Raw genomic sequence first — 115,343 nt, 5'->3', positions numbered from 1 at the left:
TTAAAAGCAGTTTCAAATACCTGGATCTTTTCTGACCAAACAACAGAAAGCTTATGATGAACACTATCCCGCATTAAAAATCAATTAGTTTTTTAAAGATACGAAAATATTGAAAACAAGCAGCTAACAGTTGTTGATAAGCTGCATTATGCAATTAAGCTTCCATTTAGTCTATCCACAATAGCTGCTTTATTATTGTTTATATAACAATTAATAATGAAGGGTAAGGTTTAGTCTGATTAGTTTGCTTAATGCCGATAAAACGTTTTGTCATATTTATGGCACTGATGTACAGGATGATACTATTTTATCAAATAAAACAATTTAGCATTAAGATTTATTTGCGACCGAAAATTATTTTAATTGTTTTTTGAACAATTAAAATAAAATATTCTATCTTAGATTTTAGTTAGCGCTGCAACCTTGCGATGAATAACTGAAAACGCCAATTATATTAATTTAAACCATATTGAAACCCATTGTGGTTTTGATAAACTGATACAAACCAATTAAGGGAATGTTAGATAACGAAGTACGCTACCTGCTTAATGATATTGCTTTAAACAGCAGCAGGGTTTCCTTTAAAAGGCTGTACATGTTTTATTATGGTAAATTATTCAACCTGGCAAAATCGCTGGTAAAAAATGATGAGCAGGCCGAAGAGATCACCAACGATGTTTTTATGAACCTGTGGGCGCGCAGGGCTTCGTTAACCGAAATCAATAATTTTACTTATTACTGCTACACCTCGGTTAAAAATAAATCGCTTACCTACCTGGCAAAAAATCAGCTTAAAAGTGTGAATATTGATGAAGCTAACATTGATATAGCCGATCAGGCTGCCACCGCCGAGGATAAACTGGCTTGCGAAGATCTCAGCAAAATCATCAACATAACGCTTAGCAAATTATCCGAACCTTGCCGCCTTGTTTTTAAACTGGTAAAGGAAGATGGGTTGAAATACCGTGAAGTGGCCGAGTTGCTTGATATTTCTGTAAAAACCGTTGAATACCACATTGGTAACGCGCTCAAAGCATTGGCTGTTGGGCTGAAAGAATCGCGTAAAACGGTACCCGCCGCATCTGCAGAACCAATCTCAAAAAATATTTAATAAATGATCTACTGCGGGTTTAGCACAGCATAAACCCAGGGTAATCGCTTTTTGAATACGTGGCTCCTATGGTGCCGGAGAGTCTTTATTCATTTGCTATAAACACGGTACCCCTCTGGGGTATTTATATAACTCCGTTAGGAGTTTCGTGTTTATTGCAATGTTTCAGGAACTATGAATGGCTCCATAGGAGCCTCGTGTAATCCGATTTGTTTTAAAAGCGATTTCCCTGCAGCGTAAACCCGTGGTTGGTCATGAAAATTTTCAGAATTAATTCTGAACAGGAGTTTAAACGGCACTCGGGTCAGAGACCCGAACTGTTTTACACCACGGGTTACGCTGCGCTAAACCCGCGGCAGTGATATCGTTTAAAAAAAAATATTTTATCCTCCCACCAGGGTATCCCAATTATTTATAGTCTTTATAAATAGAACCGTAAATAATGATCAACAACATCTGGATACTTATTGGCAAAAAGTTAAATGGTGAAGCTTCGCCCGAAGAGTTACTTGAGCTTGAGCAACTGTTACAACAACAGGACGGTGCCGATCTGTACCCGATAAATCAGTTAGAGGAACTCTGGAAAAATAACCAGCAAAACGCCGGCGACGAAAAACTGCTGAGCAAATGGGATGCTTTTGAAGCTCAACTTGATGTTATTGAAGCGCAGGAAGCAGAAGAAGCTGCGCAGGTTATCGCCATAAAAACAAAACAAAAAAGGGCGCGCATCATTAAGCTCGGCTCATTATTAGCTGCCGCCTGTTTGATACTGGGCGTTTTTTGGTTCACCCGAAAAGAAACTATTTCATCTGCCAAACCCAATGAAGTTTTAGCACCAAAAAACGGCATCAGCAAAATTCAACTGCCTGATGGCAGTCATGTTTGGCTCAATATGGGCAGCAAACTTACTTACGCCAATGATTTTGGTAGCGATGAGCGCAGGGTTTCGCTTACCGGTGAGGCTTTTTTTGACGTGGTTAAAGATCCGCAGCACCCTTTCGTGGTTACCACGCAAACTATCAGCATCAGGGTATTGGGCACCAAATTCAATGTGCGTTCGTACAATAATGATAAAACATCAGAGGCCGCATTGGTACGGGGAAAGATAGAACTTACTGTTTTAAAAAATCCGGAGAAAAAGATCATCCTCAATCCATCCGAGAAACTAATAGTGATCAATAACCAGGATCAGCAGCAAAAAAACGGGAACGCCTCATCGCCGGCTCTTGATGAAACCCCGCTGATAGCCTTGAGCCGCATTCATCAGGCCAAAAAAGATACCCTGCCATCCGAGGCATTGTGGCTTGAAAACAAGCTGGCTTTTGATGCCGAGGATTTTGAAACCATTGCCCAAAAAATGGAGCGCCGCTATAATGTGAACATTGTTTTTGAAAATGAGGAAGTGAAGAAACTCCGTTTTACCGGCAAGTTTGAGACCGAACCGATTAACAAGGCTTTGCTGTACCTGCAGCGCACGGCTCCGTTCCGCTTTAAAATTGATAATACTAACCAAATAATAATTTACTGATTAATAAACCTTTAAAAAATGAGAGATGCCTATGCGTAAATAAGTATTCAACCAGTAAACCATAAAAAAATGGAGAGATGTTCCCGCATCCCCCCATTATAATGTGGTATAGCTTAACTACCAGTCCTTCTATAAACCAAATAGTTAAATAACCTTAATGCTAAATTATGAAAAAAAATGCACACCGCGGTAACCCGCCGCGGCTGAACCAATTTTTGAAAGTACTTCTTATGTTTAAATTTATCTGTATCCTGGTACTCGTCTCCTCGTTGCAGGCGTTTTCAAAAGGGTATGGTCAGACTAAAATCAACGTTAATTTCCAAAACATATCGCTAAAAAAGGCGTTGAAGGAAATTGAAAAAAAGTCTGATTACCGCTTTTTGTATAACGACGACATGCTGTTGAAAAACGACATGCCCGCCAGTTTAAATACAAAAGATGCATCGCTTGAGGAAGTGATGAACATTGTACTTAATAAAACAAACCTGAGCTATACCCTGAGCGATAACAACCTGGTTATACTTACCGAAAAAGGTAAAGCTATAGCTCCCGGCACCATCAACGGTAAAGTAACCGATGATGGAGGCCTGCCTATGCCCGGTGTTACCGTAAAAGTGAAAGGCACCAATATAAGTACCCAAACTGATACGCAGGGCCGCTATACTTTAAATATTCCGGATGCTAATACTGCTGATGCAGTATTGGTATTCTCGTTTATTGGCTATACCTCGCAGGAGGTGCCGGTAAGTGGCGGTTCGCTGATCAATGTACAGCTTAAAGCAGCCTCCAACTCATTGAATGAGGTTATTGTGGTTGGATACGGTACACAGAAAAAAGAAAACCTCACCGGCTCGGTAGCCGTAGTGAATGTTAAAGATGCCAACAAACGTGTAACGCCCGATGTTGCCCGCGCCTTGCAAGGCCAGGTTGCCGGTGTGCAGGTGAATGGTTCGGGTGTGCCGGGTGAAGGTGTCTCTATCCGGATTCGTGGTGTAAGCTCGCTTATTAACAATAACCCGCTTTATATTATTGATGGCGTGCCTACTATGGAGCCATTTGATTTCCCTACTACCGATATAGAAAGTATGCAGGTGATTAAAGATGCTTCGGCGGGTGCTATTTATGGTTTCCGTGGAGCTAATGGCGTGGTGATCATCACTACCAAAAAAGGGAAAAACGGTGCCATGAAAATCAATTACAATGGCTACGCAGGCTTTCAGAAAAACCCTAAAATGCTGTCGGTTACTGATAGGGTAGGCTATCAAAAAATAGCAAACGCGGCCGAAACCAATGCGGGGTTATCTCTTGCGCCGGGTAATGACCCCTCATCAAGCAAATTCATCAGCAATGTAAATACCGATTGGCAGCGCTCGGCCTTTAAAACTGGTTACACCCAAAGTCATGATCTGGGTTTATCGGGCGGTAATGAGAACATGAGCTATAATGTAGCTTTCGATTATTTCAATCAATCAGGTACAACCGTATCCGGCCCGTCATATACCCGTTATAACCTGAGCGGTAATATCCAGGGTAAAAAAGGCATCGTATCATTCGGCAGCAAGTTTGCTTATACCGAGGGCGATTATAATAACCTTGCTTACCCGCACCTGCATGGTACCGGCAATCAGATAGTTGATTTGGTTACCGCTATCCCGACTATGCCTATTTATGATGCCAACCGTGTTGGCGGCTACGGCGGTGTTGATCAGAATACACAACGTGCAATCTCATTGAACATCATCGGTGTAAATAATATATTGAACAGCACCGGGCAACGTAACCGTATGCTGGCTTCGGCCTGGATGGAGATTGAGTTTATCAAAAACCTGAAATACCGTTTAAACGCCAGCTATGATCGTAACGATTTCAAAAACACTTACTTTGATCCGATCTATGACCTGGGCTGGTTTTATCCCAACACATCAGCTTATTACAGCGATGCGCGCGGCAACTATTACACCGCCCTTATCGAAAATACCTTAAGCTACAAATTTGATGTTAACAAGCATCACGTAGAATTGCTGGCAGGTACCGCTTATCAAAAAGATAAAAATGATAACCTTACCGGCATAGCCTACAATTTGCCGCAGCCATACCTGTTCTCGTTTGATAACGTGAGCAATACTACCGATAAAACCGTTTTCGGTAACAGCAACGAGCGCAAGTTTTACTCGCCGATATTTGGCCGCGTAAACTATAATTATGACGACCGTTACCTGTTAACCGCCAACTATCGCCGCGATGGTACATCGCAACTGCCTGTATACAACCGCTTCGGTAATTTTGCCGGTATATCGGTAGGCTGGAACATCGCCAAAGAAAAATTCCTCCACCTGCCCGAAACCATCAGCCAGTTAAAACTGAAAGCAGGTTATGGCACATTGGGTAACGTAAACGCATTGGCGTTTTACCCTTACCAGGCCGTAGTAAACGGCAATGCCAGCTATGTATTCGGCAACACCCTTGCACCGGGAGCTACTCAAACCCAGGTGTTTGACCAAACCAATAAATGGGAGCAGAAACGCACCACCAACGTGGGTATCGATTTGAGTTTGTTTCACGATCAGTTAAGCTTCTCGTCCGAGTATTATGTGAATAAGATCAAGGGGATCCTTTTATCAGTGCCTATCCCAATTTCGGTAGGTGCCATCAATACACCTTTGGTTAATGCGGCTTCGTTCACTAACAGGGGTATTGAGTTTACGGTAACTTACCGCAGCAGGGATACCGGTCCGTTTAATTATACCATCAGCGCCAATGCATCAACAGTAAAAAACAAAGTAACCTCGTTAGGTAACGGCGGCAACCCAATTTACGGCGCGTACAGCAAAACGGCGGTCGGCGGCGAGGTTGGCCAGTTATACGCCTTTAAGACTGAAGGGATCTTTAAAGATGCTGCCGATGTAGCAGCCCATGCTACCCAAACAGGTGCAGCCCCCGGCGATGTTAAGTTTGTAGATACCGATCATAACGGCATCATCAATGATAATGATCGCGTTTACCTCGGCTCGGCCATCCCTAAGTTGTATTACGGTTTTAACTTCAGCGCCAACTATAAAAGCTTCGATGCATCGATATTTATCCAGGGCAACTACGGCAGTAAAATAGCCAATGGTGTTTATCAATCATTAATGACGGGCCAGTACACCAATGCCAGCACCGATGAACTGAACTACTGGACGCCGACCAACACGAACACCAATGTACCTCGCCCAATAATTGGTGATCCAAATGCCAATAACCGCAACTCGGACAGGTTTATTCAAAGCGGATCATACGCCCGTTTGCAAACCGCGCAGCTGGGTTACAGTCTGCCTTCAAACCTGCTTAACCGTACCAAAGTAATCAGGAGTTTGAGGGTGTACCTATCCGGCCAAAACCTGTACACCATTACCAAATACAAAGGTTTCGACCCCGATTTTATTAACGATGGTACCATTAACCGCGGCTTTGATTACGGTTCGTTCCCTAACCCGCGCATCTTATTGGTAGGCTTACAAGTAGGATTATAAAACTGATTAACGATTTAACATTATTTATAATGAAAACGATATATATAAAGGCAGTATTCACGCTATTGTTGGTAGCGGCATTTGCCATGGGCTGTAAAAAAGGCGACCTCACCACGGTTAACCCCAACGCCCAAACCACCCAAACCTTCTGGCAAAATGCCAGCGACGCGGTAAAAGGGATCAATGCCGTGTACGGAAGTTTAATTATTGATGGTTCGTACATGCGCTTCTCGCCAATTGTAGAGAATACCCGGGGCGACGATGCCACCAGCTACAGCCCCTGGGATCAGATTTACAACATGGGCAAATTCAATATGCAAAGCACCGGTGATGGCGTACTGTTTTCATGGACAGCCTACTATCAAGGTATTTTACGCGCCAATGAGGTGCTGAAATATGTACCCGATATCAATATGGATGCCGAACTGAAAAAACGTGTATTAGGTCAGGCTTATTTTTTACGCGGATTGTACTACTTCCACCTGGCCGATTTTTATAAAAACGTGCCGATGCCCTTAGTGCCAGCTGGTTCAAGTGCCGATTATTTCCAGAAACAACAGCCCCAGGATGTAGTTTGGGCACAGGTAATCAGCGATTTTAAAGCTGCCGAAGGGATGCTGCCTGCAACTTACACAGGCTTATCACCCGACGGGCAAACCGGCAGGGCTACCAAAGGTGCCGCCGCCGCTTTTTTAGGTAAAACTTACCTGTTCACAAAAAAATATGCCGAGGCTGCTGCCGAGTTTAAATCGGTAATTGATATGGGTATTTACAGTTTGGTACCTAATTATTACGATAACTTTTTTGCCAATAACGAGAACAATGCCGAATCAATTTTCGAGGTTCAGTTTTCGCGGGATGCCGGCGGTACAGATCTGGGCTGGGGTGGCGATCCGTCATCCGGATGGGGGCGTACCTCTGCCCGTGCCATCACTTTTGGCGCGGCAAGTTTTGGCTTTACCGATGTGCAGCCAACACCCGCATTATACAACGAGTATCTGCAGGAGAAGACAACCAGCGGCGCCATCGACCCCCGTTTGGATGTAACCATGTACTATAACAAACCCGGCGAAAAACTGTACAACCAGGATTTTGCCACCCGCTATGCAGGAAGTTCATCACTAAACGCCTTGTTTTGTCATAAATATGAAAATGGCGATAGCGGCCAGGCCGATGAATACGACTGGCGTTCAGGCATCAACGAGCGCCTGATGCGTTATGCCGATGTGCTGCTGATGTATGCAGAGTGTTTGAACGAATTAAGCCAGACTAATGCGGCCTACCCATATATTCAGCAGGTGCGCAGCCGGGTTAGCTTACCAAACCTGGCCACCGTTAAACCTGGCATGTCGCAAGCCGAAATGCGTGAACAAATTGGCCACGAGCGCTTCCTTGAGTTTAGTTTAGAAGGGCACCGCTTTGACGATATCCGCCGTTGGGGCTGGTTACAGGATGCCACCAAGCTGGCCTGGTTAAAAGCACGCGATCCGGAGTTTAATACTTATACACCGGGTAAAGAATATTTGCCGATACCGCTTACCGAGGTGCAAACTAATGTTGGTTTGGTGCAGAATACGGGGTATTAAACCCCACCCAACCCTCCCCTGAAGGGGAGGGCTTTTTGAGTTCCCCTCTTGAGAGGGGGCGCGGTGGGACTGAGCGAAAGCAGGGGTGTGTTATTCGAGCGATTATCAAAGCAGCAACACACCCCTCCACCCCTCTCAAGAGGGGAATCGCACTACCCTCCGCTTTTAAATAATCTCGTGAAAAATGATGAAAGTGATGAAAAATATATACCTATACATAATAATCATCCTGGCAACAGTGCTGTTCTCCTGCTCAAAAAAGGAAACACCAACGCCTGCGCCAACCAAAACCGATACCACAACAACACCGGTAACCACCACGTTTGATATCAACAGTATAACCGATACCTATGCCGATATCTCCGCAGTTACGTTTTATCCTAAATGGACGGTGTACAATGTGCACGATCCATCTATCAAAAAGTTTGGCAGCTACTACTACTGCTATAGTACAGATGTGGCTTTTGGCACCGATGTAAGGCCGGGCCTACAGATTCGCCGCTCAAAAGATCTGGTGCAGTGGGAGTATGTGGGCTGGGTATTTTCATCATTACCTACACAAGGCTCTGATTATATAAAAGGCAAAGGCGGTACGCCGTACAATGCCTTATGGGCTCCTTATGTAATGAAAGTGGGCAATGAGTATAGACTGTACTATTCGCTTTCATCGGCCGTGGCAAGGTTAAGCGTTATCGGCATGGCAACGGCATCCGCACCGGATGGACCCTGGACGGAAAAAGGTTTGGTGGTAACCTCGGCTAACGATGCCAGCATCCAAACCAATGCTATTGACCCAACGGTGGTCACCACATCGGCAGGCGAACAATACATGTATTATGGCTCGGCCTGGGATGGTATTTATATCCTGAAGCTTGATCCATCAACAGGTTTGGCTGCCTCGCCCGGCGATAAAGGCAAACGCATTGCCAACCGTGGTTTTACAGGCGGCAAATACAATGGCAACATTGAAGGTGCCGAGGTGATTTACAATCCCGATCTGAAAAAATATTTTCTGTTTATCAGTTATGATTGGCTGCAAACCAAGTACAACGTAAGGGTAGGGCGCGGCGATAGCCCAACCGGGCCGTTTTATGATTATAACGGACATGATATCAATACCGACGAAGATCATGGCCCGATGATCCTGGCACCATACCAGTTTACCAATCAAAGCGGCTGGCAGGGTACAGCGCATTGCGCGGTGTTTGATGATGGCAGCGGGCAATATTATATGGCCCATCAGGGCAGGCCCGGTGTGAACTCCTATTTTATGGATCTGCACGTACGCAAGATTTCGTGGACACCCGATGGCTGGCCAATCGTATCGCCCGAGCGTTATGCTAACGTAGCACAAACGGCTATCACAAGTGCAGATATAGCGGGTAATTACGAAAAAATCACCCTTAACTATCATGTGGTGCCGGGATATGCCACCGAGCAAAGTAATCCGGATTTCCAGGTTTCAACAGCATTTAAACTGGATGCTGGGGGTACTATTGATGGCAATGCTGCAGATAAATGGACATTCACCTCGCCATGGCTCGAACTGAAATATGGCAGTGGCGATACTTATAAGTTAAAAGTTGAACGCGAGCGCGATTGGGAAAACAAAGTTACCTCAACCCTGATATTTACCGGGTTGGATAACCACGGCACCGCCATTTGGGGGAAACGAAAACAATAGGTTATTTTTATATAGGTTGGTGAGCCCTTCGGAGTATTCCGGGGGCTTTTTTGTTTTCTTGATTGAAACTTTTTTAATAATGGATAAAAAAATGTTCGTTAACGAAAATGTAATAAAAAACTTACTGAATGATAACGGTTTAAATTGTTTTTTTTTGGTAGCTTTATAACATAAATCTTATTAGAGATCCGTTATTTACCTGGTCGCCGCCAAAACATCCCAGTACCCCGGGCTTGTAGTGCGATCTGAGAGGCATTTACTTTAAACCATATCACGATGAAGTGTAAACTTTTACTCTTGCTTATTTGGCCTATGTTAATAGGTGCAAAATTGCTGGCAGCACCGGTTATTTCCTCATTTAATCCGGCATCAGGCCCTGTGGGCACATTGGTAACTGTAACAGGCAGCGACTTAAATTCTCCAACGGCATTTACTATTGGCGGTGTACCGGCCATTGTGATATCAAATACAGGTACGCAGTTAGTAGGGATGGTAATGCCGGGTGCAACAACGGGCAATGTATCTATCACTACGGCGGGCGGCAGTGCAACAGGTGCGGGCAGTTTTACAATCGTGGCTACACCAGTACCTACTACGCAGCAAAATAATAAGTTTGTACGCAACGGAGCAACAGATTTTGTAGCTTTTGGTTGTTCAATAGCTATAAGTGCTGATGGTACCACCGCGGTTGTGGGTGGTTTTAATGATAATAAGCTTCCTAATAATTATGGTGTTGGTGCAATCTGGGTATTTGTGCGTAATGGCGATACCTGGACACAACAGGGCGGTAAACTGGTTGGTACGGGTGGCTTGGGTGGCATTAACCAGGGATGGTCTGTTGCGATAAGTGCCGATGGAAATACGATAATTGAAGGCGGCCCGATAGATAACGGTAACCGCGGCGCGGCCTGGGTTTTTACCCGTAGCGGTGGTGTATGGACCCAACAGGGAGCTAAACTTGTAGCTACCGGAGGCACCGGAGCCTCGCAGGTTGGTACTGCGGTAGCAATAAGCGCCGATGGAAATACCGCTCTGCTTGGAGGCTCTAATGATAATGGTCAAAACGGTGCAACATGGGTTTTTACCCGTAGTGGTGGCTCATGGACACAGCAGGGAAATAAGCTGTTTGGTACAGGCGGCGCGGCTGGGTCACGTCAAGGTAGTGTTTTGGCAATAAGTGCAGACGGGCGTGTTGCCTTAACCGGAGGTAGCAGTTCATGGATTTTTATATTAAACAATGGTGTATGGACACAGGCTGCCCGTTTATCAGGTGCCGTATCAGTGGCTTTAAGCGCCGATGGCAGCACTGCTATTTTAGGCGTTCCGGGTTATAATAATGGTATCGGTAATGCTTTGGTTTACGCTCGTAACGGAAATAATTGGCTAAGCCAGTCCCAGATAGTGCCTCCTTTTATGGTTGGTAAATCGAGCGCCGGTGAGTCTGTTGGTTTAAGTGCCGATGGTAATTCGGCCGTTATAGGTGGTCCTTTTGATGACTCCCGTAAAGGCGCTATCTGGGTTTACACCCGTAGCGGAACAACCTGGGCGATAAAAGGAGGTAAACTAACCGGAACAGGAGGCGTAGGTAACTCAGGACTTGGTACCAATTCTGCACTGAGTGCTGATGGTTCCACCATAGTATCCACAGGTGGGGGCGATAATTCGGACATTGGTGCTGTTTGGCCATTTAAAGTTGGCATCCCTCAAACAATAACATTCAGTCCCCTCCGCAATGCAACCTATGGTGCTGCCGATATTACGCCCGTTGCAACCAGCACCAACAGCAGTATTCCTATTACATTTACCAGCAGCGATACTACAGTAGCAGTTATATTAAATAACAAAATTCATATTAAAGCAGTTGGTACAACGGTTATAAGGGCCTTTCAGGATGGTGATTTTACTTACGCCGCGGCCACTCCGTATCCCCGCGGTTTTACTGTAGATGCTGCCCCGCTAACTATCCGGCCAGATAATAAAACAGTTGAACAGGGCCAACCAATCCCGGCACTCACAGCAACTTTTACGGGTTTTGTAAACGGGGAAACTACAACTGTGCTTACAACGCAACCCACAATAAGTACAACAGGCAATTCATCATCGCCCGTAGGTACATATCCCATTACGGCAAGCGGGGCCGTTGCAAAAAATTATGCCATTACCTATAATCCCGGGCAGTTAACAATTACCGAACCAACCTCAACGCAAACCATCACTTTTAACTCAATAAACGGTGCTGATTACGGCAAGCCGGATATTGCGCCGGGAGCAACGAGCACCAATCCCAATAACCCAATCACCTACAGCAGCAGCGATACCACTGTAGCCACCATCGTTAATAATAAGATCCATATTATAGGAGCGGGCACTACCAATATAACGGCATCACAAGCCGGCGACGCGACACATTCGCCCGCCACGCCGGTAACCCGCCCTTTTGTAGTAAGCAAAGTGGTGCTCACCGCAACGGCCGATAATAAAAAAGGGATCAGTACCCACCCGCTGCCGGTATTTACAGCCACTTACACAGGCTTTGTAAACGGAGAAACCAACAGTGTTTTCACAACGCAGCCAACATTTACCACTACAGCCACTACCTCATCGCCGGTAGGCACGTATCCCATAACCATGAGCGGGGCAGTAGCCCGGAACTACCTGATCAATAATTATGTGCAGGGAATCTTAACGCTTACCTCATCATCTCCTCCAACCATATCATCAGTAACCCCGGCATCGACCCCGATAGGCGGCCTGATCACCATAAACGGAACCAATCTTGATTATGCTTCGTCATTTAAAGTAGGAGGTATTAACGGAGTTATTGTATCCGCTACCAGCACACGGGTTGTGGGAATGGTGATGCCGGGTACGGTTAACGGAACGGTAACGGTAAATACATTGGCCGGTGCAGCTACATCCAGCACCACGTTTACGGTAGCAGCCAACCTGGTGCCAAATGCGCAACAGGGCAATAAACTGGTAGGTACCGGTAATTCGGGCCCGGCATTACAAGGTTCAAGTATCGCTGCAAGTTCAGATGGTAACACCCTTGTTGTAGGCGGCTCGTACGATAACAATGGCATGGGCGCTACCTGGATCTTTACCCGCAGCGGCACCACCTGGAGCCAGCAGGGGGGTAAACTTATAGGTACCGGAGCTACAGGGCCTAACCAGCTGATGCAGGGCCGTTCGGTAGCGGTAAGTGCCGATGGCAATACGATCATCGTAGGCGGCCCGGGCGATAGTGCCAATGTAGGTGCAGCCTGGATCTTTACCCGTACTGGCAGCACCTGGAGCCAGCAGGGTACCAAACTGGTAGGTGCAGGCAGTGTAGGCCCGGCCCAGATGGGTGCCTCGGTAGCCTTAAGTGCCGATGGTAATACGGCTTTAATTGGCGGCTTTAACGATAATAATGGCGTTGGTGCCACCTGGGTATTCATTCGTCAAAACGGCGTTTGGAGTCAGCAGGGAAATAAACTAACCGGTAACGACGCTTATGTTACAGCCGGGCAGGGCCTTCATGTAGCTATAAGCGCCAATGGTAATACCGCAGTAGTTGGTGGCCCTAATGATTTTAACGGCATGGGCGCAGCCTGGGTATTTATCCGCACGGGCACAACATGGGCACAGCAGGGTTCAAAACTGCTGGGCGCCGACAGAAGCGGTAGCACAACCTACCAGGGCAATGTAGCCATCAGTGCCGATGGTAATACGATATTAAGCGGCGGCTATGGCGATGCCAATTACCAGGGCGCTACCTGGGTATTTACCCGTACGGGCACAACATGGTCGCAATTAGGGAGCAAATTAGTAGGTTCGGGTGGCGTAACCCAGGATTTCCAGGGTTCGTCGGTAGCTATAAGTGCCGATGGCTTAACAGCGGTAATAGGCGGCACGGGGAGCAGCACAAGCCGGGGTGCCACCTGGGTATTTACCCGCAGCGGCAACACCTTTGGCCAGCACCAGGCCGAACGGATAGGCTCAAACAGTACCAACGGGGCACGCCAGGGAGCAGCAGTGGCTATAGCAGCCAACGGGCGTACCATTTATGCAGCGGGCCCAAATGATAATAACAACCAGGGTGCCGTATGGGCATTTATCCCGGCAGCCAAACAATCGCAATCCATTGATTTCGCTCCGTTGGCAGCTGTAGATTACGGAACACAGTTTGTAACCCCGGTATATCAAAGCACCAACACAACACTCCCCATCACGTTAACCAGCAGTGATTCAACCATAGCCGTTATCGCAGGTAACGGAAAGATTCATCCGCGTAAAGGCGGCACAGTTACCATCACGGCAACACAACCGGGTGATTCCAAATTTAGCGATGCTGTACCTGTATCGCAGGTATTAACTATAAACAAAATACCGTTAACCGTATTTGCCACCAATAAAACGGTAAGCGAAGGTTTCAGTACTTTAAATCTTACCGGAACTTACCAGGGCTTTGTAAATGGCGACAGCACATCAAGCTTCACCAAGCAGCCGGTATTCAGCACTACGGCAACAGGTACATCTGCACCCGGCGATTACCCGATCACCGCAAGCGGAGCTGTTTCGGCAAGCTATACGTTTACTTACAAGCCGGGTACTTTAACTGTGATACCAAAGCAGGGGCCGCCGCAAATAGCATCATTCAGCCCTAAAACCGGTGCTGTTGGTACATTGGTTACAATAACAGGCAGTAACCTGTATGCTCCGGCTGCTTTTACTATAGGCGGTAAACCTGCCATTGTGATCTCTAATACAGGCTCAAAACTGGTTGGTATGGTAATGCCGGGTGCGGTAAATGGCCCGGTATCTTTAAGCACCGATTCGGGTAGCACATCTACTCCAGTCAACTTTATTGTTAAAGCTACCTCATATCCAAGCATTCAACAAGGCGGCGCGTTAACCGGAACGGGGAATATCGGTGCCGCTACACAAGGTTATGCGGTTGCGCTTAGTGCTGATGGTAATACAGCGCTGGTTGGTGCCCGGGATGATAACGGCGGACAAGGAGCGGCATGGATATTTGTGCGCAGTGGTGCTGTTTGGCAACAACAGGGCAGCAAATTAGTGGGGACAGGTGGCTCAGGCCAGGTTAACCAGGGCTCGGCGGTGGCCATCAGTGCCGATGGAAATACGGCGGTAGTTGGTGGCCCGGCTGATAATGGCAATGTAGGGGCTGCCTGGGTGTTTGTACGCGTTGGCAATACCTGGCAACAGCAGGGCGATAAGCTGGCAGGAACCGGAAACATCGGTGAATCCCGCCAGGGCCAGTCGATTGCGTTAAGCGCTGATGGGAATACGGTAGTGTTGGGAGCAGCTGGTGATAATAATAACCTCGGCGCTGTATGGACCTTCAGGAGGGTATCCGGAGTATGGCAGCAAATTAACAAAGTAGTTGTAACCGACAATATATTACAACCCGGAGTAGGCAGATCGGTAGCAATAAGTGCAGATGGCAACACATTGCTTGCCGGCGGCCCTGCAGATAACGGCGGCGTAGGTGCTGTGTGGATTTTTAAACGCGTAGGGAACTATTGGCAACAACAGCGTAAGTTAATCGGTACAGTTCAGGGAGGTGCCCAGGGTTTTTCCGTATCTATTAATGCCGATGGTACCGAAACATTTGTTGGATCGTATGATTATTATCCTAATGAACCGGAAAATGGCTACCCCGCCGATTATACAAGTATAGTAACAGATTATAAACTGGTAAACGGCGATTGGCTTCAGCAAGCCAAAAATTATACTTTCTTTAATCATACCTATTTAACAAATCTTATTGGCGCAGCACCCAGCGCCGATGCCAAAACCTTTTTGGTGGCAGGCGCTGTTGAAAATTCAACGGCACCACAATCGGTACAGGTTGTAAACGGCTCCACTCAATTTGAACTGGTGGCAAATAATACAACTGCCACATCAATGGCTTTAAGTGCAGATGGAAGCACTGCGATACTCGGTTTTGGTTACGAAGGACCAACCGGCTTGATTCGCGCCTTTGTATCGGCCGAAAAAAATTCACAGTTAATTACGTTTAACCAACCGGGTCCGTTCACTTACGGCGCGCCTGATACCTTGATTTCCGCTACCAGCACCAATAGCTCGCTGCCAATTATGTTTACCAGTAGCGATACCACGGTGGCAACCATTGTGGCGGGTAATAAAGTACATATTTTAAAAGCTGGCGTAACCAACATTACGGCCTCGCAGGATGATGCTTCCATCACCCCGGTTACGCAGGCAGTTACTATTAAGAAAGCGCTTGCCGTATTTACTGCTGATGCCAAATCAAAAGCAATAGGCGAGCCTATCCCGGAGTTGACTGGTATTTACAGCGGATTTAAAAATGGGGACAACAGTTCGGTAGTTACTACTCAGCCGGTTATAACCACCAAGGCCACGGTAAACTCGTTGCCGGGGCAGTACCTAATTATTGGCTCGGGCGCAGCTGCGGCCAATTACGATTTCAGGTACGTAGGCGGTGTGATGACGGTAACCAACGGTACACTTCCGGTTATCTCGTCGTTCACGCCAAAAGATATTTCGGCAGGGGCAACCATCACCATCAACGGTGCTAATTTTGATCACGCCACCGCAGTAAGCTTTGGAGGCGTTCCGGCAACGTCATTCACCATTGTATCATCAAGCCGGATCACAGCCATTGTAGCTAACGGTGCTACAGGCGATGTAAAAGTAACCACCACCGAAGGGGTGGCTACGCTGGAAGGTGCAACCTTTAAACAATCGCAAACCATTACCTTTGCCCAGCCAACTGCCAGGTATGTGGGCGATGCCGATTTTGACCCGGGTGCAACCTCAAGCTCGGGCTTGCCGGTAAGCTACACAAGCAATAATACGGCTATTGCCACCATCGTGAACAACAAAGTACATATTGTTGCCCAGGGCAGTGTAAGCATAGGGGCTGCACAGGCAGGCGACGCTACTTATGCGCCGGCGGCAAATGTTTACCGTACGCTGGTGATCAGGCCAATGGCATCGTTCGCGTCATCATTTGCTGAGTTTAATGCGCTTAATGATAAAAAGAATATACCATATCCAAATCCATTCCAAACTATGGTAAACTTTAATCTTGGTGATGTGGCGGTAAGTAATGTTAAAGTTGAGGTAAACAACCTGTCAAACGGAGGTACATTAACATTTAGCAATCAGTATGTTAACAAGCAAGGTGTTTTGCAACTTAACCTGGGCTCGCTCCGTAACGGGGTTTATGTGCTCAGGATAACTGCTGATAACCAGGTGAAGGAGTTTAAAATTGTGAAGAATACTAACTAAATAAAACATCGGGATAAAAAAACTCCGTGGATTCCTAATAAATCCGCGGGGTTTTATTTCCGCTAATTCCGGGAATATCAGCAGGATCATACGACTGTTTTAAAGAAAAATATACAATAAAATATAACAACACCGGCACTTACAAGCTTAAGTAAAACCCAATGTGCTACTTAAGCCAGGTATCGGCAACCAAAAGCAACCACAAACCATATCACCATGAAGTTTAAATTTTCACCATTACTTATATTTTTTTTAATCGCCGGGCAGCGTCTGTTTGCTGCTATACCGGGTATCTCTTCATTTACACCGCAGTCGGGAGCGGTAGGTAGTTTAGTAACTATAACAGGCACAAATTTAAGCGGGCTTACCTCTTTTACCATAGGCGGGGTTGCTGCTATAACTATATCAAACAATGGTACCCAACTGGTGGGTATGGTAATGCGGGGGGCCGTATCAGGCCCCGTAACTGTTGGTAATGCAGAAGGGAGCACTTCGGTAGGAACATTCAGCGTTTTGAGTTCAACTTTTCCCAGTGCACAGCAGGGCAATAAATTTACAGGAACCGGAAATACCGGACCAGCATCGTTTGGTAATTCGATAGCGATGAGTGCCGATGGTAAAACCGCCGTAGTTGGTGGTATGGCAGATAACAAACTTGCCAACAACAATACGGTAGGTGCTATCTGGGTATTTGTACGCAATGGAGATACCTGGACTCAGCAAGGGCCAAAGCTGGTAGGATCCGGAGGTTTAGGTGCAGTTAACCACGGAAGATCGGTAGCTATCAGTGCCGATGGAAATACAATTATTGAAGGCGGACCAATTGATAACGGCAACCGCGGTGCGGCGTGGGTGTTTACCCGCAGCGGCAATGTTTGGACACAGCAAGGCGCCAAACTTGTTGGCACGGGTGGTGCGGGAGCCTCGCAGTTTGGTACTGCGGTTGCATTAAGCGCTGATGGTAATACAGCTGTAGTAGGAGCGGGAAATGATGGCAGTAAAGGTGCAGCATTCGTCTTTACCAGATCTGTAGGTAATTGGACGCAAATGGGAAATAAACTGGTTGGCTCCGGTGAGGTTCAGGGCGGAAGAGGTGGAGACGCAGTAGCGATCAGCGCAGATGGAAAGACACTTTTAATAGGTGCACCTAATAATAACAGCAACGCGGGTGGCGTATGGGTTTATATTTTAAACGGAGGTTCATGGCTTGAACAGAGCCAGCTCTATCAGTCCGGTATTGATATTTTTGGTACTTCGCTGGCATTAAGCGGTGATGGTAACACCGCTGTTATCGGTGGTGGAAACGTCACCGTTTATAGCCGTACTAAGGGTGCGTGGACGAGTTCATATACTACGCTTTTACCTACGGGTGCTGTAGGTAATATTAAAAAAGCCATTTCTGTGGGTATGAGTGGAGATGGCAATACAATTATAGCAAGCGGTCCGTTAGATAATAGCGGTCAGGGTGCCGTATGGGTTTACTTTCGCGGCGGAAATACATCGTGGGTACAGCAGGGGGCTAAATTAACCGGTGCTGGTAACACAGGAGTTGCTAATATTGGGTCAGCAATAACGCTAAGTGCAGATGGTTCAACTGCTTTGGCTGGTGGCCCACTTGATAATGCAGGTGCCGGAGCAGCATGGGCATTTAAGGTAGGACCCGTTCAAACCATTACTTTTAGCCCGTTAAGAACTGTGCCTTATGGTACTGCAGATATAACGCCTGTAGCGGTTAGTACAAATAGCTCAATTCCAATTACCTACACCAGTAGCGATACTGCGGTAGCAGTAATATTGAATAACAAAATTCACATAAAAGGGGCAGGTACTACTATTATCAGGGCTATGCAAAGCGGCAATGCAATGTTTGATCCGGCGAAACCGGTACCCCGTAGCTTTACGGTAACGCCTGTTCAGCTAAGTATAAGGGCCGAAAATAAAACAATCGAAACCGGGCAGCCCTTGCCGTCACTTACTGCAATCTATACCGGGTTTGTAAATGGCGAAACAGCAGCTAATCTTTTTGCACAACCTGTGCTAAGTTCAACGGCTACGTCATCATCACCGCAGGGCACCTACCCAATTACCGCGAGCGGCGCATCTGCAAGAAATTATACTATAACATATTATTCCGGAACATTAACCATCACTCCGGTATTGGCCCAGCAAACAATCACCTTTAATCCAATCAACGCGGCAAGTTACGGAGCCGGCGATATAGCCCCCGGAGCAACCAGTAGCAACAATGCTATTCCAATTACTTACAGCAGCAGCGATGTAACGGTGGCTACCATCGTAAATAATAAAATACATATAGTAGGCACCGGCACAACCAATATAACTGCAAAACAGGCCGGTAATACTACCTATAGACCCGCCGATCCTGTTGTGCAAAGCCTTACGGTTAATAAAGTATCATTAAATATAAAGGCCGATGATAAAACGATGCAGGTTTCAACCCCGCTGCCTGCGCTTACAGCAACATATACCGGTTTTGTAAATGGCGAAACATCTGCAATTTTAACCACCCAGCCGGTGTTAAGCACTACAGCTACCAGCTCATCACCTGTAGGTACTTATCCTATAACAGCCGGAGGCGCGGCTGCTAAAAATTATAATATCACCTACACACAAGGCACGTTGACGGTAACTCCCGCAGGCACTCCCCAAACCATCACCTTTAATCCACTCAGCGCTGCAAGTTACGGAGACGGTGATATAGCTCCCGGAGCAACCAGTACCAATAACACTATTCCTATTACATACAGCAGCAGCGATTTAACAGTAGCTACTATTGTAAATAACCAAATCCATATAGTAGGAGCGGGCACTACCAATATAACCGCCACGCAAAGCGGTGATGCCAATCATAGCCCGGCCGCGCCAGTTATACGGGCATTTACGGTTAATAAAGTACCGTTAACTATAAAGGCTGATAACAAAACAGTAGAAGTTTCAAAGCCGCTGCCTGCGCTTACGGTAACTTATACCGGCTTTGTAAAAAATGAAACATCTGCAATTTTAACCACCCAGCCGGTGTTAAGCACTACGGCCACCAGTTCATCGCCGGTAGGAAGTTACCCGATAATAGTAAGCGGGGCCGTTGCAAAAAATTATAATATTACATATACGCAAGGTACGCTTACAATTACCCAGCCCAATGGTACCACGCCGCAAACTATAACGTTTGATCCGTTGCGTACGGTAACTTATGGCAACGGCGATATTTACCCTGTTGCAACAAGTACTAATAATACTATTCCAATCACCTATACCAGTAGCGATCCCTCTGTGGCTGTTATTTTAAGCGGTTATATTCACATTGTTGGCCCTGGTACGTGTATAATCAGGGCTTTACAAAGCGGTAACCCTACTTACGCGCCGGCAAGTTACCCGCGCAGCTTTACCGTAAATAAGGCACCTTTAACAATATATGGCAACAGCACAACTATCCCGTTATCCGCGCCGCTGCCCTCGTTTACGGCATCCTATTATGGTTTTGTAAACGGCGAAACGGCTGCCAACTTAATTACCCAACCGGTACTAACTACTACGGCCACAAGCTCATCGCCGGCAGGTAAATATCCAATAACGCCTTCGGGGGCTGATACTAAAAATTATGATATTACTTATGTTGCAGGGGTGCTTACCATAACTGCTCCGCTGCCGCAACCAACAATTACTTTTAATAGTTTAAACAATGTTAATTATGGGGCGCTTGATCTTGCACCGGTTGTATACAGTTCATACAACAATACCCCGGTTGTGTTAACAAGTAGCGATACTACCGTGGCTATAATCATACCAGGTAGTCAAATTCGTATAAAAAACGCAGGTACGGCTATTATAACGGCCTCACAGGCGGGTGATGATACCCACTATCCTGCCCAGCCGGTTAGCCGTACTTTAACGGTTAATAAATTACCACTTACTATTGCGGCAGATAGTAAAAAGGGCATCAGCACCCATCCATTCCCGGCATTTACAGCCGGTTACACAGGCTTTATAAACGGCGAAACTACAAGTGCTTTAACAACTTTGCCGCTTTTAAGTACTACGGCTACTACTTCATCACCTGCCGGTAGTTACCCAATAACTGCAAGCGGCGCGGTTGCCCGAAATTATGAGATCAGTTACGTGCAGGGGTATTTATCACTCGGCGCGTCGGCACCGCCAACCATTACCAGCTTTAGCCCCGCATCAGGGCCGGTTGGCACCCTGGTTACCATCACCGGCACTAATCTTGATTTTGCTTCTTCGTTTAAGGTAGGTGGCTTCAACGGTATAGTAGTATCTGCTACCAGTACACAGGTGATAGGAATGATATATCCTGGTATGGCAAGCGGAGCTGTTTCTGTAAACACGCTGGCAGGTTCGGCTACGGCAACCGGTACATTTACGGTAACCCCCGGCAGCGGTGCTCCTAATGCTCAGCTCGGAGCAAAAATTACAGCAGCTTCTCTATCGGGTTTTGGAAGCTCGATAGCTTCCAGTGCCGATGGCAATACGATCATTGTCAGTACAGGGTACCAGGGAGCATATGTTTACACCCGTAGCGGAAATACGTACACGCTACAAAGCAACCGTTTGATAGGTGCCGATTATGCAGGTAGCGCCCAGCCAGCGCCCGTTGTGGTGTTGAGTGCCGATGGCAATACAGCCGTTTGGAGTTTTCCCGGCGATCAAAGCGGATTAGGAGCGTTATGGGTATTTACGCGCACGGGTAACACCTGGGCGCAGCAAGGACCTAAACTTGTAGGTAAAGGTGCGGTTGGCCCGGCTACTATTGGAAGTGCTATGGCTATCAGCGCCGATGGTAATACAATTATTGCCGGAGGCCCCGGCGATAATAATGGCATTGGTGCGACCTGGGTGTTTATTCGCCAAAGCGGTGTTTGGATGCAGCAGGGTTCTAAACTTATTAGTAATGATAATATTGGGAGATCGGCGCAGGGAAGTTCTGTAGCCTTAAGCGCTGATGGCAGAACAGCCATTGTTGGTGGTAATGGCGATTTTAATAGTGTTGGAGCTGCCTGGGTTTATACCCGGACAGGTACCAACTGGACACAGCAAGGCCCCAAATTAACAGGTACCGGCTACGTTGGCGCTTCGAAACAAGGCGCGGTTTCTGTTAATGCCGACGGAACGACCATTTTAAGCGGAGGGTATGGTGATAATAATGGAAACGGTGCCACATGGGTATTTGTACGCAATGGCACCAACTGGATACAGCAAGGTAATAAATTGGTTGGTACAGACGGATTTCCGGCAACCGCGCAAGCTTCGATAACCGCGTTGAGTGGCGATGGCAACACCGCTGTAATTGGTTCCAGAGGCGTTTACCCGGGTAATGGTGGTACATGGACGTTTACCCGAACAGGGAATACCTGGCAGCAAAGCGGCGGCAGACTGGTTGGAGGTTCAAACATAGGCGAAAACTACCAGGGCGATGCAATTGCCATAAGTACAGACGGAAGCACGACGTTTATAGGTGCCGGTAAGCCCTTTGATAGCAAAGGTGGAGTTTGGGCATTTGCACATGCTGCAAAACAATCACAGATCATCGATTCTTTTAAACCTATACCATCAACCTTAAATTATGGTGCGGCTGATACGACACTTGCCGCAGTTAGCACTAATTTAACACTCCCTGTTATTTTTAGCAGCAGCGATACAACCGTAGCGAAAATTGTAAACGGCAATAAACTTCATATTGTTAGCAGCGGTACATCAACCATTACAGCATCGCAGCCGGGTAACGCTACTTACAGTGATGCCGTACCGCTTACCCAATCAATTACAGTTAATAAAGTTCCGTTAACCATAACGGTTGATAATAAAATAGTAAAGCAAGGATTTGCAAGCGTATTGCTTACTGCCCAATATAAGGGCTTCGTGAACGGCGATAGCGTTAAAAATTTAACTACGCAGCCAACAATAAGCACCTCCGCGTCAGGTTCTTCGCAAGCCGGTTTTTATCCCATTACGGTAAACGGGGCAGCCTCGGCAAAGTATACATTTAATTACGTTCCCGGTACATTAACAGTTATAGCGGTACCATCAGGTCCGCCGCAAATATCATCCTTTAGTCCTAAAGCAGGGCCTGTAGGTACTTTGGTAACTATAACGGGGAACAACCTTATTGCCCCTGTTAATTTTACAATTGGTGGCAAAAAGGCGGCCGTTATATCAAATACGGGCACCAAGCTTGTAGGCATGGTATTGCCCGATGCCGTGGCCGGGCCGATAACCCTTAGTACTGATAGCGGCAGTACCGCGGCTTCAGGTAACTTTACCGTAACTGCTACATCGCACCCGTCTGTGCAACAGGGGGCGCAATTGGTAGGTGACGGTAGTCTTGGCCGGGCCAAACAGGGAAGCGCGATAGCCCTGAGTGCCGATGGCAATACAGCCGTGATTGGCGGCACCGATGATAATAACGGGCAAGGGGCGGCCTGGATTTTTGTACGCACCGGAGATACCTGGCAACAGCAGGGCGATAAGCTGGTAGGTACCGGCAGTATAGGTGCGGCAAAGCAGGGAACAAGTGTTGCTATCAGTGCCGATGGTAATACGGTTGCCATTAGCGGCCCCGCCGACAATAACAATGCCGGGGCTGGCTGGATCTTTACCCGTAATGGCAGTACCTGGCAGCAACAGGGCGATAAGTTGGTGGGTTTGCTCAATTATCGAAATACTTCGGTTGCTCTAAGCGGCGATGGTAACACCGCTGCTTTTGGCCCATGTGTTTATAACAGGTTTGGCAATACATGGCAGTTTGTAACCATGGTAAGGGGAGGATCGTCTGTAGCTATAAGTGCCGATGGGCAAACGCTTATCAGCGGTGACAGCTCTGGTGGCGGAGATAACCCCAATAATGATTCATGGAATGGCTCGTTTTGGGTGTATGTACGTGATAGCAATGGTACATGGGTTCAACAGGGTGGAGAAATGTATTCGGGGGGAGGAAGTTACGGAGCCTATGGCGGTTTTTCGGTAGGCGTATCTGCCGATGGAAATCATGCTATAATTGGTGCTAATGTCTTTTATTCCTACGACTATGGTGACGTGGATTATCCTAATGTAGTGTACTACTATGGTACAGCCGCCACAGATTTTAAAAGAGTTAACGGCACCTGGACAGAACAATCCTCTTACGCGATTCCGATAGGAAGAATATATGGTGGCCTTATAGGCGTGGCTACAAATGCCAATGCTAAAAATGTAATGCTTGGAGGACCGACCTCTGATGCCAATAATCCTTCCGCCGCTTATTTATATTATGAAGGTCCGGCGGGCAAAAAGATTAATTTAACAGCAGCCGGTACTAATTCATCAGCTTTGGCCATCAGCGCTGATGGCAACACGGCAATGGTTGGCTTCAATACAGCTGGTTCTGCAGGACTTGTCCGTGTGTTTGTATCTGCCGATAGAGTGGCCCAGCAAATCACCTTCAATCAACCCGGTCCGTTTACTTATGGTGCGCCTGATACTTTGATCACAGCAACCAGTACCAATACCTCGCTGCCAATCACATTCACCAGCAGCGATACCACGGTGGCAACTATTGTAGCCGGTAATAAAGTACACATCAAAAAAGTAGGTGTAATCGATATCACCGCCTCGCAGGATGACGCTTCGATAAGCCCGGTAACGCAGGCAGTCACGATCAATAAAGCGCTGGCGGTATTTACTGCCGATGCCAAATCAAAAGCGATAGGCGAAGCTATCCCGGCTTTAACCGGTACTTATAGCGGCTTTAAAAACGGGGATAACAGTGCTGTTGTCACCACTCAGCCGGTTATCACTACCAAGGCGACGGTTAACTCGCTGCCGGGACAGTACCTTATCATTGGCTCGGGAGCGGCGGCAGATAATTATGATTTCAGGTATGTAGGCGGCGTTATGACAGTAACCAACGGTACTTTACCGGTGATATCATCGTTCTCGCCAACCAGTATTTCGGCAGGGGCTACGGTTACTATTAACGGTGCCAATCTTAGCCATGCTACAGCGGTAAGTTTTGGCGGTGTACCTGCAACTTCGTTCACCATTGTATCGGCAAGCAAAATTACAGCCGTAGTAGGCGGAGGCGCAACCGGCGATGTAAAAGTAACCACTACCGAGGGCGTGGCTACGCTTGATGGTGCAACTTACAAGCAATCGCAAAGCATAACATTTACACAACCTGCGGCAAGGTACGTTGGCGATGCCGATTTTGATCCGGGTGCTACGTCAAGTTCAGGCCTGCCGGTAACGTATACCAGTAACAACACGTCCATAGCAACCATAGTAAGCAACAGGGTGCATATTGTAGCTGCGGGTAGTGTGAGCATAGCAGCGGTACAGGCGGGCGATGCCACTTATGCACCGGCAGCCAATGTAAACCGTACGCTGGTGATTAGACCGATGGCATCATTTGCATCGTCATTTGCGGAGTTTAATGCGCTTAATGATAAAAAGAACATACCATATCCAAACCCATTCCAAACCATGGTGAACTTTAATCTTGGCGATGCAGCTGCAGCCAATGTAAAAGTTGAGGTAAACAGCCTCTCCAATGGCGGGCGACTGGTATTTACCAACCAGTATGTTAATCAGCAGGGCATCCTGCAGCTTAACCTGAGTTCGCTCCGGAATGGTGTTTACGTACTTCGGGTAACTGCCGATAACCAGGTGAAGGAGTTTAAGATCATTAAAAACACCAATTGATAACGCGTTTTAAATAAACAGAGCCCTGGCACCGTAAAATGTAGTCCGGGCTTGTTTATTTTAACAGCGACCGGGTTGCCTGCTTCATAATTGTGCTATTTGGTTAGTAGTCAATAATATGGTTTGAGATGGTTTCTGATAATCCGGGGAAGCCAAAATAGATGGTTTATGATGGTTAATGCGCTGATAAACTATTGCCTGTTGTCTGCCTGTTAAACAGTTTTAGGTCGGTTTTATTTTGTTTTCCACAACCTATTGTTTTTCTGATACTTATTCGTATATTGATTTTACCAAAAATTAACCCTAAGTACTTATGAAAAGTGTAAAACACATCCTGGCCCGCAAGGGGAACAATGTTGTTGCCGTGCCTGCCGATACCACTGTATTGAATGTATTAAAATTGATGGCCGAAAAAAATATCGGCTCGGTAGTGGTAACTGAAGATGGTAAATACATTGGCCTGATGACCGAGAGGGACTACTCCCGCAAAATCATTTTAATGGGCAAACACTCTGACGAAACCACCGCCGGAGAGATCATAAGTACCAATTTTCCGATGATTACCCCAAAATCGTCTGTTGATGAATGCATGCTAATTATGAGCGAGAATAACATCAGGTACCTGCCCGTGTTTGACATAGCCAATGAGCTTTGCGGCATCGTATCTATGAGTGATGTGGTTTACGAAACCATCCACTCGCAAAGAGAAACTATCGAGCAGTTGCACAGCTATATCCAGTCAACCTAATTAACACAGCCGGCTTACCAGCATTCGTTAAATTTAACCCAGTAAACATCGTCCCAGCCGTTGCCTGCGCTGTTTAACAGCGTTTGTAATTGCTGATAGGTTTTGGTTTGCCCGTTTTTAAGCTGGCTGTTAACGCGGTTGCTGGTAAATATCAGGTGCTTTTTATCGCGGCTTACAAAAGGGCAGTAATCAAGCGCCGGGCTGTTTATGGGCGATGGCAAGTGCCTTGCAGGCATCCATTTACCGGCATTGTCTTTACGGCTTATATACAGATCGCCCTGGCCCATATCATCGGCGCGGCCATAGCAGCTAAACAGGATAAACTGCTCGCCGGGATCTATAAAAGCGTTAAACTCGTCATATTTGGTATTAATATCTTCGGGCAGGCTTTCGGGTTTGGTATAGCCGGTGGCATTGGGTTTACACACTACAATATCTTCGCTGCCCTTGCCGTAATCGGCCTCTACCGTAAAATATAAATTGCCGCTTTTGGCTACGCTGGGATAAAACTCGTTTTTGGTTGAGTTAACCTCCGTTCCGAGATTTTCCGGCTGTCCCCAGTTGCTGCCTGCATCGCGTTTAACCCGCCACAAATCGAAATCTTTTTTGGTAACACCATCATTCAGTGGCCTGTCTGACGAAAAATAAACTGTTTGTCCATCAGTCGAGAACGCTGCTTCGAGGTCACGGTAACGCCCCGAAAAAGGAGCCACTTCGGGTTTGCTCCATTTGCCGTTCTTTTTTACCATGCGTAAAATGGTGCTGCTTACAAAGCGTGGCTGTTGCAGGGTGAAAAAGATCTCATCGCCGCCGGGCGAGATAGTAAAATCGCGGTTGCTCAATCCATCGCTTATTATACCTATGGCAAACAGGCGTGGCGTATCTGCCGGCATTGAAGCGTCGGGATAAAGTACCTGGGCAATGCTTTTGCCTGCCATCAGCATAAAAACAAAAAACGGGATCAGCTTGCGATATACCATGATTATCAAATTTATGCCACACGCAGTACCTGGTCATCACCCCAACGGGGGGATATTGGGCTTATACTAAGTAAAATACAGTTTATTATTTATGTTTGTTGATAGGATTTAAATTTATGAAGGTTTTTATAGTCGCTTTAGGTGCATTGATATTATCTGCATTGCCTGCTAAAAGGCAACCTACGTTTAATGCCTTTTGCAATGATTTTGTGAAGGGCTATAACGAGTTGCATTTACCTCAGCTTGAATTAAGTTATGTAAGCGGATTGGAACACATCGGCACCGCTGCAGACGTGCAAAAGCAACTAACTTTTTTTAGCAAGATAAAGACAGGTTTATCCGCCTTTAAACCCAATGAACTTAGCGACGCGGAAAAAACAGATTATCAGCTGATCAGCTACGAAACCAACCTTAACCTGGAGCGGATTGCCCTTGAACAGGATTGGCTGAAGCATAAACCCGCCACCATTTCAACCGGGGGAATCATCACGGTGCCAAACGGCAAGGCCTGGTATGCTTATTTGCTGAAACGCTGGACGAGCGCCAATGCTACGCCGGATGAGATTTACCAGTTCGGCTTAACGGAAGTTGCCCGCGTTCAAAAACATATCGAAGCCATCAGGCAGCAAACCGGCCTCGGCGAAGATGCTTTTTACAAGCACCTTAATGATCCCTTGTTTTTTATTAACGACCCGAAAATTGTACAGCAATCCTTCGAAAATACAAAGCAGATCATTTATGCCAACCTGCCCAAACTGTTCAAAAATACTGATATAGCCCCTTTAAAAATTGAAAAGGGCGAAAGCAGGCAACTGGCACAAACGCCCGGTTATTACGATAGCAATGTGTTTTATTATAACCTTTTTGATAAACCTTACAACAAACGCCAGGTTGACTGGCTGTTTATTCACGAAGGCGTACCGGGCCATCATTACCAGGCCAGTACCGAGGCGCAAACCAAAACATCGACCGTGCAGCAGCTTTTTTATTACATGGGCTTTGCCGAAGGATGGGGCGCTTATACCGAAGAACTGGGTAAACAGCTTGGGGTATACCAAACCCCATATGATGAACTGGGCAAATGGGAGTGGGATATAGTGCGCTCGGTGAGGGTGCCGCTTGATGTTGCACTAAACTACTATGGCTGGACAGACGAACAGGCCCTTGCATTCTGGAAAAAAAACATCCGCGGGCAGGATGATATTGCCATGCGCGAAATTGCCCGCATCCGCCGCTGGCCCGCACAGGTAGTAACCTATAAATACGGTGCCCTGCAAATACTGCATTGGAAAGATGAGCTACAACAAAAGCAAGGCGCTAAATTTGATATCAGGGATTTTCATTCGCGCGTGCTTGATCATGGTTCGCTGCCGCTGTTTATGGTGAAGGAGAATATGTTTAAAAAGAGTTGAAGTTCCGTCCTGTTACTTTTGAAACTGATAAGGTGCACCAGAGGTGCAAAAGCTTTGTAGCAAAACACGGGTAAAGTTTTTAGCGTGCCAGAGGCACGCAACTCCGCCCGGCAGCTAAACGCCTTTGTTCAACAAGTCCTGGTAACAATCAATGTATTGGCCAAGATGGATCCCATCAACCAGCGCGTGGTTTACGTGGATGGATAGCGGCATGATCCGTTTACCATGACGATCGGTCATTTTACCAAATGAAATTTTAGGGCAGCTATCAACAAACGAAAATTTTCGGGCATGCGATAACGCTGTGAAATTGAGCCAGGGCAGGGACGAGTACCTGATGGTATTATTTACGGTTGACAGCTCGAGCAGATTATTGCTTTGTACCCGTGTTATTTCCCTGATAGCTTCGGTATTAAAATCTTCAAACGAGGGATAAAATTGAAACGAACCGAAACCAAAAGTGCCGTTGGCGCGTGGTACGGTAGATTCGCCGTCAATCCTATCGTAAATAAAAACCTCATCACCCTCCATCCGATATCTGAAAGCTTCGATAATTTGCGATGCCGCCAACGATTGGTACATGGTGTACAGGAAAAACGAGATGCCGTTTTGTTTTACAAATTTGTAGGCCGCTGTTACGTCAATATCCACATTAACGCCGTAGTACGGTTCTTCAAAAGTTTTAAAAAAGTTATAATGCTCTTTTCTTATCCAGTTATTAATATCTACCTGCTGTTTCATAATTAATGCTGATGCAATATTAGCAATAACGGGTAGCATTAATGGCGTTTTTGCTTAATTTCGAAGCCAGTCAATCTGCCTTAAAATGTCATCAGCAATAAATAATACCCAATACCAAAAAGCCGAAGTTTTCAAAGCCCTGCACCGGCGCGAGGGCTTGTTCATTATCCCCAACCCGTGGGATGCCGGTACTGCCAAAATATTAACCGGGCTCGGTTTTGAAGCATTTACTACAACCAGCGCCGGATTGGCTTACACGCTCGGTCGTCCGGATGGGTATGCGTTGATCAGTCGCGACGAGACACTCGAAAATGCCCGTGCTATCATAAACGCCACGAATTTACCTGTGGCTGCCGATCTGGAGAACGGTTTTGGCGATACCCCCGAAGCCTGCGCCGAAACTATTTTGGCTGCGGCAAGAGTGGGCCTTGTTGGCGGCTCGATTGAAGATGCTACGGGCAATGATCATGATCCTATTTATGATTTTGATCTGTCGGTAAACCGGGTAAAAGCGGCGGTTGAAGCCGCGCGCAGCCTGCCTTTTCATTTTACGCTCACCGCCCGCGCCGAAAATATGATTCATGGGAAAGTAGATTTGCAGGACACCATTAAACGCCTGGTAGCCTATGCCGATGCAGGTGCCGATGTGCTTTTTGCCCCGGGCCTTAAAACCCGCCAACAGATAAGCGAGGTAGTGAAAGCCGTTGCGCCTAAACCCCTAAATATTGTACTGGGTGCCGCTGGTTTTGATATCAGCTTCAATGAGCTTGCTGATATGGGAGTAAAAAGAGTAAGCCTCGGTTCGGCGCTGGCAAGGGCAGCGTTGGGAGCTTTTCAACGGGCGGCGGTTGAGTTAAGTAAGGGTAGTTATGGTTTTGTGAATGAAGCTGTGCCTTACCTGGAGTTGAATAGGATCTTGAGCGAGTAATTAAACGATTTGCTTATCATATTGGGCCAATATGCGCCGAACGGCGGGCTGAACATACCATAAACCTATTGGGTAAATCCAAAAACAAAGTATCCCTTTTAAGCTATCGCTATTGCCGAGTATTTCTCCCTGTAACATCGATTCAACCATTCTTGCAGAGAAACTGCAAACATAGGTAAAGCTTACGAGGTAAACCAGGCTGCCTGTTACAAGTAACCAGGCTGTTAAGGTTGGGTTATTCAAATTATCGGCCAATGAAATACTTATCAGGATGGTAGAAAGAACCATTAAAAAGCAACCATACCTAAAATAAGTAACGGAAGGTTTAACCGAAGCCGGAATCATGGAATGCATGGTGGTGGCAATAGAATGCATCCATCCTAAATTTATCAATAGCGTGAGGAACAGCCCGAATAAGCTAAAGTTTGAAAAGTTATTAAATGCCCACGGTATAATAACCATTAAAATAAATAATTGCCAGGATTTAAGTTTTAATAGAAAATGCATCTGTAAGACTTTGCTGTATTGAAGATATGTAAAATTAACCGGTAAACATACCGTGTTTTCAATAAATAAACCTGTATCAAACTGCCATAACTTCGTAATATTCAACTGTTAACTTCATCTGCTCTAAAATTTTTTCTCCATACCATTTGGTATATTATATCTTTGCGCCGATTTTAATAAAACCATCATGTTAAAAAGAGTAGTTATTACCGGCATGGGTGCCCTAACACCCCTTGGAAACGATGTAAAAACCTATTGGGAAAACATAGTTGCCGGTAAAAGTGGCGCGGCCACCATCACCCGTTTTGATGCATCATTATTTCGTACGCAGTTTGCCTGCGAACTGAAAGATTTTAATATTGCCGATCACCTGGATAAGGCCGATTTGAAACGTACTGATACTTTTACGCAATATGCGCTTGTCGCATCAGACGAGGCTATTAAAGATTCGGGTTTCGATTTAAATAAAATGGACCCCTTTGATGTTGGCATCATTTGGGGCAGCGGCCAGGGCGGTATGGAAACTTTTGAAGAGCAGGTAACCGAGTATGCCAAAGGTAACGGCCAGCCAAGGTTCAGCCCGTTTTTTGTGCCTAAGTTTATCTCTAACATGGCTTCGGGCATGATGTCAATCCGTAACGGTTTTATGGGCATTAACTATACCACGGTTTCTGCCTGTGCCACTTCAAATACGGCTATTATGGATGCGCTTAACTACATCCGTTTGGGTAAAGCAAAAATTATTGTTACCGGCGGCTCGGAAGCACCTATAACCCCGGCTTCTATCGGTGGTTTCAGTTCGATGAAAGCCATGTCGGGTCGCAATAACGATCCTCAGTATGCATCGCGTCCGTTTGATATTGACCGCGACGGCTTTGTAATGGGCGAAGGTGCGGGTGCGTTGGTGTTGGAAGAATATGAGCATGCGGTTGCCCGCGGCGCACACATTTATGCCGAAGTTACCGGTGCTTCGATGACTGCCGATGCTTACCACATGACTGCCACTCACCCCGAAGGACTTGGCGCGGCACGTGCCATGCAGCAGGCTCTTAATGAATCGGGGTTAACCATTGCCGATGTTGATTACCTGAACATGCATGCCACTTCAACCCCGGTGGGTGATATTTCGGAAGTGAATGCTGTGCTGGCGGTTAGCAAAGGCCAGGATATAAATGCTATTATTGGCTCTACCAAATCAATGACCGGCCATTTGCTTGGTGCGGCAGGTGCTATTGAGGCGATTGTGGCTATTAAATCAATTGAAAACGGCATTATCCCGCCAACTATCAATACTACTACTATTGATCCGGCTATTCCGGGCAATTTAAAGTTTGTTTTGAACGAGGCTATTGAACATAAAGTGAAAGTAGCCATGAGCAATACTTTTGGCTTTGGCGGGCATAATGGCATCGCTGTGTTTAAGGCGATATAATTATTAATGCGTCATTGCTTTTACAATCCTGAGGAACGAAGGATCTTCTTCGCCCTGTATAGCGGCTATGCAAGTTGTAGAAGATGCTTCGTTCCTCAAGCATGACAAGTTTAAAAAAAGTACGGTCATGTTGAACTTGTTTCAACATCCCACTTGCTAAGCAACCATGCTAAGCAGCGCGGCTACCTGTGCTGTGGGATGCCGAAATAATCGGCATGACGGCGGGGTATATGTCATATCTTCTTAAGGAGCCTCGGCTTTTAATTACTCAGCATAACAATGTGTTCTTTTAATTTTTAAACAGAACTTTTGCGTGCTTATTAATAACCACGCTGCTACGGCAACAATTTCCATTTTTTTAGCTCTGCCTTTATAGCTCCTATTACTTTATCGCTTATCATGCGGTTAAGTACGGCTTTGGCACCTATCCAGAGCAGGCCTTTGGTAAGCCAGTTAAAATCGCCAACATTAAGTATAATGGCCTGAACGCGGCTTTTAAGCGGGCCCTCAAACCTGTCGATATCCTTTTCTTTAAGCGTTGGCCAGTTAGTACCCGAACTGAATTTGATATCCGGAAATTTAATCTCTTCTTCAAAAACAGGGATGATCTGGTAACTATCATCAAAATGCGATTTAAAGCGGTCTTTATCGGCATTGGCATAGCCATCTTTAAAAATTGGGTTGGTATCCAATGTTTTGGCCGGTACGGTAAAATAATCGCGCAAAAATATTTTGCAGTTATGGCGGCCTAAAAAGTAATCGTGCACCCTGAATTCCTTATTTAAAAAGCCGCTGAAGCCGCTCAGTGCGCCGCAGGCTATAGCCAGTTCGCCGGTAAGGTCGGTTGATTTTCCACCCGGCATATCAACCCTGCGCGAGGGGGTAATGAGGTATTGTCCGGCACAATTCACATCCATGGCATCTTTAATGTTTACCGGTTTCGAGCGCATTTGCGATATCATGGATGATAGCGTAAGCCCGATAACATTTGAAAGCTCCCTCGATAACGAAATGGCTTTGGGCGGCTGGGTAGGGAAGGGCTCGATCATGAGTACCGTAGAAACAAATTTGTTAAAGTTGTTGTAATCCTCTGATGACTGGCCGGTGAGGTCATCCAGTACGCTGCGTACTTTATCAAATGGCTCGTTGTTAATCATGCCGCCATCTACGTTCAGGGTTTGATAGGCACCATCGCCAACAGGTGTTTTAGTTAAATAATCCTTTAGCCATGGATTATTGTTTACATACCCGGCATCACGTTTAAGCAGCCTTGACTGCAATCCAACCGGAAACGCGCCGGTAGCCATGGCGGCATCGGCAGCTACATCGATATTGATTTTATTTTTTAGGTCGAGGGGCATCCAGCCGTTATTGGGGCCTTTAATTTCCTTTTCGGTAAGCTCAAAACAGGCGTAATCGTTATGGATGCGCATGTTGTACTTGGTACGATCGGGCGATGAGGCTTTAAAAGGCACATTATAAGCATATCCCTCAAGGTTGGTTAGCGTGGTGAATAATTTGATGCCAGGCTTGATATAGGGTGGCAGCGGCTGCCAGGTTTTGGCATCGGCGCTTACCACGCGTTTGGCTATATCGTTTATAAAATCTGAATTGAGTGCCGATATTACCTTGCCGTCCTTTTTGATGTCGGAAGGATCCAGCATTTTTGAAAACATATCCGCCTGGATCAGATCCACCCACGAGTGGTACAGTTTGTTTTCGGGATGCTCGGCTAAAATGTCTGCCGTTGGTTTATCGATGGGCGTTATAGGGTTATTGAGTGCCGATGCTGCCATAATGCTGGTCATGCCCCCGGCAGATGCGCCGCCCATTACCGGGATTTGCACTTTATGCGTGGGTACGCCGGCTTCGTCGCGGTGTTGCTCCCATTTGGTTAACGCCTCAAGCAGGTAATCCATCACGCCTGCTGTATAGGCCCCGGCAGATACTGCCCCGGCCATACACAAACCAACATAAAATACCTGCTGATCCTGATTCTTTTTTTGTGCCATAAATTTAGGTGTGTTTATAAAAATAATAATGCAGCACTGTAAAGTGATGCGTGGTTTTACGCAACCTGCTGCGGGTTTTTACCCTAATTTATAAGACCTTTTTTCTCTTTCTGAGATTTTTCATGCTCCTTCGGCTTCATTTCCGACTCGATAATCTGCTGCTCAAAATCCTTTTCGTCTTTCAGGTTGGTTTTAATGATCCAAACAACAAGTACTATTAAAACGATAATTACCCCACCGACTACGAAATAATTGATTTGCATGTTTGTATATTTTCGTTTTTAAATTTATATCGGCTGTATTAATTGGCGATTAAATTTAAAATACCACATGTTTTGCGCGTATAAAACTTTTGAGTTTTAGCCTGCTGTAGATTTACCGGAAAATAAAAACAAACACAAATTGGCCGATGACGAAAATAGATGTAAACGCAATAACGCTTGCCGTTAAAAGTTTAAGAGCAATGACGAGATTTTATACAGAAAGTTTCGGTCTTGAAATTGTTGCCGAAAACGAAAGATAAGCATATTAAGACTGGATAATCCGCTGCTTACGCTTTGTGAAGAAGGTCTTTTCGATCAATATACAAATATAAACAATAAGCGCGATGGTAAGGGAATTTATCCCACAATTAAAATTCCCTCAAAAATGCGTTTCTAAAAAGATAAACGGGTTTTGAAGAAATGCTTAAGCTAAAGGTATTGTAAACCAAAATGTACTGCCTTTGCCTACTTCACTTTCAACACCCATTTTGCCGCCGTGGCGCTTAATAATCTCTGCGCTGATGTACAGGCCTAACCCAAGACCTGAATACTGAATCCCGCTGGAGTCAACGCGATAGTAACGCTCAAATAAATGGGGGAGATATTCGGGCGAGATACCACGGCCAAAATCCTGTACCGAAATTTTTGCCATATCATTGGCTTTGCCCAGGTTAATGATGATATTGTGACTGTCGGGCGCATACTTAACCGCATTGTTTACAAAGTTAACTATCACCTGTTCAATGCGGTCGCGGTCGGCATGCAATTCCAGGCCGGTATCGCCTTCAAGCACCAGCGTATGCGTGCCGGCAAGCCTGATATGGTCGCAGCATTCGTTAATCATCGAGGCTGCCGAAAAGTATGTTTTTTGTAAGGCCAGTTGCCCTGCGCTTATTTTGGATACGTTAAGCAAGCCATCAACCAGTTGCAGCATTTTATTAAGGCTGCTGTTGCCCCTGTCAATAAACTGCGGTATTTTATCTGAAGTTGGATCAACCTTAATCAGCCTGTCTAACAATTGCATCGAGGCTTTGATGGATGTCATGGGAGTTTTAAGTTCGTGGCTGGCCACGCTTATAAAATCGTCCTTTTGCTGTTGCAGGCGTTTAAATTCGGTAATATCAAGCAGGGTGCCTAATATGCGCGATGGTTTACTTATCGAGCCATAGTACACCTTTCCCTGTACCCTGATCCAGTGTTCAGATTCATCAGGCCAGATAATGCGGGCTTCGTAAAATAAATTGCCGGTTTCAAGCGCTGTGCGATGAGCGGCATCGCGTATTTTTTTATCAGCGGGGTGCAGGCTGTCAACCAGTACCTGGTGTGATACTGCGTCATTGTAACCAAAAATGGTATCAAAGCGCGGCGAGGTTAATATGGTATCGGTAACGAGGTCGAAATCAAAAGTGCCCATTTCGGCGGCTTCAATGGCAAGCCTTGCCCGCTCTTCGGCTTCTTCAATTTTGCGGCGGGCCATTACTTTCTCGGTAACATCAATGGCAATTACCATTAAGGCGCTTATTTCACCATCGAAACCTTTTACGGGTTCGTAAACAAAATCAACAAAAACGGTTTCGGGGATCCCATTCCTGATCAGCAATAACCGGTGCTCTTTGGCAATTACCGATTTGCCTGTTTCAATTGCGTTTTCCATCACCGGTTCGTACGCTTCGGCAGCCTCAGGTATGGCTTCCCAAATGCGGCGGTTTTCCAGTTCAATCCTTTTTTTACCAACAAGTTCCAGGTACGAATCGTTCACCACCTCAACAACCGTGGTATCGCTGTTAATAATGCAAATGCCCACAGGAGCTTGTTTCACCATGTTATACAGGGTATGGCGGCTCTCTTCCATAGCCTGGCGGGCATGCTCTATTTCTGTAACATCCGTCGAAAAGCAAACCACACCCACAATTTTTCCGCGCGAGTTGCGCATGGCCTGGAAGGTGAATTTATAATAATTGATTTGCAGGCGACCATCAATCATCATTTCGGCAGGTTCGTTACTGCCATGATAGGTTTCGCCGGTTTGGTAAACATCACCAATTTGTTTGCTGAAGGGTTGGCCCTCCAGTTCGGGCAGGGCTTCGTCAAAAGGTTTGCCTATAACCGATTTGTCCTTACCCCAGGCTTTCAGCGTGGCGTCATTAGCTATGGCGATGATCTTTTCCTCGCCCATACACATGTATACAGGAAACGGCGAACCCTCAACAATGCTGCGGAAAATATTTTCGGTTGGTTCCAAGTATATGTTGGTATTTGTTAGGTGAACGATGCTCTCAAAAATAAAAATATTTTCTTACAGATTTAAAGGTATGCGCCGTTATAAAAATTATTGCCGGATTTAGTTGAGGTGAACAATCTGTATGCGAAAATACCTTTCCGTATGCCAAAAACACTTAAACTAAGTAAATAGTTAAAAGCGGCGGCGGATGGTGTTTCGTGCACATTTTTATATCAAAACGCTGCTCACATTTGGTGTATAAACAATACCAGCGATATGAAAAAAACACTCTTTGTGGCATGCATAATAAGTTTATTATCGGCCAGCCTGTTAAATGCAAAAGCTCCAGACACTAAGGATTATACCAACGTGATCCGCGGGTTTATTGACAGCCACATGAACAGCGATGTTGAAAAATTTAAAGCGATAATGGATGAGCACGCCACGGTGAAAATACCGCGTGGCGAAAAAGTTTTGGTACAGGAAAAAGACGACCTGGCAGGCAATATGAAAAAAGATGCCGGTACCCAGCAAAACTGCAGCTCAAATTATGAAGTGCTGGCCAAAAGCGATGCCCTGGTAATTGCCCGTGTTGATTTTAACTACGAAAACTGCATTCAGCATCAATACCTCATCATCGAAAAAAATGTGAGCAAAGACTGGAAAATAACCCAGGTTTGCAAAATGTTTGATGATGTTAAAATACCCGAAAACGGGAGCAACAGCATAGCTGCAAAAAACTAAAAAAAACACCCGAAGCAGACAGATAATTAATCACCCCATTGGGGTGATTTTTTTTATTTTAATTAGCTTTAATTTAACTTTTTAATTGTACCCCCGTGCAATAATTTAATTTGACTGTAATTGAGTAAGCTATCACGTTTGCGGGCCGTTGTTTTTTTGTGCTGCCTGGTGTTATTAGGTATAAACCGGGCCAGGGCGCAGAAGTACATTTTTGCGCATTATGATATTGAAGACGGCCTGATCCAATCGCAGGTTAACCGTTTATCGCAGGATATTGACCACCGGCTTTGGATAGCTACTTTTGGCGGCGCCTGCCGCTTTGACGGTAAAGAATTTACCGGTTACAACCGCCGTGCAGGCCTGCCTGATAATTATGTTTCAACCATATTTTCGGATAAAGGCGGATGCACCTGGTTTGGCACCCTTAACGGGCTGGCCAGGTTATATAAGGGGCAAATTATTAAATACAAGCCCGATATTCCGTTAAAGCGATATTTTGTTGGCAATATTATCCAGGATGGTGGAGGTACCATCTGGGTAACATCGGGCGGGGCCTTGTTCAGGGTTAAGGATAATAAAATGCAGCATGTTGTTATTGATGGTGATGCCGAACTGATCCCTACCAGCCTTGCTGTAAATGCCGCCGGTAATTTGTACGTGGCTGTATATAAAGCCGGCGTTTATCGCTTAAACGGAAAAAAATGGCAGCACATCATCAGCATCGATTCCCGATACGCTGATCAGCCTATAAAACGCATCTTTTTTGACAGGTTTGATAAACAAAAAACATACCTGCTAACCCGTGCCGATTTATTATTTGTTAAAGATGGCATGGCGCAACCGGTACCGGCCAACGTTTTTCTGCAAAAGGGAAAAGGGCAGTTGCTGTGTATTGAGCAGGATGCCGATGCCAATATCTGGCTTGGGACTGATGCGGGCGCTTACTGTATCTGTGCCGATGGTGGATTTCTGCACTATAACTCGGCCAATGGGCTTACCGATAACTCTATATCCGATATTTTTTTAGATTCTGATAAAAACCTGTGGCTGGGTAGCCTGGGTAACGGCCTTTACCGCTGCGAGGGCGACAGGTACACGGTTTTTGACCGTTCGCAGGGCATCCCCGAATCAAAAATTGTAATGTCGTTAACTAAAGACTGGAACAATAATGTGCTGATGGGGATAGATGGCGGCGGCATAATGCAGTACGATGGTAAAAAGCTCAGCAACCTTAAAGTCCCCGCTGCTTCTGATGCTTACTTAAAAGGTGTTCAGTGCCTTTATACCGATAAAAACGGTACGGTTTGGGTGGGCACCGGGCAAACAGGGTTATGGGCGTATAACAAAGCGGGGTTCAGGCAAATTAAGGATAGCTGGAGTTTTGCCTACAATTTTATAACCGGCGGCGACGACGGAACTTTATGGCTGGCAACATCCATGGGCTGTTTTTATTACGAAAACGGCCAGTTAAAACAGCTGGACAGCGTGCCCTCATTCTCGGCGGCTTTGGTTACACTCGGGCGCGATTCGGTTTTTGTGGGTACGCAAAATGGAGTTGCTTTGGCGGTGAATAAAAAGGTGGTGAGCGGTTTTAAGTTAAAATCATTCCCGGCCACAGCTGTGTACAGCATGATAATTTATGATGGCATGCTGCTTGTTGGTACCGACGATAGCGGCCTGTACACCTGGGATATGGAAAGCGGTGCCACGCATACCTATACCGTTAAAGACGGCCTCAAAGCCAACAGCATTTACAGTTTAGCTGCCGACGAACGGGGCCGGCTATGGTTAGGTACCGGTCGCGGTATCAACCGTATGAAGTACGACCCGCAAAAGAAAACCTTTTGGGTGATCGATAACATCGGTTCGAAGGAGCCTGTGGTTGAGGCTAACCAGAACGCTATCCTGCACCGGGGGCGCGAGGTTTGGATCAGTACTACCAAATCCGTCATGGTATATAACACCATGACCAAAATGGTACCCTCGCCGCCGCCGCACGTTATCATTAAATCGGTACAGTTAATGAAAGAGGATGGCGAAAAACGCTCGTCAATTGATTTGAACGATTGGGTTAAGCTCAACCATAATCAAAATCATTTATCGATAGCCTTTCTGGGCGTTTACCTGAAAAACCCGGATGCGGTATCGTACCAATATAAATTGGTGGGGCTTGATAGTGCGTTTAGCGCCCCGGTGCGCAACAACGTGGTTAATTATCCCTCCCTGCCACCCGGTACCTACACTTTTAAAGTGAAGGCCATTAGTCCCGATGGGCAGGTATCTCCTCATATAGCCGATTTTAATTTTGAAATTATTCCTCCCTTTTATCAAACTTTTACCTTCAGACTGCTGGCTGTCATTTTATTGGTGTTGCTGGGTTTTGGTGTGCAAAACCTTTTACATCAGCGTAAAATAAAACGGCAGAAGGCAATTGAAGCCATGAAGCGCGAAGAAAAGCTCAAAATACGCCAGCAAACTGCCGAGGATTTTCATGATGACCTGGGTAACAAGCTTACCCGCATTACGGTGCTATCAGAAATACTGAACGCCAAGATAGATCAGGAAAAATCAGATCAGCGGGGCATTGTTGATCAGATTAAACAAAATGCGGCATCGCTTTATAACGGCACCAAGGATATCCTTTGGGCACTCGACCCTAAAAGTGATAACCTGTACGAAACGCTGAACCATATCCGCGAGATAGGGGTGGAGGTTTTTCATGATGTACCAGTTGATTTTGAATTTGCAGTTGTTGATGAAGACCTGCAGCTGATTAAGCTGCCGATGGAGTACAGTCGCAATATCACCATGATATTTAAGGAACTGCTTAACAATATTTTGAAACATGCCGATGCTTCGGTGGTAACATTTGAACTTGATGAGCGTCATAAGAATGAGATAACCCTTAAAGTAACCGATGATGGTAAAGGCTTTGACAGCAGGGCCGCGCACCGCGGCCGTGGTATTAATAATATCAACGCACGGGCTAAGCGCATCAATGCCAGGTTAATTATCAATTCGGCCGGGGGAAGAGGTACAACCACTACATTAACATTTGGTATAAACCAGTTAAGCAATTAAGCATGGCCCGTAACATTAAGGTAAGTATAATTGAGGATGATGAAACCCTGCGCGATGGCTATGCCTTTTTAATTGGCGCCACCGATGGTTATGATGTTATCAGCACCTATTGCTCATACGATGAAGCTGCCAAAAAAATAGCCGCCGACAAGCCTGATGTAATCCTGCTTGATATCGAGTTGCCCGGCGTAAACGGTATCGACGCTATCCCGAAACTAAAAAAACTGCTGCCCAATTGCTATATCCTGATATTGACAGTTTACGAATCGGAAAAGCAGATCTTTAATGCGCTGGCCAACGGTGCTTCGGGTTATCTCACTAAAAATACACCCTCGGCAAAAATTATCGAATCGATAAAGGAAGTGCGCGACGGCGGCGGACCAATGAGCATCAATATAGCCCGGCTGGTGATCCGTTCCTTTCAAAAAAACCAGGAATCGCCATTGTCAAAGCGCGAAACGCAGATCCTGGAGCTGATAGGTGAGGGCAAAAGCCGTGGGCAGATAGCCGCTGAGCTTTTTATTGACCTGGAGACGGTAAGGAGCCATATAAAAAATATCTACCTTAAGCTGGATGTTAACTCCCGGGCCGATGCTATTAAGCTGGCGAGGCAGAATAAGTTGATATAGGCAATCTTTCTAAAGTAAAAACTGAGTTGTTATTCTCCAATTATCCTAAATTATACAGGCGATGCAATTTTTATGCCCCGCAACGTCGAAATATTTTCACCATTCTTAATCGCTTTAACAATACGCTTCTGATCTTCTATCATTTTGATGATAGGGTTATTGGTAATGGTTACTGATCTCTTGCCTCTTCCTTCCGACACGATTTTTGGACATTTAATGGTGTATTACAAATATACTTTTTTTCGATTGCTGTCCATCTACAGACAGGAAATCGCTTTAAAATAAACAGGCGACACGCGGCTCCTATGGAGCCAATTACCGTTAGTAATTTGACTATAAACACGATACTCCGACGGATTTATAAGACTTAACTTTGACCACCCCGGAGGGGTAGCGTGTTTATAGAAAAATTGAATGCGCTTTTGGGCTCCGTAGGTGCCTCGTGGTCTAAAAGCGATTTTCCACTCTACTGACGAATATACTCCTGCTGTTCTTGACTTTGTCTGCGAAGGCTATGCCCCCGTTGTTCGTAGACTCTGTCTACGAACAACTATGCCCGGAGTTTGCAACTCCGGTTCATTTCAAAACCAGTAAATCACCAATCCCAAACAGGGAGATGCTATTCCCTTTTCTGAGGTAACGTAGTGCTTTTTATTCCTTGCCTTGCTTTATAAATATATCACTATGAGATATATGATCTATCCTGTAATTGCAGAGCACCCAAAAATTCTTATCCCCCATATTAATTCACAAATCCCCCAAACAGGGGGATACTATCCCCCTGCGCTTACCCTACCTTTGATAGTGTAAAGTAGTTTTAACTGACCGGCTACTATAACCCGTCAAAAGAAAATTATCCCAAAGGTTGTTTTGCCCAAAGGCTGATTTGCCCGATTTAGTGCCTGGTTTCTGTTAAAACTATTTGCCCAATGAAATTGAAATATATACCGGTTTATACAGCCGACTTTGATAGTCAACTTAATTTTTACACGCAAAAATTGGGTTTTAAGGTAACCGGTACCATGACGTTTCATGAGGGGAGAGAAAGCACAGTGATCCGGTCGGATAAATTAAATGTTGCCTTGCTTGTAACTAATAACGATAGCAACAGTGATAAGAGTAATGTAATCATCAACACTACCGATTGCCTGAATGATTATCATTTGCTTAAAACAGCAGGGGTGTTTTTCTGTAAGTCGCCTGCCTACTTACCGGCAGGTTTAGTTGCCGAATTTATGGACCCGGCGGGAAACAGGTTTATGTTACTGGAAGAAAGAAATTATAACGAATAATAAAATCATATCACAATGGATTATTCAAAAGTATTACGCAACAACAACAAGATAGTGAGCCGCACCGGCGGCCAGGGACAGGGTGTGCAATATACTTCAGACCTGAGCCTGCGCTTTGTTTTAAGCGGAAATGAACGTTATGATATCGGCCGCAGGCATTTATCCATTTACCCCGATTCGTTTTTGATCCTTAACCGGGGTACAAAATATTCAACCGAAACTGATGCCGGCGATCCTGTACAATCATTTGCCATCAATTTCGATCAGCAGTTTCTGCAGGATTTTAAAGAGTGCTGGACTTTTGGCGATGGCAAGCTGTTGGATCAGGGTAACGAAAGCATCAAAGCGCAGCCCGAATTCAGCGAAACCATTTACCCTTTTGCCGGTGATATCAGGTACAATGTATTTCACCTTAAACAACATCTTGATGATGGTATGCAGGATGAAATGCTGATTAACGAATACTTGCACCACACACTCATCAACTATTTTAATATATATAATGATGAGGTTTATAAAAAAGCCGACAAGCTGGAATTTTTAAACCAGGGTACTAAAATCGAGATCATCAGGAGGCTTAACCTCGCCAAAGAATACATGTACAGCAATTATAATCAGAACGTTAACCTCGAGGACCTGGCCGAGCATGCCTGCCTTTCGGTTAACCACCTGTTGCGTACGTTTAAACAGGCTTTTGGTTTAACGCCTCACCAGTTTTTAATTCAGCTGCGTTTAAAACGCTCATTGCTGTTGCTTAAAGATACCCGTTATCCTGTTAATGAGGTAGTTAGTATGGTTGGTTTTGAATGCCCGAGCTCGTTCATTCGCCTGTTCCGTACGCATTATAATATCACGCCTTTAAAGTACAGACAATCAGCATGATATGAATTTAATCCCGGCTTTTAAGATGGGTGTTTTTCACACATGTAGCCACTTAATAAGCCCTTATGTTTGTATTACCAAGTAGTTTTTTTGTTAAGGATATTTGGTCAGTTAATAGTTAATTAAAAAGTCAGTTACGCGAGGTTACTGACTTTTTGTTTTTTGGAAGGTAGCCAATACGCAAAGGACTAATCTCTTAGTTTTAAGCTCGCAAAGTCGCTATGGCGCAAAGTTTTCTGTTGTATGTTTGATAGCTGCATGTTAGCGATTTTTAAGAACGCAAAGATGCTGAGACGCAAAGGACTAATCTCTGTTCTCCGTTCACTAATCTCTTAGCTTTAAGCTCGCAAAGTCGCTAAGGCGAAAGTTTTCTGCTGTGTGTTAGATAGCTGCCTGTTAGCGATTTTTAAGAACGCAAAGATGCTGAGACGCAAGGGACTAATCTCTGTTCCCCAATCACTAATCTCTTAGTTTTAAGCGCGCAAAGAAAGCTAAGCCGCAAAGGTTTTTAAATGTAGGAGAATTGTTGTGATAAGCGAATGATGAGTAATGGCTTGTATTTTAATGAGATGCGTGCCTGGAAATATGCGAAAATCAACATTTCAAAATCTGCTGTAACATTTGCAAAAAAAAGCCGTCTTGTTATTTAAAACCTACAACTATGAAATTTTTTACGCTGCTGGCAGTAACAGGTGGATTATATTTTAACTCATTACAGGTTGAAAAAATGAACCTTGCTGTTTCAAAACTTCATTCAAAAAAATATTGCGCTAACGCTAAAAAATCAAAATGCCCGCTTGCTGCCAAACGGACTAAATGTGCTAAACTCAATAGTTAAAACGATACGGGTTTCATCCACCCTAAAAGGCATCCGGTAACTAAAGCAAGGGGAAAAATCTGTTACCGGTGCCTTTGCCTTTTAATCACCTGCCTTCTTCAAGCTTATACAAATCGGCATCGCCTGCTGCAACTACAAAACTATCATAGCTTTTGCCGGATCTCTGTAATAACGACGAGCCTTTATAACGCTTTGCCGGATCGAGGCCGGTACGTTTCGCATCTATCGTGAATGTTTTAGCCTCTGTGCCATAGTTAAACAAAGCCAGGTAGGTTGTATTGCCTATTTTAGTAACAAACTGTTCGGTGGTTTCGGTACCGGTATTGCCTTCAACCGGTCTGAAAGCTTTGCCGTTTGCAACTATCTTCAAAATTTCGGGGTTTTGATACATGGCTTTAGCCCTGTCGCTCCATTGGCCATGGGTCGAAAAATCATCGCCGGTGATGAACGTACCTGTAACCACCGCTGAGAGCATCCGGGCGCGGTTAGCACCTTCGCTTTCGGTATTGAGCACAACATGGTCGGCATCAATGTAGTTGTACAGGTAAGTTTGCCACCAGCCGTAGTTTACGCTGTTGAGTGTATAGCGGGTATCCTTAATGGTTTTAAAGGCATCGCAGGCAATACGGCGCATGTGCGCGTAACGGCCGGTTGCCAGGCTGGGAGAGATGGCGGCGTAAACCAGCATTTGCCCATCTAACTCATCTATCAGGTGTTCCATCCCCTTTTTATAAGCCTGCATACCGGTTGTAATTTTAGGATCGTAAAAATGGCTCGACTCAGCCGCAGCATGGCCCAAAAAATCGATCTTGATCATTTTAAAACCGCAGGCTTTTAATTTGCCTATCACATAGTCAATATGTTGCAGGGTACCGGGATGAGTGGGATCTGTGGCGCGTGCACCGTCAATGTCGTGATAGCCATCGCCTACTTTAGTCCAGGTTTCGCCGTAGGTGTAGTTGCTGCCCAGCACCTTACGGTCGGGACCGCCTTTCCATCCCCAATCGGTAAATGGTGCCCAATAAACGCCGGGTTGCAGGCCTTTGCTTTTGCAATAATCGGCAAAGGCTTTCAGCTGACCGAAATCGCCTTCCCATCCGCCTTTAATCATATTATCCCAAAACGAATCCAGATCAATAAAAGCCGTATTGCCATTGCGGAAGGCAGGGATGCTATCGGCAAAAAAATCGGCCACTTTAATGGCTTTATCATAGCTCAGTTTTTCCTGCATTACGCCCCAGCTGTTCCAGCCAATTGGGGTTGGCTTTGTCCAGTTAAAAATATAAGGCGGTTCGGCAATGCGGTTGGCCTTGCCAAATTCTTCCAGTCCGGTACGCCAATCGTCAAAGCGGCCTACAAATATTTTAGGAGATTTAATAACATCTCCGCTAATCTCGCCATGAGCAATTTTATCACGATTTACGGCTTCTTCCGTATAACCACCCCAAACCTCAAAAGTATCAGCGCTATCTTTTTTGGCTATGGTGCGCACGCCGGTTTTCCAGGTTTCGTGTTCAACCGAGCCAAATACTACCCCATTGCGGCTATCGTTATCAAAAACAACTCCTACCTCGGCGCTGGTATTGGTAAGTGGTGCTTTGAAGGCTTTTGAATCGTAACTGATAAAAGTGTCGTTATCAAAAGGCACGAAAAGCGAGCGGGTATCGCCGTTAAATTTCTTCATATCGCCGGCGACAGGTTCAATGTAGTTGGTTTTTAGGTTTTTCCCCTTGATGTAAACTTCGATGGTAAAAAAGCTTTTGCCGCCCGAAAGGTAACTGTTAAATACCTGTACCATGGTGGGCAGATTTTTACCGGTAAGCGTAAACTCATCTTTTACACTTTTGCCAAAAGCATCTGTAGCAACGGTTTTATGGGTAGTGATATGTTGGTATTGTTTTGATGTGATGTATTTGCCATCGATTTTAACCCTCGAAAAACAATTTTCCAGTACAGGTTTGCTGTCTTCATCAATCCCAAAAGTTTTGGTTTTTTGATTGTAAAGGATGGTGCCGGTTTTGCTGTAGGGTAAAAATATAGTTTCCGGACCGAGATGCCGGGTACTATCGGCGGTAGAGCTTGAGGCAATTGCCGGCCGGCAAACGCAAACCAGGCCGGACAACTGCACAGCAATTATAAAACGATTAAGGAATTTTTGCATGAATTGATGGTTTATAAATGTCAAATATACATTTTAATTTAAAAGCGCCATGTTTTTTTGAAATGATAACGGTTTATTTACAAATGTATATGTTGTCGAAAAACGTCATTGCGAGGTACGAAGCAATCGCGAACCACACAAGGCAAAACCTGCTTCCGTGCGATTGCTTCGTACCTCGCAATAACGTGGTGGAAAGTACGTTATTGAAAAAAGTTATTTAAGCTTTAGTAGCCATAATACTTTTAACCGCACCGTTAATTTTCACCTTAACCATGCGCGGGGTAGGAGATGTTACTTTGTAAGCGGTTACCTTACCATCTCTCCATTTCATATCCACCGTAAAATTACCACGGGCTTTTAAACCTTTAACCTCACCCTGCGCTTTCCATACATCCGGAATTGAAGGGAGAAAGTCAATAAACCCCGCATGGCTTTGGATCAGCATTTCGGCAATACCAGCTTCTGCACCAAAGTTACCGTCAATCTGAAACGGCGGACCGGCAGATAGCAGGTTAGGATACACACCACCACCGGCTCCGTAATTAATATCGGTTTTAATGGTAGGCTTCATCAGTTCTTTAAACAATTTGTAGGTGCGGTTACCATCATGCAAACGTGCCCACCACAATATTTTGTAAGCGATAGACCAGCTTGGCCCATCATCGCCCCTTACTTCTAAAGTTTTCCTGGCGGCTTCGGCAAGGGCGGGTGTTGCTTCCGGTGTGATCTGTGCTGCCGGGAACAGTCCATATAAATGCGACACGTGACGGTGTTGCGGCTCGGTTTCTTTATAATCTTCCAGCCACTCCTGTATACGGCCATCTTTGGCAATAACACCCGGAGGAGGTAGTTTCTTTACTTTGGCAGCCAGTGTTTTGCTGAATGCTTCGTCTTTGCCTAATACTTTACTGGCGGTGATCACATTGTTAAACAACTGGCGGATAATCTGGTTATCAATAGTAGGCCCCATGCAAATGCTGGCGTGGGTACCATCGGGCAGGTAAAAACTGTTCTCGGGCGATGATGATGGCGAGGTTACCAGCCAGCCTGTTTTAGCATCGCTAATGAGCATGCTGTTATAAAACTGTGCCGCGCCTTTCAGTATCGGGTAAATTTGTTTCAGGTAATTCTTATCACCTGTAAAATCATAATGCTGCCAAAGGTTATCGCAAAGCCAGCCCGAACCAACTTTACATACACCCCATGATGCGCTTTCACCCGGCTCGGTAAAGCCCCAGGGGTTGGTAATTACGTGGGCAACCCAACCATCGGCATTGTAATAGGCTTTGGCCGTTTTTTCGCCGTGCGGTACCATACCTTTAACCAGATCGGCCAGGGGAAGATTCAATTCCGAAAGGTTGGAAACCTCAACCGGCCACTGGTTCATCTCGATATTGATATCGAGGTGATAGTCACCATTCCATGGGGTATGAACTTCGTTAGCCCATAAGCCCTGCAGGTTTGGTGGCAACAAACCTACGCGGGTGCTGCAAATGCTCAGGTAACGACCAAACTGGTAAAATAAAACCGGCAAAGCATTATCAGCATCAGGGTTGCTGCGGAAAGCGATCAGTCTTTGGTCGGTAGTCAGCTTTTCAGCTTCTGATGATCCAAGGTCAACATTTACACGGTTAAACAGCTTTTGGAAATTGGCGATGTGCTGCTGTTTTTGCAAAGCATAAGGCTTAGCCAAAGCCGTGCCCATATCTTTGTTCAATTTGTTTAGATACTGCGGATTTTTAAAATCGGTACCTGCCGATACATAGATCAAAACCTCGGTAGCATCTTTAATAACCAGCGAAGTAGGGGTAGTGGTTAATGAACCACCGGTTAGCTTAGCCTTAACCGCGGCTTTGTAAGCTACGCCTTTACCATCGGTACCATTATCTAACTGGCCTATCAGGTCCAGCTCGTTACCGGTAGTTGAGGTAAGCCCCCGCTCGGGGCGGGTAATACCTATGTTCAGGTTAAGCATGCCCGGTTTATCGGCGCTTAGTTTAATCACATCTACATCATCGCCAAAACTGGTGAAATATTCGCGTTTGTAAGTAACGCCGTTTATTTTAAAAGTGGTTTTAGCCAGCGCGTTGTTTAATGAAAGCTCACGTTCGTAATTTTCAAATCGTATCTGTTTATCATCGGTACCTTTGTACTGATAGTTGATGTTCAAATCGCCCAGCATCTGGAAGCAACCAAATGGCACACCACCCGATCCTTTGCCTGTACAAACGAACGATTTATCAATGATAGCCTGCGCTTCCACGTTTTTACCTGCGGCCAGTAGCCTCCTGATTTCGGGTAGCTGTTTATAAGCCTCGTAATTATTGGCATCCTGCGACGAGCCCGACCACATGGTGATATCATTCAATACCACTTTCTCGCTGGTAATGCTGCCATCGGGCATCATGCCCAGGCGGCCGTTACCTAAGGCCAGGGTTTCTTCCCAACGCTGTGCGGGCTGTTTGTACCATAGTTTTAATTGTTTTGTTTGTGCTTGTGTAAACGTTGCAATACCTGTTATCATTACAGTTATTAACAAGGGCGTTTTTATTGGCATAATTTATTAATTGGGTTTCTGTATTTTAAGCTTGTTTATTTATTTGTGGTAAAGGCCGGAATTTCTTCGGCGTTTTTGTTCAGTTCAAGTACTATTACGTTGCTGTTGGCATCGGGTAATGCTTGCGGCAAATCAATAATGTAACTGCTTGCATCGGTTGTATAATTGATTTTAGCTCCTCCCATTATCGTGGCAGCAATTATGCTGATGCCGGGCAGGTTGGGCAATACAATTTTATCATCTTTTTTCTGAAAAATATGTAAATAGATTTTATTTCCCTTACGTGTGGTACCAAATACTTCATTAGGCACGTACGGGCCGCCCTTGGTTCCGTAAATACTTGAACCGTATTTTTTTAGCCATGCCCCCATTTGTTGCAGGGCTTTAACCTGCCGGGCTTCAATGCGGCCATCGGGCATAGGGCCAACATTAAATAACAGGTTGCCATTACCTGCGGCGGTTTTTACCAGGGTTTGGATGCACTCCTGTACACTTTTCATTTTATCATTAGGTTTCCAGGCCCATTGCTGGCAAATAGTGATGCAGCTTTCCCATGGCGCTGTCATGTTAAGCTGGCCAATGCGCTGCTCTGGCGTAAGGTAATCGCCTACCGATTGATCGTTCAGTTTTTCGCTCTCTTTGCCCAAACGGTTGTTTACAATAACGTTACGATCAATGCTTTTGATGAATTTGTAGATCTCCTGCCCGTCGGCGTTGGTCCAGGGTTTTTCCCAGTAACCGTCAAACCAAAGCAGGTAGGGGTGATATTTGGTGATGAGCTCTTTCAGCTCATTCTTCATTTGCGTTTTAAAGGCTGCCATATTGCCCTTTACGTTTTTTGTGCTGTCGTAAGGGTTTTGGATAGGGTAGTTAGGGTCGTGCCAGTCAAGCACGGTGTGGTAAATACAAAATAATACGCCTTGTTTTTTACAGGCCGCAGCCAGCTCGGCTACCATATCGCGTTTATAGGGTGTTTTGCTGATGTTATAGTTTGTGAATTTTGACGGCCATAAAGCAAAGCCATCGTGGTGTTTGGCGGTAATTACCAGGTATTTCATACCGGCATCTTTAGCTGCTTTTACAATGGCATCTGCATTAAATAAAACCGGGTTAAATTCTTTATAAAGGTTATCATAATCATCCTGCGCTACTTCTTTATTCCGGCTCCAGCCAATTTCGGTACCACGCAGGGTTACCGGGCCAAAATGAACAAACATGCCGAAGCGTTTGGTCATGAAATCATCCAACACTGCTTTAGGTGTCTTAAGGGTTCCGGTTTGCTGGGCAAAGCCAATTCTGAGTATTAAAAGCAGGTTAAGAAATAGTAGCGCCGTTTTTTTCATGGTTGTTTTTAGGTAGATATTTAAACAGAGGTCAGTCGTTTAAAAAATAAAAATATGACCAGGCCGCCGAAGCAGCCCGGTCACGGGGTGTTATTAAAGTAGTGCGTTATTCCAGAAAGTAAGCTCGCTCATGTTGGTATAGTTACCTTCACCGTTCGAGTTATGTTTTATCCTGATGCGGATATAACGCACCGGCGGCGGGTTAGGGTCGAAATTAACTTTATACGGAGCGCTGCCATCGTCGGTGCGTTTAATCTCTTTAAGCAGTTTCCAGCCTTTGGCGGTAGCCTCGGCTGCCCAGCCCGGATCGTTTGCTTTAAGGTTGGTGGTGGCGTTGGTTAAATCGGCTATGCCCCAAACCTCAAAATCATCGGGGTTATGGCAGCAGTTACGGCCGGTTTCTTCAATGGCAACCAAGCCTTTATACACAGCGCCCATATCAAAAGTGATAACCACCGGCAGCGGACCATTACCATCACTGTGGAAGATGTTAGGATACCCCTGCGGACTGGTACTGCCATCCCAAAGTTTATCGATATCTGTTCCGCCTTCATAAGGCCTTGCGTCATTTGGCAGGTAAACCTTTTTAAACAACTTTTTATCGCAAATCGAAACCGAGTTGATGGTGGTAAAATCCTCATAATTGGCTACATAAAAGGTATCAAGCGCGTTGGCCACCGGTTTAAATGCCGAGCGGAACTCAATTTTGGTGTCGGCTTTATAGTCGGGAAGTACGATGGATAAACTATCTGCGCTAAGCCTGCCAATACTGGCCTGTCCGGCTTTGTTGGTGTATTTAATTTCGGTAAATACGTTATGAGTGCTGGTATCAACCTTTAAAAAGTTGAGTTTCAGCTTGCCATCGGCACTGATGCCATACGGGTTGGTTACATCAAAACCACGGTTTGATAAACCTGATTGGTAAATAGGCCCATAAACCCTCACATTGTTAATATCCAGCGGGATAGATTTGTTACCCTTGGCATCGTACGAAAATACGGTGAACGAATAAATGTACTCGTTAAGGTTGGGTACAACCACCGTTAAACTATCCGAAGGGTTGTGGTTGGTTGAGTTAAAAATAATTGAATCGGCTTTGTTGTTCCAGTAAACCACATAACGGGTTATGCTTGGGTCGCTGCTGGGGTTCCAGGTAATGGCAGCCCGCAGGTTGCCCGGACGGGAGTGCGCGTTGGCTACCGTGCCCGGATATTTTATTTCTTTGCCGTTAAGGTACGATTTAAACTCGGTATCCTGCTTGCTGCAGCCATACATGAGGTACCCCAGCAGACCTAAAGCAGCTATTCTGATAATATTTTTTGTTTTCATTTTAATCTGAATTTTTAATGCCTATTGTGGGTTGCCATAAATTGAAAGTTCCATCATGTGGGCAAAATCACCGTTTGACCATGTGGCATGCACCATAAACCTGAAATATTTAATAGGCTGTGATCCCGGCGGAATATTAAAGTTTACACCCGCCGCAACAAAGGCAGCATCGGCCGAGTTGGTAAAGCCGGGAGTAAGGCCCGATGGTGGGTTAGGGTAGTGGTAATTACCAATATTAACCCAATCGCCAACTACAGTGCCAACCGGGGCATAATCAGGCAGCCTTACATCCTGCGGTGCGTTGATGTTTGATCCCCAGATGCTGAAATCTTTAGGGTTACCATGTGCATAGGCGTACTGATCCGGACGTTCCCACAACACAAAGCGACTTAACTGGGCCGATACGCCAAGGCTGAAGGTAACCTGCATTGGCGCCGGCGCTCCTGGTGCGGTGTGCCATCCGTTCGAATATCCGTCGGTTTTGTTATCCCACAGGTAAGGTACTTCCCATCCGTAAGCGGTAGGACTATCGGTATTTGTTTTGTATACCGAGAATTTGCTCTTATCCAACAGTGTTTCAAAAATAGGAGTGATATCCAGTACTGTAGTATCCGATACGTTGCCGAACTTATCGGTAACATATACGCCAAATTTTTGCGACACAGCCGGATATCCCCTTATAGAGTAATTAATGGTATCCGTTTTGGTATAATGCTGATCTACCACTTCCAATGCCTGGGTCGATTTATCGAAAGCCAGCAGTATTACGCCGATATCCTGTTTATCAGGGTTCATGGCTTTGATGTTTACACCACCAAAATCGCGGGTCATGCTTACGGTAGGTTTAATTAACCGGTAAAACGGAACATCAGGATGAACTTTAACCACCAGCGGGTCTGACTTAACGTTGGCCCTGCTTACCGAATAGAGGGTTACCTCGTATTCCTGGCTTTTTGCAAAGCCATCAACCGTAACGGTATCCGAATAATAGCTCGATTTGGTTTGACGGGTGGTTTTATCATTAATCTTATATTCAGCCTGTATGTACAGCAGGTTATCAGAGTTTGGCAAATCGTAAGTGATATAAGCGCCTCCGTTAAAGTTTTTAACTTTTACATTGGTAACAACACCAGGCTTGCTCAGATCGTTAGATACCTCCGACACGTAGCCGTCGTTCTTTTTGCACGAGTTTAAACACGCCATCAACAGCATCATGGCAAGCACCATTGCTGCAACCGGGTAATTTTTTATGCGTTTCATAATTCTTTATCTATGTTGAATTAATTCAAATTTATTTAAAGGGCAGCGGCCTACCAGTAAGTGGTTTGTACCAGGTTGCTGTTGATGATCAGGTTGTTATCCTTTATCGGCCAGAAATAGTTTTTCAAACCAAAAACCGGCGTAAGTACCGTGTGCGGACGGTAATAGTTACCCGCTTCCGATTCGTAAATATTCCAGCCCTGCAGCGGTACGCTCAGCACACTCTGGATCTCTTTCCAGCGGCGAAGGTCCCATCCGCTTTGTGCTTCAAAACACAACTCAATACGGCGTTCGCGATGGATAATTTCTCTTAAACCATCCTGGCTGGTAGGTTTGCCCGGGTTTTTAGAATAGGTTGACCATGATTCCAGTACACCTTTTAAACCTGCCCTTGTGCGCACTTTATCAATATAATTGTAAACATCGGCCGATGGGCCGCCAACCTCGTTCAATGCCTCGGCATACAACAGGTATAAACCGGCAAGCCTCATCAATGGCAGGTGATATTCAATTGATTGAAAGCCGTCATCATAAACTGAAAGATAGTTGGCCAGCTTTTTAGGCCAGTAACCGGTGATGTTCAAGGTGTTCAAATCTTTGGGGCCGGCAAGCGAGGCTGCACCGCGGGCCTCCACGTGATAAGCCTGATCCTGGTTGTAAATACCGTTACCGTACCAGATACTGCCATCAAAAGCAATGTTGGCGTAAAAACGGCTTTCGCGGCCGTAATGCTCATTAATAGTTGTATAACCTTTGGCTATGTAATATTTATCATCATCACCTGCCGTTTTCAGGGCATAACGGTTTCCATAATCGTAGTTTTTATCCTCGGTTAACGGTACACCGTTAGCGGTATAAAAAAGCTCCTGTGTAGAAATAGGAACCGCAAAGGTAGATGGGTTTGAGAAAATATTAACTGCCGATTTAGGGGTTAACCTTGGCGTTGCATAACCCTGGCACGGAAAAGTTGGGTTTAGCGCCCAGATCAGCTCGGGGTTAACATCCCACTTTTCGGTAACCGCATTTTGAATGGTTAGTTCGCTGCGCAATTGATCTGACAGAGCGCCTACCGTTGGTGGTGCAACAAAAGTGTACAATTTAAGGCCGTTGGCTTCGCAGGCATCAATAGCTGCTTTGGCGGCATCGGCGGCACGTTTCCATTTTGCCGGATCGGGAGCGCTTGAAAACAAGGCCTGGCCATCTTTGTTTTTCATGCTGGCATAATCAGGATTGCCGTTAAATAACGGGCTTGCCTGGGTTGCCAGCATTTCGGCTTTGATGGATAGGGCGGTTAACTGGGTAATTCGGCCAAGTTCTTTTGCCTGGTTGGTGATAACCGGCGGCAGATCAGGAATGGCTTCGTCAAGCAATTTAACACAATAGTTAAACACCGAATCAACCGGCGAGCGTTTTACCTTAACTTCTTCGGTGCTGGCTGTAATATCAATATTGGTTTTTACCAATGGCACCGGGCCGTACATGCGGCACAGGTAATAATGATAGTATGCTTTCAGAAATTTCACCTCGGCAATCCATCTTGCTTTTTCAGACGGCGACAGATCAACAGGTTTATCAATATTCTCCAGCATAATGTTACACCTGCGAATAGAGCGGAATAAAGCCATGCCGCCGTTTTCACCATCCCACCAGTTTAAACCGGGGCTGCTGCTGTTTTGCGTACCGCGGATAAGGTTAAAGCCTGTTTCGTTAAGCGGGTGGTTGGTAAGGTTATTTGGATAAATAATTTCCGACGAGGTGGTGAAACCTATGTTTGATGTAGGATCATAAAACTGCTGCAACGTTGCATAGCAGGTAAACAGGTAGTTTTCGGCCTCGTTACGGTTCCTGAAGGCGTATTCGAGCGTGCCTGTGTTATCGGGCGTTACATCAAGGTATTTTTTACATGATGCACCTGAAAACAGGACGCCTACCAGTAATAAAAGTTTAAAATATCGTTTCATAATACTAAGTATTGATCAGTAAAAAATTTTACAGGTTTACGTTTAAACCCACGTTAAACACTTTTTGAATAGGGTAGGCAAAACCGTTGCCGCCCAGCTCCGGGTCCCAAAGCTTAAAGGCACTCCAGGTGTACAGGTTAAGGCCGTTAAAGTAAATACGTGCTTTGGTAACGTTTAGCCTTTTGCTGATGGATGGCGGTAATGTATAACCAATCTCTACCGATTTTAACCTCACAAAGCTGCCATCGCGCATCCACCAGGTGCTGTTTTGGCGATTGTTCTCAATTTGGTTTCCGTTTACACCCAACCTTGGATAGGTGGCGTAAAGATTTTGATTATCCACGCTCCAATGGTCATCGGCGAAGGCCTTAATTAACTGGGTATTACCGTAAACGTATGGATCAGGACTCTGGATGAACGGGCTGGTGCGGCTTGGATCGATAAAGAACGATACCTGCGCCTGGCCCTGGAAAAAGCACGAAACATCAAAGTTTTTAATACCTGCCGATAAGCCGTAACCATAAACAATGCCCGGTACAGTCGGATTGCCGATAAAGGTTTGGTCGGCACCGTCAATTTTACCATCGCCGTTTAAGTCGCGGTATTTGATATCGCCACCGCCCGGAGGGATGCCATTGGTTGAAAATATTTGCGACGGAGAGTTGCGTGCCTCGTTATCATCAACAAACAAACGCTCGGCAATGTAGCCGTACTGCCTGTTGATGATTTGGCCTGATTGATAACGGTAAGCTTCCTTGTATTGAGGCTCTTCGTATTTGTCATATTTGCTTTGAGCTAAGGTAAAGTTACCACGGCCCTGCAGCCATACATCTTTACTTATAGATGCCTTGTAATCCATCTGCAGGTCGATACCTTTGGTGTTGGCTGTGCCAATGTTAGCGGTAACGTTTGGCTGTCCGTATTGGTTAAGTGCTTCCAAACCAAGCGTTGTAGGCAACGAGGTACGTGTTTGCAGAATGTTGTAGCGGTGATATTTGTACACCTCGGCCACTATATTCAGGTTTTTAAACATGGTAAACTCCAAACCAAGGTTTAGCTGGCGCGATGTTTCCCAGGTTACGTTGGGGTTTTCGTAGTTGTTGATGTAAACACCCTCGCGCCTGTAGCCATTAAAGGTACCGAACACGGCAGGGTTGCCGCCGTTAAGGTTAACATCCGATAGGAAGAAGAAACGCTGCGAACCGATGGCATCATTACCTACGGTACCGTAGCTGGCCCTCAGTTTTAAGCGGGTTACAACGTCATAAATACCCGGTCCCCAGAATTTCTCGTCAGATACGATCCACGAACCGCCGATGGTAGGGAAGAAACCGAACCTGTGATTTGCCGAGAAGCGCTCGGTACCATTATAGCCAAAGTTAAACTCTAAAAAGTAACGGCTTTTGAACGAATAGGTAGCGCGACCGGCTACGGTAAGGTTACGGTAAGGCAACGAGTATTGCAAGGTTGGGTAATTTAATACCGGATCTTTCGCTGCCGAATAAACAGTTTGCTGGCGGGTACCAATTAATGAACCACTCAGGTTATGATCGCCGAAGGCGTGGTTATAATCCAATACACCCTGGAAAAAAATATAGGTGTTCAGGTTATCGGTACTTGGGTCACGATAGTAGCTTAGGTATTCAGTTGCTACGTTGTTACCGGTTGGTTGTGGGTTAAGCCATGTTAAAGTGTATTTATTAGTGGGCTTATCATAAGTGTTTACGTTATAATAAAACGGCGAATAACCCATTTGCGATTGGAAGTACGAGTACCTGTTGGTATGGAATAAACCGCGGAAGTTAAGTCCGTCGGTAATAAAATTCAATTTTTGGTTTAACTCTAACTGGGCCGCAAGCCTTGATTCTGAATAGTTTTTATGGCCGCGTAATAAAGCAGCGTAAGGGTTATTATAAGCAATGGCATTTGATGCCGAACCTGCGTTGGCCGGCGCGGCGTTACCAAACAAAATGTGTTTCACATCGCGGTTAGCCGAATCGGCCGGAAAGTAGGCCGGGAATAATACCGGGCTGGTATGTACAGCAATATTGTACAAATCGGTCGAGAATGAGCCATCGGCAGTAAGCGGGCCATTGTACTCGTTAAACGAGCCCGAAAGCCTTACAACCAGTTCGGTTGATTTGGTGAGGTTGATATTAACGTTCGATCGTAACTGGTAGTTTTCAAACTTAACGTTGTTGTTATTATTGTTGGCAACATCCTGTCGTAAAATACCATGGTCAAGGCTGTATGAACCTGATACATAATAACGGGCAACATCGCCGCCACCGCTTACGCTCATATCAGCCCTTTGTGTAGCAGTGCGTTTTTTGAAAAGCATGCCGGTCCAGTCAACCGCAGGGTAAACATATTTATTGCTTCCCGGGGCATTGGCGATAGTTGCCTCGGTGTTTTGAATTTTATTTTGCGAAAACGGAAGCGGGCTTAGCGGATCGCGAGTGATGGTAGCTTCGTTGAAAAGCTTCATATAGGTGATAGGATCGGCAAGCTGCAGCGTTTTGGCCGATTGGCTTATCGAATTTTCAACACGCGCATTAATCTTGGCTTTGCCAACCTTACCTTCTTTGGTGGTTACCAGGATAACACCGTTTGCACCACGTGCACCGTAAAGGGCCGTAGCGCTGGCATCCTTCAAAATCGAAAAGCTGGCAATATCGTCTACCTGTAAGCGGGCCAGATCGTTGGTTGAAAGCTCCACGTTATCAATCAAGATAAGCGGATCTTTTTTGTAACCGAAGGTGGTTACACCGCGGATAAAGAAGTTGGAATTATCTAAACCCGGTTGCCCGCTTGGCTGGAAGGCTATTACACCGGCAACCTGCCCGGCAAGGGCGTTGGTTAAGTTACTGGCCGGTATTTTAAGGTCGGCAGGTTTAACTGTTGTTACCGAGCCTACCACGGCTTCGCGGCGTTCCTTTTTACCGTAGGCGAGTACAACCACCTCGTCAATGCCCCGTTTCGATTCCTTCAGCACGATGTTAACCACCAGTTTGCTTCCGGTAACGGTAAAAGTTTGATCGATGTAACTCACAAATGATACTTTAAGGATAGTACCCGGTTCGGCATCGATCACGAATTTACCGTTAACATCGGTAGTGGTACCTACGTTTTTACGGTTGATGGCCATAATGTTGGCCCCGGCAATTCGTCCGCCCGTTGTATCGCTCACGGTACCGGTGATAGTTACCTTAGTGGTTGTTTGTGCCTGCGAAAATTGCGCCGAGCAAAGCAGGCTCAACAGCAATAACACAAAACAATAAAAACCCGGTGCAGGTTTGTATGGGAGTTTATGCTCCCCCCGGATTTTGATCAGTGGGTAAAGTTTGTTCATAAATTTGGTTTAATAAATTGGTTAAGGGGTTTTGAAAATTGGTTTGGGTTCAGTTTTAACTCTGTATTAAATACGGAGCGATGGTTTTACATTTGGTTTATTCATTTAAATTCGGGTTTAAAATATGTTAAATTGACAATTAAAAATCAGGGCACACGTTTACGCTTGTTAACTTTCCTTTTAAAAAAATCAGTTGCTTAAAAAATAGATCACCTGGCACGTATTCCCCTTGCTGTTAATATTTTTATTATTGTTAATTGTGAGTTTGAGTGTGTGATTGCCTTTTTTCAGATCGGTACTGAAGGTTACATACCAGGGCAGGTATAGCCATGAACTGTACTGGGTGTACAGGTCCATTTGTTTTTCGGCACTGCCGTCAATACTATAGTTGATAATACCTGCATCGGGCCCGGATACGATAGCCATGCCAATAGCCGACCCTTTAAACGGTAGCGTTAATGACGAGCCCGGTTTTGTAGCTATAAGCATTGGCTTGTGTACAAAACCATCGCGGGTGCCAACATTATCGGTAGGGGCCCAGTCAGGATTGATACTCCAGCCGTTTAAATTTTTTGCATTAGTAATACTGTAATATTGGCCATTGCTGATGCTGAATGCATTAAGAGGTTTTGGCAGGGTTTTATTGGCCGGTTTTGCGCCGGTTGTTAGCACAGCATTATCAAAGCAGTTATCCAGAAGGCTTTTTATCGATGCAAAATAAAGCTCCTGTCCATAAACTGCCGGATGAAGATCTTTAAAATCATACTGCCATGAAAATTCGCGGTTGTTTAGCTTGTCGGTTACTTCTTTGGCAAGATTGATGGATGGCAATCCGTAATAACGGGCAATAAGTTCGTGGTTGGCTATCTGAAAAGGAGTTTTGCCATTGTCATAATCCCTGATCTTATCCGGATCAACAAACTCCATCATCACAATATCCATTGCCGGGTTTGTTGTTTTGGCGTGGCGAACGATACCCTCTAAAGTTTTAACTTCGGTAAGGCTGTCGAGGCCGTTCACATTATCGTTAACCGCAGCTTCAACAAACATCAGGTCAACCCGGCCCGAATCAAGCACATCGCGCTGTAAGCGGAACGCATGCGGCACACTTCCCAGCGATGGAATGCCGGCCTGGATAAAATGAAAACTTGTGGCCGGGAAGCGCTCGGTCAGGTAGCGGATTATTTTTTCGCGCCAGCCCGGATTATAGGTTATCGATCCGCCTAAAAAAGCTACGGTGGCGGTTTTATTGGTTTTGAAAAGGTTCAGACTGTTCGCCAATCCGTTGCGAACGTTGAAATATTCGTTATAAGGAAGTACTTTTTTTACCGGATAGCTGTAACCAATAATCTGGTTTGCCCATTGTTCAGGATGCTCTATCGGGAAGTGATGCCCGTTTAACTCCTGCGGACCGGCAGTTACCGGGTAAACCATCATAGGGCCGCCTAAGGCAGTATAACGTTGCGCAAGGATATTGGTATTTTCGGCATTAGGTACTATTTTATCCTCTAAACCGATGATATGCATTACAGGCACCTTGTATGCGGCAAGGCCATCAAGGTTATCGATAGGGTTATCGTGATAGTTTAGAGCCTGCTGTTCGGTAAAATGATAAACCTCCTGCAGTTGTTTCCACAGTGCGGCATCACCGGGGCCGCTTAGCTTGCCGCCGGGCCAGCTTTTAATATCGCAAAGGGGGGCTTCATTGTAAATGCAGCTAACTTTATCGGGGTTGCGCTTAGCCCATCCGTATACATATAAACCACCGCGGCTCACTCCCTCAAGTGCAACTTTTGTGGCAAAGCCCTGCGTAGTGATTAAATATTTATAAAAAACATCCCATACCTGTAATGCGTAAGGGCTGCCATACTGGTCATCAACATTTACAAAGGCAACATGAAAACCACGTGTTAGCAAAATGCTATCAATATTGGTGTGCCAATCGGGGAAGGATGCCCGCCAGATCCAGGGATTTCCGGGTAACGATTTTTTAGGATTTACATAATAAGCGCTATGCCGACCGATGCTGAGGTTAACCCGCTCAAAGCCTTTCCAGCTGTTAGTGGTGGTTTTTTGGATGGTATATTCGGCTGGGGTATTGCCCGCACCGCCATTTTCATGGTTTTGTGCTAAGGCAATACCGGCCGAGAACCCAAATAATAGCGCAGTTAGTAAAGTTTTAATCATTCAGTAATGATAATAGCAATCCCAGTCCAGGTTCGGGGCCGTTTTTTTCGGGCCACTGCACCTGGTTTAATAAATCTTTTAGTAAACCTTCAGTAGTTGCTGTTTATAATTAAGATAAAAGTATAGAGAGTGTTAACAATAAATTGCACTAAAATTGATTAGTTTCAATACTATTTTGACTATGTATTTTGGCATTTATCCTAAAAAAACGATTTAGGAGCAATTTACTTGCAATAAGTGTTTATTTAACAACAAAACAAAGGCAACTTTTTTATTTGTTGCTGCAAAATTGTACCGATATAAAAAACGATGCTTTCTGAATTATCAACGCAGCGTAAAACGTTTTAAAGTGTAGATGATTTACTTTTTTTTCTCTATCTATGCTGCCGGAACATTTTTACCCCTATGAAAAAGCTTAAAATAATTTGTTGCGTAATATTACTGGCACTTGTTGCAATTAGCAGGATATCTGCTCAAACAGCAACATTAACCGCCAGGGTGCTGGTGGTGAGAAACTCAAAAAGCCCCATATCTGTCGCCATAGCTGCCGATTATATGAAACGCAGGCAGGTAAGTAACCTTGTAAGCGTAAGCTGCCCGGATGGTGCTGTAAGCCAGGATGCCGAGAGCATTAATTACCCGGATTATGTTACAGCGATAGAGACGCCCATTCGCAACTATTTAAAAACGCATACCGAAATTGATTTTATTGTTTTTACTAAAGGTGTACCTATCCGTGTTTACAATACGCCGGGTAAGCCCTATGGCGGCGTTTGCTCGCTGGATAGCCGTATTGCTACACTGGGCTATGAAACCAACCCGGCTTCGAGCATTATCAACGTAAGCGACCCGAATTATGGCAGCAATTATGTGGGCAATGCCTGGGCTAATAAGTACTTTAACAGTGAAAAGCGCTTTAGTCATGCCGCTTTTGGCGGCTACCTGGTAACCCGGCTGGATGGTTACACCCAAGCCGATGCCATTGCGGTGACCACACGCTCGCTCGAAGCTGAAAAAAACATGTTGAATAACACCATAAACCAGGGACTGATATTGCTGGATGCCTGTTTTGATTTTGGTTTCCCTAATAAAGATGATCAGCCTTATACGCTTATTCCTGCCGGTTATAAGCCTGGCCAAAAGCTGTTTATCACCCGCGAAAGTGTCTATGGCGAGTATAACTCGGATATGAGCGTGGCGCATGATTACCTGGTGGCAAAAAAAATCCCGGTATTGTATGATAGTACCAACACCTTTGTGGGGCATAAATCAAACTTAATGGGCTATATTTCGTGGGGAAGTAATGATACTCACTACGATCCGGTGGCCTACAATACTCTGCGGTTTGCAGCCGGGGCGCTGTGCGAAACTGCCGTATCAACCAGCGCACGCACTTTTTTGCCAACTACCGGCGGGCAATCGTTAATTGATGATATTGTAAAGCAGGGCGTAACCGGTGTAAAAGGCTATACCGATGAACCTTTGCTACAGGGCATAGCCTCACCAAGCATCCTGTTTAACCGCTACACCCGCGGCTGGACACTGGCCGAGAGTTACTACGCCGCATCACGACTGGAGGGCTGGATGGGCATCGTTATCGGCGATCCGATTTGCAGGGCTTACGCCGATCCAACCATTGTCCCGGTAGAGCCGGACAGCAAAATAGTATTATATCCTAATCCAAGCGCCGATACCATCCACGTAAATCTTGATGGCGATCATCTGTTTAAAATTTATGATATGGGGGGCAAACTGCTTAAATCAGGCAAACTGGTTGATAAGCAGATCATCATCCGCGATTTGAGTGTTGGGGTTTATGTGGTTACTATTTCTACAGGATGTAAGGAGATCAGCAGGAAAATTATCAGGAAGAATTGAGTAGTGTTAACAACTTTAAACATCTGTCATTTCAGTTCGAGAATCTGAAGGGGCGCAAAAGCCGCGGCAGCTAAAGAATATAAGACAAAAGATGCGCGGGATTGTCACCCTGAGCTTGTCTAAGGGTCGCGCGCAGAGGCCCTCCCCGCCATGCTTCGACAAGCTCAGCATGACACTCATTTTTTAAACGTGTCATGCTGAAGAACGAAGCATCTTTTACAACAAACATAGCGGCTATACAGGGCGCAGAAGATCCTTCGTTCCTCAGGATTACAAGATTATTTAATGCCCAACTACCGTCAAAACCGCATCCCCTGCCTCGTCCGGCAAAGCACCGCTTTTTACTGCATGCCCCTTCATCCCATAAAATAAAACATACAGATAGCATATCAGCGGCACAATAAAAGCCATCCGGATGCCCGAATGATCAGATATAAGCCCCATAATTGGCGGCACAATGGCACCGCCCACCACACCCATAATTAGCAGGGACGATGCTACTTTGGTATAATCGCCAAGGTGTTTGATGCTGAGTGTGAATATAATAGGATACATCACCGAAGTAAATAACCCCACCAGCGATAACGAGATAATGGAAACATAGCCCTGCGTGATTATCGATACAAAAATGAGTACAAAGGCACCGCTGCTACATAGCATCAACACTTTACCCGATTTTATTTTTTTAAGGATAAATGCACCCGATAAGCGCCCGGCAAGTACCAAGGCCATGTAAAGGGTGATGAACAGGGCTGCCTTTTTCTCGGTCATGCCGGCTATGCTGAGCGTTTTTGTGTAGCGGATGATGAAACTCACCACACCAACCTCGGCCCCCAAATAAGCAAATACTGCCAGCACGCCTAATATGGTATGCTTAAATTTAAAAACATCGCTAAGCTTTTTGCGCGATACGCCTTCGTTAATTGTTGGCAGCTTCAGTATGGAAAGTACTCCGCAAACAACCAAAAATAATGCTGCAAGCGTAATATATGGCGTGATAACCAGGTGCGCTTCATTGTTTAAAAAAGTTTGAAGTTGTGCCGGATTGTATGAATTGATTACATCAGTAGGGATATCCTTATCGTGCAGCAAAAATGAAGAACCGAGATACGGCCCGATGGTAGCTCCTGCCGAACCTACAGCAGCCGCTAAGCTTAACCGGCTTGAGGCATGGTCCGGATCGCCAAGTTTGGAGATATAGGGTGTTGCTGTAACCTCCAGGATAGCAAAACCCGATGCCATGGTAAACAATGCCAGCAAAAACACCGGGTAAAACCGGGTTGTTGCCGCCGGAAAAAATATAGCCGCACCAATGGCGGCAAGCAACAAGCCGGTTACCATCCCGGTTTTATACCCTCTGCGCTCAATAAACCGCCCTGCAGGCAATGCCATCAAAAAATAAGCCCCAAAAAATGCCGACTGGATGAGCGATGATTGCAAATCAGTTAACTGGCAGGCCCTTTTTAAATGTGGGATAAGTACATCGTTAATATTGCGGCTCAGGTTCCAGAAAAACATGAGGCTCATCACTATCAACAGCGGAACCAGGTATTTTGATGAATTGCCGGTGTTTTTATTCATATCTAAATGCTTTTATCGTCTGTAACCCAATTCCGCCCCGCCGCTTACCGGCATAATACAGCCGGTAACAAACCTTGCTGCATCCGATAGCAGGAAAACCGCAGCATCGGCCACTACATCACCTTCGGGGCAATAGCCAAGTGCGTGTATATCACTCAGGTATTTTTCTATCGAACCCGGATCGGGCTGCTCTGCCGCCCATTGTTTAAGCAGGGGTGTCCACACTCCGGCCGGCGATATCGCGTTTACCCTGATTCCAAACCCGGCATAATCCAGCGCCATTGATTTGGTTAGGGCATTAATGCCGCCCTTGGTAGCGGTGTAGGCGGCATGCAGGCTCTGGCCAATATCGCCTGCCATACTACTGGTATTCAGTATACAGCCTTTTGATGCTTTAAGTAATTCGATGCCATGTTTGGTTGTCCAGAACAGGCTTTTAAGGTTGATGTTCATCAGTGCGTCCCATTCATCCTCTTCGGTTTCATCAACAGGTTTGGAGGGGTGGGCTATAGCTGCATTGTTGTGAATGGCATCAAGTCTGCCGTAGTGTTTTCGAATCTCATCCAGAGCCGCTTTTACATCGGCACTTTTGGATACATCGCCGGCAATACCTTTATGGTTGCTGCCAAACAGGCCCAGCACATGGTTAAGCGCCCGTTCGTTCACATCCATAATAAAAACGGTAGCTCCTTCGCGAATGTAAGCTTCGGCACAAGCCAGGCCAATGCCCGATGCGCCGCCGGTAATCAATATTACCTTGTTTAATAACTGGTTCATTTTTGGTTTTTAGCTGATTACTAAATCGCTGCTGTTGCCCGCTTCGGCGGGTACGGCATAGTAGCCGCCGCTTATATTGGCCGGATGTTTAAAATAACGGGCCAAATGCGGTATATGTTCCAAAAATAAGTTTTCGTGGCCAATAGCCACGTGGTTAAACAACACTAAATGCTGATGGATCTGTCCCATATCGCCCACATGCGGCACCACCGGGATATTAAATTTTTTAGCTAACAGGCTAATCGTTAAAAATTCGGACACACCGCCAACCCGCACGCAATCAACCTGGCAAAAATCCATAGCTCCGGCCTGCAAAAAGTTTTTAAAAATTATTTTGTTGGGGATATGCTCGCCCGCTGCTATTTTCATTGGCGCAATTTCTTTGGCCAATGTTTGGTGGGCAATTACATCATCCGGATGGGTAGGCTCTTCTATCCAGTAGGGGTTGATACTGCTCAGCTCTTTACAAATGCTGATGGCCTGCGGCAAATTCCATTTCTGGTTGGCATCAAGCATAATGGTGGTTTTGTCGCCTGCTTCGTTACGTACCAGCTTTGCCCTGCGGATGTCGCGTTGCGGATCGTTCGAGCCCACTTTCAGCTTCATGGCCGTAAAGCCGCGATCAATAGCGCGGGCTACATTCTCTTTTATTTTCTCGTCGGTATAGTTAAACCAACCTACCGAGGTATCATAAGCTTTGTAACCGGTTTGCAGCACATTATTACGTGAACTGCGGTTGCTGAGATGGTTTTGCAGGATATTTTCGGCTTCTTCAACAGTAAGCACCTCTTCCAGGTAATGCAGATCGAGCGTGGCAACCAGTTGTTTGGGGCTCAGGTCCAACAGCAATTTCCAGAGTGGTACCTGGCGGCTTTTGGCCCATAAATCAAAGCAGGAGTTTACAATGGCCGCCAAAGCCAGCTGCATAACACCTTTATGCGGCCCCAGCCAGCGGTAAGTCGGCGAATCAAGTATCGAGCGGTAAACCGAACCAAAGTCGGCCATTAGCTCTTCAATCTCCTTACCTTTTAAGGTTTCAGACAGGTATTGAATTGCTTTACATACCAAATCGTTGCCGGCACCCAGCGTAAAAGCCAAACCAATACCTTTAATATTGCTATCGGTATGCAATTCGCAAATGGCATAGGCGTATTGCGTTGAATCGTTCACGGCATCAGAACCCGCGCCGTTGCCTAAGTTAAAGCGCTTATCGGTAACTTCAATTTTTGTGATATACATGTAAGTAAATATGTTTTTGAGGGGAGTGCTATCCTTCAAAAAATGAAAACTTTGTTAGTTGCGTATTATAAATTGGTTTTGTTGCTTTTTTGGGATGTGGTAAGCAGCTGTAAAATTAGGCGGCCTGTTTTTTTTACTTTCAATTAAATTGGCAACTTTCGATAGTATTTTTGCCTATATTTAATTTTTACTAACCGATTTTGTTAAAATGAAACCAATTTTAGCCGTATTGTCTGACGGGGTACAGTCGGAAGATCTTTTTTTAGCCAAGGAGGTTAAACTGCCCTTTTTCTCCAACGAGTTTCATTTTCACGAAGAATGCCAGCTGGTGCACATCGTAAAAAGCTCGGGCAAACGCATCATTGGCGACCTGGTGGATTATTTTGAAAGTGGCGAACTCATTTTTCTGGGCTCGAATATTCCGCACGTATGGCACAACACGCAGGAGCAGGCAACAGAAGATGAACAGGCACCTTATGCACACTCGTTGTCGCTTTACTTCAATCCATCAAAATTATTGATGCACCTATCGGCATTTGGTAATGTGCGCAAAATTGAGTCGTTTTTAAATAAAGCCCAAAGGGGAGTGGAATTAAAAGGGAAATGCCGGGATACGGTTGTGAAACTGATGTACCAGATATTGCAACAGGAGGGCCTGCAAAAAATTATCACCCTGCTTGAGATCCTTAACATCATGAGTTCGGATGAAGAATACAACCTGCTGGCCAGTATCAACTACACCAACCAGTACCAGTATCACGATAGCAAGCGCATGGACCAGGTGTTTAAATACATCTTTGATAATTTTCGGGAGGATATTTCGCTCAATACCATTGCCGATGTAGCCAATATGAACACCTTTGCCTTCTGCCGTTTTTTTAAGGCGCGTACACAAAAATCGTTCACGCAGTTTGTTAACGAAACAAGAATAGGCTATGCCTGCAAGCTGCTGGCCAATAAAGACAACAGCATAACAGATATAGCCTATGAGTGCGGTTTCAATAACGTATCAAACTTTAACCGCTTTTTTAAGGTGATCAAAAAAACAAGTCCACGCGAATACCGTAACCAGATCCTGGCCTAATTTTTATTCAGCTCGAAACTGTTAAAACGTGATACCATGGTATCTGAGGTACGGGTTTCGGCCCATTTTATCTCATCAGTCATAAAATGTTCGGTACGGCAGCCATTGTTGCGGATGCTTTTTATAAAATCAAAATACAGATCGTTAAATACATAAACGTTTTCCTTCAGTATGGCGTAGTTGGCAAGGATAAAGCCCAGGGTGTTCACCTTAACAATAATCTGCCTCGAATCGTCGCACACTTTAATCAGGTTTTTAATATTATTTACAACCGTAATATGGTTATCGGTTGGTAAGGTGAGCTTAATTTTAAGGCCTTCGTAAAGTACTTTCATAAAGGTGGTGAAACCGCCATCTTCTTCATTGTAGGCATCGCTTATCTCATTAAATATTTCGCGTGCTTTAACATCATATCCCGAAGCCAGGTATGCTTCGGCCATAATGGTTTTTAAAATAAAGGCGTAACCGGCCGAGTGATCGGGGTAAACTTTGTTAAGCCCGTTAATCAATTTGGCTGCCTTATTATGTTTTTGGCAGATGGTTGATGTGTACAGGGCCAGCAGGTACACCACCTCGGTAAAGCCTTTAGAGGTATCGGTATTTTCAACCGGGTTAAAGTAAAATTTGGTGATCTGGATAAGGGCATCTTTTTTTACAATACCATATTTTAAGTAAAACAGGATGGTTTCGATGCAGTTGATAGGGTTGATAGGCAGGTTTTGCAGGCTTTTCTGGCTGTACTGCTTTAAATCATTAAGGTGTTTTTCGAGTTTGGCCAAATCAAGCTGCATCACCGCGATAACCGAGAGGCAGGTTTTTATCAGGATTTGCTGCTGAGTTGACAGGCTGAAATGTAAAAAGGTTTCCAACACCCGCTCATAGCCGATATCAACAAACTCCAGACTAATGAAATAATTAAAAAAATCTTCGCTGCACACCTGCCTGAACAGATCCTGCATCCGCTCGGATTTGGTATGGTTATCCCGCTGAAGTTTTAATAACTCGCCAATAAAGCTGATAAACTCCGATTTTTCGGCAGGTAGCATTTGTACGCTTAGCAAGGCTTTTAAATCAAATTCATAGTCTTTATATATGGCATTGTAGATAAACCATTTAATGATGGGTAGTTTTTTCTCGCGCGAGAATACCAGGTCAGCTAAATGGATCAGGTTATCATTAAACACATAGTTGTTATTATACATCAGTATCATGGCCAGGGCATAATCAAGCGTAACCTCATCGCTCATTTTAACAATAAAGTTTAGCTTGCTTTCGCGCGAGAGGTTCAGCTCTTCCACAATGCCCGAACTGATCATTTCCTGGTAAGCCGAGCCATATCGTTTTATCAGCTCATGTACCCTTAGTTTGTTCACTTCGTACACATTATTATCAGTATCCATCTGGTTGATAATGCCTGTTATCAGCAATACTTTTTCGATAGCGTAATGACCTTTATAAACGCTGTGGTAGTAGTTTGCCGCTACAAGGTGATAGTAGGTGAGATCGTTAAAGTGGCTGAGGCTGAAATTATCGCTGTAGCGCTGGTAATAATATTGAAAATAAAGGGGGGTGCTGAGTTTATCAATAACAGGTAAAGTTATTTCATGCGCGATATTGGGGTTTATATTTTCGCAAAGTTTTTTAAACTGTTCGGACGAGAAGGGGGGGACATTACGTTTCTGTTCATGATCCATCATAAAACCGGTAAACCAGGTTTCGGGTTTAGCCATAATATCTTCCCGTAAACTGCTCCAGGTTGATGAACGCATGGTTAATATCACCTTAAACCATGGATATTTATGATACATGTTGATGATATCGGCCAGCTGATTGAAAGTTGTTTCAAAATTGTTGCTGCGGAAATGAAAATCGTCAAATCCGTCAATAATCAATATAAAGCGGCCTGTAAAACCTTCAACCATATCGGCCAAACCTTCCAGATCTTCATCGGGCGAGAGACCGATGAGGCCCATGAGCCAATGGTTAAGATGAATATTTTGTAACGATGAATTGATGGTATTACCGTTGAAGAACAGGATAATGTCTTTATTTTCCTTATCGGTATTGGTTTTAACTAATTCTTTTACCCAATGGCAAAGCCCGATAGTTTTTCCATAGCCCGCGGGCGCAGTAAATATAGTAGCGGTATAAGGCTGCTGCATAAATATTGAAAGCTGCTCATCAACAAACTTGCGCGGGATAGTATATTGAAAGGGAATACCCGAGTGGTTGATCTGCGTTTGCAGGGTGAAATTGGTAATCCGTTCAGCCTTGGCCGTTATGCTGCAAGGCTTGTTTTCTGAACTTTGTTTTTTTGCCGGAGTTTTTTGTCTGCTTTGGCAAAAGGCATCCCAACCGGTGTAGCCGCAAAATTCGGCCAGCGCATTCATGGTGAATAACGAGGGCGTGAATTTGCTGTAGGCAAAGCCAAAAATGCGTTTCAGCGTTGTTTCACTGATGCTCTTCTGCGTTTTGTTAAAAAGCGCCAATGATAAAGCCTTGCAATCGGCAGGAGTGATGTAGGCCATATCGGCCTTTTCGGTCAGCTCCTTTTTTAACAAATCAAAATGATAAGTCGAAAATAAATGCATAGGTCAGGTTTTAAAAGTAAATACTGCTATCAATTAACACCCATGTTAACACAAACATGGATGGGGTAAAATGTCAGTTCCTTAAAAAAATTCTTATAACTCAGGCTTACCTGAAAAACCCCTGGGGTAACGGGATTTATAATTTAATGGTTAAACAAGTATTGGTCCTTGTAATCCTACACCAATAATACGTATGTTTTTTGCATTTGGATTTACAATTTGCATAAAATCATATTCCGCTTAGTTGTATTTAGGCAATGAATAAAATGAACAAAATGAAAATAGGGAATGAAATGAACCGGGGATAATAAATACTGAATAATATGACCGGGGCAATGTTTAATGAACGAAAAGCCCCGTTGAGTTTACAGTAGCTTGATTTAGCTTTACTGCATCTTTTTAAACGTCTACGCCTTATGAAAAACCTCGCCTTCCCCAAGAACGCTTTATTGGTGTTATTTATTTTGTTGGCTTTGTTTAATATTAAATATGCAAATGCCCAGCGCTTATACGCCACAAGTGAACAACATGGAGCTACCGGTGTTGCCTGTGTTGATTGTTTAGTGGCAAATGCAGCCAACGCCGCAGATGGTAATGTACAAACATTTTCATCGTTAAATGTGGTGGTGGGTGTTGCCGCCCAAACTTATCAGGCGCTCATATTCCCATCTGTAAAAACTGCCGGCACCCCGGTTACCGTTAAACTTGGGTCGGGCGATAAACTGTTGAGCCTAACGGCGCTGGGCGGTGTTTACCTGCAGGCTTATAATGGTAATGCAGCAATAGGCACGCCTGTAGCTGTAGCTACGTTGCTTACCGCCTTAAGTAATAACAACCAGGTTGAGGTAAGCATTAAGCCCACACAAACTTATGATAGGATACGGGTGACCGTAAATGGCGGCCTGGCCGGCGTTTTAGCCAATACTTACTTATACGATGCTTTTACAACTACCACGGGAGCCGCTAATTGCAGCGCGGCGATAGATGAACTGCACGGCATATCGGCGGGCTTGCTTGGTTTAGGGACCGATATTGGTGGCGTTGCCAATCCGCAAAATGCCATTGACGGTAATATTAATACAGCATCAACATTAAATGCGGGGGTAGGTTTGTTGGGCGCTTATGCCCAGCAAACCATTATTTATAGTAATCAATCGGTAATTGGCGATTCGGTACGGATGACCTTATCCATTCCGCAGGCGCTTATTGATGTTGGTTTGCTATCCAATATATCCGTAGCAACTTATTTAGGGAATACTTATAATGGTGATCAGACACCGATAAACGCGTCGCTTTTAAACCTGCGTTTGCTCGATTTGAGTAGTAACAGGCGCAAAGTAACCGTAACATTCGCGCCTACAAAAGTTTTCGACAGGGTGCAGCTTACTTTGGGCGGAGTTGCCAATGTGTTGTCAACGCTGGATTTATATGAGGCTGTCCGTTTGATACCGCGCCCGGTGGCCAGTATTAATGGCATATTAGGAACAACAGCGCTTATTTCTCCCGGAAATAAAGCTACCTTAACCGCCGGTGCGGTGGCCAATACCTCTTTCCACTGGTATACCCAGGCTACCGGCGGAACAGCGGTAGCCAATGGAGCATCGTACACAACCCCAATTTTAAATGCCAACACTACATACTATGTTTCGGCTTCGCGTACCGGCTGTACCGATGAATCTGAACGGACACAGATCACATTAAATGTAGGTAACCCGGTTACACCGCCGGTGGTGCCTGCCGGAATCCGTACTTATGCCAACGCGCAGCAGTTTGGTACCGGAGGTTTGTGCCTGGGATGTACGGTACTTAACCCGGCCAACGCTTCGGATGGCAATGTGCAAAGCTATTCTACCTTTAGTTTACCGGTAGGTGTAGGGGGCCAGGTATACCAGGACCTCACTTTCCCCGGCGGAACAAAACCTGCCGGAACGCCGCTTTCGGTTAAATTAGGTACAGGCGATAACCTGCTGAATTTAACAGCACTCGGCGGGATAACCATCCAGGCTTACAATGGCAATACACCTGTTGGCAGCCCGGCTTCGGCAGCTACATTGGTATCTGTATTAAGTAATAATAACCAGGTTGAACTAAGCTTTGCTCCAACCGCACCTTATGATAAGGTAAGGGTTACGCTGAACGGTGGCCTTGTGGGTGCCTTAAGCAGCCTTTATTTATATGAAGGCTTTGTAACCACAGCAGGTGCGGCCACTTGTAATACCGCTATCGATGAGTTGCATGGCATATCATCAGCCTTATTGAATTTAGGACTGAACGTAGGCGGTGTGGTAAATCCGCAAAATGCTATAGACGGAGACCTGAACACTGCATCTACATTAAATGCGGGTGTAGGATTATTAGGGGCTTACGCTCAACAAACCGTTATCTTCTCTAATCCATCGGTTATCGGCGATTCGGTACGGATTACCGTTTCGGTACCTGAGGCTTTATTGCAGGTAGGTTTACTGGCAGGATCATCGGTAAATACCTATTATGGTAATACCGATAATAACGATCAAACCTTTTTAAGCTCATCATTACTGCAACTTCGCCTGCTTGATCTAACCGGCAACCGCCGTAAAGTGGTGATCACTTTTGTACCAACCAAAGTTTTCGACAGGGTACAGTTAAGGTTAGGCGGGGTAGCCAACGTGCTTTCAACGCTCGATCTGTACGAGATCCAACGGGTAATTGCCAAACCTGTTATCAAAATAAACAACGCGGTATCAACCAATGCCAGCATTTGTACCGGAACAACGGCTACGCTTACAGCCACCGCGGTAGCCAATACGGTTTTCCATTGGTACACCCAGGAAACAGGCGGATCGCCGGTATTTACCGGGGCGGCCTTTACAACTCCTGTTTTAACTGCCAATGCCACTTATTATGTTGCGGCAATGCGTGCGGGATGTACCGACGAATCGGACCGTACCAAAGTAACCGTAACTGTTAACGCGGTACCGGCAGCACCGGTTATCGCCACCAATACTGTTAGCGTTTGTTCAGGGCAAACCGCTAACTTTGCCGCCACCAGTGTAGCCGGCGTTACCATTAATTGGTATAGCGCCGCTACCGGCGGTACTTTACTGCACACCGGCGATACTTATACCACTGCCGCCATTACCGCTACCAAAAGCTTTTATGCCGAAGCGGTAGTTACCGGCGGTACCTGCGCCAGCGCAACCCGCACCAAAGTAACCGCTACTTTAAGCGCTGCACCTGTTGCACCAACACTTACCGCTGCTAATGTTACCATTTGCAGCGGCAGCGTAGCAACTTTAGCGGTAAGCAACCCGGCTGCAGGCATCACTTATACCTGGTATACAGCCGCTACAGGCGGAACACCGGTATTTACAGGGCCTGCCTACACCACCGATGCTTTAGCAGCCGATGCTACCTATTATGTAGAAGCTGTGAACGCCACCGGATGCAGCAGTGCACAGCGTACAACCGCTACCGTAACCGTAACACCGCTGCCTGCAGCGCCAACAGTTTCGGCCGCTAACGCTAACCTATCTGCAGGGCAAAAAACTACTATCAGCGTAACTTCTCCGCAGGCGGGATTAACCTATAACTGGTATACATCAGCCAATGCGGCTTCACCGATATTTACAGGTACCGCTTTCGAGACACCTTTGTTGTATACCAACACCACTTATTATGTAAGCGCGGTTAATGCAGGGGGCTGTCCGTCGGCAACCCGTACAGCGGTTACCATTAATGTAACTATCAATACTAACGCGCCTTGTACTTTCGCCAATCAGCAAACGGTAACGGTAAATGGTTTGTGCGTTGGATGTAACGTTGCCAACCCGGCTTTGGCTACCGACGCTGATACTACCACTGCATCAACCATCAACGTATTGGCCGGTTTGTTGGGCGGTAATGTTCAGCAGGAACTCCGTTTTCAACAGCCAGGTTTTACGGGCGATACTATTAAACTGGTATTGCAAAACCCTAACGGCTTGCTTGGTGCTGCTGTGTTAGGCAATATCGGTGTAACACTTTATAACGGTGCTACCCAAACAGCCAATTATCAGCTTAATAACGCTTTAATAAAAATATTCCTGCTGGCTGGCAGCTCAAACAAATACGCGGTATATATTCCGGCAACCGGCGCGTACGACAGGATGACCATCAGCATAAATTCGGGCGTAGCCAGCGTGTTAACCCCGCTTAATATTTACTACGCTTCGCAGCAATTCCCTAAATCGGTATTTAACCCAACCGCTCCCGAAATTTGTAAAGGCAGCAGCGCGGTGGTTAATATCACATCGCCTGCTAACGGTACATTTACCTGGTACAACGCCCCAACCGGCGGCACTGTTGTTCATACAGGATCATCCTACACTACTCCGGCTTTAAATGCCAATACTACTTATTATGTTGAATATACCCGCGGCAGCTGTGCAGGCACCGTAAGGTTCCCGGTTACTATTTTGGTTGATGATGTGCCGGCCGCGCCAACAGTTACCGCCCAAAACGTAACCATCACCAGCGGGCAAACAGCTACTTTAAACGCAACCGCCAGCAACGGCGCAACCATCCAATGGTATGATGCCGCCACCGGCGGAAACCTGGTACACACAGGTAATCCGTTCACCACACCGGTTTTAACCGCAAATAAAATTTACTACGCCGCTACCGCCTTAGGCAGTTGCGTATCGGCAACCCGTACACCGGTTAATATTACCGTGCAGCCGATAGTTATTCCTACCGTATCGGTAACTCCGCCAACTGTAGCGTTGAACGCGGGCCATACAACATCATTTACCGCTACTTCAACTACACCGGGCGTAACCTTTACCTGGTACACCACACCAACAGGTGGTACGAGCATTTACACCGGTGCTACTTATACTACGCCTCCTCAGTTTGCCAATACTACTTACTATGCCGAGGCTACCGTAACTGCTACCGGTGTAAAATCAACCACAAGGGCTCCGGGTGCAGTGACCATCAACAACCAGGCTTCAAGCCCTGTACCTTGCGATGCCGCTATCGACCAAACCAATACCACCAGTGGTTTACTGTGCGTAGGTTGCGCTGTGCTGAATGCCGGTGGTGCTGTTGATGCGGATAGAAACACCTTCTCACAATTAAATGTACCAATTGGCTTAGTTGCCTCATACGCCAGCCAGACTTTACGCTTTGCCAACGCCGGTATTGCCGGGGACAGCGTTGTGGTAGAGTTAGGCGTACCGGGAACATTGGCCAGTGTAAGCGTACTATCACAGATCCAGATCGGCACATATAATGGTGCTACCTTTAATAATGATTATTTCAGCGTAAATGGTTCGCTTATTAATATCCAATTACTGAGCGGAACAAACCGTTTCCGTGTAGCCTTTAAAGCAACCAAGGCCTTTGATAGGGTGGAGGTTAAATTGAACGCCGCCTTAGCAGGTGTGTTCAGCGCCCTGAACGTGTACGACGCTTCACAATCAGTAGCTGCGCCGGTTATAGCCGCTACATCGGTTTCAACCTGTTCAGGTTCGCCGGTAACTATTTCGGCTACTGTGCCTGCCAATGTAATTGTAAAATGGTACACCTCGGCTACCGGTGGTACCGCAGTTGGCACTGGTGCTAACTTCACCACACCGGCCCTAACAGCCTCAACAACCTATTACGCCGAAGCAAGCCGCAGCAGCGATGGTTGCGCGCAAACAGTGCGCACACCGGTAAATATTAATGTTACCACCATCCCGGCAGCGCCAGTGGTAGCAACGCCAAACCTAACCGTTTGCGCCGGGCAAACTGCTACCTTCAACGTTACCCCGGTTAGTGGTGTAACCTACGGTTGGTACAGCGCTGCTACCGGCGGTACTTTGGTACACACCGGTAACAGCTTTACTACCGCGGCTATCAATGCCACAACCAGCTACTACGTTCAGGCAGTATCCGGCGGAAGCTGTGTAAGCACCACCCGCACCCAGGTAACCGCCACTTTAGCGCCGCCGCCAACCGCGCCAACATTAAGCAGCAGCGATTTAAGCATTTGCGATGGCAGCGTGGCTACTTTGGCCGTAAGCAATCCTGATGCCGCTACTACTTATAACTGGTACACTACTGCTACTGGAGGTGCTCCGGTATTTACCGGCCCGACCTATACTACAGCTGCATTGCATAATAATACCAGTTATTATGTAGAGGCTGTGAACGCCGGCGGTTGTACCAGTGCAACACGCGCACAGGCCAACGTAACTGTAGTTCCGCTGCCAGCTAACCCAACTTTGGCTACCAATAACACATCGGTAGCTGCCGGGCAAAAAACTACTATCGGCGTAACTAACGCGCAAACGGGTGTTACTTATAACTGGTACACATCGGCAAATGCGGCTACACCTGTATTTACCGGTACTACTTTCCAAACACCTTTATTATATAGCAATACAACATACTACGTAAGCGGGGTAAATGGTACAGGCTGTACATCGGCCAGTCGCACTTCTATCACTATCAATGTCACTATCGATACCAATGCACCTTGTACATTCGCCAACGCGCAAACTGTAACGGTGAATGGTGTTTGTATAGGTTGCGGAGTTACCAATCCGGCCCTGTCTACCGATGCCGATACCACTACGGCCTCAACCATTAATGTTTTGGCCGGGTTGATAGGTGGTTACGCGCAACAGGAACTCCGTTTCCAACAGCTGGGCTTTGCCGGCGATACCATCAAACTGGTGTTGCAAAACCCTAACGGCCTGTTGAGTGCCGCTGTATTGGGCAATATCCAGGTAAGATTATTTAACGGTGCTACACAAACTGCCAGCCTTGTATTGAACAGCGGCCTGATTAAAGTTTACCTGTTGGCAGGCAGCTCAAACAAATACGCGGTTTACATCCCGGCAACAGCCGCTTACGACAGGATTACCGTGCGGATCAACTCGGGCGTGGCAAGTTTGCTTACTCCATTAAATATTTACTACGCTGCTCAGCAATTCCCCAAACCGGTGTTTAACCCAACCGCTCCCGAAATTTGTAAAGGCAGCAGCGCGGTTATCAATATTAACTCACCGGCCAACGGAACATTTACCTGGTACGATGCACCTGTAGGTGGTACCGTAGTTAACACCGGTACTTCATACACTACTCCGGCTTTAACGGCAAATACCACTTATTATGTAGAGTACAGCCGTGGTTCATGCGCATCTACCGTAAGGTTCCCGGTTAGCGTTATTGTGGATGACGCTCCACCGGCCCCAACAGTTACCGCTCAAAACGTAACCATCACCGCAGGGCAAACAGCAACTTTAAATGCAACTGCCAGCAATGGCGCAACCATACAATGGTTTGATGCCCCAACAGGCGGGAACCTGGTGTTTACCGGTAACCCATACGTTACACCGGTATTAACAGCTACCAAAACTTATTATGCAGGTACCGCTTTGGGTAATTGCGTATCGGCAACCCGTACGCCTGTAATTATTACTGTGGTGCCTGTGGTGATACCTGATGTGAATGTTAATCCGCCTACAGTTACTGTTAGTCCGGGCCAGACTACATCGTTCACTGCATCATCAACCACTCCGGGCGCTGTATTTAACTGGTTTACTACCCCAACGGGCGGTACAACCATATTTACAGGCGCTACCTACACAACCCAGCCCCAATTTAATAATACCGTATATTACGCCGAATCGAGCATCCCGGCAACGGGTGCCAAATCGGCCACAAGGGCTACCGGTATAGTTACTGTTAACCAGCAAGGAACTAATCCTGTACCTTGCGATGCCGCCATCGACCAAACCAATACCACCAGTGGTGTACTTTGCGTTGGCTGCGGTGTGCTCAACGCGGGTGGATCTGTTGATGCCGACAGGAATACCTTCTCTCAATTAAATGTACCTGTTGGCTTATTGAATGCCTACGCCAGCCAGACTCTGCGCTTTGCCAACACAGCTATAGCAGGCGACAGCGTAATTGTTGAGCTGGGCGTTCCGGGAACATTGGCCAGCGTGAGCGTACTATCACAAATTCAGATAGGTACTTACAAAGGCGCTACCTTTAATAATGATTACTTTAGCGTAAATGGTTCGCTGATCAATATTCAGTTGCTAAGTGGTACCAGCCGTTTCCGCGTAGCCTTTAAAGCTGCCCATGATTTTGATAGGGTAGAAGTTAGATTGAACGCTGCCGTAGCTGGCGTATTCAGCGCGTTGAATGTTTACGATGCTTCACAATCTGTACCTGCTCCGGTTATTGCCGCTTCGCCGGTTACTACCTGTGCAGGCTCACAGGCTACACTTACCGCTACTGCTCCGGCTAACGTAACTGTAAGGTGGTATACCTCGGCAACAGGCGGTTCACCAGTGTTTACCGGTGCCACCTTTACTACTCCGGCCCTAACAGCCTCAACCACTTACTACGCCGAAGCCAGCCGCACAGCCGATGGTTGTTCGCAGGCGGTACGTACACCTGTACAGGTTAATGTTACTCCGCCACCGGCTGCTCCTGTTGTGGCAGTGCCTAATACAACCGTTTGCTCGGGCCAGCCAGCTACTTTTGCAGTAACCGCGGTTAACGGCACAACGTATAACTGGTATTCGGCAGCTACCGGCGGTACTTTGGTGCACACCGGCAATACATTTACTACCGCGGCCTTAACAGCTACAACATCATATTATGTTGAAGCGGTTAACGGCGGCCAGTGCAGCAGCAGCGCCCGCACCAAAGTAACCGCTAATGTTACCGCCACCCCTGTTGATCCTACTGTTTCACAGGCCAGCACACAAACCTGCTCTGGCTCATCAGTTACTTTAAGTGCTTCATCAACCCAGCCTGGTGTTACCTTTACCTGGTACACAAGCGCTACAGGTGGTACCCCGGTACATACGGGCGCGCAATTTGTAACTCCGGCCTTAACCGCCAATACATCATACTATGTTGAGGCATCAACCGGTACCTGTACAAGCGCCAACCGCGCCAAAGCCGATGTAATTGTAAACCCTGCGCCGGTAGCGCCAACTGTTACCGTGAACGCGGCAGGCGGACAGATCACTTCGGGCCAAACAGCGCAGTTATCTGCTACATCAACAACTGCTAATGTTACCTTTAACTGGTATACATCGGCTGCTGGTGGTACAGCAGTACATACAGGTGCAACCTTCACCACACCGGCTTTAACCACCAATACTACTTATTATGTTGAGGCGGTTTCAAACGCTACAGGTTGTATCAGCACAACCCGTACGCCGGTTACAGTAATTGTTAACCCGGTATTCTCAACTTCCTGCGATTTTGCATCAACCCAAACCAACAGTGTGAGCGGCGTGGCCTGCTTGCTGTGCGGTGTAACCGGTGCCGATAACTCGGTAGATACTGATACCACCAACTTTAGCCAGTTAACCCTTGGTGTTGGCGCGGTAGGTTATGTAGGTCAGAAATTGATTTTTGGCGATGCTGGTCTGGCCGGTGATACCGTGACTGTGAAAATTAAAGTTCCGGTTAACCTGGCATCGGTAGGGGTGTTAAGTCAGTTACAGATAGGTTCATTTAATGGCAATACCGATAATGGCGACCGCATAGCGTTGAGCAACACTGCTATCAAGATCACTATACTGGCAGGCGGCCAAACAGCCCTGGTTAAATTTGTACCGAAAGCAGCCTACAACGCGGTTGAGGTTAGGTTAACCACTACGGTATCGTTATTTAACTCACTCAATATTTACTATGCCACCAAGCAGGTGCCTATCGCGCAGCTTACCGCTAAAAATGTTAATATCTGCGCAGGCGGCACCGCTACATTCGCGGTAGCTAATCCGGTTGCAGGTGTTACCTATAAATGGTACTCATTGGCTGCCGGTGGTACTTTACTGCATACCGGTAACACTTATACCACAGGGGTTTTAAATACTACAACCACTGTTTATGTAGAGAGCAGCCGTACGTCAAACAGCTGTCCTAATCCTAACCGGGTTGCGGCTACAGCCAATGTTACACCTGCGCCTGTAAATCCGGTACTTGCGCAAACCGCTGTATCAATTTGCTCAGGCGATGCCGTTACACTTTCGGTAACCAACGCGGGTGGCGCTACGGTTAACTGGTACGATGCGCCAACAGGCGGTACCTTGGTATTTACCGGTGCTAACTACCAGGTTACACCGATAGCTACCGTAAGCTATTATGCCGAGTTGATTAACGCGACTTGTACCAGTCCATCGCGTACGCAGGCTACCATTACGGTAAATCCTCGTCCGGCAGCACCGGGTGTACAATCTGCTAACGTACAGGTTTGTCCGGGCAGTACAGCTACACTTGCCGTGTTGAACCCTATGGCCGGTGTTAACTATGTATGGTATTCGGCCGCTACGGGTGGAACAGCATTGCACACAGGCAATACCTATACAACCGCGGCTATTACTCAAGATCAGACGTTTTATGTAGAGGCCGTAAACGCCACTACAAGCTGCTCAAATAATGGCGCCCGTACATCGGTAAATGTTACGGTGACCAACCAGTTAACTGCTCCGGTACTCAGCGCGGCAACGACAACCGTTTGTAGTGGCGGTACAGCAACACTAAGTGTTCAAAATCCGGTTAACGGTTTAACCTACAAATGGTACACCGCCGCAACCGGTGGCGCCCCTGTATTTACAGGATCAACTTTCACTATCAATAATTTAACTGCCGACGTATCATACTTTGTTGAATCATCAAACAGTTCGGGATGCGTAAGCGATACCCGCGCCCGTGCGGATATTACGGTAACACCAATACCAAACGCGCCGCAGGTACAAGCCAGCGCGGGCGGCCTGAACATTTGTGCAGGCGAATCAGCAAGCCTCAGCATTGTTAACCCGCAAACAGGTGTGGTTTACCGCTGGTACACCGCGGCAACAGGTGGTACATTGTTATTCACCGGTACGCAGTTCAATACGCCGGTACTCGCTGCCAATACAACTTATTATGTAGAGGCATCGCAGGCGGGTAACTGTAACGCTTCGAGCCGTACATCGGTTACCGTAACCGTAAACCCAATGCCGGCAGATCCGGTACTGGCATCGGCCAATACCCTGGTTTGCTTAGGTTCTCCGGCTACATTGAAAATTCAATCACCGGTGGCAGGTATCACTTACCAATGGTTTAGCGATGCCGCGCAAACTACCAAGGTATTTGAAGGTACAACTTATACAACCGGACCAATAACTGCCAATACCACTTACTACGTGGCCGCGGTGAACGCTTCGGGATGCCAGAGTGCTAACCTTACATCGGCACAGGTTACTATCCAGGCCGCGCCATCGGCACCGGTGGTAGCTAATGGCAATACGGTACAAACCTGCGTTAACAGCACTGTAACTTTAAATATTTCAAATCCGCAGGCGGCCTTAACCTATAACTGGTATAGTGCTGCAAACGGTGGTACGCCATTGTTTACCGGTACAAGCTTCACTACTCCGGCATTGGCAGGTAACGTTACCTACTATGTTGAGGCCGTTAATAGCACCGGTTGTACATCAACCGGCCGTACTTCGGTTAGCATCAACGTAAATCAGATTCCAACACCGCCAACAGTAACCGCACAGGGTGGAGGCAATACCGTTGTTTGCTCGGGAGGTACCATAACATTGGTCGCTACAAGTACAACAGCGGGTGTAAGCTTTAACTGGTACACTGCGGCAACCGGAGGCCAACCGGTATTTACCGGCGCAACCTATACAACGCCGCCAATTACCGCAGCTACTACTTACTATGTAGAAGCCGTAAATACCGGCAACTGCGTATCAACCACCCGCACCGCGGTACAGGTTACCATAGGCAACACCACCGCGCCAACACCACAGGTTGACGCGGCCGACCTATCGGTTTGCCAAAACAGCGCTGCTACCATTCACATTACTAATCCGGTTGCAGGTACTACCTACAACTGGTATTCGGTAGCAACCGGCGGAAGCTCGTTGTATACTGGTACGGCGTTTACTACACCAGCGTTATCAGCCAATACCACTTATTACGTTCAGGCATCAAACAGCCAAAACTGTAATGCTTCGGCAAGGCTGGCGGTTAATGTGGTGATCGTTCCGCAGCCTAATACGCCCGTACCAACATTGGCTAACGTGCCGGTTTGCGTGGGTGGTTCGGCTACTTTATCAGTACAATCGCCGCAGGCGGGTGTTATTTACAAATGGTACAGCAATGCCACCCGTACCAACCTGCTGTTTACCGGTCCTACTTATAATACCGATCCAATCCAGGCAAATACCAGCTTCTATGTAGATGCCAGCAATGGTTCATGTTCAAGCTCGTCGGTAGCTACGGTACAGGTTAGCGTGGTTGCACCGCCATCGGCACCGCTGTTGGTTAGCAATGCAGTTAGTGCTTGCGTAGGGGCTCAGGCTCAGTTAAGTATTTCAAATCCGCAAAATGGCTTTACCTATAACTGGTATACCAGCGCATCGGCTACCGCGCCGGTTTACACCGGTACTGTGTTCACCACACCTTCGTTATCGGCCACAACCAACTATTATGCCGAGGCCGTGAATGGCACCGGTTGTTCTTCTACATCACGCACATCGGCTACGGTTAGCGTTATCGCTTCGCCGGGCGCGCCTACGGTCGATGCTCCTAACGCGGGTATTTGTCCGGGCAGTACAGCTACGCTTAACGTAAGCAATAACACCAATAACGCTACCATCAGGTGGTACACAGTAGCTACCGGCGGTACAGCCATAGCAACAGGTAACAGCTTTACTACTCCGGCGCTTAACCAAAATACAACCTACTATGTAGAAGCTTCAAACGCCAATGGTTGTAATTCGGGTACACGTACTTCGGTAACGGTACAGGTGCTGCAAAAACTGGCGGCTCCGGTTGTAAGCGTTGGCGAAACTACACCTACTACCATCACCTTTAACTGGCCTGCCGTTCAGGGTGCCACGGGTTACGAGATCAGCCTGAATAATGGTTCAACGTTTACCAGCGTGGCCAATAATTTAAGCTACCAGGTAACCGGGTTGCAACCACTGCAAAGCGCCACCATTGTGGTGAGGGCATTGGGGGCATCGGCCTGCCAGTTGAGCGATAATTCGGCAGCGGTAACAGGTACAACCACCAATCCGCTGGGTAACGGCATCTTTATCCCGAACGCCTTCACTCCTAACGGTGATGGCAATAACGATACCTTCCTGGTATACGGCAACCTGATCAAAAGCATGAACATGTCAATATACGATCAATGGGGGGGATTGCTCTTTAAATCAGTAAACCAGTCGGCCGGATGGGACGGAACATATAAGGGAACGGCGCAACCGGTAGGCGTTTACGTGTACTATGTTGAGGCCACGCTTGCCAACGGAGAAGTGATCAAAAGAAAAGGAACTATCAATCTACTACGATGAGAAATAAAATCACAATTGTTACCCTGTTGCTGCTAATGGCGGCGGCAGGGCGCTTATCAGCACAAGTTGATCCGCATTTTTCACAATACTACGCGTACCCTTTGTGGCTTAACCCTGCACTAACCGGAGTTATAAATGGCGATTCGCGTGTAAATGCCAACTTTAAAAGCCAGTGGGCCAATATCAATAATGCCTACCAAACGGTGGCGGTATCTGCTGATATGCGCGCTACCGATAAGCTGAGCTTAGGTGTAAACATCCTCGATCAGTCATCGGGCGGGCATAGTTTTAACTACCTGAGCGCCTATGGTGCTTTGGGTTACGCCATATCGATCTCGCAGGATGGTAACCAGCGCTTAAGCTTCGGCGTTCAGGCCGGTATCATCAACCGCAGTTTTGATATGAACAGGCTGCAGTTTGGCAGCCAGTACAGCCCGGTTGGCGGTTTCGACCCCAATATGCCAAGCTTCGAGAATTTTAATACCACCAACAGCACCGTATTTGATGCAAACGCCGGTATTTTTTATTACGATGGCGATCCCTTTAAATCGGTTAACGCCTTCGGTGGTGTAAGTGTTGGGCACTTATCGAGGCCAAAGGATGCCTTCTCGGCCACTACCAAAGGCAAGATTCCGTTGCGCTACACGGTTCACGGCGGTTTTAAGATCAAAGCATCCGACTTTTTCGACCTGGTGCCGAACGCCGTTTACATCAAACAACAAAATGCCGATATCAAAGGTCTGGGTGCCTACTCCGAATTTAAATTTCAGAATGATAACGGGTTGATAGTAGGCTTTTTATATCGATTTAAAGATGCCGCTGTGGCCGATATAGGTTATCATGTTAAAAGCCTGATTATCGGCGCCAGTTATGATGTAAACACCTCATCGTTAAACCGGGCTACAGGCGGTAACGGCGGTATCGAGCTGTCGCTGAGTTATGTATTCCGTAAACGCATCCAGGAACCCGAGCCCGTTTGCCCAAGGCTTTAAACGCTGAACCATGAAAATAACCATTATAACCATTGTATTATCGGCCATAACACTAACCTGTTTTGGCCAGTATGGTAAGAATTTTCGTAACCTGGGGGATAGGGCTTTTGCCGAAAAAGATTATTACGAAGCTGCTTACTACTACCGCAAAGTTGCCGAGGGCATGAGCCTGCTGCAACGCCAGGAGGTGCCTTTTCAAACCATGAATAAAGCGGCCAAAAAGGATAAACCATCAGATGCTACCTATGTAAGCTATCGTTTGGCCGAATCATATCGCCTTTACGAAAACTATATTGAAGCTTTACCCTGGTATAAAAAAACGGTGGAAGCGCCGGATGCCTCAACCTATCCGCTGGCCAGCCTGTGGTATGGTGTAACCTTAAGGGCAACCCAACGCTTTGATGATGCCATTACCCAATTGCAGCAATTTTCGGCAGGCTATAAGCAAAATGATGATAATAAAGCTTTGGCCCAAAGGGAGATTGTAAATTGCAACTTCGCTAAAGAACAATATAAGTATCCGCAACTGCTGGAGGCCACCAAACTGAAAGGCGACTGGAACTCCGATGGATCTGATTATGCCTTGTTGCAAACCGGTGATAAATTTATGTTCACTTCATCGCGTTTTGCCAAAGACGATAAAAAGCATATCAACCGCATTTATAGTGCCGATGCTTCGGGCAAACCGGTGCAGATCAAACTAAAAGATAACAATCAAACTAAAGAAACCGAATACGGTACGCCCTCGCTAAGCCCTGATGGTAAGCGGATGTATTTTACCCGCTGGTACAAGGAGGGAAGCAAAACCTATCATGATATTTATTTTGCCCAGTTGCAGGATACCATCTGGTTGCAGCCCCGCAAGTTAGGCAGTAATGTAAATGCTGATGGCTACAACGCTATACAACCGTTTGTTACCGCCGATGGTAAGCGCCTGTTTTTTGTATCCAACAAACCGGGCGGTTTTGGTGGGGATGATATCTGGGTGAGTGATCTGGGTGATGATGGCGATGCTGCCAATGCTGTTAACCTGGGCAGCATCGTCAATACCTCGCGCGATGAGCAGGCACCTTATTATAACGCTGATGAGAAACGGTTGATCTATAGCTCGAAAGGTTTTGTTGGTTTGGGGGGATTTGATTTTTTTGAAAGTAAGGGTGATGGAACCAGTTGGACCACCCCGGTAAACATGGGCTACCCTATGAACTCGCCTAAAGACGATTTGTACTTTATGCCCGATAACAAGGATAAAAGCAAATGGTACATCAGCTCGGACAGGGAATCGGATTGCTGTTTAAACCTGTTTGAGGTGCATGACAAACACTTTGTTTTAACCGGTATAGTTACCGATTGCGAAACCCGCAAACCGCTGGCCGGTGTTAAAGTAAGCTTTCTTGATTCGCTGGCTAAACAAACTTTGAAGGAGATCACTACCGGAGCTGATGCTAAATATGCCTTCACCGTAACCTCAAAAAGGCCATATAACCTCAAGCTTGAAAAGGCCGGTTATTTTACTAAAGTGTTGCCTGTACCAACCAGCGGGCAAATGAGCAACGATACGCTTTACAGCCCCGAGATTTGCCTGCAGGCCTTTGAAAAGGATAAGCCTATCGTGATAAAAAATGTGCTTTACGATTTCAATAAAGCTACCCTAAGGCCCGAATCAAAAACAGTGTTGAACGAACTGGTGGTTATTATGAAAGATAACCCGAAGATCATTGTACGATTAGGAGCCCATACCGATTCGATAGGGAGCGCGAAATACAACCTGAAATTATCGCAGGCCAGGGCACAAGCCTGCGTGGATTATATCATTTCGCAGGGAATTGCCTCCGAGCGTATTTATGCCAAAGGATATGGCAAAAGCATGCCGGTTGCTCCAAACTCGTTGCCAAATGGCAAGGATAACCCCGAGGGCAGGCAGTTAAACAGGCGTACCGAATTTACAGTAGTTAAAACAGAGTAGTTATAAATTTTTAACCTAAGCTATTAACTTATGAAACAGTCAGCAACATTTCACCGTCCGTTTTTAAGAACCAAAGGATTTTCAACCTTTCACATTCACATTTTTGAGCTGATACTGCTTGGCAAAGCCAACCGGGAAATCAACCGACTGATGGGGTACACCCCCAAATCGCACATGGTGGTTGATCATTCGCGCCAGGTAATGAACAAATTGCTTTGCTACGAGGGGCTGTGCAAAAAAGATTATAAAGATAGGGTAGTATACCCGCGCAAATACCAGTTTTGGTGGAAAAAACTGCTGGAAAAACATAAAAATATGCTGATACAAAAAGCGATTATTCCGGAATATTATGATGAAACGATAATCCCCGGATTGTAATGATAATTGGGCATATGTAGGTGATATGCCTTAGGGTTGCATGGTTAGTACAAACCCCGCGGATGAGTTTCTGTGGGGTTTGTTTTTTGTTTATACTTTTTCCCTCGGTATAAAATAACCTTTTATGCAATCAGGGTTTCTCACGCAGATTTGAATATGGTTCTTTTGCCTTAACCCGGCATTGTCGTACAGCTCATTTCCTTCCAGGAATACAGACATTACGCTGTCGTAGGGGGCGTCTTTTTTTAGTTTGTGGAGAGATTCGATAACAAAGCAATCTAATTTCCTTAATAAGGATTCGCTCGAGCCATTAGGCTTTAAATTTTCCGGCATTTTTAACCCTGCTGTCTTCATAATATCTGCAAGCAAATTATACGTGTCCTGAACTATTGTTAGGTTTTTATACTCCAGTAAATCAAGGCAATGTTTCAGATCGATAACTGCACCTAAAACGGCAGGCGTTTTGATTTTTGATTTGAGTCTGGGCTGGCTTGCAAATTCAAGAGCCCGTTCGGGAGAATTAGTCCAAAAGTAAATTCCGGATCCAAGCCAATCATGGTCGTTTGAACTTGGTTTTAATTGGGTTTTATTTAAAACAACACTATCTCTTACACTTTCGTCGCATCCATGAAAACCAAGTACTAATCCTGATCTATCTGAATACATATATCCCTATATTGTTTTTTTACTTTTCCTTCGCGGTTAAGCAAACCAATATCAGTTAAAAACTTTTTCGATTTAACCTCATCGCTGGCAATATCGCTTGCTGTTTTCCTGATATCAGCAATGTATGTTTTTAACTCTTTATCGCTCATGATGAATTAATGTATTAGCTGGCACTAAGCCGTTTTACTATTATACAAATTTACCTTTAATTTATATGATAACAAAGTATGTTAAAATAGTTTGTTATTAACATTACTTATCAATCGCTCAAAATAAACAATCATTCAGCTTTGTCTACCACCCGTAACAATTCAATTACAAACCCATCCCCCACAAAAAATAAAAGTGTAAACAATACACAACCAATATTTAAAATACTAATATTGTGTAAGCCAATTGACTGAACAGCCCGTTTTAGCGTTACCGAATTTTTTTTGGTTCGTGCATAAATCCTTTTAGCAATGTTTATGTGTGATGTTGTTTTTGCCGGCTGTTCCTGAAAACGCAATCAACTAACAACCTCAATATGTCATTAAAAACAAATCTCACCTACGTTTTTTTGACGGGATTAACAGTCCTGCTTTTCGCATTTAAAAAGCCTGCCGATAAGCCGCGGGTTTTGGTGTTTTCCAAAACATTGGGATGGCACCACTCGTGTATTCCCTTTGGTATAGCTGCCATCCAAAAGCTGGGTAACGAAAATGGTTTTGATGTGGATACCACCACCAACTCGGCCAATTTTACTGATGATAACCTTAAAAAGTACCAGGCTGTAATTTTTAACTGCACCACAGGCAACGTGCTCAACGCGGTTGAACAGGCCGCCTTTGAGCGTTACATCCAGGCCGGGGGCGGTTTTGTGGGCGTACACTCCGCTGCCGATACCGAGTACGACTGGCCATGGTACGGCAAACTGGTTGGCGCTTATTTTTCAAGTCATCCCAACAACTCCAACATCCGCAAAGCTGTTGTTAACGTAACCGATAAAAGCCAGCCAGCCACCGCCAACCTGCCCGATAAATGGGAACGTACCGACGAGTGGTATAACTACAAATCCATCTACAGCGGCATCCATGTACTGGCAAGCCTGGATGAAAATACTTATGATGGCGGTACCAATGGCGCCGATCATCCCATAACATGGGACCACGAGTTTGATGGCGGCCGGTCGTTTTACACCGGCTGCGGCCATACCGACGAAAGCTACAGCGAACCGTTGTTTTTAGGCCAGTTGCTGGGTGGTATCCGTTATGCTATGGGCAATGGTAAGCCACTTGATTATGGCAAAGCCTACTCGAGGGTAGCGCCTGATCAAAGCCGCTTTATTAAAAAGGTGCTGGTTAGCAATATCGCTTCGCCGATGGAACTGGCTACGGCTAAGGATGGTCGTGTGTTTTTTACGCAGTTGATGGGCAACTTTTCGGTTTATAATACCAAAACCAATAAGTTTAAGGTGATCCATAAATTTCCGATCACTTACGAAGGTGGTACCGGTGTGATAGGTCTCACGCTCGATCCTGAGTTTGAGAAAAATCAGTTTGTTTACATTTATTATATGCCGGCAGGCCAAACCATCGAGCCGCTTAACTTCCAGCTATCGCGTTTTAAATTAAGCCCGGCGGATGTGCTCGACCTGAAATCAGAAAAAATCCTGTTGAAAGTGCCGGTGCAAAAAGTGAGCGGCGCGCACCATGGTGGTTCGCTGGCCTGGGATAAGGACGGAAACCTTTACCTGTCTACCGGCGATAGTTCAAGCCCTTTCCCATCCGATGGTTATGCGCCTTTGGATGAGCGCCCCGGTACCGAGCATTACAGTTTAGATGCGCAACGAAGCGCCGGTAATACCAACGATTTTAAAGGAAAAATCCTCCGTATCCATCCCGAAGCTGATGGCACTTATACCATTCCCGAAGGAAATCTTTTCCCGAAAGGAACAGCCAAAACCAGGCCCGAGATTTATGTAATGGGCTGTCGTAACCCTTACCGGATTGCTGTAAACCCCAAAACTTCGGTTTTATACTGGGGCGAGATTGGCCCGGATGCAGGTAAAGATTCGCCACGCGGCCCGCGTGGTTATGATGAGTTTAACCAGGCACGTAAGGCAGGTAACTTTGGCTGGCCGTATTTTGTGGGCAATAATTTCGCCTACTCGCACTGGGATTTTGTGAATGCCAAACCGGGCCCCAATTTTGATCCTAAAGCGCCGGTGAACAACTCGCCAAACAATACAGGTTTAAATTTATTGCCTCCCGCTACGCCAGCCATGATCTGGTACCCCTATGCCGCATCCGACGAGTTTCCGGAATTAGGTATGGGCGGCCGCTGTGCTATCGGCGGTGATTTTTACGAGTTTGATCAAAACGTTAAAAATCCAAACAAGTTCCCTGAGTATTATGACGGAACCTTGTTTGTAGCCGATTGGATGCGCAATTGGGTAATTGACCTACGGTTTGATAAGGATGAAAATTACCTGCGCAACGAAGCATTTATGCCTTTAAGCGGCGATTTCAGGCGGCCTATTGATATGGAGTTCGGCCCCGATGGTGCATTGTATATGCTGGAATACGGATCGGTTTATGGCGCACAGAACGAGGATGCCCGTTTGGTGAAGATAGAATATAACACCGGTAACCGCGCGCCAATTGCCAAAGCCAGTATCTCGGACACTGCCGCGTTTAACAAATTTGCTAAAACTAAATTCTTAACTGTTGAGCTTAAAGAGTTTCCGGCTAAAAAGGAAATTGCAGGCCAGGCCCCGCTAAAAGTAAGCTTCAGCAGCCAGAACAGTAAAGATTTGGATGATGATGACAAGATCACTTACCAGTGGCTATTTGATGGCAAAACCGTTGGCGCTACCACCGCTTCTGCCTCTTACACATTTACCAAACCGGGCGTATACAAAACCATTTTAAAAGTAACCGATAAAGGTGGCCTTACCGGCAGGGATACTGTTATAGTAAAGGTAGGCAACACCAAGCCCGAAATATCCATTGCCAGCGCCGATAATAAATCATTTATCTGGAAAGGGCAGCCCTTCCGCTATCATGTAGTGGTGAGCGATAAGGAGGATGGCAAAGTCGACCCCAAAAAAGTAAAACTGTTTTACATTTATAACCCGCAGCCATCGGCCAATAGCACCACACAAAATCTTACAGCCCTATCAACCACCGAGGTTAGCTACCCCGGCAAGGCGCTGATGGCCAATAGCGATTGTAAATCGTGCCATACCATTAACAAAACCGCCGTTGGGCCAAGCTTTATGGCTATTGCCAAAAGGTACAAAACCCAAAAAGGAGCTATCGATCAGTTATCTAAAAAGATTATTGCGGGTGGAGCGGGCAGCTGGGGCACCGAACACGTAATGAGCGCGCATCCGCAGTTATCAGGCGCGGATACAAAGGAAATAGTGAAATACATTTTTTCGCTTACTGATAAAAAAAGCCCCGTGTTGCCATTGCCTTTAAACGGAACGCTCAACCTTAAATTTAACGATGCCGAACCACGCGGCGAGTACACGCTACTGGCTTCGTACACCGATAAAGGCGGCAAAGTTGTTGGTCCGCTAAAGGCAACGGATATGGTGGTGTTGCGCAATGCCAATGTAAAGGCCGTTTATGCTGATGAACTGAAAGGTTTTAACCGGTTTAAAGATGATCTTTCGGCAGGGAACCATAAATCGTACGTGTTGTTCAGGAATATCGACCTCAGCAATATCACCGCTTTTGCCTATAAATATGCCTCGAAGGATTATGCCGGTGAGATAGAAGTACGCATAGATTCGCAGGCCGGCCCGATAATCAGTTCGACGGAATACCAAACAACCGGTGGCTGGGATAAAACCGCCGAAGTAAAAGGCACGCTCAGCAAACCGGTAAGCGGCAAGCACGATGTGTACTTTTTTGCCATTAAACGTTCAAAGCCAAGTGATGGCATTTTAAGTTTGAAGGATATTCAGTTTGTGGAGTAGGGGGGAATCCCTCTACAACAACGTCATTGCGAGGAACGAAGCAATCGCACGGAAGCAGGTCCACCCTGTAAAGTTCGCGATTGCTTCGTTCCTCGCAATGACGAGTTGTAATTAATAATCAATTTAACCATGAAAAAATCAACCATATTCATAAGCCTTTTAGCCGCCCTGGCATTAGGCCAAAACGCATCCGCCCAAAGCGGCAAACCTTTATTCACCGGTCAAATAGGCGTACAGGCTTACACCTTCCGCAGCAGTATGCCCAAAGCTACAGCCTTGGTACTGGATACCATCAAATCATTAGGCATCACCGAGATTGAAGGCGAAGCCCCCAAAGGCATGGCCCAGGACGAGTTCAGGAAAATGTGCAATGATCGTGGCATCAGTATCCCATCGACCGGAGCTGGTTATGATGCCATTGTTAAAGATCCGGAAGGTGTGATTAAACAGGCCAAAACTCTCGGCGCTAAATATGTAATGGTAGCCTGGATCCCTCACGGTAAAGAATTTACTTTGGATGATGCCAAAAAAGCGGCAGCCGATTTTAACCGGGTTGGTAAAATACTGCATGAAGCAGGGGTGACCTTTTGCTACCACAATCACGGTTACGAGTTTGGTAAATATAACGATGGTACGCTGTTTGATTACATCGCCCAAAATACCGATCCTAAATATGTTTCGTTCGAGATCGATATCCTCTGGTCGTTTCATGGCGGGCAGGATCCGGCCGCGCTGATCAATAAATATCCATCGCGCATCAAACTGATGCACCTGAAAGATATCCGCAAAGGCGTAGCTAACGACCTTACCGGCGGTACCGATACCAAAAATGATGTGGCTTTGGGCACCGGGCAAATTGATATTCCGGGGGTGCTGAAAGCAGCCAAAAAAGCAGGTATCAAACATTATTTTATTGAGGATGAAAGCCCGAGCTACAGCCAGCAATTACCGGTTACCATCGCCTATATTAAAAGCTTAAAATATTGATACCATGGGCGATTTAAACCGCAGACAAATGTTAAAAACAATAGGGCTGGCGGCAGGCGCGGCGGTTATAGGCGAAACCGCATCAGCCACGGACAGCGCCCCGAAAACAGGTGACGGCTTTGTGTACTCCTTAAATATGAGCACCATCCGCGGCCATAGCCTTGGGTTTGTAAAAGAGCTGGAAGTAGCCGCCAAAGCAGGTTTTGCATCAGTTGAAATTTGGATTGATACCCTGCAAACCTACTTAAAAGGCGGTGGCTCTGTAACGGAAGCAAAAAAGATCATCGATGGCCTCGGCCTAAAAATTGAAGATGCCATTGGCTTTGCCCCCTGGTTGGTTGATGACGAAGCCGCCCGTAAAAAAGGCCTGGAACAATTACAGCAGGAAATGGAAATGCTTGCCAAAATAGGTTGCCACCGCATAGCCGCGCCACCCGCGGGGATAACCAAAGGCCCCGTGCTTGACCTTGATGTGGTGACCGAACGTTATCTCACCATCCTGAAGATGGGCGAACAAACCGGCGTGATGCCACAGTTGGAAATGTGGGGCGGATCGCAAAACCTGAAACACATTAGCCAGGTGTTGTATGTGGCTGCGCAAACCGGAAACGCCAACGCCCGTGTGCTGCTGGATGTGTTCCATATTTTTAAAGGAGGATCGAGTGTTGAAAGCCTTGATTATGTTGGTCACCATGCTTTGGATATTTTTCATGTAAATGATTATCCGGCAGGGATCAATCCGGAGGTGATTTCTGAGCCGGACAGGATTTATTGCGGCGATGGTGTGGCACCGCTAAAGCAGATTTTGCAGAAAGTAAAGAATGTTGAGCGTCCGTTGGTGATCTCGTTTGAGGTGTTTAATAAAAGTTATTACGCGCAGGATGCTTTAACGGTGGCTAAAACGGCTTTGGCGAAGATGAAGGCGGTAGCTTCATAACCTTCATGCTCTTCTGGTCGTCATTGCGAGGCACGAAGCAATCCCCAATAGGCAGAGGGGATTTCCAAATCCGCCCTGTACTGTCGGGGATTGCTTCGTGCCTCGCAATGACGATGTTTAAGAGTTTGTGCTAAAAACGCACTTGTTTTGCTAAGCTTTTGTCAATGTCACTACGCCGCCGTTCGGCTGTGCCTGGTAAACAACATAAGTTCCGTTATTATCCTTAGCAACTTTAGCCTTTACACTTTTCTTCCCCTGTAAAACCTTAACCGAAGTCCACCCCGAATCCACGTATGTTTTCAACGTAACCGGCAAATAATACATTTTGCTATCCAGATCATGGCTCACCTTAACCTGTACGCTGTTACCTGCCGCCGTGGCAACAGCTTTGCCATGTTCCCGCTCGCGCATATAGCGGGTTACATCGCCAAAGGTGGCTATCCAAAGCTTATCTTCTTTACTTTTAATGTACTGAAAATACTCATCGAGTAACGTACTTGGCAAAGCTTCATAACCCATACCATCTATACCATGAAATACCAGTACAAGCCAGGTATTGGTATGCGTAAGGGTAGTATCAACCCAAAGCTTCATCATAGGCAGCGGCGTTTTGGTGGTAGCCCCGCGTTGCCATTGAATATAATCTTTATCTGTTGATCCCGGCGATTGCTTGCTGGCGCGATCAATTTCTTTTAGCCAGGGCTCGGGCATGCGGTTACGCAGGGCGGGATAAATTTTAAGGGCATAGCTCATTACCCGGTCGTTTTCAAAGCCGTAAGGGCATTCGGCCGAGAAGGTGTGTTTAGGGCCAAGCTGGGCTAAAATATCTGCCTTGCTTTTCTCCAGTTCCCAAAGCAGGTTAGGCTCATCAAGCCCCGGCATGCTGGGGTGGGTAATGGAATGACTGGCAAATTCATAACCACGGGCGGCGTCCTTCCTGAAATCGTCCCAGGTTGAGCCTACCGATTGTTTAAATTCGTCATTAGGTTCATAACCCGGTTTTAATTCGCCGTTGCGGGCTTTGGCGTAAATATCATCGAGTGTTTTAAATGCTTTTTCTTTTTTGCCTGCATCGTACAGGCTTCCGGCCTGTGTATGCGCGGCGATGGTGCCCATGTAGCCTAAATAACCGGTAGCCGAGCATCGTTCAAAAAAGTTTTGATCTTTGGTGGGTATGGTGGCCGATTCTTTAATGATGTCCTTAACCGGTCGACCGATAAACCGGCCATGGTATTTGGAGCCGGGAATGGAACCGGTGATAATGAAAAACGTGGCGGGGACTTTTACCTTATCCATAACAGGCAAGGCTTTCCTGAACTGGTTCATCGAGCCGTCATCATAAGTAATGGATACCGCGCCGGTTTTGCCGTATTGCCATTTGGTTATTTCAGTGGTGCCAATTTTGGTTTGGGCGTAGCTTTGTAAGCTTATCAATGCTGTAAAAAGCAGGGTTTTTACAGGTTTATAATTGGTGGTGATCATATTTAAAATTAACTTTTTAAATTAATTTACAAAGTAATATTGCTGTTTCAATTGGCTGGGTATGAGTGTTTAGATTGTATTATGGAAAATTGATTGAAATTGCATCTTTAAGAGGAGTGTCTCGCAAAGACGCTGAGGCGCAAAGATTTTTAAGGTTGAATAGTTTGAGATTTTTAAGTACGCAAAGAATAGTAAGCCGCAAAGATTTTTAAGTGTGGATAGTTTTCGATTTTTAAACGCACAAAGAAGGCTAAGTGGCAAAGGTTTTTGAAAGTGAATAGTTTGAGATTTTAGGCACGCGAAGGCGCAAAGCCGCAAAGATTTTTAAGGGTGGTTAGTTTAAGATTTTTAAGCGCACAAAGAAGGCTAAGGCGCAAAGGTTTTTGAGGTGGTTAGTTTAAGATTTTTAAGCACGCGAAAGCGCAAAGCCGCAAAGATTTTAGGTGAATAGTTCGAAATTTTAAGAGTGTGTGAGTGGACAAAAAAACTGTTCGCTAAGCTTTGCGTCTTAGCGCCGCGTGCGCTATAACTGTAAAAAAATGCAAAATTTTATGCTGATGGATATTTTATATTTGGTTTCGCCGTTAACACATCAACCAAAACGGTTAACCTGTATGTTATCACGCTTTATAAAAATCTGCTCCTGTTTTCTGATCCTGCTTTTATTTGCTTGTGTGGAAACCGCTTCGGCACAAAATAAATATGATGCCATCAGTTTTCGCATCGATTCGCTGGCCGCTGTGGGGTTGCCAAAATCGGCTTTGAAAGAGGTTGAGAGACTGGATAAACTGGCTCATGATGAGAAAAACGCTGCACAGCAAATCCGCACGGTAATTTACCGCATGAATTTTCAATCGTACCTTGAAGAAGAAGCGCTTGTAGCTATTATCGGTAGATTGAAAAAGGATATAGCACAGGCCCAGTATCCTGCAAAACAGGTTATGCAATCTATGCAGGCCGAGATGTACTGGAATTACTATAAGGAGAATCGCTACCAGTTTAGTCAGCGCAGCCACCTGGAAAGCCCCGGCGAAGATTATACCAAATGGGATCTGCAAACTATAATAAGCGAAACATGCAGGCTATATAATCTTTCGCTTGCCGAAGCAAAGTTGGAGCAGGAAACACCTGTTAATGTGCTTGATGGGGTGTTGGCGGGCGATAAACGCATCCGTTATTTAAGGCCTGCCCTTTATGATTTGCTGGCACAACGCGCACTCGATTTTTATTTAAACGATGAACCGGAACTTATCAAACCTAAAATGGCTTTCTCGGTTGATGACCCTGCTTTTTTTTTGGATGCCGCGGCGTTCGTTAAACTCCCCCTTAAAACTATCGATACCGCATCGGTATGGTACCAGGGGATTAAACTGTTGCAGCAATTAACAGCCTTTCATCTCAAAACACCGGACGAAGAAGCGCTTGCAGATTTGGATTTGCAACGCCTTAAATTTTTGCAGCAAAAATCGAAATTAAGCAACGCTGGTACCCTCTATCTTAAAAATTTACAAGCCGTAGCTGCCAAATATGCCGCCAAACCAATAAGTGCCGAGGCGCTGGTACTTATTGGGCGTTATTACCAGGATAAGGATAGCCTTGTAATTGCCCGGAGTTATTTTGATAAAGCCAGGGAGGCATACCCTAACAGCATAAGTGGCAAAAACGCGGTTGTTTACATCCACGAGGTAGAAGAAAAAGCTTTATCGGCCAAACTGGAAAATACATACGCACCCGGCAAAGCTTTGCTCGCAAGCCTCGAATACCGGAATGCTAAGCAGGCAAAGTTTTCAATATATAAGCTTAATGATGCGCAGATCAGCAAGTTAAAAAAAGATAATGAGCAGGAGGATGAGGAACAAGAATTGATGATGACGCCAAAAGTGTATTCCTTCGTAAATCATCTGCAACCTCTCGAAACAGGTTTGCTCTCTTTACCTGATCCGCAGGATTATAAGAGCCACAGGGCGGAGTTTAAAATTGCGCCCCTGCAGCCGGGTAATTATATTATTGTGTTAGATGACCCTTCGCTTAAAAAATCGTGGCTAACAGGGTTGGCGCAATTTAAGGTAAGTGGATTGGCTTTTACTACCCGGGTAAGACCAGACGGATTGAAAGAAATTCGTGTACTTGACCGCGACAGTGGCAAACCTTTGCCTGGAATTAATATCAATGTGTTCAGTTCGTTTTATAACTATAACACGCGGAAAAGGATAACCAGGCCCATAAGCAACGGCCTTTCGGACGCGGGCGGTGCCTTCTCTTTCGCTTATAAAGGAGAACAATTTAATTTCACGCTTTCAACAGGCAACGATACTTTTAAAAGCAACAACCAAACTATTTACGGCTATTCGGAAACCACGGAGCCCGATGCCCAGCCGGTAAAGCGTACCATTTTATTTACCGACAGGCAAATTTACCGCCCCGGCCAAACGGTATATTTTAAAGGATTAGAGATAAGTACCCTTAATAATAAAAGCAAGGTAGTAGCTGATGAATATGAAGTGGTTAATTTTTTTGATGCCAATGCGCAAAAACAAAGCAGCTTAAACCTCAAAACCAATGAGTATGGCACCATAGCCGGCTCATTTATTATCCCGCAGCAAACACTTGCCGGTGTAATGACTATCCGTACCGATCACGGCGTAGCCCGCATCCGCGTTGAAGAGTACAAACGCCCAACTTTCCAGGTAACATTTGATCCGGTTAAAGTTGCCTATCGTTTTAACGATTCGGTACGGGTGAAGGGGAACGTGAAAGCGTTTTCGGGGTATAACATTTCGGGCGCGCGCGTGGCCTATCATGTAAAACAGATTCCCACATACCGGCCTTATTATTTAAAATACCTGGGAGGTGATTATGAAGACAACGCCAGGCAGGCCGAAGTAGCTTCAGATACCGTTAAAACCGATGTAAATGGCGCGTTTCAGATCATATTTAAAGCCTCGCCGGGCGAAGGCAAAACGCCGGATATGTATAATTATGCTATTACGGCCGATGTTACTGATGGCAGCGGCGAAACGCAATCGGCAAATACATTTGTTAAAGTGAGCAACAATGTGCTCGATCTTGAATTAAGCATTCCCGATCAACTATCGGCAAAAGACGAAACCTCGATACCGGTAAAGCTCAATAATATTAACGATCAGCCGCAAAACGGCGTACTGGCTTTGAAGCTTTACGCGCTCAGGCAACCCGATAGCGTGTTTAAAAAACGCCTGTGGGACGCTCCCGATCAATATTTAATGACAGCGGATGAGTTTAAAAAGCAATTTACAGGTTACGCCTATAAAAATGAAGATGATAAACACACCTGGCCTGTTGGCAAAACCATTATCGAAACCGATATAAAAGTTACCGATACCACCACATCCCGGCTCGACCTCGGCGCGTTGAAGCAACAAGCTACCGGTGTTTATAAGCTGGTTATCGAGGCAAAGAATGATAAAGGCGATACCACTTCGCAAACTTACTTTATCCGCTTTAACGCTGAGCCTGGCATTGCCCCGGATATGGAAAGCTGGGTAAATACCATTGCCGCCGATGTTAACAAGGTTGGCGATACTACCGAATTTTGGCTTGGCATAAGCAGGGAAAGTCACATACTGGTTGAAAAATATGAGGGCGCGAAAATGCTGTCGTCGCAATGGCTTACTGTTGGGGGGCAAAATCAGCAGCGTTTAAAAATAGCGGTTCCGGCTACGGCAAAAAATAATTTTGCCGTGCAGTTTTTAATGCTGAATGATAACCGACTATACACCCTTTACAAACAGCTGCCGGTAAAAGAAGCCGCTAACGATTTAAATATCAAACTACTTTCATCCCGAAACAAACTGCAGCCCGGCGAAAAGGATAAATGGAAGATCCAGGTATCCGCCCCCGGCAAAGAAAAAGAGCAGGCCGAACTGCTGGCGGCTATGTACGATGCCTCGCTTGATGATATCACGCAGCCCCTTAACTGGAGCCCGCAACTATCAACCCCTTATAATAATCCTGATTATTTCAGATGGTCGGGATATAGCGGTGTTGTGCAGGCTGTGGCTACCAATAATTTAGATAATGAGCCTTATAATAGCTATGTACAGGATTTTGTTTACGAAACCCTTAATTGGCTTGGTTATGAGTATTGGGGCGGCTATAATTATGGTTATAATCACTATATAGAAACGGTAAAAGAACATCAGAATGCATTAGCGGGTGATAAACACATCAATGAAAAATTTATCAAAAACGCAGCGCTTGTTAAAAATGGTTATGTGGTAAGTGGTAGAATACTGGGAGATTATGATGCTCCGTTGCCGGGCGTTAAAATTGTTATTAAGGGCACAAACATCAGTACTTTATCCACCTCATTGGGTTATTATAAAATTAAAGTTCCTAAAAATGCAACGCTGGTATTCAGTAAAGAAAATTATCCGGTAAAATATATCAAATCGCCAATAAACGGCTGTATACGGATGGGGCTTGGTGGCCTGGTAAATGTTACTACAGAATATTTGAAGGGTAATGCCAGTGGGCTAAACGCAGTTGCCGATATGGCGGTTGCTGAACCGGTGGGTAATAGTGATATGAAACAGTATGCTGCTTACGATATGGCACCAATAAGAACCGCCAGAGAAATTGCGAAATCGGGGGCTTTTAATAACGTTTATGGTAACAATGGTTACAACAATAACAGCAAGGTGATAATGCGGGAAATACAAACAAAGCCCGGCCAAAAATTCGATAACGAACTGTTACCATCATTACAACAAACTCCGCGGTCCATTATTCTCCGCAAAAACTTTAATGAAACCGCTTTCTTCTACCCTCAACTTCGTACAGATGATAAGGGGCAGATCCTGATAGAATTCACCATCCCCGAAGCTTTAACCAAATGGAAGTTCCGTGCCTTTGCACATAACAAGCAGTTGCAGTTTGGCTATACCGAAACCACGGTTGTTACCCAAAAGCAATTAAGCATAAACGCTAATATGCCGCGCTTTTTACGCGAGGGGGATACGGTAACCGTATCGGCAAGGTTATCAAATCTCGAAACCGGGCCGTTAAAAGGCAAAGTTGGACTGAAGTTGTTTAACGCGATAAATATGCAGCCGGTTGATTTGTTTGTAAATAAGGCCGATGCGCAGCAAAGGTTTGAGATTGCGGCAAACTCAACACAGCCCGTATCATTCAAACTGGTGGTTCCTGCCGGTCTGGATGCGCTAACCTATACCCTTACCGCCGATGCAGGTAAATTTAGCGACGGCGAAGAAAATACCCTGCCCGTTTTACCCAACCGGATGCTGGTTACCGAAAGTATGCCGATGATGATCCGCGCGGGGCAAAGCAAAACTTTCAGCTTCGACAAGCTGATGAACCAAAACAGCACCACGCTGCAAAATAAAGCGCTTACGCTTGAATATACGCAAAACCCGGCCTGGTATGCGGTACAGGCTATTCCGTATATGATGGAGTTTCCGTACGAGTGTTCGGAACAATTATTTAGCCGCTACTACGCCAATAGTTTAAGTACCGACCTGATAGCCAAAATGCCCGTGATTAAGCAGGTGTTTGATCGCTGGAAGGATGGCGACAGTAAAGAACTACTTTCCAACCTCGAAAAAAATCAGGAACTAAAAAATACCCTGCTTGAAGAAACGCCATGGCTGCAGGATGCTATCAGCGAATCGGAACAAAAGAAAAGAATAGCCCAGCTTTTTGATCTCAATAAAATGACTTACGAAATGAAAGCTAATCTGGATAAACTGAAAGAGAAACAATTGCCCAATGGTGCTTTCCCATGGTTTGGGGGTAGCTATGCTGATGATTATATCACCCGCCATATTTTAGAGGGAATTGGGCAACTGAGGCATTTAAAAACAGCAGCTGGCCGCGATGGAACCTTGATAGGAATAGCTAACGTAGCCTTGGGTTACATGGAAGGGCAGCTGATTAAGGCAGATAAGGAAGCGCATAAACAGAAAAATTACCCAACGCGTGGTATTGATGCTGATGAAATACATGCCTGGTACGTGCAGAGTTATTTTACCGGCAGATCATTAAGTAATGATTTAACGGCCGCGTTTGATAATTATTTAAAGCGGGCTGAAGAGCAATGGGTTACGCAAAGCATCTATCAGCAGGGTATGATTGCGCTTACCATGGCGCGTAGTGGTAAGCAGCCGGTGGCAGCTGCCATCGTAAAATCGTTGATGGAAACGGCACAGCAAGCTGAAGATAAGGGGATGTATTGGGGCAAAAACCTATCGGGTTATTACTGGTATCAATCGCCCATCGAAACGCAGAGTTTGATGATTGAATTGTTTACCGAAACCGGCGGCAACGCCAAAGCTGTTGAAGAAATGAAGATCTGGCTAATGCTCAATAAGCAAACCAACAACTGGCAAACCACCAAGGCAACTGCCGCGGCTGTATATGCCTTGCTGCTGAAACAGGAAAACTGGTTGCAAAATAATACCCTGTCGGAAATAAAGATTGACGGTAAATCGCTTGCTTCGCTTAAGCCTGAGGTTAAAGCCGATGCAGGCACCGGTTATATTAAAACCAATTGGGCAGATGAGCAGGTAAAACCCGGTTTTGGTAAAGTAGAGGTGAAAAACAACGGCGCATCAATAAGTTATGGCGCTATGTACTGGCAATACCTGGAGCAGATGGACAAAATTACGCCTGCAAAAACGGATTTAACGCTTGAACGCAAATATTTTATTGAAAAGCAAACCGATGCCGGGCTTGTATTGCAGGAGGTAGATGCAGCCCATCAACCTAAAACCGGCGATTTACTTAAAGTTGTGGTGTACCTGAAAGCAGGCCGCGATTATGAATATGTGCAGCTAAAAGATCTTCGCCCGGCAGGGACGGAGCCGGTTAGCACGCTATCGGATTATAAATACCAGGACGGCCTGTGGTACTACCAGGTTACCAAAGATGTGGCGACCAATTTTTTCATTAGCCACCTAAATAAAGGGAATTACGTTTTTGAATACGAATTAAGGGTAGCCCAACCCGGAAATTTTTCAACCGGAATTACCAGCATTCAGTGCATGTACGCGCCCGAATTTAATGCGCATAGCGAGGGCAGGAGAGTTGTGTTTAAATAGCTTTGTTGCTGTAAATGTGTTTTTTAGATGTTTTAAACTATTTGTTTTGATGATAGAAAAGATGGTTTTGTAATAGTTTTTGGCTATAGAATTATAGAATTAATCGATTTTGATTATAGGATTTGAACCTCTAATTTTATATTCAACAGGGACAGCCCCTGCGATTACTCCAATACCATAAACTTATAAAAAACATGGAAAACGAATCGAACGACATCAGTAAATGCCCATTTCACAACGGTACTTTAAAGCAAAACACCGGCGGTGGTGGCACCCGGAACCGCGATTGGTGGCCAAACCAGTTAAAGCTGAATATTTTGCGCCAGCACTCGTCGCTATCCGACCCGATGGACAAAGATTTTAATTATGCCGAAGCTTTTAAAAGCCTCGATCTTGAGGCGGTAAAAACAGATCTTCATGCCCTAATGACCGATTCGCAGGATTGGTGGCCGGCCGATTTTGGCCATTACGGGCCACTGTTTGTGCGTATGGCCTGGCATAGCGCCGGTACATACCGTGTTACCGATGGCAGGGGTGGAGCAGGAGCAGGGCAGCAGCGTTTTGCGCCGCTTAACAGCTGGCCCGATAACGTGAGTTTGGATAAAGCGCGCCGTTTGCTTTGGCCTATCAAACAAAAATATGGTAACAAAATTTCCTGGGCCGATTTAATGATCCTTACCGGTAACGTTGCGCTTGAATCGATGGGCTTTAAAACTTTCGGTTTTGCCGGTGGCCGTGCCGATGTTTGGGAACCACAGGAGGATGTATACTGGGGTTCTGAAACTACCTGGCTGGGTGGTGATCTGCGCTATGCACATGGCTCGCCGGGTGTGCAGGAAAATCATGGTGTTTTGGTATCTGATGATGATGCAGATGGTGATATCCACTCGCGTAACCTTGAAAAACCACTTGCCGCCGTACAAATGGGTTTAATTTATGTAAACCCCGAAGGCCCGGATGGTAACCCCGACCCTATCGCGGCAGCAAAAGATATCCGCGACACATTTGGCCGCATGGCTATGAATGATGAAGAAACCGTGGCGCTTATAGCAGGCGGCCATAGTTTTGGTAAAACGCATGGCGCGGCACCGGCTACACACGTAGGCAAGGAGCCCGAAGCCGTCGATCTGGAATTGCAGGGCCTTGGTTGGGCTAACAGCTATGGATCGGGCAAAGGTGCAGATACCATTACCAGTGGTTTAGAAGTGATCTGGACTACAACGCCTACCCAATGGAGCAATAACTTTTTCGAAAACCTGTTTAATTACGAGTGGGAGCTAACCAAAAGCCCGGCTGGCGCGCACCAATGGGTAGCTAAAAACGCCGAAAATATTATCCCGGATGCTTATGATGCAGGGAAGAAACATGCACCAACCATGCTTACTACCGATTTATCATTACGGTTTGACCCGGCTTACGAAAAAATTTCACGCAATTTCCTCGAAAATCCGGATGCCTTTGCCGATGCCTTTGCCCGTGCCTGGTTTAAATTAACCCATCGCGATTTAGGTCCGCGTGTGTTATACCTTGGTGCCGATGTGCCGGCCGAAGAATTGCTATGGCAGGATCCTATCCCGGCGGTGGATCATGTATTGGTTGATGATAGCGATATTGCGGCTTTAAAAGCCAAAGTGCTTGAATCGGGCCTAACTGTGTCTGAGCTTGTTTCTACAGCCTGGGCTTCAGCTTCAACTTTCCGTGGCTCGGATAAACGTGGTGGTGCCAATGGTGCCCGCATTCGCCTTGCCCCACAACGTTACTGGCAGGTAAACAACCCGTCGCAATTGCAAAAAGTATTGGGTGTGCTGGAAGGTATTCAAAATGATTTTAACGGTGGTGTACAGCACAATGGCAAAAAGATTTCTTTGGCCGACCTGATAGTGCTGGCAGGCAGCGCCGCGGTTGAGAAAGCCGCTAAGGATGCCGGACAGGATATCAGCGTACCATTCACCGCCGGCCGTATGGACGCATCGCAGGAGAAAACCGATGTTGAATCGGCCGGGTTCCTGGAGCCCCAGGCTGATGGTTTCCGCAACTACCGTAAATCAAGATCATCGGCATTTACCGAAGAATTGCTGATTGACAAAGCGCAGTTGCTTACCTTAACCGGTCCGGAGTTGACTGTACTGGTAGGTGGTATGCGTGTATTGGGTACCAACTACGATGGTTCAAAACATGGTGTTTTTACATCGCAGCCGGGCGTATTAACTAACGATTTCTTCGTAAACCTGCTGGATATGGGCACCGCCTGGAAAGCAGCAGCTAAAGACAGGGAATTATACGAAGGCACCGACCGCGCAACCGGCGAAACAAAATGGACCGCCACCCGTGCCGACCTTGTATTTGGCTCAAACTCTGAACTAAGGGCTATTGCCGAAGTTTATGGCAGTGCCGATGCCGGAGCAAAATTTGTAAAAGATTTTGTGAAAGCATGGACCAAAGTAATGAACCTTGATAGGTTTGATATTGCCTGATTAGGTTATATTTTGAAATAACTTTTAATGTATGCTGCCCGCGATATAATTATTGCGGGCAGCTTTTTTTGCGTGATAATTTAAGCGCCCGTTTTACTGTCCGGTTTTTTTAACAGGTTTTTGGTAAACCCGCCAATGCTTAATCCCTGCACCAAAATGGAGAATACCACAATAATATAGGTAAGCAGCACAAAGGTATCGCGATACATCCCCGTTTCGAGCGAGAGAGCCAGGGCTATGGAAAGCCCGCCTTTTAATCCGCCCCAGGTTAAGATAGCGATGGCGTGTCGTTCAAAATTAATTTTTCGTTTTAAAAGCCAAACCGGTAGCGCAACCGAAACCCATCGCGATAGCAACATCACACCTATAGCTGCCAGGCCAACAATCATCATAATTGGCTCAACCTTAATAACAAGCAATTCGAGGCCAACCAGCATAAAAAGTATGGCGTTCAGTATTTCGTCAATAAGTTCCCAAAACTTGCCCAGGTAATCCCAGGTAGTGGCCGAGATACCTTCGCGGCGCGATTTGTTGCCTGTAATTAGTCCGGCGGCAACCATAGCCAGCGGGCCCGAAATGTGCAGGTGATTAGCCAGTCCGTAGCCACCGGTAACCAACGCGAGGGTAATGAGCACTTCTACCTTGTAATCATCAACAGAACGCAGCAGGTGGAAACCGAGGTACCCTAATAAGGCGCCAAAGGCAAGGCCGCCCATTGCTTCCTGTACAAACAACAGGCTAAAATCGGCAAAGGAAAAATGACCGGTACGCGCAATCTCGGTCATGGTTACAAAAAGTACTACTCCTACGCCATCGTTAAATAATGATTCGCCTGCTATTTTAAGCTCTAACGAAACCGGGATGCGCGCCTCTTTTAAAATGCTCAAAACAGCAACCGGATCGGTTGGTGAAATGATAGTGCCAAAAATAAGGCAGTATATAAACGGAACTGGATAACCGACCCAGCCTAACAGCAACCAGGTAAGGTAGCCCACCATTGCTGCGGCTATAAGCGTGCCAAAAAGCGCCAGCACAGTTATTGGCAGGCGTTCTTTGTATAGTTTTTTCCCGTCTACGTGGATAGCTCCGGCAAACAAAAGAAAGCTGAGCAGGAAATTAAGCAACAGTTCCCTAAAATCGATAGCGCTGATAGCCAGGGCAACATGGTTTAGCCAGGCCCAATCAAACCCTCGCAACAACACCAGCAACATTGACAGTGCCAACGATAATACCATAATACCAATAGCCGGTGGCCACTTGATAAAGCGGTGGTTAAAGTAGGCAAAGGCCGCTGCCAAAACAATGATAAAGGCAAGGATATCGGAGATGTTCATCGGCTAAAGATAGTGAATATGACCAAAGCGGGGGGAAGGGGGGCTTTAAATAAAATATTCGGAAAGCCAGATAAAGGAAAAAGGCGCAATTTCTTGCGCCTTTTAGTGATCCCGCTGGGACTCGAACCCAGGACCCCAACATTAAAAGTGTTATGCTCTACCGGCTGAGCTACGGAATCATTCTTTAAATTTCCCGGTTTTAAGCGGAGCTGTTAAAGTGCAGCTTTATGTTGTAAAAATAAAAGCCTTTTTAAAGGCTTCGTGATCCCGCTGGGACTCGAACCCAGGACCCCAACATTAAAAGTGTTATGCTCTACCGGCTGAGCTACGGAATCATTCTTTAAACTTTTTGGCCCGATTACCGTTTCCGTTTAAAGTGGTGCAAATATAGAGTTCTTCACAATATCCTGCAAGCTATTTTTTAAATTAATGTAAAGCTTTTTTTAAGGTATTAATTAACAGTAATCTACATTTTAAATAATGCTATTTTACCTCCGTTGCCAGCAAGTAAAACCAGCTTTCCGTGCTTGGCTTTGCGGCAAACGTTAAAACTTGTGGTATCAATTTGCCTCCAGGTTTGCCCTCCATCGGTAGTTATGTTGCTTCCCGGGGTTCCGGTTGAGAGAAAAATATGTCCGCCCAAATACTCAACAGAGGATTGAAAACCCTGCGGACCGCCCTTGGTAAGTACAAAAACAGCTGTATTTGCTGATGTTTGAATGGCTGCAACCGAGTCGGTCTTTTTATCATTGGCATAGTCGCCGCCAACAATTATACTTTCATTTTTTCCGGTGGAGAGTGAAAAAGCGCCTTCGCTGCTTTTGCCCTGGCTAATGGGCAGGTTTGCATAGTTCCATTGGCTGCTACCGTTGCTCAAAGAAATGAGCCTGCTGCTTTTGCCTCCCGATGCTACATAGATAGTCCCGCTTTCCAAAACCCGCAGGCAGGTACCGCTCGCTGCGAAAGCAGCTTCGCCCGGTAATGCCTCAGGCGGATTGGTTGATTCGGCCCAGGTTTCGCCGCCATCTTTGGTTTCGAGCAATAAAAATTTGTTATTAATCGGATCGCCTAAGATGTATCCGTGCCGGCGGTCGGCAAAATCCATGGCGTCTAAAAAGTAGGTAGTGTCGGTTTTTTGATATTTTTCCTGCCAGGTTAGGCCTCCATCTTTAGTTTTAAGGATATAGGAAGGGCTGCCCGAACTCATGATGATGGCTTCCTGGTCGCTAAAAGCTTCAATATCCCTGAAATCTGATTTTTCGTAGCCTTTTACCTGCTGCCAGGTCCAGGTTTTGCCACCGTCGGCAGTTTTGGCGATGTAGCCTTTGCTGCCGCTAATCCAGGCAGTTTTATCGTTTACAACCGATAAACCGCGGATACTTGTTGGCTTGTCCTGTTGTAATATGGTAATAGTTTGGGCTTTTGCAGGATTAGTTAAGGATGTTAAACAGATAAAAATTCCGGAAATAAGAAAGAGAACCTTCTTCATAGCGTTTGATATAAAGTAACTTACAAAGCCTAAATTAATGTTAAAGCGGTGCTTAGGCAACTTTCTTAGTTTTTTTAATTTATAGAGTTTGCATTTTGCCGGAAAGATTTATATTTGCACGCTTGTTAATAAAACGATAAGCCCGGATGGCGAAATTGGTAAACGTTGCGGTCTCAGAAGCCGTTGAGAATTGTCTCTTGAGAGTTCGAGTCTCTCTTCGGGCACGCCGGAAACAAAGTTGTTAGTCTTAAGAATAGGTTTAGTGATAAACTTAAAACTTAAGGCTAACACTTTAAAAAAGCCCAGGTGGCGAAATTGGTAGACGCACCATCTTGAGGGGGTGGCATTCGTAAGGATGTACGAGTTCGAATCTCGTTCTGGGCACACACCTCTTTATACCCAATTAAATTTTTAAGATCCTTTCCGCTCTTTTAGTTTAGATACTTCCTGTTGCAGTATAGCGATCTGACCTTCAATAACTTTAAGCCTGATTTCGTTTATGCGTGTTTGTGTTTCCTGGGATGAACGAATGTCTTTAATATCTCCTTTTAGCTGGAAGTAGGCAGTCATCACGGAGATTACGATGCTTACGGTGCTGGCAATAGTCACAATCATGTTTTTTATGGTGATGCCGCGGATTTCCTGGTGTTCGAATGTTGTCATGGGGGAGGGGGATTATAAATTATAATGCTTGGACATTAATCTAAAAATGGTTTTAATTCAAACGTATCCATTTAGGGATCATACTAAACGTTCTTTTAGCCTGTAGAATTGGTTCCATGCAGCATCTGCTATTATTAGCGAGTAGATACCTAAAGTGTTCTCTACCCAGATACCGAAAGGCGTGCTATTACCTAAAGCGATAATTCGCTTTGCTGTATTTGTAGCAACACTCATCTCAGTTATATAACTGTATGCAGTATTACACAACCAATAAGAATTGCTATTTATTGGGTCGAATCTAATAAAAGTAGGTGTTTCAACACCTGTACCATTAATAGATATCGATTGTACAAGAAGAGATGCTGGGTCTGCTACCAGTATTTTGTTATTGATAGAGATCATCAGTAATCCAGTGTAGGGATTTTTAATAATGTTTGTAACATTAGAATTTTGCAGACGACTATCAGATATGATTCCAATAAGAGAACCGGTAGTTGAAAAAGTATATACTTGATTGGTCCCGACATAAAATCTATTTGAAGTTGAATCAAAATAACCAAAGCGTACTATTTCAGTAACTCCGGTAATTGAAAATATAGTTGTGATAGCGTGGGTAGATAAATTAATAGACTGAAACGATGGGGTATTTCTTTCAGTTACTATTAATCTATTGTTGAGTATGTCTAACTGCATTGAGACGATACCTGATATGCTATTGATTGTATCGATAAGAGTAAAATCAGAGTCATACACCTTAATACTCGAAAAGCTTGCAATATAATATCGTTGGGATGACAAATTGAATTCAATAGCTATTGCATTATTTAATCCTATACTTATAGGTTGTTTAACAAGAGTAATGGTATCCTTAACTTTAATTATTGAGTTATCGGTCGTAAAAACCGATAAACCTGATTTGAGAACATGTGACATTAGGCTATTGATTTTGCTGTTTTTTCCCAGATGAGCGATGAAATTTTTTGATAATTATATTGGATTCCGCGTGCTATTTGGAAATTCACCGCTGTTGGATAAATGGCATTTAATTGATCTGAGTTTTTTGCTCCGTTTGAGTCGTCAACCTCACTTAAAAAAAGGTCTATTTTATTTTGAATGAGGGCGACTCTAACCCAAGTGTTAATTCCCACGCAGAAATACATGAAGTCCATATCGGCCGATATTTGTCCGATTTTGCCAGTTACCGTAGCTTGGCCGGTTGAAAAATCTGCGGATGTCAGGGGGGCTGAATTAACCAAATAATCAGCAGTTTCGTACGTTAAATTGACGCCCGAAGCCGTAGTTGTTACAAATTTTTCTGAAAGATCCGTCACCCGAGGAATGGCAAATCCATCTACACCAACCATCCACATTTTAATTATGTTGTTGGCGATTGTTTCATGACCTTGTGCATTTGGATGTTGCCCGTCGGTTGTCATAGTATACGGGTCGTAATTTTCGTTAATATTAACAAAAGTTACAGGTAAACCACGGGATGCAAATTCTTTTACGACTTCTTGAACTGCAGTATTCATTCCTGAAATAGTGGTAGAATCTCGAACTCCGGATATATAGTTAGACTCAGTAACATCGATAGAAGACAGAACAAATACCGGAGCGGAGTCCACCGTCGGTTTTGCCACCCAACCGAAATAATCGATGATAGTTCGAGTGTTTGATAAAGTAGTGATAACAACATCCGTTATTACATTATACAAAATAATAGCGTCACCTGAAATACCCGCGTCACGGCCTGTTATATCGGATATGTTATTCGTTTTGTCGGTCGGATTGTAAATTATTGTTTTATTGTTGTAAGTGATGCTAAAAGATCCTAAAGCGTTTTCGCTTGCCCCATCATCAACATAGGTGCCAATAACTATTGTATTTTTGCCCGAAGTGCCAAGGGTAATGCTTGAACCTGCTACTGTCGATTGAATTGGTTTGGATGTGGTTGAACCAAAATCGTAGATAGCCTTACTTGGGTATACATGGTAATCTATATTGGGGGTAAAATCGGTCCATACTCCCGTGCGAGATGTTGCAAATGTTCCCACACCGGTTCTATTCGCTGCGTAAAATCCACTGAGGAAGCATTGGGCAAGAAAGGCCCTCAAGTTGCATTGTACACGACTATAGGTTTTTGCTAATATTTGACCAGGTTGTAGATCATTAAAACCCATATTTACAGTAACGGCGAGGTTATTCTGTACACCCATAGTTTCGCATGCCTTTATTAAAATGGATCCAGATTGAGTTGCACTTTGTGCATAATTATTACCACTTGCTGCTAACCCAATTCTTGTATAAAGCAGAGAATTGTATGTATACCTCACATCCGCCAAAGTATACCCCGCATCAATACTCATCCCATAACTCGTAATTCCCTTCGCATTATTCATCGGCAACTTCGGGAAAACATAAGGCGTAGAGCTTCCTCCCGCCGGCGCATCAACCCAATGTGCATCTCCATCTGCAGTACTATTCTTGGCTAAAAACTGCCCGGATGTGCCGCCATTAGGCAAGCCGCCACCAGTCGCCGCATTTATCCAATGTAAATTCCCATCCGTACTATCAACTTTCGCCAACACCTGCCCGGCCGCACCGCCATTGGGTATCTTAAACAGTGCACTAATCTGTGCCTGCAACTTCCCCAACGCCTGTAAAACGGTATCAGTTGCAGATACAATAGCCGAACTTCCAAAACCAATACCCGTTAGTACGGCGTTCAGTACCCGCGCAAGTGTGAAATATTTATTGCTTGTGCCTTCGGGTACAGCATCGGTACTCCCAGGCGATCCCACAATTTGGGTATAGGCGCTTCCGCTCCAGCGGTATTGATTATTATTATCAGTAGTTATATAAATTTTGCCGGTTTCGCCCGTTGCCGGCAGCGAGGATAGGGTGGCAAATTCTAATACATCATCAACATAGGATGGAAGTTGTGCCGCTGCTACTTTACCGCTGCTATCAAGCCCGGCATAACCGTTGGGCATATTCTTATTGTCGATTTCTTCAAATTCAACTCCGGAAACAATCAGTGAGATTCCTGTGCCCCACAAACCGGCCGCTTTAGGACCAAACAGGTAGTACGACGAGGTGTTAATATAAAAATCGCCATCGGTACCCAGGCTGTTTGCCGGGTTTACGGTACCGTTCAGGATAGTTTTGCCATTGGCTCCATTAGTACCGTTGGCTCCGCTGGTGCCCTGAGGTCCCTGCGGACCGGTTTGCATTGAAAATACCTGGTTCCAACTGCCGCCGCTTTTCTTATAAAATATACCACTTAAGGTATTAATAAAGGTATCTCCGTTGTTGCCCGTTGTGGTAGCCGGTATGCTATTGCCGTATAAAACGGTTGTGTCATTTGCAGCTCCGGTTGCAATAGTATATACAACAGTCCATACTCCGGTTATTTTTTGCGCGAATGATCCGGAGGTAGTATTAATGAATACATCGCCGTTTTTGCCCGAGGTGTTTTGAGGAAGCACCGTGCCAAAGCTAAGATTGGCACCTGCTGCCAGCCCCGCGTTTATAAATTGCAGCAGGGTGGCAAAATCAAACTGATAATCGGCATTATTGCTGATCAGTATCGATTTGTCTGCCGCGTTTATGGTTTGGACTATGGGCAGTTCGCTTATTTTTTTGTCGTTTGCCATCAGTTTAAAAATTCGGTTATTGGTGAGTTATAATTGTTATGGGTGCCGGGGTAATTGAAATCTGTTCTGTCGACACCCCTTATCCGCGGACCGGCCTGCCGGCTGCTCCTGTTTTTTTCGCTGTAATGCCACAGTAGAAAATTTGCCTGGTTATCCCACAAAAACTTTTCGATATCATTGGCATAAGCATTAGCAATGCTGCGTTGCTGCTGTACCAGTTTCAGCACTTCGGGCGATGTTAAAGGTTCGCCATTATCATGGCGTTTAATTACCGGTCCGGTAGCGGTATAATGGATAGCGTCGTTTTCAATAAAGCGCGCAAATGTGAAGTATACCAGTGCCGGTGCAAGGCCTTCATATAAAACAATGTGTCCGTACTGGTCGAGGTATTCGCTGCCGTTAAGCAGATCTTTATAAGGCTGTGGTGCATCGTCCTTAGCGGTACCGTCGGGGTTGCAATGGGTTATCAACTGGTAATATAATGCGTGCCCTAAAAAAGGCTTCAAATCAAGTTCCTGAGCTTTTTTAATAAATACCTTCAGGCGTTCGGCTTTAATGTTTATGTTGATATCCTCGTATTGTTGAAAAATGGTTTGGTTAATTAAATAAATCATAGCATAGCCTCCTAACCCCGAAAGGGGAAGTTTAAGTTTTGGTTCATTTTTGTTTGTTTATTCCCCTTCCGGAAGTGTCAGGGGCACATCGCCTCCGCTTCGGCCTGTTTAAAACCGTAAGCATACATTAAGGCGGCTATTTTATTTTTTTGAGGGATGGTTGATTGTAACAGCTCGTTAATGCTGGCTCCGGCCCTGATACCGGCCTGGTCCTCAGCGGCTATAGCGGGTACCGGCACAATATTCCAGTTACCGGCAGGGTTAATATCAATATGGAAATGCCCGAAGATCTCAGTCAGTGTTTCCGAAAGTTCAAGCCTGTCGGTAGCGGTATTGTCATTAAACTCCAGGATAGCCTGCTTTTTCTCGCTGCCATTGCTCAGGCCCGACGATTTTTCGGGGTTGATCAACTCCTTCGGAACAGAAAAACCCTTGATTATTCGTGCTTCTACAGATCGCTCGGTACTTTCAAACAGTTTATCGTTGTTTTGGATAGGGTAGGCCTTAAACTCCGGTTTTGAATTTTCGTCCTCGTATTCAATAACAATTATTTTTTGCGAGCTTTTTACACCCTGGAATGATCCGAGATCTTTTTCCAACTGCGATGGCACATTAATACCGGCATATTCCCCGGCATCCGGCCGGCTATTATCCGCTTCTTCCCTACGCGATTGCATAAAAAGCATGGTTGATGGTAAAAAGCCGGTGGTAACCTCACGGTTATTGAATGTTTTGATTCCCGCTTCGGTTTCAAAATCCTCCCATACCGAATCGGCTTCAATTAACGGATAATCGTCAATTTCGGGGTTAAAGTAAAATAACTGGCCTTTGTAGTTTTCCCATCCGCCTGCCGCAGCAACCTGCCGGCTAATTGCTTCCGGATCAGGATTGTATCCGTCAACAAAGGTTATTTTGCTGCGCATAATGTTTTTCCAGGTTTTTCGGCCCCAATCGTTATACAAAGCATACTTGCCGGCCGTTTCCGGGTTGTCGGTATCACCCATCCGGATGTCTTCAAATTTTACATGGCTTACCGCTATAATCTTAAAATTGGCATCGTAGTTTACATGGATCCCAAAGCCGGTAAACAGGGCTTTATCTGTGGCCAAAGCTTTTAATAATTTTGCAATTGTAAGGCCCCGGGTGTTAATCACCGTTTTGCCGATGGCTTTTTCTTCCAATCCTGTACCGGTAATAAATTTTGTTCGCTTATTCCAGCAATCTTTTGCCGTGGGAGATCCGGCTACCAGTTCAAGCATGCGTTGCGGATAGGCGTTATCCAAATCATAATTAAGGATGCCATAGGTTTGATTGGGCCTAACCAATATCCGGCGTTCAATTTGAGGGAGATAGGTTTTCATACCGGTCCTCCTTTATTTACAGCATTTTTCGTTTTGGATTTCTGATTATCCGGCAGTTTAACCGGAGTTGAATCAGCCGCCAGATCCTCAATCACTTTCGAAATAAATAGTGCAGCAATGTGTGGATAACGTTGTATGTACCATTCGGCCTCCTCATCACTCAGGTTTTCGTTACTGTGAACAGCCGCCGAACCGGGTGCAAATTGGTGCAATCCTGGTTTAAGTATGTGCTTTTTAAATTTTAATTCATCGGCCATTGTTGGGTTGATTTTAATGGTCATTAGCTGTTTTAAACAACTAATGACCGGTTTCTGATAAGATGCTTAGGCGGCAACCAGGGCTTCGATAGCTGCAATGGTGCTTGCATAAGTTGCACTGCCGGTTCCGGGCGCTATTGAAACTGCGCGGGGAGGGTAGGGCTCTTTCATTTTATCGGGATTGGTTAGTTTAAGTTTGTAACCGCCGTCAAGTGCTTCGTCGGCCGCGTTACGCTCTGCTTCGGTAAGGATGAGGCCGTTTACGGCGCCAAAAAGTTCAATTGCCGAATCTCCCGATTTGTAGTTGTTAATGGCAATTGCGCGCACCCTGCCATAGCCCATGGCCATCAGCTGCCCTTTAATATCTACAGATAAACCTGCGATATTAAAGTCGATCTCTTCGGTGTAACGGGGCCCAACCTGCGTTTTAGCCAGTTTCGACATGGTGTTGAAGCTGTTATTGGTACCTTCAAATTTGTAAACCTTTGCATTGCTAACAGCGGTAAGCCCTTTAACGATAAGCGGATTGGTAGTATCGTAGGTTAATACCACATCGTCGGCATTAAAAATATAGATCACATCCTCTATACCCGAGGTGATGGGTTGGTCGGTTCCAAGACTAAAACCCGCGTTTATTTTATTATAAATTGACATGTATTTATTAATTAGTGATTTAGTGAGTTATTGAATTAGTGAATTTGAATTGACGGTTTAGCAGGTTATTGAATTAGTGAATGAATAAGACCTATAAAAAATCACTAAATCACCAATTCAATAATCCACTAATTGATTTTAAGCTGATAGGTAGAACAACTCGTTGGCGAATTTGAAGTTCACAGCGGCTTTCATACGGGCCTTCATGCGTACCACATTATCGTTGGTGTAAGGTTTCAGGTACACGGTAGATAGTTCGGATGCGTCGCCTAAAAGATCGACTCCCAGGAAAAGGTTTGACGAACGGGCACCTAAAATGGTATTGGCCTGCCAGTGGTTCATTACCTGCAGCGGGATGCCCAGGTAGTCCATTTTTTTCATATCGGTAAAGGCATTAATTACGTTCAGTGCTTTATTGGCCTGGGCCTGGGCGTAGGCATAGCCCACGTGCAGCGGGATTTGCAGGTTAAAATCATCCTGAATCCTATCGGCCGGGTCAAGCTGGGCATAAACACTGCCCAATACCTGTAGTACGTTGCTTACGTTAATGTAGTTGACCGTAGCCGCTGTAGCTGTACCGGTAAAGGTTGCAGGTTTGCGGCTATTTACCTCGTTGTAGTTACGTACCAACTTAAAGGTGGTAGCACCGGCTATTTGAATAAAGTATGATTGGCCCTGAACCGCAATGCCCGGTGCACCGTTGGTGGTATCCTTACTTGTACCGGTAACGGCTGTAATGGTAACCACATCGCCATCGGCCAGGGTTGATGTATCTGCAACTGTAACGATACCATTTGCATCGATAGCTGTGGCCGCCAATGAGGTAGCCGGTTTGCTTAAACCTACTTTGTAAACGCCGGATGCCGCTGCAATAGAGGGCAATAATCCAGGAAAATCGGCGGTGAAAGCAGCTTCTTTGGTAGCGCTTTTGCCCAGCCAGTACAGGCGTTCGTTGGCAATTTGAATTTTTGCTAAATAGCGCTGTACCATAAAGTCGGATAGGTCAACCACGCCTTCGTAGTCCATAAAGGCACCGGGTTTAAGGGCCTGGGCTTCCCAGCTTTGGGCAAGCTTATCCCATTGTTCCTGTTTCATAAATTCGTACACTACCGGGTCCAGGTAACTTTCGGTTTGGTGGGCGGTGGTACCCTGGTCGGTAAAAATGCCCGATGGGTTTTGCAGCACCACATCGTCATCAACGTCAAGGATCACCTTGCGCGATTTTACATCATTAATTACCGTAAGCAGGCCGCGTTTTACCGAATCGGCCTCGAGCAATGTGCTTGCCATAAATCCTGCCAGCGCTTCGCCGGCGTAGGTGTTGTTTGTAAATGTAAATTGAGCCATAAAATTTGCCCCCCGGCCCCCTAAAGGGGGAGCTTTTTGTTTTAAACGTATAGGGATAGTTGGAGTAGGTTAATTAAAATGGATAAGGTTTAGGTTGGTGGTTTAGGCGGTTGGCGGGAGAGGTTCAGGAAGCAATAGCCTTTTTTACCGCATTTTTAGCTACTTCGGTTTGTGGGGCAAAAAAAGCTACAGGTTCGGTTTGAGCTTTGCTGCTGCGTTTAGAGCCTTCGGGTATAAAGCTTGAGCGGATTTCGT

General features: G+C 45.7%; 62 protein-coding genes and 4 tRNA genes (2 of these 66 cut by a window edge). 30 read left to right on the top strand and 36 right to left on the bottom strand.

The window, feature by feature from the left end; genetic code table 11:
- Positions 1–74 carry the start of an RNA polymerase sigma factor gene (locus HYN43_RS14735; protein WP_119410076.1) on the bottom strand. The gene continues 526 nt to the left of window position 1, outside the view, so 74 of the gene's 600 nt are visible here — the first part of the coding sequence; the start codon lies at positions 72–74; the stop codon falls past the left edge of the window.
- A 443-nt stretch (positions 75–517) separates the two neighbouring features.
- On the opposite strand from HYN43_RS14735, the gene HYN43_RS14730 reads away from it, so the two are divergent.
- The 8 genes from HYN43_RS14730 (at position 518) to HYN43_RS14695 (ending at position 26,165) form a co-directional block, all read left to right on the top strand.
- Entirely contained in the window at positions 518–1,111 is a 594-nt protein-coding gene (locus tag HYN43_RS14730; RefSeq protein WP_119410075.1) for an RNA polymerase sigma-70 factor, read from the top strand.
- Between the two features lie 442 nt (positions 1,112–1,553).
- Positions 1,554–2,639: a FecR family protein gene (locus tag HYN43_RS14725; RefSeq protein WP_119410074.1), complete on the top strand. Its 1,086-nt coding sequence runs from the start codon at positions 1,554–1,556 to the stop codon at positions 2,637–2,639.
- Positions 2,640–2,806: 167 nt separating this feature from the next.
- Positions 2,807–6,151, top strand: coding sequence for a TonB-dependent receptor (locus HYN43_RS14720; RefSeq protein WP_119410073.1), 3,345 nt, complete (start codon positions 2,807–2,809; stop codon positions 6,149–6,151).
- 29 nt (positions 6,152–6,180) lie between these two features.
- Entirely contained in the window at positions 6,181–7,737 is a 1,557-nt protein-coding gene (locus HYN43_RS14715; RefSeq protein WP_119410072.1) for a RagB/SusD family nutrient uptake outer membrane protein, read from the top strand.
- 196 nt (positions 7,738–7,933) lie between these two features.
- Positions 7,934–9,421, top strand: a complete 1,488-nt coding sequence (locus tag HYN43_RS14710) for an arabinan endo-1,5-alpha-L-arabinosidase (protein ID WP_205589776.1) — start codon at positions 7,934–7,936, stop codon at positions 9,419–9,421.
- A 276-nt stretch (positions 9,422–9,697) separates the two neighbouring features.
- Complete coding sequence (locus HYN43_RS14705; protein WP_119410070.1) at positions 9,698–16,705, top strand: MBG domain-containing protein; 7,008 nt, start codon at positions 9,698–9,700, stop codon at positions 16,703–16,705.
- Between the two features lie 216 nt (positions 16,706–16,921).
- Positions 16,922–25,417 carry an MBG domain-containing protein gene (locus tag HYN43_RS14700; protein WP_119410069.1) on the top strand — a complete coding sequence of 2,832 codons (8,496 nt, stop codon included), beginning with the start codon at positions 16,922–16,924 and terminating at the stop codon, positions 25,415–25,417.
- A 313-nt stretch (positions 25,418–25,730) separates the two neighbouring features.
- The gene (locus tag HYN43_RS14695; RefSeq protein WP_119410068.1) at positions 25,731–26,165 is read left to right on the top strand and encodes a CBS domain-containing protein; all 435 of its coding nucleotides are present in this window, start codon (positions 25,731–25,733) and stop codon (positions 26,163–26,165) included.
- Positions 26,166–26,179: 14 nt separating this feature from the next.
- Here the strand turns inward: HYN43_RS14695 and HYN43_RS14690 are convergent, their stop codons facing one another.
- Positions 26,180–27,145 carry a TolB-like translocation protein gene (locus HYN43_RS14690; RefSeq protein WP_119410067.1) on the bottom strand — a complete coding sequence of 322 codons (966 nt, stop codon included), beginning with the start codon at positions 27,143–27,145 and terminating at the stop codon, positions 26,180–26,182.
- Between the two features lie 116 nt (positions 27,146–27,261).
- On the opposite strand from HYN43_RS14690, the gene HYN43_RS14685 reads away from it, so the two are divergent.
- Positions 27,262–28,557 (top strand): DUF885 domain-containing protein, encoded by a 1,296-nt coding sequence (locus tag HYN43_RS14685; protein WP_119410066.1) that lies wholly within the window; start codon positions 27,262–27,264, stop codon positions 28,555–28,557.
- A 114-nt stretch (positions 28,558–28,671) separates the two neighbouring features.
- Here the strand turns inward: HYN43_RS14685 and HYN43_RS14680 are convergent, their stop codons facing one another.
- Entirely contained in the window at positions 28,672–29,298 is a 627-nt protein-coding gene (locus HYN43_RS14680) for a CatA-like O-acetyltransferase (RefSeq protein WP_119410065.1), read from the bottom strand.
- 85 nt (positions 29,299–29,383) lie between these two features.
- Here HYN43_RS14680 and HYN43_RS14675 point away from each other — a divergent pair, with 85 nt between their 5' ends.
- A complete protein-coding gene (locus HYN43_RS14675; protein ID WP_119410064.1) occupies positions 29,384–30,226 on the top strand; it encodes an isocitrate lyase/PEP mutase family protein in 843 nt (280 codons plus the stop codon).
- Here HYN43_RS14675 and HYN43_RS14670 read toward each other — a convergent pair whose 3' ends face one another.
- Positions 30,227–30,601 carry a hypothetical protein gene (locus HYN43_RS14670; protein ID WP_162996489.1) on the bottom strand — a complete coding sequence of 125 codons (375 nt, stop codon included), beginning with the start codon at positions 30,599–30,601 and terminating at the stop codon, positions 30,227–30,229.
- A gap of 319 nt (positions 30,602–30,920) precedes the next feature.
- Here HYN43_RS14670 and fabF point away from each other — a divergent pair, with 319 nt between their 5' ends.
- Positions 30,921–32,165, top strand: coding sequence for a beta-ketoacyl-ACP synthase II (gene fabF, locus HYN43_RS14665; RefSeq protein ID WP_119410062.1), 1,245 nt, complete (start codon positions 30,921–30,923; stop codon positions 32,163–32,165).
- 335 nt (positions 32,166–32,500) lie between these two features.
- Here the strand turns inward: fabF and HYN43_RS14660 are convergent, their stop codons facing one another.
- The 3 genes from HYN43_RS14660 to HYN43_RS14650 form a co-directional block, all read right to left on the bottom strand.
- Entirely contained in the window at positions 32,501–34,177 is a 1,677-nt protein-coding gene (locus HYN43_RS14660; RefSeq protein WP_119410061.1) for a patatin-like phospholipase family protein, read from the bottom strand.
- An 83-nt stretch (positions 34,178–34,260) separates the two neighbouring features.
- On the bottom strand, positions 34,261–34,440 hold the full coding sequence (locus HYN43_RS14655; protein ID WP_119410060.1) for a hypothetical protein: 180 nt from the start codon (positions 34,438–34,440) through the stop codon (positions 34,261–34,263).
- 424 nt (positions 34,441–34,864) lie between these two features.
- The gene (locus HYN43_RS14650) at positions 34,865–36,682 is read right to left on the bottom strand and encodes a PAS domain-containing sensor histidine kinase (RefSeq protein ID WP_119410059.1); all 1,818 of its coding nucleotides are present in this window, start codon (positions 36,680–36,682) and stop codon (positions 34,865–34,867) included.
- 255 nt (positions 36,683–36,937) lie between these two features.
- Between HYN43_RS14650 and HYN43_RS14645 the strand changes: the two genes are divergently transcribed.
- From HYN43_RS14645 to HYN43_RS14635, 3 genes are all read left to right on the top strand, one after another.
- Positions 36,938–37,405, top strand: coding sequence for a hypothetical protein (locus tag HYN43_RS14645; protein WP_119410058.1), 468 nt, complete (start codon positions 36,938–36,940; stop codon positions 37,403–37,405).
- Positions 37,406–37,525: 120 nt separating this feature from the next.
- On the top strand, positions 37,526–40,486 hold the full coding sequence (locus HYN43_RS14640; protein ID WP_162996488.1) for a ligand-binding sensor domain-containing protein: 2,961 nt from the start codon (positions 37,526–37,528) through the stop codon (positions 40,484–40,486).
- Between the two features lie 2 nt (positions 40,487–40,488).
- Positions 40,489–41,115 carry a response regulator transcription factor gene (locus tag HYN43_RS14635; protein WP_119410056.1) on the top strand — a complete coding sequence of 209 codons (627 nt, stop codon included), beginning with the start codon at positions 40,489–40,491 and terminating at the stop codon, positions 41,113–41,115.
- A gap of 50 nt (positions 41,116–41,165) precedes the next feature.
- Here HYN43_RS14635 and HYN43_RS30390 read toward each other — a convergent pair whose 3' ends face one another.
- On the bottom strand, positions 41,166–41,315 hold the full coding sequence (locus tag HYN43_RS30390) for a hypothetical protein (RefSeq protein WP_162996487.1): 150 nt from the start codon (positions 41,313–41,315) through the stop codon (positions 41,166–41,168).
- A gap of 729 nt (positions 41,316–42,044) precedes the next feature.
- On the opposite strand from HYN43_RS30390, the gene HYN43_RS14630 reads away from it, so the two are divergent.
- The 3 genes from HYN43_RS14630 (at position 42,045) to HYN43_RS30385 (ending at position 44,127) form a co-directional block, all read left to right on the top strand.
- Positions 42,045–42,407, top strand: a complete 363-nt coding sequence (locus HYN43_RS14630) for a VOC family protein (RefSeq protein WP_119410055.1) — start codon at positions 42,045–42,047, stop codon at positions 42,405–42,407.
- Positions 42,408–42,422: 15 nt separating this feature from the next.
- On the top strand, positions 42,423–43,289 hold the full coding sequence (locus HYN43_RS14625; protein ID WP_119410054.1) for a helix-turn-helix transcriptional regulator: 867 nt from the start codon (positions 42,423–42,425) through the stop codon (positions 43,287–43,289).
- Between the two features lie 661 nt (positions 43,290–43,950).
- Positions 43,951–44,127 carry a hypothetical protein gene (locus tag HYN43_RS30385; RefSeq protein WP_162996486.1) on the top strand — a complete coding sequence of 59 codons (177 nt, stop codon included), beginning with the start codon at positions 43,951–43,953 and terminating at the stop codon, positions 44,125–44,127.
- An 85-nt stretch (positions 44,128–44,212) separates the two neighbouring features.
- Here the strand turns inward: HYN43_RS30385 and HYN43_RS14620 are convergent, their stop codons facing one another.
- From HYN43_RS14620 to HYN43_RS14575, 8 genes are all read right to left on the bottom strand, one after another.
- On the bottom strand, positions 44,213–46,288 hold the full coding sequence (locus tag HYN43_RS14620) for an alpha-amylase family protein (protein ID WP_119410053.1): 2,076 nt from the start codon (positions 46,286–46,288) through the stop codon (positions 44,213–44,215).
- A gap of 217 nt (positions 46,289–46,505) precedes the next feature.
- Positions 46,506–48,812 (bottom strand): glycoside hydrolase family 95 protein, encoded by a 2,307-nt coding sequence (locus tag HYN43_RS14610; RefSeq protein WP_245446916.1) that lies wholly within the window; start codon positions 48,810–48,812, stop codon positions 46,506–46,508.
- A gap of 68 nt (positions 48,813–48,880) precedes the next feature.
- Positions 48,881–50,188 (bottom strand): alpha-L-fucosidase, encoded by a 1,308-nt coding sequence (locus tag HYN43_RS14605; protein ID WP_119410050.1) that lies wholly within the window; start codon positions 50,186–50,188, stop codon positions 48,881–48,883.
- A gap of 93 nt (positions 50,189–50,281) precedes the next feature.
- Positions 50,282–51,517, bottom strand: a complete 1,236-nt coding sequence (locus HYN43_RS14600; RefSeq protein WP_119410049.1) for a DUF4998 domain-containing protein — start codon at positions 51,515–51,517, stop codon at positions 50,282–50,284.
- Positions 51,518–51,538: 21 nt separating this feature from the next.
- Positions 51,539–52,777 (bottom strand): DUF5000 domain-containing lipoprotein, encoded by a 1,239-nt coding sequence (locus tag HYN43_RS14595; RefSeq protein ID WP_119410048.1) that lies wholly within the window; start codon positions 52,775–52,777, stop codon positions 51,539–51,541.
- A gap of 50 nt (positions 52,778–52,827) precedes the next feature.
- Positions 52,828–54,738, bottom strand: coding sequence for a RagB/SusD family nutrient uptake outer membrane protein (locus HYN43_RS14590; protein ID WP_119410047.1), 1,911 nt, complete (start codon positions 54,736–54,738; stop codon positions 52,828–52,830).
- 28 nt (positions 54,739–54,766) lie between these two features.
- Entirely contained in the window at positions 54,767–58,090 is a 3,324-nt protein-coding gene (locus HYN43_RS14585; RefSeq protein WP_119410046.1) for a SusC/RagA family TonB-linked outer membrane protein, read from the bottom strand.
- 189 nt (positions 58,091–58,279) lie between these two features.
- The gene (locus HYN43_RS14575) at positions 58,280–60,277 is read right to left on the bottom strand and encodes an SGNH/GDSL hydrolase family protein (RefSeq protein WP_119410044.1); all 1,998 of its coding nucleotides are present in this window, start codon (positions 60,275–60,277) and stop codon (positions 58,280–58,282) included.
- Positions 60,278–60,682: 405 nt separating this feature from the next.
- Between HYN43_RS14575 and HYN43_RS14570 the strand changes: the two genes are divergently transcribed.
- A complete protein-coding gene (locus HYN43_RS14570; RefSeq protein ID WP_119410043.1) occupies positions 60,683–62,155 on the top strand; it encodes a TIGR03790 family protein in 1,473 nt (490 codons plus the stop codon).
- Positions 62,156–62,437: 282 nt separating this feature from the next.
- Here the strand turns inward: HYN43_RS14570 and fucP are convergent, their stop codons facing one another.
- From fucP to HYN43_RS14555, 3 genes are read right to left on the bottom strand one after another with little or no spacing between them, the layout of a single operon-like run.
- Positions 62,438–63,736, bottom strand: coding sequence for an L-fucose:H+ symporter permease (gene fucP / locus HYN43_RS14565; protein ID WP_119410042.1), 1,299 nt, complete (start codon positions 63,734–63,736; stop codon positions 62,438–62,440).
- A gap of 12 nt (positions 63,737–63,748) precedes the next feature.
- The gene (locus HYN43_RS14560; RefSeq protein WP_119410041.1) at positions 63,749–64,513 is read right to left on the bottom strand and encodes an SDR family NAD(P)-dependent oxidoreductase; all 765 of its coding nucleotides are present in this window, start codon (positions 64,511–64,513) and stop codon (positions 63,749–63,751) included.
- Between the two features lie 9 nt (positions 64,514–64,522).
- On the bottom strand, positions 64,523–65,752 hold the full coding sequence (locus HYN43_RS14555) for an enolase C-terminal domain-like protein (protein WP_119410040.1): 1,230 nt from the start codon (positions 65,750–65,752) through the stop codon (positions 64,523–64,525).
- 208 nt (positions 65,753–65,960) lie between these two features.
- Between HYN43_RS14555 and HYN43_RS14550 the strand changes: the two genes are divergently transcribed.
- A complete protein-coding gene (locus HYN43_RS14550) occupies positions 65,961–66,836 on the top strand; it encodes an AraC family transcriptional regulator (protein ID WP_119410039.1) in 876 nt (291 codons plus the stop codon).
- On the opposite strand, the gene HYN43_RS14545 is transcribed toward HYN43_RS14550, so the two are convergent.
- Positions 66,833–69,427 (bottom strand): NACHT domain-containing protein, encoded by a 2,595-nt coding sequence (locus HYN43_RS14545; protein ID WP_119410038.1) that lies wholly within the window; start codon positions 69,425–69,427, stop codon positions 66,833–66,835. The two genes, HYN43_RS14550 and HYN43_RS14545, sit on opposite strands and share 4 nt — an antisense overlap.
- Positions 69,428–69,843: 416 nt before the next feature.
- Between HYN43_RS14545 and HYN43_RS14540 the strand changes: the two genes are divergently transcribed.
- From HYN43_RS14540 to HYN43_RS14525, 4 genes are read left to right on the top strand one after another with little or no spacing between them, the layout of a single operon-like run.
- The gene (locus HYN43_RS14540) at positions 69,844–82,767 is read left to right on the top strand and encodes a T9SS type B sorting domain-containing protein (RefSeq protein WP_119410037.1); all 12,924 of its coding nucleotides are present in this window, start codon (positions 69,844–69,846) and stop codon (positions 82,765–82,767) included.
- Positions 82,764–83,759, top strand: a complete 996-nt coding sequence (locus tag HYN43_RS14535) for a PorP/SprF family type IX secretion system membrane protein (RefSeq protein ID WP_119410036.1) — start codon at positions 82,764–82,766, stop codon at positions 83,757–83,759. Before HYN43_RS14540 ends, HYN43_RS14535 begins: the two co-directional genes overlap by 4 nt.
- A gap of 10 nt (positions 83,760–83,769) precedes the next feature.
- Positions 83,770–85,725, top strand: coding sequence for an OmpA family protein (locus tag HYN43_RS14530; protein WP_119410035.1), 1,956 nt, complete (start codon positions 83,770–83,772; stop codon positions 85,723–85,725).
- 30 nt (positions 85,726–85,755) lie between these two features.
- Positions 85,756–86,103: a hypothetical protein gene (locus HYN43_RS14525; protein ID WP_119410034.1), complete on the top strand. Its 348-nt coding sequence runs from the start codon at positions 85,756–85,758 to the stop codon at positions 86,101–86,103.
- A gap of 90 nt (positions 86,104–86,193) precedes the next feature.
- Here the strand turns inward: HYN43_RS14525 and HYN43_RS14520 are convergent, their stop codons facing one another.
- Both HYN43_RS14520 and HYN43_RS30380 read right to left on the bottom strand, forming a co-directional pair.
- Positions 86,194–86,769 (bottom strand): hypothetical protein, encoded by a 576-nt coding sequence (locus tag HYN43_RS14520; RefSeq protein ID WP_119410033.1) that lies wholly within the window; start codon positions 86,767–86,769, stop codon positions 86,194–86,196.
- Positions 86,745–86,918, bottom strand: a complete 174-nt coding sequence (locus HYN43_RS30380) for a hypothetical protein (RefSeq protein WP_162996485.1) — start codon at positions 86,916–86,918, stop codon at positions 86,745–86,747. Before HYN43_RS30380 ends, HYN43_RS14520 begins: the two co-directional genes overlap by 25 nt.
- Positions 86,919–87,295: 377 nt before the next feature.
- Here HYN43_RS30380 and HYN43_RS14510 point away from each other — a divergent pair, with 377 nt between their 5' ends.
- The 3 genes from HYN43_RS14510 (at position 87,296) to HYN43_RS14500 (ending at position 92,660) form a co-directional block, all read left to right on the top strand.
- The gene (locus HYN43_RS14510) at positions 87,296–90,736 is read left to right on the top strand and encodes a ThuA domain-containing protein (RefSeq protein WP_119410031.1); all 3,441 of its coding nucleotides are present in this window, start codon (positions 87,296–87,298) and stop codon (positions 90,734–90,736) included.
- 129 nt (positions 90,737–90,865) lie between these two features.
- The gene (locus tag HYN43_RS14505; RefSeq protein ID WP_119410030.1) at positions 90,866–91,723 is read left to right on the top strand and encodes a sugar phosphate isomerase/epimerase family protein; all 858 of its coding nucleotides are present in this window, start codon (positions 90,866–90,868) and stop codon (positions 91,721–91,723) included.
- 28 nt (positions 91,724–91,751) lie between these two features.
- A complete protein-coding gene (locus HYN43_RS14500) occupies positions 91,752–92,660 on the top strand; it encodes a sugar phosphate isomerase/epimerase family protein (RefSeq protein ID WP_205589775.1) in 909 nt (302 codons plus the stop codon).
- 150 nt (positions 92,661–92,810) lie between these two features.
- On the opposite strand, the gene HYN43_RS14495 is transcribed toward HYN43_RS14500, so the two are convergent.
- Positions 92,811–94,142 carry a polysaccharide deacetylase family protein gene (locus HYN43_RS14495; protein ID WP_119410028.1) on the bottom strand — a complete coding sequence of 444 codons (1,332 nt, stop codon included), beginning with the start codon at positions 94,140–94,142 and terminating at the stop codon, positions 92,811–92,813.
- Positions 94,143–94,756: 614 nt separating this feature from the next.
- Here HYN43_RS14495 and HYN43_RS14490 point away from each other — a divergent pair.
- Positions 94,757–101,239 (top strand): alpha-2-macroglobulin family protein, encoded by a 6,483-nt coding sequence (locus HYN43_RS14490; RefSeq protein ID WP_162996484.1) that lies wholly within the window; start codon positions 94,757–94,759, stop codon positions 101,237–101,239.
- A 194-nt stretch (positions 101,240–101,433) separates the two neighbouring features.
- Entirely contained in the window at positions 101,434–103,713 is a 2,280-nt protein-coding gene (gene katG, locus HYN43_RS14485; protein ID WP_119410026.1) for a catalase/peroxidase HPI, read from the top strand.
- An 80-nt stretch (positions 103,714–103,793) separates the two neighbouring features.
- Here the strand turns inward: katG and HYN43_RS14480 are convergent, their stop codons facing one another.
- The 4 genes from HYN43_RS14480 to HYN43_RS14465 form a co-directional block, all read right to left on the bottom strand.
- Positions 103,794–105,047 (bottom strand): cation:proton antiporter, encoded by a 1,254-nt coding sequence (locus HYN43_RS14480; protein ID WP_119410025.1) that lies wholly within the window; start codon positions 105,045–105,047, stop codon positions 103,794–103,796.
- Positions 105,048–105,153: 106 nt separating this feature from the next.
- A tRNA-Lys gene (locus HYN43_RS14475) sits at positions 105,154–105,226 on the bottom strand.
- An 83-nt stretch (positions 105,227–105,309) separates the two neighbouring features.
- Positions 105,310–105,382, bottom strand: a tRNA-Lys gene (locus tag HYN43_RS14470).
- 131 nt (positions 105,383–105,513) lie between these two features.
- Positions 105,514–106,536: a WD40/YVTN/BNR-like repeat-containing protein gene (locus HYN43_RS14465; RefSeq protein WP_119410024.1), complete on the bottom strand. Its 1,023-nt coding sequence runs from the start codon at positions 106,534–106,536 to the stop codon at positions 105,514–105,516.
- Positions 106,537–106,676: 140 nt separating this feature from the next.
- Here HYN43_RS14465 and HYN43_RS14460 point away from each other — a divergent pair.
- Positions 106,677–106,760 (top strand) — tRNA-Leu (locus HYN43_RS14460).
- Between the two features lie 76 nt (positions 106,761–106,836).
- A tRNA-Leu gene (locus tag HYN43_RS14455) sits at positions 106,837–106,920 on the top strand.
- Between the two features lie 27 nt (positions 106,921–106,947).
- On the opposite strand, the gene HYN43_RS14450 is transcribed toward HYN43_RS14455, so the two are convergent.
- The 9 genes from HYN43_RS14450 to HYN43_RS14410 form a co-directional block, all read right to left on the bottom strand.
- Positions 106,948–107,199, bottom strand: a complete 252-nt coding sequence (locus HYN43_RS14450) for a hypothetical protein (RefSeq protein ID WP_119410023.1) — start codon at positions 107,197–107,199, stop codon at positions 106,948–106,950.
- 78 nt (positions 107,200–107,277) lie between these two features.
- Entirely contained in the window at positions 107,278–108,132 is an 855-nt protein-coding gene (locus HYN43_RS14445) for a hypothetical protein (RefSeq protein WP_119410022.1), read from the bottom strand.
- On the bottom strand, positions 108,132–110,855 hold the full coding sequence (locus HYN43_RS14440; RefSeq protein WP_119410021.1) for an SGNH/GDSL hydrolase family protein: 2,724 nt from the start codon (positions 110,853–110,855) through the stop codon (positions 108,132–108,134). Before HYN43_RS14440 ends, HYN43_RS14445 begins: the two co-directional genes overlap by 1 nt.
- On the bottom strand, positions 110,855–111,469 hold the full coding sequence (locus tag HYN43_RS14435; RefSeq protein WP_119410020.1) for a DUF6712 family protein: 615 nt from the start codon (positions 111,467–111,469) through the stop codon (positions 110,855–110,857). Before HYN43_RS14435 ends, HYN43_RS14440 begins: the two co-directional genes overlap by 1 nt.
- 77 nt (positions 111,470–111,546) lie before the next feature.
- Positions 111,547–112,830, bottom strand: a complete 1,284-nt coding sequence (locus tag HYN43_RS14430) for a hypothetical protein (protein WP_119410019.1) — start codon at positions 112,828–112,830, stop codon at positions 111,547–111,549.
- Positions 112,827–113,111: a hypothetical protein gene (locus HYN43_RS14425; protein ID WP_119410018.1), complete on the bottom strand. Its 285-nt coding sequence runs from the start codon at positions 113,109–113,111 to the stop codon at positions 112,827–112,829. Before HYN43_RS14425 ends, HYN43_RS14430 begins: the two co-directional genes overlap by 4 nt.
- Before the next feature lie 42 nt (positions 113,112–113,153).
- Positions 113,154–113,741: a hypothetical protein gene (locus HYN43_RS14420; protein ID WP_119410017.1), complete on the bottom strand. Its 588-nt coding sequence runs from the start codon at positions 113,739–113,741 to the stop codon at positions 113,154–113,156.
- A gap of 138 nt (positions 113,742–113,879) precedes the next feature.
- Positions 113,880–115,088, bottom strand: coding sequence for a hypothetical protein (locus tag HYN43_RS14415; RefSeq protein WP_119410016.1), 1,209 nt, complete (start codon positions 115,086–115,088; stop codon positions 113,880–113,882).
- Positions 115,089–115,212: 124 nt separating this feature from the next.
- Positions 115,213–115,343, bottom strand: partial view of a head maturation protease, ClpP-related gene (locus HYN43_RS14410; protein ID WP_162996483.1) — the final stretch only. The gene runs 1,069 nt beyond the window's last position; only the last 131 of its 1,200 coding nucleotides appear in the window; its start codon lies beyond the right edge, outside the window — the gene reads right to left on this strand; it ends in the stop codon at positions 115,213–115,215.

The organism is Mucilaginibacter celer, assembly GCF_003576455.2.
GTDB classification, from domain to species: domain Bacteria; phylum Bacteroidota; class Bacteroidia; order Sphingobacteriales; family Sphingobacteriaceae; genus Mucilaginibacter; species Mucilaginibacter celer.
The sequence above is the reverse complement of the archived record's forward strand: the minus strand, read 5'-3'. Positions and strand labels throughout refer to the sequence as shown.

Coding starts and splice junctions, on each gene's coding strand:
- HYN43_RS14495 (WP_119410028.1), bottom strand. CDS start 94,142: ATGATCACCACCAATTATAAACCTGTAAAAACCCTGCTTTTTACAGCA.
- HYN43_RS14630 (WP_119410055.1), top strand. CDS start 42,045: ATGAAATTGAAATATATACCGGTTTATACAGCCGACTTTGATAGTCAA.
- HYN43_RS14595 (WP_119410048.1), bottom strand. CDS start 52,777: ATGAAACGCATAAAAAATTACCCGGTTGCAGCAATGGTGCTTGCCATG.
- HYN43_RS14545 (WP_119410038.1), bottom strand. CDS start 69,427: ATGCATTTATTTTCGACTTATCATTTTGATTTGTTAAAAAAGGAGCTG.
- HYN43_RS14600 (WP_119410049.1), bottom strand. CDS start 51,517: ATGAAAACAAAAAATATTATCAGAATAGCTGCTTTAGGTCTGCTGGGG.
- HYN43_RS14420 (WP_119410017.1), bottom strand. CDS start 113,741: ATGTCAATTTATAATAAAATAAACGCGGGTTTTAGTCTTGGAACCGAC.
- HYN43_RS14445 (WP_119410022.1), bottom strand. CDS start 108,132: ATGTCACATGTTCTCAAATCAGGTTTATCGGTTTTTACGACCGATAAC.
- HYN43_RS14525 (WP_119410034.1), top strand. CDS start 85,756: ATGAAACAGTCAGCAACATTTCACCGTCCGTTTTTAAGAACCAAAGGA.
- HYN43_RS14715 (WP_119410072.1), top strand. CDS start 6,181: ATGAAAACGATATATATAAAGGCAGTATTCACGCTATTGTTGGTAGCG.
- HYN43_RS14705 (WP_119410070.1), top strand. CDS start 9,698: ATGAAGTGTAAACTTTTACTCTTGCTTATTTGGCCTATGTTAATAGGT.
- HYN43_RS14530 (WP_119410035.1), top strand. CDS start 83,770: ATGAAAATAACCATTATAACCATTGTATTATCGGCCATAACACTAACC.
- HYN43_RS14415 (WP_119410016.1), bottom strand. CDS start 115,088: ATGGCTCAATTTACATTTACAAACAACACCTACGCCGGCGAAGCGCTG.
- HYN43_RS14435 (WP_119410020.1), bottom strand. CDS start 111,469: ATGATTTATTTAATTAACCAAACCATTTTTCAACAATACGAGGATATC.
- HYN43_RS14670 (WP_162996489.1), bottom strand. CDS start 30,601: ATGCATTCTATTGCCACCACCATGCATTCCATGATTCCGGCTTCGGTT.
- HYN43_RS14465 (WP_119410024.1), bottom strand. CDS start 106,536: ATGAAGAAGGTTCTCTTTCTTATTTCCGGAATTTTTATCTGTTTAACA.
- HYN43_RS14610 (WP_245446916.1), bottom strand. CDS start 48,812: ATGATAACAGGTATTGCAACGTTTACACAAGCACAAACAAAACAATTA.
- HYN43_RS14590 (WP_119410047.1), bottom strand. CDS start 54,738: ATGAAACGATATTTTAAACTTTTATTACTGGTAGGCGTCCTGTTTTCA.
- HYN43_RS14570 (WP_119410043.1), top strand. CDS start 60,683: ATGAAAAAGCTTAAAATAATTTGTTGCGTAATATTACTGGCACTTGTT.
- HYN43_RS14620 (WP_119410053.1), bottom strand. CDS start 46,288: ATGCAAAAATTCCTTAATCGTTTTATAATTGCTGTGCAGTTGTCCGGC.
- HYN43_RS14450 (WP_119410023.1), bottom strand. CDS start 107,199: ATGACAACATTCGAACACCAGGAAATCCGCGGCATCACCATAAAAAAC.
- HYN43_RS14440 (WP_119410021.1), bottom strand. CDS start 110,855: ATGGCAAACGACAAAAAAATAAGCGAACTGCCCATAGTCCAAACCATA.
- HYN43_RS14635 (WP_119410056.1), top strand. CDS start 40,489: ATGGCCCGTAACATTAAGGTAAGTATAATTGAGGATGATGAAACCCTG.
- HYN43_RS14535 (WP_119410036.1), top strand. CDS start 82,764: ATGAGAAATAAAATCACAATTGTTACCCTGTTGCTGCTAATGGCGGCG.
- HYN43_RS14480 (WP_119410025.1), bottom strand. CDS start 105,047: ATGAACATCTCCGATATCCTTGCCTTTATCATTGTTTTGGCAGCGGCC.
- HYN43_RS14625 (WP_119410054.1), top strand. CDS start 42,423: ATGGATTATTCAAAAGTATTACGCAACAACAACAAGATAGTGAGCCGC.
- HYN43_RS14655 (WP_119410060.1), bottom strand. CDS start 34,440: ATGCAAATCAATTATTTCGTAGTCGGTGGGGTAATTATCGTTTTAATA.
- HYN43_RS14730 (WP_119410075.1), top strand. CDS start 518: ATGTTAGATAACGAAGTACGCTACCTGCTTAATGATATTGCTTTAAAC.
- HYN43_RS14605 (WP_119410050.1), bottom strand. CDS start 50,188: ATGAAAAAAACGGCGCTACTATTTCTTAACCTGCTTTTAATACTCAGA.
- HYN43_RS14430 (WP_119410019.1), bottom strand. CDS start 112,830: ATGAAAACCTATCTCCCTCAAATTGAACGCCGGATATTGGTTAGGCCC.
- katG (WP_119410026.1), top strand. CDS start 101,434: ATGGAAAACGAATCGAACGACATCAGTAAATGCCCATTTCACAACGGT.
- HYN43_RS14690 (WP_119410067.1), bottom strand. CDS start 27,145: ATGGTATATCGCAAGCTGATCCCGTTTTTTGTTTTTATGCTGATGGCA.
- HYN43_RS30380 (WP_162996485.1), bottom strand. CDS start 86,918: ATGAGCGATAAAGAGTTAAAAACATACATTGCTGATATCAGGAAAACA.
- HYN43_RS14550 (WP_119410039.1), top strand. CDS start 65,961: ATGAAACCAATTTTAGCCGTATTGTCTGACGGGGTACAGTCGGAAGAT.
- HYN43_RS14560 (WP_119410041.1), bottom strand. CDS start 64,513: ATGAACCAGTTATTAAACAAGGTAATATTGATTACCGGCGGCGCATCG.
- HYN43_RS14520 (WP_119410033.1), bottom strand. CDS start 86,769: ATGTATTCAGATAGATCAGGATTAGTACTTGGTTTTCATGGATGCGAC.
- HYN43_RS14725 (WP_119410074.1), top strand. CDS start 1,554: ATGATCAACAACATCTGGATACTTATTGGCAAAAAGTTAAATGGTGAA.
- HYN43_RS14710 (WP_205589776.1), top strand. CDS start 7,934: ATGAAAAATATATACCTATACATAATAATCATCCTGGCAACAGTGCTG.
- HYN43_RS14510 (WP_119410031.1), top strand. CDS start 87,296: ATGTCATTAAAAACAAATCTCACCTACGTTTTTTTGACGGGATTAACA.
- HYN43_RS14505 (WP_119410030.1), top strand. CDS start 90,866: ATGAAAAAATCAACCATATTCATAAGCCTTTTAGCCGCCCTGGCATTA.
- fucP (WP_119410042.1), bottom strand. CDS start 63,736: ATGAATAAAAACACCGGCAATTCATCAAAATACCTGGTTCCGCTGTTG.
- HYN43_RS14645 (WP_119410058.1), top strand. CDS start 36,938: ATGAAAAAAACACTCTTTGTGGCATGCATAATAAGTTTATTATCGGCC.
- HYN43_RS14575 (WP_119410044.1), bottom strand. CDS start 60,277: ATGATTAAAACTTTACTAACTGCGCTATTATTTGGGTTCTCGGCCGGT.
- HYN43_RS14660 (WP_119410061.1), bottom strand. CDS start 34,177: ATGGCACAAAAAAAGAATCAGGATCAGCAGGTATTTTATGTTGGTTTG.
- HYN43_RS14685 (WP_119410066.1), top strand. CDS start 27,262: ATGAAGGTTTTTATAGTCGCTTTAGGTGCATTGATATTATCTGCATTG.
- HYN43_RS14490 (WP_162996484.1), top strand. CDS start 94,757: ATGTTATCACGCTTTATAAAAATCTGCTCCTGTTTTCTGATCCTGCTT.
- HYN43_RS14425 (WP_119410018.1), bottom strand. CDS start 113,111: ATGACCATTAAAATCAACCCAACAATGGCCGATGAATTAAAATTTAAA.
- HYN43_RS14675 (WP_119410064.1), top strand. CDS start 29,384: ATGTCATCAGCAATAAATAATACCCAATACCAAAAAGCCGAAGTTTTC.
- HYN43_RS30385 (WP_162996486.1), top strand. CDS start 43,951: ATGAAATTTTTTACGCTGCTGGCAGTAACAGGTGGATTATATTTTAAC.
- HYN43_RS14720 (WP_119410073.1), top strand. CDS start 2,807: ATGAAAAAAAATGCACACCGCGGTAACCCGCCGCGGCTGAACCAATTT.
- HYN43_RS14700 (WP_119410069.1), top strand. CDS start 16,922: ATGAAGTTTAAATTTTCACCATTACTTATATTTTTTTTAATCGCCGGG.
- HYN43_RS14540 (WP_119410037.1), top strand. CDS start 69,844: ATGAAAAACCTCGCCTTCCCCAAGAACGCTTTATTGGTGTTATTTATT.
- HYN43_RS14695 (WP_119410068.1), top strand. CDS start 25,731: ATGAAAAGTGTAAAACACATCCTGGCCCGCAAGGGGAACAATGTTGTT.
- HYN43_RS14585 (WP_119410046.1), bottom strand. CDS start 58,090: ATGAACAAACTTTACCCACTGATCAAAATCCGGGGGGAGCATAAACTC.
- HYN43_RS14680 (WP_119410065.1), bottom strand. CDS start 29,298: ATGAAACAGCAGGTAGATATTAATAACTGGATAAGAAAAGAGCATTAT.
- HYN43_RS14500 (WP_205589775.1), top strand. CDS start 91,752: ATGTTAAAAACAATAGGGCTGGCGGCAGGCGCGGCGGTTATAGGCGAA.
- fabF (WP_119410062.1), top strand. CDS start 30,921: ATGTTAAAAAGAGTAGTTATTACCGGCATGGGTGCCCTAACACCCCTT.
- HYN43_RS14555 (WP_119410040.1), bottom strand. CDS start 65,752: ATGTATATCACAAAAATTGAAGTTACCGATAAGCGCTTTAACTTAGGC.